Origin of the sequence: Flagellimonas olearia, assembly GCF_004150225.1 — a bacterium.
Lineage (GTDB): Bacteria > Bacteroidota > Bacteroidia > Flavobacteriales > Flavobacteriaceae > Flagellimonas > Flagellimonas olearia.
In genome coordinates, this window is sequence record NZ_ML142907.1 from 1 (window position 1) to 115,343 (window position 115,343).

Genomic DNA, 115,343 nt, shown 5'->3' on the forward strand with positions numbered 1-115,343 from the left:
GAACACTATATGAAAATGAAAAAATTACTTTCTGAATTAATTACATGGTAAATGTACCACCCATGTTCCCGTAAATGAAATTATTGTTGTGAAGTGCCCCTATACTGTGGTTTGCCAAGCTTTTTAGTATACCACATCGATTTACGGTACCGCTTTTACGATGTTTGACAACACCCCGTTCACATCAAATTCCGGTTCCTCGGCCAAACCGGTCCGTACAACGACCAAGTCCTTGGACGGTATCACAAATACATATTGGCCTTGGTAGCCATTACAGGAAAACAGGTCTTTGGGCACATCGGGGTATTTACCTTCGGCATTCAGCCAAAAGTGGGCTCCATAGGTACCATCGGAATGTATAGTGGGCGTAGCAATATAATCCACCCACTCCGGAGAAAAGATTTGTTCCCCATTCCATTTACCCTTGTCCAGATACAACTGGCCAAAGCGGGCCCAGTCACGCGTGCTGGCCCAGGCATAAGAAGATCCTACATAATTTCCGTCAATATCGGCCTCCAATACCATGGAATACATCCCAATCTTATCAATTAAACTGGAATAGGGGAAGTCCAAATATTCCTGATGACTTCTGAACTGTTGTCTGAGTATACCGGAAAGTAGGTTAGTGGTTCCCGAAGAATAGTTCCAAATCTCGGTAGGTGGGGCAATGGCTTTTTTCTCTCTTTGCTTTTGCGTCATATCGCTATCCAAAAACAACATTTGGGTAACGTCGGAAATTCCACTGTAATCCTCATCCCATGCCAAACCGCTTTGCATACGAAGCAAATGGTCCAAGGTAATGTCCTTTCGTTCATCGGCCTTCCATTCTGCAATAGGAGCGGGCCAATCCATCTCCAACTTGCCTTGATGTTCCAAAATTCCAAAACAGGTGGCCAGTACACTTTTGGTCATGGACCACCCCAAGATGGGAGTATCCTTGGTAAAGCCCTCTATATATTTTTCGGTGAGCAAATGCCCTTTGTAAAGCACCAAAAGGGTTCGCGTCTTTTGAACTTCAGGATTGCCAAAGGCCATGGCCACCGCTTTACTGAGTTGTCCCAAATCCACTTCCTCAAAAATGGAATCCAGAGGTTCTGCCTGTCCGTAAGGGTATGGAATGGTATCCACAATTTTGTTCCGATGGGGGCGAATGGTGAGTTTTTCAGCATCATAACTATCATTGATCAGTACCGTTCCCAATCCATCCCGATATACCGCTGTGCGCTCCATCAACCCATAAACTTTAGAGGAAGCTGACTCTGCCGTTTCATCCACATGGGTCTCGGCCAACTCGATTAAGGGTACATTATTATCGTATTGATTCATAGATACGGCCGAACGATTTGCCACAAAAACCCCAGAGGCCATATTTTTTGCCGCGTACCCTGAGATAATGTTCAATTTGGGATAATTCAAATAGATGACCACTCCCACAATAATGACCAGGAGCAGCAAAACACGTTTAAGTAGTTTCATGGTGTTGGATGTATTTGTAACTTTCTGTTTCTAAATATAAACATTTACCACATGTCCAACATAGGATTGATCATTGAAGAACGCAGCAGGGATATAGGCGATTTTTTGGTGGGAAGACTTATCCCGTTCCGAAAGAAGCGAATGATAGGCCCTTTTATTTTTATAGACCATATGGGACCTACGCAACTGGGGCCACAAAAATATATGGATGTGGACCAACATCCACATATTGGCCTATCCACACTGACGTTTATGTTAGAAGGGGAAATCATCCATAAGGATGGAATGGGAACCCATCAGCGCATACGGCCAGGCTCCGTAAACTGGATGACGGCCGGAAAGGGGGTAAGCCACACGGAACGAACCCCCGAAGATATGCGCCAGGGAAATGTGTTCACGGCACATGGCTATCAAATATGGGTGGCCTTGCCCAAAGAATTGGAAAATATGGAACCCCAGTTTCATCATATTGAAGGGAAAGACCTCCCTAAATGGAAGGACAAAAGTGCAGAATTCACCTTGGTGGCAGGGGAGGGTTACGGAAAAGTGTCACCGGTTCCGGTGCATTCGCCATTATTTATGATAGAAATAAAAAATGCTGAACCCTATGCACTCAATGTGAATGGGAAACTCAAAGGGGAAATAGGCATCTGCATCGTGGAAGGCGGTATAGAAGCCTGTGACGAAGTGGTTGAAAAAGGAAATATATTGGTATCAAAGGTAGAGGACACCTGTAACATCAAACTCAGCGCAAATACACACCTTTTATTGTTCGGGGGAGAACCCTTCCCGGAAGAGCGTCATATTTTTTGGAACTTTGTGTCGTCAAGCAAGGAAACCATAGAACAAGCCAAGGAAGTGTGGAGAAACAAAACCTTTCCCATGATGACGGATGATGATACTTATGTACCACTTCCTAGCTGATTCTGAGGAATATGTATCTTTAGAAATCGAACATTTGGCCTATTGCGAAAACTACTCTTCATATTTATTCTTGCCATGGCTTGCTCCAAAAAGCCCGAAGCGAAACCTCCCCAATTTGAATGGTTGGGGCACGAGGTAACCGCTTCGGCCTATAATTCGGTCTTCTGGCAAACGGACAGTATTTCCCCTTCCGTAGCGGCATGGGGCGATACGTTAAAACCCGGAATGAAATGCATCGCCGTCTCACGCGACCTCATTAAAATGGGACTCACCCACAATACGATGGTAAGAATAGACACCTTCCCAGACACTTTTTACGTAAAGGACAAAATGCACTGGAAGTGGAAAAACCGGATTGACATCTACATGGGAAAGGATGTAAAAAAAGCGCGGGAATGGGGAAAAAAGAGGCTGCAAATTTGTTATGCTCTCCCTTTGGACACTATTTTTACGCAAAATACCCTTCAATGAAAAAAATACTGCTCCTCTGTTTATTGGCAATCGCAACCTGGTCTTGTTCCGTAAAAAGACAAATTGTGGATATCCCTATCCTTTTCAATGAACAGCGTATAGAACTTACCAAGGAATACTTGGCCCAGCGTTATGAGCTGGAACAGGACACCCCCAATATTGTTCCAAAAATGGTCGTGTTGCACTGGACGGTCATTCCTACCTTGGAAGGATCATTCAGGGCCTTCAACAATCCGACCCTTCCCAACTGGCGTCCCGCATTGGAAAACGTGAGCGGGTTGAACGTTTCTTCCCACTTTTTGGTGGATAGGGACGGTACCATTTACCGGTTGATGCCCGAAACCACCATGGCAAGACACACCATTGGATTGAACCACTGTGCCATTGGAGTTGAAAATGTGGGTGGGGGCAAAGATTTGCCGTTGACCAAAGCGCAGCTTAAGTCCAACATTTATTTGGTGGAGTATTTGGCATCAAAATACGATATTGAGTACGTTATAGGGCATCAAGAATATACCCAGTTCGAGGGTCACCCCCTTTGGTTGGAGGTTGATGATGGTTACCGTACCACAAAAACAGATCCTGGAATGGACTTTATGGAAAAAGTTCGAAAAGCCACTAAAAAATATAACTTTAAGCCTGTACCCACAAAATAAGATGATGCTAAAAAAACTCTTGCCCCTTGTATTGGTGTTGACCACATTGTCCTTTTACGGACAGGATGCCCTCACCTCACAACTGTATGAAACCTATGGGAAATACAAGGAGCCTTCTTTGGACAAAAGACGGGTAAAGCATGTGGACATACAGCCCTTGATCCAGCAATTTGATGCAAATCCGAAATTTAAGGTCCAAAAAGTGGGAGAATCCATTGAGGGTAGAAATTTGAATTTGATCAGCATCGGAACAGGAAAAATCAATGTTTTTCTATGGTCGCAGATGCACGGCAATGAGCCAACGGCTACCCAGGCGATTTTTGATATCCTTCATTTTCTGGATTCCCCAGATTTCAAGACCGAAAAACAAGACATCCTATCCCAGTTGACCCTTCATTTTTTACCCATGCTCAATCCTGATGGGGCGGAAGTTTTCCAACGCAGGAACACCTTGGGAATAGATATCAATAGGGATGCGCTAAGATTACAATCCCCGGAAGGAAGGGCTTTAAAGCGCATACGGGACAGCTTGGATGCCGATTTTGGTTTCAATCTACATGATCAAAGTACCTATTACAATGCAGAGCTGACCGATAAACCGGCCACCATTTCTTATTTAGCCACGGCCTATAATTATGAAAAGGATATCAATGAGATTCGAGCCAATGCCATGAAGGTGATTGTGTATATGAACAAAATTATCCAGAATTATGCCCCAGGCCAGGTAGGACGTTATAGTGACGATTTTGAACCCCGTGCTTTCGGGGACAATATCGCCAAGTGGGGGACAAGCCTTATTTTAATAGAATCCGGGGGTTATGCCAATGATGTGGAAAAGCAGGAAATAAGAAAGCTCAACTATGTGTCCATACTCTCTGCACTGCATACCATTGCCAAAGGCACCTACAAAAATATTCCCGCTGAGGATTACGAGAAAATACCCCATAACGATCGTAAGCTGTTTGACTTAAAAATTGCCAATGCCACCTACAGTCTTTTGGGCAATGAGTATATTCTGGACTTGGGAATCTATCGTAACGAAGTGGACCTCACAGGCCACAATGATTTTTACTACCGCAGTTCAGTGGGAGACCAAGGAGACCTGTCCACTTTTTATGGATATGAAACATTTGACGCTTCGGGTTACACGATTGTTCCTCCAAGAGTGGCAACGATGGAAGGCACAACAAATCCATTGGAGCTTTTAAAAGAGGGGGTGGCCTATATAAAAACACCTCTTCCCGAGGAAAAGGCCTGGGTTGATGGTCCTTCCCATCTCGTTGGTGAAGATTTCAAGTTGGGGACTTTTCATCTACAGCCCGGCGCAAACCCTACTTTCTTTTTGAAGAAAGGGGACAAGATTACCCATGCCGTAATCAATGGATTTCTATTGGATTTATCCAAACCCATTGAAATGCAAAACTTTGGAAACTCCTTGATTTATCGCTAATAGCCGTAATGGAAATTGGCCGTGGCCCCATTGATCAGCAATAGGGTCAACATAAAAAACAAGGTGCATACAATGGAGACAAAAAGGGAAAGCACCAATCTTTTGTATCCCATGGGTAATGGCCCAATGGCACTGTTCTGAATGATTTCTTTTACTACATCCATTTTGTGATTTTTTGAGTTAGACGTTAGTTTTTAGGATGTAATTTAGTTGTGGTCTCTACATAATAAACAACCATTGTTAGAAAAACCCTACCAAGAGCCTTGTTAAATCCATCAAAGTTTCAGTATCTTTTCAAAATCTTAAAATCAAGAAACCATCATTACATTATGAAACTAACTTTTTTTGGCCTTTTGTTGGCATGTATCTCGTTAGTGGGCTGTGCCCAACAAAACGCAATCGAATTGTTCAATGGAGAAAATCTGGACGGCTGGACCGTTCATGGAGATGAAAAATGGTATGTGGAAGACGGCCTGCTTATCTGTGAAAGTGGACCAAAAGCCGGGTATGGGTATTTGTCCACCGATGATTTTTATGATGATTTTGAGTTAACCTTGGAATTCAAACAAGAAGCCAATGGCAATAGTGGTGTTTTTATCCGTTCTACCGTTGATGGCACCAAAGTAAGTGGCTGGCAGGTAGAGGTAGCCCCTCCCGGTAAAGATACTGGAGGAATCTACGAATCCTATGGTCGTGGCTGGTTGATCAAACCCGACCCGGAAAAAGACAAGAACCTTAAAATGGGTGAGTGGAATACCATGAAAATCCGTGCAGAGGGATCAAAAATCACCTCATGGCTCAATGGAGTTGAAATGGTTACACTGACCGATGAAAAGATTGGCGAAGGAAAAGGTTCCATAGCACTTCAGATTCATGATGGGGGCGGCATTAAAGTAAACTGGCGCAACATTAAGATTGTACCCTTAAAATCATAAGCACAAAAAAGCCGGAACTTGATTCCGGCTTTTTTTATGTTCAATCAATACTTGTATTATTTCTTTAAAGGAGTGACCACAAAGCTTCTGTACTCAATTGGGCCATGGTCTCCCTGAATCATAAATGGACCTGGTTCGCCTTCCTTACTATCCAACGCTCCACCGGTAATCCCAGGAATCGTGGCGTCCGTAATCACGGGTCTCCCATTAAGAACGACAGTAACTCTTCGTCCTATCAAGGTAATATCATAGGTTTGCCATTCCCCAGCAGATTTGGCTGCATTTTCCGTAGGTTCCAAGAAACCATAGACACCACCAATATAGATGTCCAAAGGCTCCAATCCCTTATCGTCCTCAATTTGCACCTCATATCGGCCACGAAGGTAAATACCGCTGTTACTTCCTTCTGGATAACGGAACTCCACGTGTAGTTTAAAATCCTGGAATTTTTCATCGGTAATTAAATTGGCTCCGGATTCAGGACTGGTGAGAATACCATCTTTGACCACCCACTGGTTTGGGTCACGGTCCGTATGCCATCCCGTAAGGTCTTTCCCGTTGAACACTTCAATGGGTTTGTCCCATTTTGGATTTTCGGTATAGGCCAGTTTGGGAGCCCTAACGCCTGTCCAATGGTTCACGGACCCATCGGTATAGATCATGGTACCCTTTAGTTTACCGTCCACCAAGGCGCCATGGAAAACCATATCGGTTCCTTCGGGTTCCCATTGACGGGGAATACTGAAAGAAAACTGGTTGTCTCCAAAGGTCTTTACTTCGGCAACCGGTCTAGCACTGCCAAAAGCAAAGACAAAACGACCTATAAGCGTTGCGTGTCCAGAATGTTTGATTTCCAACCACGAAGGAACCGTCTTTCCCTCAAACTCCATTTCCAAATCCCATCGACCTTCCAATGGAATCTTATTTTGGGCATTCATTGAAAAGACGGCCCCAAGGAATAGGGCACAACATAAAGTGTACAAGGTTTTTTTCCTGAAAGTCATAGTTTGTTTATTAATTATGACGCCCAAGATAGGGATTATTCAAAAGTCCCGCTATTCGCAACCACCAGTAAATCCATTGGCACTGAATTTGGTTTGAACGGCCCCTTTGCTGTTACCATCGGTCAACTGGATCACCAAGTTGCTTTCGCCGCTGCCATCACGTTTTGGGGTACAATACTCAAAAAGATAGAAGCTGTTGGCCTGTTCTGCCACCCGTTGGGAAATTTGATTGAAGGTGTTCTCCAGTTCCTCCTTGTTGGAAGCAAATACACTGGCCGTCTTCCCAATTTTGGTCAATACCTCGGTATCGATTTCTGCTCCAAGTCCAATGGAAAAATAAGAAATATTTCTATTGGCGTTCTCTACGGCTTTTAGGGCATCGGCTTCATTATATCGGGAAGCTTGGTCGGTTCCATCGGTAAACAAAACTACGGATGCTGCCCCAATGATTTCACTATTGTTGTTTTCCTTGAGCAAGTCTTCCGCTATTTTGGTCGACTTGATCACCGCACCGTACAAATCGGTGGAAGGGTCACTACTGATATCGGCAGTAATCCCGTTTACAGCAGCGGTCAATTCTTCGGCAGATGAGGACAAAGGATTCAGTGCGTGCAATTCATCTTCCCCATCAAACCAATAAATGGCCATTTTAAATGAACCAGTTGCCTCTTCACCCGTAGGCATTACATTATTGATAAAACTGATGGAAGCAGATTTCAGCTCCTCCAAACTGCCCTCCAATACACTATTGCTCAAATCCAACACCAGTAAAGTATTGTTGTTGAACACTTGGGAGTTTGGGGAAATCCGTGCCTGGGACTCCGAAGAGGATATGATATTGAAACAATCGTCATTCCTACCTTGCTCATAAATGGTAAACTGGTCGGCCGTTAATCCAGAGACAGGATTACCCATATCGTCTGAAACCTTAAATAAAATAGAGACTTTTCCCGGTAAGGTGGTAAACTGGTCCTGTATGGAAAGTAATAACTCATTGTCACTAAAGCCAAGACAGTCGTCTGGTTCCTTGCCCTGGCCCAACTCACCGTCATTGATGTTGAAGTTCACATCATCATCAGCATTGCCACAGGCAAAGAAAACAAGGACCAAAGAGGTTAGGAAAAAATAACGAAGTACATTTTTCATTTTCATAAAAGTTAAGGTTCAACATGCAAAACGTTCAATTGGTCCAAAAATTATTCCCAAAATGCGCAATAGATTTAAAGAAAAGTTAAAATAAGTATGTGGCTGTTAAAAAAAGGAGGTTCGATTTAAATTTTGGTAACTTCAACAGCATACAAACTATATTCATTCAAATCAAAAAACTATGCCAACGTATCAAATCAATGTCAACGGCGCATCACAAACAGTGGATGTTGCCGAGGACACCCCTGTTTTATGGGTACTGCGTGACCACCTTAATCTAGTGGGCACTAAGTACGGATGTGGAATAGGCCAATGTGGCGCATGCACCATTCATGTAGATGGCACCGCCATGAGAAGCTGTTCCCTTACCCTTGCCCAGATTGATGGGAAATCCATTACCACCATCGAAGGGCTATCCGAAGATGGCACCCATCCGGTTCAACAAGCTTGGAAAGAAGTGGATGTGCCCCAGTGTGGGTACTGCCAAGCCGGACAGATCATGACTGCTTCGGCCTTTTTGGCCAAGAACCCCAATCCCTCCGAGGAGGACATTGAGAATGCCATGAACGGCAATATCTGCCGATGCGCCACCTACACCAGGATTCGCAAAGCGGTACAGATCGCCGCGGAAAATATGGATTGATACCAGCTTTACACCTAAAAACAGAATCATGTCGACTAACAATACATTCAACACTTTAAATAGAAGGGCCTTTTTGCGCAACTCTTCCTTGGCTGGAGGTGGTCTGCTCATTGGCTTCAACCTTTTCCAGGCGTGCAAACCTAAGGTCATTGCCCAACCCGCCATAGACTTGGCTACTTTGGACTACAACGACTTTAATGCCTTTATCAAAATTGCAGACAATGGTGCGGTCACCATATTTTCCCCCAATCCCGAAGTAGGGCAGGGGGTAAAGACCTCAATGCCCATGATCATTGCCGAAGAACTCGATGTGGCTTGGGACAATGTGTATGTGGAACAAGGTATTCTGGATACTAATAATTACACCCGTCAAGTAGCCGGCGGTAGCCAATCCATCCGATTTGGATGGGATGCCCTGCGCCAGACCGGGGCTGCAGCCAAGCAAATGTTGGTCAGTGCCGCAGCTGCACGTTGGGGCGTAGACGCATCAGAGTGTACGGTAAACGAAGGAATCATCACCAATGCTGCCGGTGAAACACTGGGCTACGGTGATGTGGTGCAAGATGCTGCTCAACTAGAGGTCCCCGAGAATGTTCCCTTGAAGAAAACTTCGGAATACAAGATTATGGGGAAAGACACCCCAAATGTGGATATCGATAAAATCGTCACCGGAAAATCCCTTTATGGGATGGATTACAAGGCGGAAGGCATGGTATATGCCTCAGTGCTTCGTCCGCCAGCTTTTGGACAAAAATTGGTTTCCTATGATGATTCTGCCGCAAGGGCCATGCCCGGTGTAGTGGATATCTTTACCATTGGAGAGAAACTGCGTGGTATGGCCGAGGAAAACCCTGGTGTAACCGGAATTATCAGTGATAGCGACAAAGTGGTCGTCTTGGCCAATTCCACATGGGAGGCCATGAAAGCCAAAAATGCCATCAAGGCAGAGTGGGAGCAGGCCACCAAAGCGGAAAGTACCGAAGAACATGACAAGATATTGACCAACCTTTTGGATGGAAACAAGTTTGAGACCTTACGATCGGACGGCAATGTGAAAAAAGCCTTGGCAGAGGCGGACCAAGTATTGGAACGCACTTATGAATCCCCTTTCTTGCCGCACAGCTGTATGGAGCCCATGAACTTTTTCGCCGATATCACGGATGAAAAAGTCCATTTGGTAGGGCCCATCCAAACCCCGGAACGAACCGCAGGCATGGTATCCCAGCTTTTGGGACGCGAGGTGGACGACATCCATTTGGAAATGACCCGTATCGGCGGTGGTTTTGGTCGAAGACTGTATGGCAACTTTGCCTTGGAGGCTGCCGAAATTTCGGATAAAGCCAAAAAACCAGTGAAGTTGGTCTTCTCCAGAGAAGAGGATATGGAGGATGGGATATACCGGATGTCCATCAAATACCGTATCAAAGCAGGGGTGAAAGATGGAAAAGTGACAGCCTACCACTTGAAAGAGGCCGCTGTGAATTCCAACATGTACGGATTGGTGCCCAATTTCTTCCCCGCAGGTGCCATTGAAAATTACCAAGTGGATACCGCCAAATATGACAGTAACATTACCACAGGAGCATGGCGTGCGCCCTATACCAACTTTTTGGCCTATGCCGAACAAAGTTTCTTTGATGAGCTGGCCGAGTTGATGGAAGTGGACAAGATACAATTGCGATTGGATTTATTGGATAATGTAAAACCTGATGAGGATGAACGTATCCAGTATTCCCCAGAACGGATGAAAGAAGTTATTAAAGTAGCGGTTGAGAAATCAGGTTGGGGCAAAAAACCAGAGCATGTACACCAAGGTTTTGTGAACTATTATTGCCACAACACCCACGTGGCCGAAGTCGCCGATGTGGAAATTGAAAACGGCGAGCCTGTACTGAAAAAAATCACCTGCGTAGTGGATTGCGGTATTGTAGTGAATCCAATAGGGGCCAAAAACTTGGTGGAAGGTGGCGTATTGGATGGCATCGGACATTCCCTATTCGGGGAATTGGCCTTCAAGGACGGAAAACCCACCGCCAACAATTTTGACCGATATCGATTGCTACGCATTAAAGAGGCGCCAATTGTGGAAACCCATTTTATAGACAACGGACTTTCACCAACCGGTCTGGGCGAACCTGCGCTGCCTCCGGCAGCGGGAGCAGTGGCCAATGCTTTTAAATCCGCCACGGGAAACAGACTTTATAAACAACCATTTACCAAAACACCAGAACTCTTAAAAGTACCAGAAAAGGAAATTATAGGTTGATCATATGACGATACTTTTGTTTGGAATCACGAAGGACATTGTGGGCAGTCCCACTTTGTCCGTTCCCACATCCAGTGTAACCGGTAAACAAATACCCAAAACCGTAAGGGAATTAAAACAGTTTTTGGGGAACAACTACCCAGAACTCAAAAAATTGTCCTCCTTGGCCGTGGCCGTAAACCACAACTATGCCGATGATGACGATGCCATCAATTCCTACGATGAGATTGCGCTTATCCCCCCAGTGAGTGGGGGATAATCCGCATAAAATGGGTATCTTTCCCATACAAAGCAATTATTTGGATTTATGTTGATAGACAATCACGGAAGACAAATCAATTATCTACGATTGGCGGTAACCGATAGATGCAACCTGCGTTGTAACTATTGCATGCCTTCCGAAGGGATAGACTTTGTCCAAAATGATAGATTGCTCACCATCCCTGAGCTCAAAAAAGTCAGCGAAATTCTGGTTTCCCAAGGTATTGACAAAATTCGCATCACGGGAGGAGAGCCTTTTGTGCGTAAGGATTTGATGGTGTTATTACGCCATTTGGCACAGTTGGAGGGACTCAAGGATATTTCGGTCACGACCAATGCTACATTGATCGGTCCCCATATTGATGAACTCAAAGCATTGGGGATTACCAACATCAATGTAAGCTTGGATTCCATTAACCGGGAAACGTTTGAGCGCATTACCCGAAGGAAACAGTTTGATACCGTCCACGACAATTTAATCCGATTGATTACCGAAGGGTTTAATGTACGCATCAATTTCATTGTTTTGGATGGACAGAACGAACAGGACATCATCCCGATTTTGGATGTGATGAAACACCATGAGGTCTCTGTCCGGTTTTTGGAAGAGATGCCATTCAATGGGGGAAGCAAAAACTTCAATACCATCAAATGGAACTACAAGGCCATATTGGAGCACATCGCAGGCACTTTTCCTAATTACCAAAAATTGGAATCACCCAAAGAGTCCACATCCATCAACTACAAGATTAATGGACACAAAGGCACTTTTGGCATTATCCCATCGTTCAGTAGAACATTTTGTGGCAGTTGCAACCGTTTGCGGATTACCGCAACCGGGGATGTCATTACCTGCTTGTATGGAAAACCGAAAGCCAATCTCCGGGATATGGTTCGTGAAGAATTTTCCGAAGAGAAGGTAAAAGAAACCATTTTAAAAACCATTGGTTCGAGGGCCAAAACAGGATTTGAAGCGCAAAACGAGCATTCCAATACTGTTTTTGACAATTCAATGACCTCAATTGGTGGTTAGATGATCTATTCTTGATCTAACTATGGAAAAAACAGCACCCAAATTATACGGATTGGTCCTCGCGGGAGGAAAAAGTACTCGGATGGGGTCGGATAAAGGCTTGATTACCTACCATGATGTTCCTCAGCAAGAATACCTCTACCAGTTATTGGAGCAACTATGCGATGTGGTTTTCTTGAGCGTTCGTGAAGAACAGGAATCCAGTGTTGACAAAGCCTATAAGACCATTGTGGACAGAAATGAATATCGCGGTCCTTTCAATGGCATTCTAAGCGCACATGCTTCACATCCAAATGTAGCTTGGTTGGTATTGGCCTGCGATCTCCCTCTGTTGGATTTGGAAAGTATAAAACAATTGGTGGAACAAAGGGATTCCGATTCCTCGGCTACTTCCTTTGCCACCAACCAAACAAAGCTTCCCGAGCCTTTGATTACCATTTGGGAACCCGAAGGGCTTCAAAAAGCCATAACCCACTTGGAAACATCGGAAAGTTCCTGTCCCAGAAAATTTCTGCTCAACACAAACACTAAATTGGTCTTCCCCCAACAAGACGAGGTGTTGTACAATGCCAATTCACTATCGGAATACGAGTTTGCGAAATCCAAAATCGCGTTGAACCATGGAGAATAGGTACATCAGACAGACCCAACTGAAGGATTTTGGCGTTGAAGGACAGCAAAAACTCGCCAGCGCAAAAGTCTTGGTCGTTGGATTGGGTGGACTCGGCTTGCCTGCCTTGCAGTACCTCAATGCCATGGGTGTGGGCACTTTGGGATTGATGGATCAAGATGTTGTTGAACTGCATAACCTGCAACGTCAGACCCTCTACACGGAAAAAGATTTGGGAAGGTTGAAACTGGAGGTGACCCATGAAAAATTGAGTGCCCAAAATTCGGGCACGCAATTTATTTCACACGACACATTTTTGACCAAGGATAATGCTCTGGAGGTCATTAAATCGTATGATTTGGTGGTGGATGCCACAGATAATTTCCCAACACGGTATCTCATCAACGACGCCTGTGTAATTTTGGAAAAACCCTTTATCTATGGCGCATTACACAGTTTTGAAGGACATGTGAGCGTATTCAATTACAACAATGGCCCCACCTACCGGTGTTTATATCCGAACATGCCAAGTCCACAAGAAGTGCCCAATTGCAATGAAAATGGAGTTTTGGGGGTAATTCCCGGAATCATTGGCACCCTTCAAGCTCTGGAAGTTGTAAAGGTATTGACCGGAATAGGGGAGGTCTTATCAGGAAAATTATTGCTCTTTGATGGTCTGAGCCAACAATTCACTAAAATTGGTTTTAAGGCCAAACCTGAAAACCATAACATCAAAAAATTACAAGACCAATACGAATCCTTGGATTGCGGTATGGTACCCTCAATATCTGCTAAAGAATTCCAGATTCTGCTAGAATCCCAACAAAGTATCCTTGTATTGGATGTCCGTACTCCTGAGGAGTTTATCGGTCAACATCTAAATGAATCCATCAACATCCCTTTAGGTCAGTTGGAATCGGTATCAGAACACATTGATGGAGCGGAAGAAGTGTATGTCATATGCCAATCAGGAAAACGCAGCGAACAGGCTATACAGGAACTGGAACCCATTTATCCCACCAAAAGATTTTATAACGTTCTAGGAGGTATGAACAAAATGAAGACCCTATGTCCTTAGCTTCCGGAGATTTTATTTTACTGACCCTCGCTTTCTTTGTGGTCGCTACCCTGTATTCCGCTGTTGGCTTTGGGGGTGGCTCCAGCTACTTGGCCATCCTAACCTTGGTCTTGACCAGTTTCTTTGCTATCCGCACAACGGCCTTGTTGTGCAACCTCACCGTGGTTACGGGAAGCTGTTATCTTTATTATAAGAATGGGCATTTACCCTTGAAAAAATTCGTTCCATTTGTGGTCGCCAGTATTCCCATGGCCTTTTTGGGCGCTTCATTCCGGTTGAAGGAGCAAGTTTTCTTCATTTTGTTGGCCTTGGCCTTGATCGTATCAGCCATTGCACTGATTTACCAAACCCTTTCCCTTCGTTCCAATTTCAATGTAAAGGAATATCCAAGCTATGTTTCCTATCTTCTGGGAGCCGGTATTGGTCTTTTATCCGGTTTGGTAGGTATTGGCGGGGGGATATTCTTGGCGCCCGTACTCAACCATATGAAATGGGACAAACCAATTATCATTGCCTCTTTGGCCAGTTTTTTCATCTTGGTCAATTCCGTTTCCGGTATTGGAGGATTGTTTGTTAGTGACTCCTTCGAAATCTTCTGGCCCGAAATATTGGGATTGCTGTTTGCCGTGTTGATGGGCGGACAGTTGGGTGTGCGGCTCAGTATTGGAAAACTATCAGCAAAACGCATTCGAATGTTGACCGGGTTTTTGGTATTATTTGTAGGGATTCGGGTACTGCTTAAAAACGGATTGGAAATAAACCTCTTTTCATGATCGGATTCAACGATGCGCTAAATAAAGTTCTGGAGCATGCACAAGACTATGGGAATGAAATAGTTTCCCTTGACGAGTCCCACGGAAGGGTTTTGGCCGAAACCATTTTGGCCGATAGGGATTTTCCTCCTTTTGACCGATCTACCAAAGATGGGATTGCCATCCGTTTTGACGCGCTAAAATCCCCTGGGCAAGCCTTTGCATCCCAAGGTGTGGCGCAGGCCGGAAGTCCACAAGTAACTTTGGATCACAACGAGCATTGTATCGAGGTGATGACCGGTGCCATAGTTCCCAAGAACACCGACACAGTGATCATGTACGAACACACTTCAAAGTCGGGTGACATATTTACAGTCGAAAAGTCTATTAAAAAAGGACAAAACATACATTATCAAGGCAGTGATATTAACCAAGGTAAAGTTTTACTTCAACCTGGTATTTTCATTACTTCTGCTGAAATCGGGGTGTTGGCCTCGGTGGGGAAAACGCAGGTCTTGGTAAAAAAACTTCCCAGAATCGCGGTCATTTCCACAGGAAATGAACTGGTGAACGTAGAGGAAATCCCGTTACCATTTCAAATTAGAAAATCCAATTCCCATTCCCTTTATGCGCTTTTGGAAACGGAAGGTATCGCTGCGGACCTCCATCACCTTCTGGACGAACCTTCGGCCATTCAGGAAGCATTGGGACGTCTTATCAAAACCTATGATGTCTTGCTCCTCAGTGGAGGCGTTTCCATGGGAAAGTTCGATTTCTTGCCAGAAGCCTTTGCAGCGCTGGGTGTGGAAAAGTCGTTTCATAAAGTATTACAGCGCCCGGGAAAACCATTTTGGTTTGGAAAGCACAGCGAATATAAAACGCTGTTATTTTCGTTTCCCGGAAACCCTGTATCGACCTTTGTCAACTATCATTTGTATTTTAAGGCTTGGCTTAACAAAACTTTGGGTAGGGTAGCACCACAATTTACCGTAATTTTAAGTGACTCCTTTACCAACGAAACAGATTTGACCCTATTCATAGGGGCTAAAATTGATAATAAGGAAGGAAGATTGATGGCCGAGATTCTGTCATCATCCGGTTCTGGAGATTTGGTAGGACTTTCCAAAGTAGATGGATTTGTAACAATTCCTCCAAAGGAAACCCTGCAGAAAGAAGCTAAAGCAATGTTTATACCCACTCGAAATCTTTGGCAATGACACACGAGTTAAAAACTATCATTCAAGACTATCAGGAAAGGGGAGAGACAGCTGTTCTGGCCACCGTGGTCGCTTTGGATGGCTCATCGTATCGTAGACCGGGTGTCCGAATGCTGATTTTTGAAAATGGGGACATGGTTGGCGCTGTGAGTGGTGGATGCGTGGAAAAAGAAGTGCTACGACAAGCCCAAACCGTCTTTACCACAGGAGTATCCCGAGTCATGGTTTATGACGGACGTTACCGCTTAGGTTGCGAGGGTATCCTATATATCTTATTGGAAACCTTTAAACCCAACGAATCTTTTTTGACCCGTTTCTGGAATACCATTGAAAACAGAGAACCCTTCCAAATCAATTCCTACTACCAAAAAGAGCAGAGTGACAATGCCAACTATCATTCCGAGTTCCAGTTTGGGGACGATATGTTCCCTGTGACCGATGAAGTTGGGTCAAAAGAAGGGCTTTCCATTTTTGAACAGAAAATGCAGCCTTGTTTTCAATTGCTGATCATAGGAGCTGAGCATGATGCCGTTCAATTGTGCAAATATGCGGCTCTTACAGGCTGGGAGGTAAGCGTGGTGGTCAACCCGAGGGAAGAAAAATCGGAAAAAGATTTCCCTGGCATCCATAAACTCATTCAGGTGGAGCCTGAAGCATTTCAATATAGTCTAGATCCCCAAACGGCCGTGGTCATTATGACCCATAGTTTTGTCAAGGACCTACAATTCGTGATGGCCCTAAAGGATGAACTTGGCGCTTATATTGGACTATTGGGACCTTTTAAACGAAGGGAAAAACTCTTTGATGAACTCTTGGAACGTTGCCCTGATGTTTCGGAAACGTTTCTGGACCAAATCCATGGGCCTGCCGGTATTGATATCGGTGCAGAAACCCCTCAGGAGATCGTCATCTCCATCTTATCCGAAATCCTATCCGTGATCAACAAAAAGGAGCCACAGCTCCTGAAGGACAAAATGGGAAAAATACATACCTAGCATGACCAATATTTCTATTTTGATATTGGCAGCTGGAGCCTCTTCTCGAATGAAGGGCAAGGCCAAACAATTGCTCCCATGGAAAGACACCACACTCTTGGGACATGCAATGGAACAAGCTAGGGAAGTCTCTGATTCTGTTACTGTGGTACTTGGGGCCCGTGCAGAGCTCATCCAAAACGCTATTCCCGGCACAGTTGAATCCATCCAAAATTCCGACTGGGAATTGGGAATGGGAAGTTCCATCTCCAAAGGTGTACAACATGTTTTGAAAGAGAACCCCTCCGCGGATGGCATATTGATCATGTTGGTGGACCAACCCTTATTGGACGCGGCTTACCTGAACCAACTCAAAAGTGAGTTTGAAAAAGACCTGTCCAAGATTACGGCCACAGCTTACGGGGAGAAAATAGGGGTTCCGGCCATTTTTCCCAAACATCTATTCTTGGAGCTTACCCAACTGAACGGAGATATTGGGGCAAGACAGCTCATTAAAGCCCATGAAACGCAAACTGCGGTCCTTCAACCAGAAGGGCAAGAAATTGATATTGACACCATAGAAACCTATAACCAATTAACCAAAACCACACCATGAAAATCAAAAGCATAGCTTTTTCTCTTACATTCTTTACCGCTCTTTTAACCGTTAATGCGCAAGAAATGGGATTTGAGGAATACAACCCAAAGTCTACTTTGGTGGTTCCTGAACATCCGGTGGAACGAGCCAAATTTACCTTTATCGATGTACATAGCCATCAGTTCCGTATGGAATCACAGGATTTGTCAGCTTTAATAACAGACATGGATCAACTCAATGAGGGTATTATGGTCAATCTGAGCGGAGGGTCAGGAGAAGGATTGAAAGCCAAATTGAAGAATGTAAACCAACACTATCCCAATCGGTTTGCCGTTTTTGCCAACGTGGACTTTAGTGGAGTAGGAACACCCAACTGGGGGGAACGTGCCGCAGCACAATTGGAAGAGGATGTGAAAAGTGGTGCCAAAGGTTTAAAGGTGTACAAAAGTTTAGGGCTGAGAAACAATGATGTGAATGGGCAGCGGATAGCCGTTGATGATCCGCGATTGGACCCCATTTGGGCAAAATGTGCCGAACTGGGCATCCCTGTACTGATTCACTCGGCCGACCCAAAATCGTTCTGGGACCCCATGAACAGCGACAATGAACGGTGGTTGGAGCTGAAGACCCATCCCGGGCGGAAGCGCTCAGCGACAGACCCCGCCCCATGGCAACAGATTATTGATGAACAACATCGAATGTTCAAAAAACATCCGAAAACGAAGTTCATTAATGCACACATGGGATGGTACGCGAATAATTTGGACAAACTGGAGGCCTGCATGGAAGAAATGCCCAATATGTATGTGGGTATTGGAGCCATTATTGCCGAGTTGGGGCGACAACCCAAACGAGCTCGGGCATTTTTTATAAAATACCAAGACCGAATCCTATTCGGAAAGGATAGTTGGAAACCTGAAGAGTTTCCTACCTATTTCAGGGTTTTGGAAACCGCCGATGAGTATTTTCCCTATTACAAAAAATACCATGCTTTTTGGGCGATGTACGGGTTGGACTTACCAGACGAAGTCCTTAAAAAAGTATATTACAAGAATGCATTGAAAGTCATTCCTGGTTTGGACCAATCACTATTCAAAGAATAGTTTATTTTCTAGGGGCACTTTTATTGATGCGAAGTCCCTCAGTATCCAAATCCTGAAAAATTCCACAGGACACTTGTCTTTTGACCAATGTTCTGGACTTTTTACGTTTGGTCAATGCCTCTATTTCCCTATTCAAAAATTGCATCGAAGTTGTTTTTTTGTTTAACGAAATCCAATCAAATTTATTTTCTGGTACTCAAGGGGTTTCCATTTTTTTGGTGATATATTCCAAGGCGCCCATCCAGCTCATTTTCAAAATAAGACAGGCCGTGGGCAGATTATCTTCTTCAATGGCGCGCAGGATTGCCTCGTTCTGCTGTTTCATTCCTGTATAAAAAGAAAGGTCCTTCACCAACCCTTGCTCGTAAAAACGCAACCTGAGTTTTAGGTTGTCCAAGGTTTGCAATAGAATGGTATTGGTACAATTCTGCACCAACAAATCATGAAAGGCAAACCGAAGGTTTAAACATTCCATGGGTTTCTTTTCAATATCGAACAAATGCAACGTTTGCCGTAACGATTCCACGGAGTTCACCGCAAAACTGGAATCTTCCAAGGCCATCACCTCCAGTTGTGCTATGGTCTCATATAGATTCTTGGCTTCATCTTCACTCAATTGGGCAACCACAAAACCTCTATTTCGAACCGCCTTGATCACCCCGGCATAAGCCAATTGACTCAAAGCTTCCCGAATTGGAGTGACACTTATTCCAATTTCCCGGGACAGTTGGGCCAAATTAATAGTTTTACCCACTTCCAATGCTCCATTTTGGATTTGGACAAGGAGGTGATTTTTCACTGTATCCCGAAGGGCACCAATCGGATTCATATCCCTAAAATACAAATCCTTAGCTTAACCTTTCTAAATTCGTCAATGAAGAATCAATTAGTTTTCATCCAAGTAAGTACCTAAATTACCCAAGGCACCATCCCAGAATTTTTCATAGAATTTCATCCACTCTGAAACTTGTTTGAGCGGTTGCACATCGGCCAAACAAAATCGCTCCCTGCCCTTTGTGGTAATATCCACCAAGCCAGCCTCTTCCAAGGTCTTGATATGCTTGGTCACCCCTTGACGGCTCATACTAAACTGACCACAAATCTGTGTAATGGATAGGGCAGAGGATGCAATGACCAAGGCGTGAAATATTTCACGCCTTGTTGGGTCGGCAATGGCCTTGAGGATTTTTGTAATGTTATCTTGCATGTACTTCCTTCATTAAAAATGATTCGAGATCGTTTACACAGTGGTCCCAACCTGAATTGAAACTATTGAAAAAGGTAACCGCAGAACTCTCTGGGTAGTTTGAGATACCGGAATGTTCAAGACATAGCTTTGTCCCGCCATTGATTTCCTGTAGCTCCCAACGAACCACGGTGTCAACATTGGTATCCATCACAACCCATGTGTAGATCAAAATGTAGGGGTCCGCACTTTTCACTTCACCGGTAATTTGGGTACAGTCCGCTTCTCCGCTGGACTGAAAAGTATATTTAAAGCCTTTTTCGGCTTTAAAATCTGTTTTCAGAAACCATTTGGAGATCTCCTCTGCTTTGGTAATGGCATCCCAGACTTTTTGGATGGGATGGGCAAATACATGCTCTTTTTTGATTACATCATTCATATCTATCGTTTTTTGATTATATTCATGCAACTTATTGGTTGCTAATTTACGAAAGTTTTTATATAAAGCAACTTTTTGGTTGCATATTTTGATTATACCATGAATTCATCAGGATACTCAGGAACCCCGCTCGCCAAAAAACTAGGTATTAAAGAAGACTTTTCCGTTTTGGTACTCAAAGCTCCGGAACAATATTGGTCGCTCTTCACTGACCTTCCCGATAACTTGAACATTGAACAGGGCTTTGGAAAGGACAAAATGGATTTCATCCATCTTTTTCTCACTACCCAAGAGGAAATGATTCTACAATCCGAGCGTTGCAAAGAACATCTAAAACTCAACGGTAGTTTGTGGGTGAGTTGGCCCAAGGGAACCTCCAAAATCCAAACGGATCTCAATAGAGAGCGTATTCGCGAGCATTTACTTTCCATCGGTCTGGTGGACACTAAAGTTGCGGCTATCGATGAAGACTGGAGTGGATTGAAATTTGTCTACCGCCTTAAAGATCGTAAATGAAGCTATCTCTACTATAATTCTTATTTTTTCACATTTCTTTTAGAACTGACCTACAGGCTTTTAGTTATATTACACTACTAAACCGACTAAACTGTTACACATGGGACATTACTACAAAGTCTGCGCTCTATTATTTTTATTTATCACCTTAACTTTTACTTCCAAAGCCCAAAAAACCGACCCGTCCCCGTATACCGGACTGGAGTTTCGAAATCTGGGACCTGCACTCACATCGGGCCGTATAGCTGATATCGCCATACATCCCAACAACGAAAATACGTGGTACGTTGCCGTGGGTTCGGGAAATGTGTGGAAGACCGTAAACGCCGGGATCACATGGACCCCAATTTTCGACAAGGAATCCAGTTATTCCATTGGATGCGTTACCATAGACCCCAACAACCCTAGCACGGTTTGGGTGGGTACTGGGGAAAATGTAGGTGGTAGACACGTCGGCTTTGGAGACGGCGTCTATGTGAGCCATGACGAAGGCAAAACATGGACCAATATGGGACTGAAAACTTCAGAACATATTTCCAAAATCATTGTACACCCTGAAAACTCGGATATTGTCTGGGTCGCTGCCCAAGGACCGCTATGGTCAAAAGGAGGGGAGAGGGGCCTCTACAAGACCACGGACGGTGGAAAAACGTGGAACAGAACCCTAGGCGATAGTGAATGGACTGGTGCCACGGACCTTGTCATGGATCCCACCAATCCAGATGTGCTCTATGCTGCCACTTGGGACCGTCACAGAACGGTGGCTGCCTATATGGGTGGTGGCCCCGGGTCAGGGATCCATAAAAGTACCGATGGTGGTGAGACATGGACCCAACTTAAAAGCGGTATTCCCACGTCCCATTTGGGGAAAATTGGTTTGGCCATTTCCCAGTTTGACAATGAAACCATCTATGCGGCCATTGAGTTGGACCGAAAAAAAGGAGGAGTATTCATGTCAGAAAACGGAGGGGCTTCGTGGACCAAACAGTCCGATGCGGTTTCCGGAGGAACGGGACCACATTACTATCAAGAACTCTACACTTCGCCACATCATGAAGGGCGATTGTACCTTATGAGCTATATCGTTTTGATTTCGGATGACCATGGGAAAACATTCCGACCCATGAACGAGGACAAAAAGCATGTGGACAGCCATGCCATTGCCTTTAAACCTTCGGACCCGGATTATGTACTATTCGGAACCGATGGTGGTCTCTATGAATCTTACGATGGCACCCAGACCTGGCGTTTCTTTGCCAACCTGCCCGTGACCCAATACTATAAAATTGCGGTTGATGATGCCAAACCTTTCTACCATATCTTTGGGGGCACCCAAGACAATGGTTCCCACGGTGGGCCTTCGCGTACCAAGAGCAAGGCGGGTATCCTAAATTCGGACTGGTGGATTACCTTGGGCGCCGATGGGCACCAGTCTGCCACGGAACCGGGAAATCCGGACATCACCTATGGTGAATTCCAACAAGGTTGGTTATGGAGAATTGACCAGACCACCGGAGAAATCGTGTTTATACAACCCCAACCCAGAGCTGGGGAGCCCTCTGAGCGTTTCAACTGGGATTCTCCCATTTTGGTGAGCCCACACAAACCTTCGCGTTTGTATTTTGCTTCGTACCGTGTATGGAAATCAGAAAATAGGGGAGATGACTGGACGCCTATTTCAGAGGATTTAACTAGGAACGAAGAGCGGTTACCCTTACCTATCATGGGGCGCCAACAGAGTTGGGACAATCCGTGGGATGTTGGGGCCATGTCCAACTACAATACCATTACCTCTTTGGCTGAATCCCCATTACAAGAAGGCCTAATTTATGCCGGAACCGATGATGGGATACTGCAAGTCACTGAAAATGGAGGTAATTCATGGAAAAAAATCATGCTGGGGAACATCAAAGGGGTTCCCAATAGAGCTTTTGTCAACGACGTCCGTGCCGATTTGCACGACGCCAACACCGTTTATTTGGTACTCGACAATCATAAGGAGGGGGATTTTAAACCTTATCTTTTGAAAAGTACGGACAAAGGAAATACGTGGACCTTCATCAATGGAAACCTGCCCAAACGATTGATCACGTGGCGAATCGTACAAGACCACAAAAAGGAAGGAATGTTGTTTGCCGCCACAGAGTTCGGTATCTATTTTACCAATAACGGTGGAAGCAGTTGGACCAAATTGGATGGGGGAGTGCCTACCATTTCCTTTAGGGACGTCACCATTCAACGCCGGGAAGATGACCTTGTGGGCGGTTCCTTTGGAAGGGGCATCTTTATTTTGGATGATATTTCGCCTTTACGGGATTTTGACCCCTCAGTCAAAGCTCCCACATTGTTCAAAGTAAAACCTGCCTATTGGTATATTGAAAAAGATGAGGTGTATGGTCAAGGGCATTCCGAGTATGCGGCCAAAAATCCAGCTTTCGGGGCAACGTTCACCTATTATTTGCCCGAAAAGCTTAAGTCCTTGAAGGAAATCCGTACCGAAAAGGAAAAAGAACTCAACAAACAAAAGAGCAATGTACCCTTCCCTGGTTGGGATGCATTGGCACAGGAAACCACTCAGGAAGAGCCTGCATTGGTTCTTTTGATCAAAGATAGTTCTGGCAAAATGGTAAATACGGTGTCCGGAACCAACAAAAAAGGGTTTAATCGGGTAGCATGGGACCTTTCCTATGCGTCCAGAGGCGGTATCTCAATGGAACCCCCAAAAAGCAGCGGTGATGAGGATTATTTCGCCGTTCCATACTTAGCTACACCTGGCACTTATTCCGTGGAATTATACCAGCGCATCGACGGAGAACTGAAACCCTTATCCAATCCGCAAACTTTTGAAGTAAAGGCCTTGGAAAAAGGAGCCTTGCCTTCCAAGCCTATCGCAGATATAGATGCCTTTAGAAGCCAATTCCAACAGTTTCAACAAGATCTTATGGCCACCAATACCGTGTTAGGTAAAAGTATCGGTCTAGTAAATGCCATGAAACGCGCCATGGATGAGGCCGTGAGTCCCAATGCAGCATTGTCTTCTAAAATCCATGCAGCCAAAATGCAGTTGCTGGAATTGAATGAACAAATGAATGGAAACCCTGCAAAGAACGAAATAGGGGAAAGCAATCCGCCTACGCCGGGAGATGGCAATTTTGTAGGCATGGTGGCATTGGCGAATACGTATGGCCCAACTGGGAACCACAAAGCCGCCTTGGAAAGAGCTGACGACCAACTACAGGGAATCAAGAAACAATTGTCCACCTTGGCCCAAAATACCTTGCCTTCCTTGGAAGCCGATTTAAAAGCAGCAGGCGCTCCATGGATCGAGGGACAAGGGCTTATAAAAAACTAGTCGAATATGATCATACGATCCACCTGTTCCTTCCTTTTGCTGCTTTTGTTCGCTTTACCCTCAACGTTATGGGGTCAATACACGGAAGCCGATTGGAAGGAACGGGATAAATGGATGAAAACGGAATTCCTACTGGACCTGATGGGGGTGGAGCAAGGGAATAAAGTGGCCGATATAGGATGCCATGAAGGGTATTTGAGCATGCATTTATCCAAAAAAGTAGCTGAAAGCGGTCGAGTGTATGCGGTGGATGTCCGTTCCGATCGATTGGAAAACTTGAGAGAGAATGCCCATAAACGAAGCTTAGGGAACATTGTGACCATTCTTGGGGACTATGACGACCCGAAACTTCCTGAAAGGGAATTGGATATGGTTTTTATTATGGATACCTACCACGAAATGGATGCCCATAAAAAAATACTCCAGCACGTAAAGTCAGCACTAAAACCAGGCGGAAAAGTGATGGTTCTTGAAAAACTCAAGGATTGGGTGCGTGGAAAATCCAGGGAAACACAAGTGGCATCCCATTCACTGTCTGCCGATTATGTCCGGGAAGAACTGAAGCAAGCTGGTTTCACTATCATTTCGGAAATCGAAGATCATGGAAAATGGGAACGTGAAAACGATAAACAAATGTGGGTCATTGTAGCACAAAAGCCTTGATGGACTTATCTATTACTGAGCTCTACGGACATAGACATAACTCTGGATTCCCGGTAAATCATCTCCAATATCCTTGATCAATTGATCTCCATCAATGGTAAGGGTGCCCAAAAGGCTGCTTCCCTGCAAGATAACTTCGGTATCTGAGGAAGACCATGCCCCGGTTGCCGCCACGGAGCCTGAACATTGTGCCACAAACTGCCCATTGGTAATGGCTGTGATGTTAATACCGGTTTGTTCAAAAGTCCATACCATATCCCCATCAATCAATAAGGTTCCCGAAATACAATCCAGTTCATTCATTAAGTTGGTTGAAGAAGTACCATCCATATCAATATCCTGTGCCGAACTAACATCAACCTGGGCCAAGTCCCATATTCCTATCACTTCTAGGTTAGCAGTACCAGTGCCACCACCATCATCGTTGCTACATGAGAACATGAGCATCAATGCTGCAATTCCCAAAAAGGCTTTGTGTATATTTTTCATGAGTTTTTTTAGATTGATTTATCAAAATAACAGATTTCCAGAAAAAATATTTGAATGCTCCCTTACATTTTATCGATCTACACCCAATAAATGTACTAAAGTAGCACCAAGACCGTTTTAGCACCGTAACACCCTAACTTACACGACATGAACAGAACCATACAAAACATTGGAAAAATTGCTTTCATAGGTTTGGCCTTGCTTATTGGACAATCTTGTAGTGATGATGCTAAACCGCCAAGTGACCAAGAACTGACCCAAGTAGAGGTGCAGACCATTTTAACGTCTGACGAATTAACCAGTGTGGCCGATAATGCTTTGGCAGAACTCTTCGCCGATAATGGAGAAACAGCAAAAACAGCAAAAACAAACGAATGTTATAGTGCCGAGTATACCGAAACCGGTTTTACGGCCACTTTCAACAATTGTGTCCTGAACGGAACCGAAAATGTGAACGGAACCGTTGTTGCCACGTATGATACAAGTGGAGAAGCTACCTCATTCAGTGTAGCGTATAACGATTTTTATGTAGGTGACATTAAAATTAATGGAACCAGAAATTTCACGATGAGCGGTGATACCGAAGGAAATTCCATTTCGTTCACGGTAACCAGCAATATCACCATTGAATTGGCCGATGGGAGCAGTATTGTTGAAACCGGCGACAAAACCTTCACATTCAGTTTTGGTGAGACCTTGGACAACTTCACTATTGGAATCTCGGGATCTTGGGCCATACAGGCCAACGGAAATACCTATTCCATTGAGACCGATGGTGTAGAGATCGATGCCCAATGTGGAAACTTCACTACCGGCACCATGATAGTTTCCAAGAATGGTCTTGTAGTGACTGTTGATTTTGGTGATGGCGAATGTGATGACAAAGCCACCGTAATCTACCCTAATGAAGTGACTGAAGAGATAACCTTATAAAGCTCTTCATCAAAAATAGATATCAAGCACCGATTGTATCGGTGCTTTTTTTTGTTCTCAATCCAAAAGAACCTTGAACTTCTAACTCCAGTTTGGTTATATTTAGGGGAATCATTCGGCATACAATATGGTGGAAGACTTGATACAGAAGCAGAACGATTTTTTTGCTTCGCAACAAACAAAGGACATAAACTTCAGGAAGCAATCCCTACAACGGTTGATGCAAGAAATCAAAGATCGTGAAGATGCCATTTGCGACGCGCTCTATGCCGATTTCAAAAAACCTAAGTTTGAAGCTTTGGCCACCGAGACCCAATTGGTGCTGGCCGAGTTGAACTATGCCATTAAAAACATCTCCAAATGGAGTAGCCCAACCCCTGTGGAAACTTCTTGGACCAATTTTCCATCAAAAGATTGGATACAGCCCGAACCGTATGGCAAAGTATTGGTCATTTCGCCATGGAACTATCCTTTTATGCTGGCATTGGCTCCTGTAGTGGGTGCCATAGCCGCTGGAAATACCGTAGTGTTAAAACCTTCCGAGCTGAGCCCAAACACTTCAAAGATCATTGCCGAAATCATTACAAAAGTGTTTCCCCGGGAGCATGTGGGAGTAGTGGAAGGTGGCGTAGAGGTTTCTCAGGAGCTTTTGTCAAAAAAATGGGAGTATATCTTCTTTACAGGGAGTACGCGTGTAGGGCAAATCGTGTATAAAAGCGCTGCCGAACATCTGACTCCCGTTACGTTGGAACTGGGTGGCAAAAACCCTTGCATTGTTGATGAATCGGCCCAAATTAAACTAGCGGCAAAACGTATTGCCTGGGGAAAATTCATCAATGCGGGGCAGACTTGCCTAGCGCCGGATTATATTCTGGTGCATGAAAGCGTAAAAGACCTATTGGTGGAGCAGTTAAAACAGCAAATCCAACAATTTTATGGAGAGAACGTGGAAACTTCCCCAGACTTTGCCCGAATGGCCACGGCAAAGCACTATCAAGAACTCAAGGAAAGCCTAAAAGGGCAGAAATTACTCTTTGGCGGGGAATGTAACGATACGGACCAATATATTTCACCAACTTTGGTGGATGCGCCCGATAGGCAAAGCGCACTGATGACAGGAGAAATTTTTGGTCCTATATTGCCTATCATACCCTATACCACCGAAGCTGACTTGGACCGGTACATTCTGAGTCATGCCGAACCATTGGCGCTATATGTATTTTCCCGAAAGGGTGATTTTCAAAAGAAAATCATGTCCCGATACCGTTTTGGGGGCGGTGCCATAAACGATACCGTCATCCATATCAGCAACAAACAACTTCCTTTCGGTGGGGTAGGGCAATCGGGAATGGGTGGGTACCACGGCAAACACTCCTTCGAGCTGTTTTCCCATCATAAATCCGTTGTTAAACGTTCCAATTGGTTGGATGTGCCCCTTCGATACGCTCCATACAAGATCCCTATTCGTTGGGTCAAGAAAATACGCCACTTGTTCTAGAAGTTTCAATATTCCATAATTCTGACCCCACAACCTTGAGCATCAAACAATTATTGTGCTAACCAAACGTTAAACTATAGAAAGATTTGGGTTTGCGCCGTATATTTATGAAGCACGTCAAATCTTTACGCATATGAGTCCAAAAAGCATCACTGCAAAGTACAGGGTTACTGTTTTGTTGGAAGGATTAAAAAACTCAGAACATATAGTGGCCAATGCTGTTGAAATGGCCAGAACCATTAACGCAACCATTGATGTTCTGCAGGTTAAGCCCGCCATTGATGTGGTAAAGCGGGAAAGTCAGTTTTCCGCCTTGGATACCATATACAAGGACGACCGTAAAACCCGTTCCAAGATGCAGCGTTTGATTCAGGATATTCAGAAAGGGGAGGAGCTGCCCATTAACTATACGTTGGTGTACGGAAATGCAAAGAGTACCATTAAGGAGCATCTTGACCAAGAGCATCCGGACATCGTGGTTTTGGGCAAGCGCAGGTCAATGTTGGGACTTTGGGGCGATGGCCTTGCTGATTTTGTGGTATCGGAGGCCAATACCAATGTGTTGGTTATGGATGAGGACCATAAATTCCACACGTTCAAAGATTTAAATTTGGGCTTTTTGGGAGATGAGGTACAGAATAAAGGGTTGGAAATCATTAATGATTTAAAACGTGAGAGTGAAAAACCAATGCGCTTGTTTCGTATAAAAAGGCATGATACCGCCCATCAACCGCAAAGTTCATGGCAAAAAACGGTTTCCTATGAATTTACCGAAGGTTCCAATGCTATGGATGGTCTGGTGAGTTACGTCTCACGAACCAATACCGAATTACTGTGCGTGCCCAACAAGGCACATGCCAAACAGTTGGTGCGAAAATCCAATGTGCCGATATTTGTGATGGCATAAGCTAATCACATGAACGATTTTAATATTCCCTTGCTGCTTTGGCAGATTTTTTTGATTTCACTTTCCGTGACATTAGGATATTTGGTGTATAGATTGCTTAAAAAATTCTTAGACCATTGTCCCGTAAAAAGTGCTGGAAGATAAAGAGGGGGATTGTTTTAGGTGTTTCGAACATTTTATTTTACATAATGTAGATTATAGTACAAATGTCGCCGTATTGCATTTTAAGGGTTTCGCCATTGGTAAGCTATAATTTTCCATTATGTAAAATAGCCCTCATGTGAGCGTTATTTATTGAAATTTTCAACGGGGTCATTAATATTTATAATCGGTGTGCTGCGCACCCTTTGTTCTCATTTGTACCATAATTGGTCGTTATATTTAATTGCCGCGCGCAAACGCTCGATTGTTTTGTAAACAAAAATGTGGATTACATTTTTCTCTACACACAATTTGCCCACGCTTGCCCCGCCAAAAGCAAAAATTTTCTGCCCCAATAGAACTATTTTCTTAGCTTGAAGATTTTAGAAGAAAACGACTAGGCGCAATTGTTAAACTCTTTTTGATTGCTAAAAGTACTGATCAATTTTCCCCCAATGTTCTACATTCTGAATACGATTTATCCCCTTGGTCGGCGATACCGTCATTACAATTTACAGAAGGTCGGGTGCCATTCTTACAGCCTGATGAAAACCACCAACCATCTATAAGATGGTCTGCAAACCAAAATGAGATTTGGTTTCCTTGCCCATTGGTATCTTGATTGACATTGAGAATGTTCACCCTAAAATGTCCACCTGATTCTGGAGCCGCAATCCATAACTTGTCCCCTGGGGCCACTACCGCCCGTTCTATGTAAGTGCCGGTATTTAGGTCTAAAATTTTTTGGCCCCGTATCGTAAACTCGAGGTATTTACCCCTTAAATCCTTACAATTGCCATCGTTTGAATTGTAAAGTGTGCCTTTGGCCCATCCTAATGGCACTTGATTCTCTGGCATGGTCGTGTTTTCGGCGGTGGAAGCATTGGACCCATTAAATTGACTTTGGGCTTCTTCGCGGACAAATTTGCCCTCGTCATAAACATAACGAAGCTTTAGTATTTTACCGGCCTCTAAAATAATGGCGTTTTCCGCGATTCCTTTTAGGCCATGATCTAAGTTTAAACCAATAGGTGTCCCTGAAGGTAAATCCAAAAGTATCTTATCAAACCTGGTTCCTTTGGCAATTTGCGTTCCATTCTTGTCTGTAAATTTATACGCAAAATTTAATGGTTGTCCTTCCTTTGTTACCAGCTCCAACTCAACCCTTCCATAGGGATTAATTGTAATTTCAGTGTTCTCTTGTCCGGATATCTTAATATTTTCAACAAAGGTTCTTGCTAGAAAAACATTATCTACCGTGCTACTCTCTTTTATATCAATGATATAAGTACCCGGAAATAGATTGAACTTTCCATCCTCTTGGGGAATCCCTCCCTGCATATTCAATTTGGCGTTTTTCTCGCTAAATATGCTGAAGAGTGATTTAATTTCCTTGCCAATACCATCATTGATCCGAAAGGTATATGATGGAGGTTTGGCCAACTCACATGGCTTTATACCTTCCCAAGTGTTAGGTAGGGTTTTCGTTGTAGTTCTCAAAACTTCACTATAATATTTCAAAGCAGCTCCAAAGGTATCTGCATCAATTTGGGTTTTTGTTCTGGGATTGCGTTTCAATGTGCCTCCACAATCTAAGTTTAGATGATAAACCCCCTCTTCGCGATTCTTTACAAGCGCTGAAACTTGGGATAAAAGGTCCAATAAACTTAGCTTTGCCTTGTACGTTTGATAATGTTGCGACTGCACTTTTTGATTAGGACTGAGTACTTTATCCAATTCGTCTATATGTTGCTTCATTAGTTTATTGTCATAGCTGACATACAGATTTACCAGTTGCACAACCGCCGCTGCAATGTTGGCCTTTCGTAGACGCTTTAATTTCCCAATCTCATCAAGTGTGGTGCCGACCAACCCATCAACGTTCTTGTATAACGCAATGCTTTCATTTACCAACTCCAAATTGGATTTCAATCCGGAATAAATGGCATTCCATTCGTCAGAGGATAATTCACCTATGGCAGATTTACTACCATCAACTGTAAGGGTCTTTACAATAATGTTCAGGGAGGCCAATACGCCATCCAACACGTTGGTCAACGCGGTCATTTGAGAAATGGTCTCCTTTGATTGTAATCCAGAAGCAGACTGAAATGCATTCATAAGAGAAGCCAAATCCAAAACGGAAGATGAAAAATTGGTCCATGCATCCCGAAACCTAAGATTGGTAATAAGTCCCCATTTCAAGGTTTCATTTTTATAGGTCTGGTCCAGATACAAAAGCCATTGGTTCCGTGAAACGGCAGCACTTGCATGTAGTGCGTCATAATAAAGATGGATATCGGTTTGTAAATTATAAAGAGTAGTGTGATAAGACTTGATTTTTTCACATTGAACGTTTATACAGTCGCGATTTAGAACCGGTGCATTTTTTAAATGACCTAGCATAGTTTGCAATTCACTTGGTTGAAGATAAAAACGTTGATCTAATGCTACAGTGTCATTGAGTTTTCTAAGGTGATCGGTCTTTTGAGCTTTTAATGGCAAGAAAAAAAGTAAATTAAAGAGCAAATAAAAGGGCCTTTTTGACATGGCTATCATGGTTAAAAGATTATCTATTAATGACTATTGAATAGATTTAAGTTCAGGTCCTCTTAGAGGGGGCAACCCAGAAGATTTGAAATCGCCCTTTTAATGTAGTTACTTTTTTGAAATTTACACAATTAAAGTACTGAAATTCAAGTAAATCATATACTATATTACGTCCCTTCCCTCCTATTTTCAATCGAAAAAAACAGGAATTCCAGATTGAATGTGTTTTACTGGATACATCATTCATTCAACCTAGCAAAAAACCGCCTTCGGATAGATCTTGGGGTTTCCCCAAAATAATCTTGCCACCAATTGCCCGTACCCAAAGGTCTGGGTGGGTCGTCCGGTTTACGCCATGCCAAAGATTCCCTAAAAGCATGGTGGGTATGCAAACGCATAAATTCTCCCAGATACATATCGGCCACCCGGGTATTGCCCTTGACCACTACCATGTTTTCATCGTTTTTGATGGTCGAGGCCTCACTAAAATTTGCAGAACCCGCCACTACAATGGGAGAATCCGACAAGGGGTCTATCAGCATAAACTTGTTGTGCACGTAACGCACGTGGAAATTCAATGTGGTCAATTTCTCCTTGAGCCAACCATCAATTTTATGGGTTCGGACAAAATTGCCCACGGCAAACACATTTTCCTTTTTGTTTCTGAGTAGCTGCATCTTCTGCTCTTCGGCAGCTTTGTCTGCTGGGTCCCGGAAACCCCGGGTGAGTTTGTCCAACAAGGCGACCCTGAACGGTGCCTGTCCATTTTCGTAAACATCCTTGAACACATCGTTCATCCCAAAAGCAAACGTCATAAAAAGTCCTTCTTGGGCATTTTTGGCCAATTGTGCGTACCAATCCAACGCATCAATAGTTTTTCTGGGACTGAACATCACATGGGTGCCGTCAGTCAGGTTATTGACAGGAAGTGGTGAAAGGGCCTCCACCCGTTGTTTAAGGGTGCTGCTCTTTTCCGGTTTTTCCACCAGGGCATCCCAATACAGTTTAAATTTTTGTGCCACGGCCTCATCCTCTACCACATGGGCCACATTGGAATGTCCATAAATGCCCCCTTCCGAAAAATTGGTGCCTCCGGTCCAGACCGATTTCGCCACGCCGTTGGTCACTTTTACGATAAACTTGTTATGGGAGATATAGGATTTTGGACTGGTCCTTTCAAACGCGAAGGGATGGGTGTCCAACCCAAAAGTGACCATGGCCTCTTGGTTTTTAATTTTTGGGCTGTCCTTGCGGGCATCGTACACAAATTTTACCACTACTCCCCTATCAATGGCGTTTTTGATGAGCAACAACACCTTGTCATAATAAAATTCGTAGGCAGCAATATACAGCTCGTCCGTTCCGGGCGTACAACTGTTGATGTAGCTCTCCAAGGCCTCGTACAACCCTCGCGACAGCCACTCAAAAGCTTTGTCGTTGGGCACATCTTCCGGTCTTTGGTCCCCAAAACGGCGCACGTATTCCTGTGAGGCTGCGATACCCCTGTTGAAATAGACATCCTGATTGCCATTTTCGGGGCTCTCGGTGGTAATGTCCACAGAAACGGAACTAAACTCCTGCAGATGGGCCGGGGTACCTTTCAAGGCCGTGACCGTGTAGGTATAGGTAAGTCCCGGTTTGGCCGAATAATCGGACCATTGGAACCCCTGTATGGGCTGTTTGCTGGTCTCGTACATGGATCCCGGTGGAAATCCCGGGTCGGTCTCGGGAAAGACCTTCATGCCCTTTAAATAAAAGGCTTCGTTCTCCGAAGGGCTCTCGCGGTGTATGGAGAAGCCCATAAGCCCACCGCACTGGTTCTGGGGCAAGTGCCACCCCATCATCACCACATAGGTGCCCGATATCACGTTCAGTGTAAAGCCGTTGTTGGTGCCCGATTTTCTCATGACGGTTGTTTTTTGATGACCAAATAGATGTTCGGGGGAAAATCAAGAAGGCTATCCTGACCCTTTAAAGATAAAAAATGTTTGCCGGAACGGATTGCTGAAAAACCGTAGAAATGTTGGGGGTTTTTATCAAATATATGCTCTTTGTAAATCTTAACTATCAGGACTTTAGAGTACTTAAGCTTTTCTTTTTATATACTTGCTTTAATCTTTATGTGCTATTGAATTCCTGATGTTATTTCTTTCAAGGGAAAAACCCTCCCTTTCAGAGTCTAGATAATCGATTAATTGAAATATCCGCTTTTCGAGTTGTCTATTTGACTCCTTTTTTTCTATCACGAATTTCTCATATGAGAATTGTACAAATTGATCCAGAGTCTTTTTGTCGATTTCATCTAACTTGGGTGACAAATTCCCCCATGACATATTTATCATATCATCAAAAGTTAGGCTCCCTTGAGATTTGAGCAATTTATTTAGTTTTTTCTTGCTCAACTCTTCAACCCCATTTCCTTCAAAAAGCCGTTGTAGAAACTCCGAGAAATATTCAACTAAAACTCCTATTCCCCTTGCACTTCCTGACATTTGAACTGACGCTATGTTGATTATGATTATTCTTTAGTGGAAACCAATAACTCCCGAATATCCACATCCAAGATTTCAGCAATCTTCTTCAAATCTTTTAAATGCGGTTGGGATTTGTTGTTGCAGATGGCTGTTATCGAAGTTGTACTTTTTCCAAGTTCCTCTGCAAGCCAAACTTGAGATTTTCCTTGAATTACCAATACTTCTTTTATTCTGTTAATTCTATCTGCCATAATGCTTCTTAGATACTACAATATATAATTCAAACTTGTTAAAATATAACCAGAACTTCCATTAATGCAACAAGGACTTTGAAGTTTGAATATTTTTATATAAGTTTATATTAACTTTATTTAAGTTTTATTTATATAAATAAAATCTAAACTTAATCTTTGGTTGTTGATAACTTTATTCCAATACATGGTGCCATGAATCCTAAAGAACTTGACCTACACCCCCTCCTCGCCTACTTTGAAGAATGCCACGAGGGCAATCTGCTTTCCTTTGCCCAATGGCTGGACAAGGCCGTTTACATGTTCCACTACCTGCCCATGGATGCCTTTTCAGAATTGGAACGGCAGAACACCTGCCATGTTCTTATGGAACTCAAAGAAGCTGTTTTAAAAATCCATGGTGGGCAATGGTAAATTACTTGCGCCTAGGGGTTCCAGAATACCCAGTTATAGTCCAAAACCAGTTCGTTGATCTTCTCCAAAGTAGTGTTGTCCAAGCCATCCGATCCCGGATTGTTGGCGTAACTGACATACCCGTTCATTACGGAGTTCAGAACGGTTTGGTCATAAACATGCGATATAAGCTGGTCCAATTCTGCGCCACTCAATTGATTGTTCTCAACTTCCAAATCAAATATTAGCGGGTTTGAACTTATATCAAGGGTACTCATGGTATTGTCCGCAATGATCAAACGTTCCAATTCTTCATTTGCAGATACGTTTATTTCTGTAAGCCCATTACCATTAATGTACAAATCCTTTAACCTTAGGTTGTTTGATAGATCTATGGTGCTCAGTTGGTTCGTGTAAAGATCTATTCGGATCAGGTTGATATTATTTGAAAGGTCTATACTGCTAAGACCGTTACCGCCCACATTGATTTCAAATAACTCTAGATTTGACGAAACATCAATGGTTCCTATTGTATTGTCCGCGACATCCAATCGTTCCAATTCCAAATTATTGGACAGATCTATGCTGCCCAGATTATTTTCCCGGGCCAGAATCACTTTCAATGTAGAATTACCGGAAACATCCAATGCTGAAATTTGATTGCCGTCTACCCATAGGAATTCCAGATTCGGGTTCTGTGATACATCCAACCCGGTCAACTGATTATAACGCAACCAAACAGTTTTCAGGTTTGGGTTGTTGGTGAAATCCAAACTGGTTACTTGATTGTATCCAAGCCCGAGGAATTCCAGAGCTTGATTGCCCGAGGTATTGAGGCCCGTTAATTTACCTTGGTACAGTTGACATGATTTGAGCAACGTTAACTTCTCCAGGTCTATTGCGGTAAGATGACTTTCATAATCGTCATCCTGACTTCCGCCAAAATCTATGAGTTCAATGGCCTCAATAGCACCACTAATGGTGATGGTATATTCCCCATTCTGGGCATACTCATGTGAAATGCTGTTTTCAAGTCCCGAGTTTACCGTGGTGGATACATACTCATCCACGGTTCCATCTCCCCAATCGATTTGATAGGTGGACCCCGAAATTGACTTTAAGTTCAGTATTTTGGTGGTAGTATATTCGGAATCATCCACGGTCAAGTTAAAGAAATCATTGTTTAGAGGGAATATCAAACCTAACCCTGTATATCCAAAATTTATTGAGGAATACCCCGCGGCTTCTATATTCTCCGTTGTGGTTTCACTGGTTTTGTCCTGCGTGACGGCAAAATCAAACGGCAAGGGATTGTTTGCAAATTCGGCCATTACCGAGCTTTCCCTGGGAGCCAATGAAATCACCATATCATTTTCATCGGTTACAATAAATTCAATTAAGGAGTATATGCCTTCCGTTAAAGAGATGTCAGAAGTAATATAACTATCACCCTCTTTGACCAAGGCGATCTTTTCCCTGATCAGAATGGGAGTTCCTGAACTATTGTTTATACTGACGATGGCAAAGGCCGGCTCAAGGTCCTTTTGTCCAATTTCCTGTGCGGTTTTAGCAGAAACTTCATTTAAATTGATGCGAAACACCTGCTTGCCTTTTGCTTCAACAGGAGGGGTATCTTCACTTTCGGAAGAACAAGAAATAACACATAGCGAAACAAAAAGGAAAATGAATATTCTCTTCATAAGATATTTTAGTTTGTACTTACTGAAACCATAACGCAAAACCTGGACAATGCGTATTGATCGGAAAAGTGTTTCCAATATTTCCTTTGACCATGAATGTTTGGCCCACTTTTCTTAGGAACACAAACATACAAATGATTGATTTATTTTTATATATTGTAGGAATAATACTTCAAAATAAAAAACATGAAAAATGTATTGCTTACCATAGTCACCCTTGTATTGCTCTCCATGACAGTAACGGCCCAAACAAAAACGGATTACAGCAAGGAAGGTTATCACGTGGGGTGTGAGCTTGCGGCAACCTACAATGTAACCTTGTACAATGCCACCATTGGCAATTCCAATTTTCCGCAGGAATACTTGGATGCGGTGCGGCTTGGATGGGCCAATTGTCCAAAACCAACCCAAAAAGGGGCCTTGTCCAAAGAGAGCTACCAAGAACTGATCCATAGATTGGGACTCTATGGTTCACGACTCTACTCTGTTATTTTTGTGGGTGGCGGAAAAGAAGAGTAAAGGTCTTACAACTGATGTTTCCAAAAAAAAACCTGCCAGAAGGCAGGTTTTTTATTTTCAATAAATGAGATTGTTACAGTATCTCCACCACTTCAAGGTCAAACACCAAGTCTTGGCCGGCCAACGGGTGGTTCCCGTCCAAGATAATGTCATCGGCTTCCACTTTGGCCACTCGGAACTGTTGTTGCTGTCCATCGGCATTGGAGCCTACCAAGCCCATACCTACCTCGGGTTTGATATCTTCGGGCAATTGGGATTTGGATATTTTTTGAAAAAGCGATTCATTGACCTCCCCATAGGCCTCTTCCTTGGCTATGGTTATGGTTTTCTTTTCATTCACGGCCATGTCAATAAGTCCCTTTTCAAACCCGGGGATAAGCTGACCTTGTCCCAAGGCCACTTCCAAGGGCTCTCTTTGCAACGAGCTGTCAAAAATTTGCCCATTGGTCAGTTTTCCGGTATAATGGACTTTTACCGTGTCGTTCTCTTTTACTTTACTCATAATTTTGGTTTACAGTTTTAAAATCAAAACGTTGCAAATATATGAGGTATAAAATGGTTGAACGAAGAAGTTGGACGCTGGTTTTCCATAAACCATTTTTAGCAGGCATTCGTGGATTGAGCCGTACCCAATCGTAATCATTGCATTTGGTCCAATATCAACCTATTGGATAGGTACATGTAACGGGCATAGGGTTTGGACCGTTCCCCAGCAAACTCATAAGCCTTGCCAAAATGAGAGGTGGCCTTTTTTTGGTTTTTTGCCTTGATGTAGTATTCTCCCATGGCCAGGTTGGCAATCCAATTGTTGGGGTCTTTCTGGAGCATTTCGGACAAGATTTCAAAGGTTTTTTCAGGATTGCCCTCCAATAGCATAAAACTTAGGGGGTAGTAGTAAAAATAGGGAAAGCCCTCTCCCACTTCCAATGCTTTCTGCTCGTAGGTCTTACTTTCCTGAAACATTCCTTTTTTGGCCAAGAGTTCGGATTTCAATATCAAGTTACGGAACTCCTCTCCCATGGCGATGGATTTTTCGGCATAGTGTAGGGCCGCATCCACATTTTTGGCATCTTCGGACAGGGTCAATTGTGCCAATTTAATGTAGTCATCAGAAGTTTTCTCTTCCTTGGATGTTAAGTCGGCCAGCACATTGGCAGTAACATCCGTGCCGATGGTGATTCCACATTTCACTGTGGACCATTGCAATTCCAAGACAGCCTCTTCGGCCTCCCTTGTAGTGAACCCATAAGTGAGCCATTCCCGGTATTCGTTTGGTTCAGGTGTTGCGGTAACCCGAAGGGCATCCTCCTTGGGATCATAACTGAAACTGCCCCAACTTTCATGGTTCTTCGAAAAAATATAGCTCCACTCCCCTTCCCGCACAAAAATGTGCAATCCGTAGGTGCCTTTGGCGAGTGGTTTTCCCTGTACCGTAACATCATGGGTAAAGCTGATGGTGGTATTCTCGTTGGCCCCGGCACGCCAAGGGTATTCCACCCCATCCACTACAAAATCATAGGGCACGATACCTCCAAAAATTTTTCGCTGCTTTGCAGCCGGACTGTTATAGGTCACGGTTACATCGGTTGTTCCAATACGCTGCATGACGCTGGCTCGCTGGCTGACCTTTGTGGCCACCAACATATCTTGGGCCAAGGCCATATGACAGCTTATTACTACAGAGCTTAATGCGATTACTAGAAATCGTAGGTTCATTTTTTATCGTTTTTTGATGTGTTATTGTATTTTCAATCCTTTGGTGTCCACAAATCTTCCAGTGACCAACCATCCGCCAAAATCCTCTGAAACGGCCAATAAAAGTGTATTCTTTCCTTTTCTCAAGGGAAGATATACCGCATCGAAGAGACCAATTGTACCCAAATAGCGATAGTCCCGTGAACGGTACCTATTGTTGCCCTTATAAATGGGTTTGCCATTAAGGATGACCACTGCCCTATCACTGTAGCCAAACTCAAAGAGTTTGGTCATATCCAATGTGGCATCCAGCTCAATTTTGGCAAATACAGTGTTGCCGGGGACATCATCAAAGCGTTCCACTTTTCGGGAAATATTGGCGGCCGTACCTTCTTCTACCACAACGGATTCCTTCCAAGTCCTGTTACCAATAAGCTGGGAAATCATGGAATGATCATCCAATAGTTGTTCCTCAAACTTATCGGAGAGTTGCCACTTCGGAACAAGTCCTTCAATGGGTTTTCGGTTCAAGGGCTTAAAATTCTTGAGTTCGTGCTTGGCCCTATCAATCTTGATGTTGGCCAGATGCATTCCTTGGGCATTCCCGCCATTCAACGAGATGCCACCCTCCACCGATTCATGGAACAATTGCCAAGAAAGGTTGGGCTCCTCCGAATAGTCCAGAAAAACTTGGGCCTTGTCGTCATGGACCACCAATTTCACATGGGTCCAGTCATCGTATTTGTACTCGTAGGGGAAGGCATACTTTTCACCATAGTACAACTGCCACGGGGAAATCCCTTTGGTCAAGGGAATCGCTTGGTTGGCATCTGGATTGCCCGCTTGGTGCGGGCGGATGTAAAAGTGTTCGGCATTGGTACCATTCATCCTAAAATAGACTCCCGGAAAGGCTTGTACCTCCTTTAAATAGATGTCGTACTCAATGGTGCCGTTCAAAAAATCGCCATCTTTTAGGGTGATGGAACCCCCTTGCAGGTAAATGGCCTTTTTACCCTTAAACTCTTCTAAAATATAGGACTCCGCTTCAAAGTTCCAATTGATGGTATCCAAAGGAATAATGTCTTGGGCCTTCCCCAAAAAACCGCCCAAAAGGGCTATGATGATAACGCTCGCTTTTTTCATGATGAATTGATTTATGGCCGAAAGGTCCCGTATTTCCATGTTTTTTGTGGAAACAATCCCGTGCAAGTTGATTCATTACGGTTCATGCATCGGATTTTTTCCAACATTTGCAATAGAAGAATGTTCGCCTATGTATCCGGAGTACCCATTGGTAAAAAAATGTTTGTCCCAAATTGAAGAAAGCCTTAGTTGGGGGCCTTCCGAGCATTGGCACAACGATGTCTTTTCTGAACTGAGCGAGAAAATCCAGCATAAGACCCAAGTCCTATTGAGCCCCACTACCCTGAAGCGTGTTTGGGGCAAAGTGAACTACAAAAGCGCCCCAAGTATCACTACGTTGAACACCTTGGCCCAGTTTGCGGGTTTTGAAAATTGGAGGGATTTCAAGAACAAGAACAAGGACTCCAAAAAAATCTCAGTGCTGAGTAAGGTGAATTCCAATCTGGGCATTATCATGTTGGCCGCTTCGGTAATGGCGGTGGTCTTTATCTCTTTCTATTCTTTAAAAGGCTCCCAGCCTGATAGGGAACTCAACACTTCCAGTGTATATTTCAACAGTAGGCCTCTCGCCAAAGGCCTACCCAACTCGGTGGTCTTTGATTTGGATATCGATTCCATCCAATCGGATAGTATCTACATTCAACAGTTTTGGGACCCCACCAAAACCATTACCTTGGAAAAAGGACAAAAACAGGCCACCGGGCAATATTATTATCCCGGCTATTTCAGGGCCAAGTTGGTGGTGGATGGCAAAGCCATCAAGCAACACGACCTGTTCATCAAATCCGAAGGATGGTTGGGCACGGTGGATTACGAACCCATTCCAAAATATGTGGATGAAAAGGATATCCTTCAAGGTAAATTGGCATTCGCTCCTTCCCTATTGGAAGAAATAAAGGCAAGCGACGAGCCCATTTCATCAACCTTTCATATCGTGGATGATTTTGGATCCATTTCTGGAGACAATTTTAGGCTCACCACCCGATTGAAAAACAGTTATCACGAAAAATGGGCCGTCTGCCAAAAAACCCAGCTCATTATTTTGGGCACCAAGAGCAGTATGGTAATCAGCACCTCCATTCCCGGTTGTGTCTCGGAAATTGGGGTGATGATGAGCGATGTCTACCTCAGCGGCAAAAAGCACGACCTGTCCAGACTTGGTATGGATCTATCAGAATTCAGGAATCTTACCCTCGAGGTACAAGAAAAAGAGTTGACCGTTTTCCTTGAGGACCAACCCATTTTTACCGGAAGCTACAACGAATCGATAGGGGATATCGCTGGTATGCGATTTCTGTTTTTAGGCGCTGGGGAAGTGGAAAAAGTACATCTACAGGACTTGGTCACGGACCAAGTAATCATTGATGAGGAATTCAATCAATAAGTCTTACTCCGGGGTTGTTCCTTCTACTATTGAAATCGAAAAATTACCTGATGTTTCCTTGGAAGTCACTTGGACGGTATAAGCTGTACTTGGAATATAGGAAACAGTTTCCAAAGTAGTTTCCATAAGCCCAGTGAAGGTCTCTCCTGTAGTTCCCTCCCAGAAAATAACCACGTCATAGGAAAGGATATCACCATCTTCATCTTCACCTACCCAAGAAACCAACATCTCCGAGGTCTCTGTTATAAACTCAACAGATATTTGTGCAGCATAGGGTGCATAGTTGCCTTCTGGGATTCCCGGAGTTGTAAAAGAATACGTATTGCTATTTGTTTCCCCATCGCTATTGATGGCATTCACTTGCCAAGCATAGGTCTTTCCCCTATCTAATGGTACGGTTGTTTCCAAACCGTTAACATTTTTCTGGGTCACTTCGCTCCCGCTCTCAGAAATGATCAGATTGTAATTCTGTGCAGATTCTGCAGCATTCCATTTGAACAGAATCAAAACTTTGGTATCGTCTCCGGAAACTTCGGAATAGTCTGAACAAGGTTCTCCGTTTGTAGGAAGCGTACCCACAGCTTTACCTGGAGGGTTTAAGGTTTCTTCTGGTGGTGTTTCGGGTCCGGAAGAGTCACCGCCCCCGCATGAACATACAAATAGTAACCATGTCAGACAACCTATATATCTCAATATCTTCATTTTCTATTTTTTGATGATCTTAATCGTTTCTTCCCGGTCATCAGCAATAATTTTGACAAGGTACATGCCCGAATCCAAGGTGCTGACATCCAAAGTCCTGCTCTCCATATTAGAAATTGCCTTGATCAAACGTCCTGAGAACGTATAGATTTCCAAATCCAATTTATCCGCATCGGCCAAAACATACATCTCATGGGATACTATGGTAGGATAGAGCATGATTTTATCTTCAATGAAAAAGCTATCCTCCAAATTTCCCTGGCAATCATTTAGACCTGAAATGGACACTTCGTTAAATCCAGTAAGACTGTTCAACTGGATTGATCTTTCCCCATCATCCTCAAAGCTGAATATTTGTTCTGCTCCATTTACGTTCACCTTATATTGGGTGCTCCCCGAAACCGTATACAAAGCTGTGCCCGCTTTATTGTCCAATTGGATACGCTTGCCAGTTACAGAACCCAATTCGTTAATGGTAACGCCAAAATGTTGTTGGTATTGAATTTCATTGATCCAAACGGCCACAGAATAAGAACCGGCAGGAATATTCTCTATGGTATGTGGCTGTCCAGATACCACATCATAAAACATATTTGAGTAGCCAAATCCACTCACGGAAATATCCATAACATATCCCGTAGCATCCAGAAACACTTCCAGGACACCGTCCGAACCTCCCGGACAAGTTGGAGTAAGGGTATATACCTGTAGGGCATCATGAGGCACTATTTCACAGCCGTTGGAATCCACTTCCCAGCCTGGCTGGGAGTTCAGGCAGTTGTCCAAATGGTCCAACACCCCATCATTGTCATTGTCTTCATTACAATAAGGGACTTTACCCCCATCCGTAATGACCCAACCATAATTATCTATCAAACTTTGCCTAGCTTCTCCTCCTTCACAATACCGAACGGTTCTAGCATCCATACTGACACCGCTCTGAAGAGAATCCAATGCTGCCCATCCCATTAGGGTTTTGTCATAGTTTTCCATTGATAGTCCGGCCCATCGGAAAAAACCACCCAAATTATTAATCTTTGACACATCCCAATTGGCCAAGGATTGATCAAAAGAATCCGTATTGGAGAACACTCCTGCCATTCCCTCTACATTGCTTACATCCCAATTCCCAATGGGCTGATTGAACGAACGGGCACCATTAAACATTCCATGCATAACACGTAGGCTCTCCAGATTCCATGACGAAATATCTTGATTAAAGGCCAAAGCAGATTGGAACATTCGTTGAGCATCCGTTACACTGGACATATCCCAATTGCCAATATCTTGGTTAAAAGATTCTGCACCAGAAAACATATAAGAAATATTGGTAACATTGGAAACATCCCAGTTACCAATATCTTGATTGAAAAGTTTTGCATTAAGAAACATATTCATCATATGGGATATGGAACTAACATCCCAATTTCCAATGGATGGGTTGGAAGTAAATGATGTGCAAAATGCAAACATGGAAAACATGCTCCAAGCCCTTGTCAGGTCAGGAGCATCCTCGGCAAGAATTTGTAGGTTTTCACAGCCATAAAATGCCCGTTCCATAGAAGTCCACTGGTTAATGCCCCATTGATCCACACTCAGTAATTTGTTGTTGTCATCAAGGCCAATAGGTGAAGAGTCAATTTCAGATATATCGGCTTCAAAATATATACGCGGAAAAACACCCGTAATTGAAACCTGATAGGTTCCTGCATTGGTGTAGGTATGGACAATATCCCCAGTTACATTGATGTCGGATGTGCCGTCTCCCCAGTCCACCGTGTAATCATATATTTCTCCCGGATAGGTAGGAATGGTAATCTGGTTATCCTCTGAAACACCTGGGTTGTCTGTTTTCCAAGTGGTGATGAATTCTGTTTGGGCCGATAAAAGAAAAGGAAGAAAGCTCAAAAGAGCCAAAAAGTAGTTTTTTTTCATGCGAGGTTATAAAGCCACTAACATAAACCTTGTTCTTATAACCCCAAAGAATTAATCGATAAAATGTTAGCTTTTTCTTACAAGAACACACATCTCATTTCTTTTAGTACTACCGCTCATTATATCCCTTCCCGTCCAAGATTTTGGGAAAGCTCTTTTCAATCCTTGAGATACGGGTCTTGGCCTGTTTGGGCTGGGAAAAATAGAGCATATAACCCCGTTGTCGGCCTGGGGTGAGGGCTTCAAAAGCCGTTCTGAATTCGGTATCCGTGTCCAGTTTGGTTTGAAGTTCTTCGGGCATTTCAAACTCTGAGGTTTTTTTCAACTTTACCTGTAGTCCAGCCTTTTCCACTTCAATGGCCTCAAAGACATGATTCCGCAAAACACCCCACTTCTCGATGATCTGCTGAACTTGGGTAAATCGCACAAATCGTACGGATTGTGAATTCTCACCGGGCATTTCCAAAATACCCTCCTTGTCGCTCAACAAGACTCCTTTCAGAAAACTCAGCGTGCAGTTGTTTTTAAATGCAGCGATCATTACCACATTCTTACCATTAAGCGTATAACAGGGTGAGCCCCACTTTCGTTCTTCGGTAAGACCACATTCCAATAAAAGTCTTCTCAATGCCTTGATCTCCTCCTGCCAACTTTGCACCTTACAATCTGGAGTGCCCACCAAGTCGCAACGTCCGCAGCCTTCAGCCAAATATTCATCTACTTTCGGATTAGTGTTCATTTTGAATTGATTGGGGTGAGTTTTCTATTGTTTGGTCTAAAATACCAAGAAATTCCGGTCAATGCCAAAAGTAATGCAGGTCCAAAAAGGTTCGTCAACCCATCATTGATGGCCAGATGGGAAATAATGGCGCCTGTCATGGTAAAGAAAAACCCAGCATAGGCCCATTCTTTCAACAATGGGAATTTGGGGACTAAAACAACAACCACTCCCAGAAGCTTCCAGATACCGATGAGGGTTAGAAAATAAATGGGATATCCCAGATGGTTCATCATTTGCACCTCCTCCTCCATGTGCGTCAATTGCACAATTCCTGTGGAGGCCATTCCCAAGGCCAACCAGAGCGTGGCCACCCAATAGGTAATTTTGCCCGCCTTGCTCGCAGAAAGATCTTGTTTTGTCATGTGGTTTGATTTCATTGGTTATGTAGTTTTTGAACAACTTCTTGCAGGCGATCGTGGGCCATACTGATTCCCTGCGCAAAAGGCAGCTGCAGCATGCGGTCCCTATCCGCTATAGATTTGAAAACCATTTGCATCCGGAGTTGGCTTTTTCCTTCGGAAATGGAAGCAAATTCCAAAAACTCGAGTTGCACCGGAAAACCGGAATTTTCCATTTCAAAGGTTCGGGTGATTTTCGCTTCGGGCACAAACTCATGGATGGTACCGTTGAATCGATGTTTGTTGCCCTTCGGGTCCGTGGTCTCAAATTGATAGCTGCCGTGCGGATGGTTTTCCAGTTTCAACACCTTGGTCCCCATCCATTGTTCCACCATCTCGGGTTCCATATACGCCTTAAACAATACGTCCAACGGCAATTCAAATTCTCGGGTAATGAAAATTTCCTGTTTGCCATCTTCGGCATGTACTTGGGTCTTTCGCTCCATATGATCTAAAATTTCCTTTGATTCTTCATGATAGCTTCCAGTTTGTTGAACCTATCATCCCATAATTCCCGGAATGGTTCAATAAAATCCGCTATCGTTTTGAGTTTGCTGGGATTAAAATGATAATAGATTTCCCTCCCCTGTTGGTCTTGACGCAACAGTTCACATTCGGTCAAAATTTGAATGTGCTTTGAAATCGTCTGTCGAGACGAATCAAAATTTCCAGCTATGGCCCCGGGCGTCATGGCATTGGCGGCCACCAAGGCAATGATGGCCCTTCGAGTGGGGTCCGCTATTGCCTGAAATACATCTCTTCTTAATTCCATTACGCAGCTATTTGACTGCAAATATAAATGCAGTTATTTGACTGCGCAAATTTTTGGTAGAATTTTATTCACTGTGATTTATCATGTAAATCAGCTTATTCATACCCAATTTGTTTTTTAAGAACTTACAAATCAGTTACATTTAAAGACTAATTCAAGAAAATGAAAAAAACAGTATTATCACTATTGGCTTTGGCGAGTACCTTGTGTGTCTCGGCTCAAGAGACCATCCTTGGGTTCAGCAAGGCCGCTTCGGAAAAGGAGCTGCAATTGGAAAATCAATTTGAAAAAGAACTCTCCACAGCCAATCTGGACGAATGGATGCAGCGTTTGGCTGCCGAACCCCACTGGGTGGGCACCGAATACGGCGAAAAGAACGTGAAATGGATGGAAAAACAGTTCAAATCGTGGGGCTACGACACCCGGGTGGACACCTACCATGTGCTCTTTCCCTATCCCAAGGTCCGCGTGTTGGAACTCACTGCTCCCACCAAGTATACGGCAAAACTCAAAGCCGTTCCCGTTGAGGGCGACCCGTACACCCATCAAGAAAACCTATTGCCCAGTTACAACGCCTATTCCACCGATGGCGATGTGGAGGCCGAACTAGTCTTTGTCAACTACGGTATTCCCAGCGATTATGAGGAACTGGAAAAACTAGGCATCGATGTCAAAGGAAAGATCGTCATTGCCAAATATTATGGTTCCTGGCGAGGCATCAAACCCAAATTGGCCGCCGAAAAAGGGGCCATTGGGTGCATCATATATTCGGACCCGGAAGATGATGGATACGGAAGGGGCGATGTATACCCCAAAGGTGCCTTTAAAAACAAAACCGGGGTACAGCGCGGTTCCGTAATGGACATGCCCCTGTATCCTGGTGATGTACTGACCCCCGGTTACGCTGCCACCAAGGATGCCAAAAGATTAAAGCGCGAAGATGCGCCGACCATTACCAAGATTCCTGTACTGCCCATTTCCTACGAGGATGCCCAACCGCTGCTGGAAGCCCTACAAGGCCCTGTGGCCCCCGCTTCTTGGAGAGGTGGTCTGCCCATCACCTATCATATTGGACCCGGTCCGGCCAAGGTGCATTTGAAATTGGAGTTCGATTGGCAACTGAAACCCGCCCATAATGTAATCGCCACCCTAAAGGGTGCGGAACTGCCCGACCAATGGGTCATCCGTGGAAACCATCACGATGCATGGGTACATGGCGCCAGTGACCCTATCAGTGGATTGGTGGCCTTGATGGAGGAAGCCCGTGTTGTGGGCAAACTTGCCAAACAGGGCAAAAAGCCCAAACGCACCTTGGTGTACTGTGCCTGGGATGCCGAGGAAACCGGACTCATCGGCTCCACGGAATGGGTGGAGGACCATAAGGCCGAATTGCAACAGAAAACCGTGGCCTACGTCAATACGGATGGCAATGGTCGTGGATTCTTGGGCGCGGGAGGTTCCCACTCCCTACAGGCCATGGTCTCCCAAGTGGCCCATGCCGTGACCGACCCACAAAAAGGGGTCTCCATTGCAGAACGAAGTGCCGCCCGTAACGTGGTGAACGGCGGGGACGATGCCTTCAAACTTTATGCGTTGGGCTCTGGTTCGGATTACACCCCCTTTATCCAACACGCAGGGATTCCCTCGTTGAACCTTGGGTTTGGCGGCGAGAACTCCGGAGGGGAATACCACACCATTTACGACACCTATAGCCACTACACCCGTTTTAAGGATCCCGGCTTCCATTATGGTACCGCTTTAGCCAATACGGCCGGACGGATTGTGCTCCGTTTGGCAAATGCCGAAGTACTTCCCTTTGAGCTCCAACAATGGCACAGCACCATTGATGGCTATTTGGGCGAAATAATGAAGACCTTGGAAACCATGCGTTCCGATGTGGAAAAGCATAACGCCAAGGTGGCCAAAAATCAATACGGACTGGCCAACGATCCTAAAAAACCCGTAAAAGCTGCCGAGAAAGAGGGTGAGGTCCCCTATTTGGACTTCTCCCCGTTGCAAAATGTGTTGGCGGATCTAAAAAATGATATCGATACCTTTTCCCAAGTGGACAAGACCCAACTCTCCAATGCCAAAAAGGCGGAGCTCAACCAAGCGTTGATGAAGATGGAGCAGGCCTTGACCTCAGAAAAGGGACTACCCCGCAGGGATTGGTTCAAGCACCAGATCTACGCGCCCGGATTTTATACCGGATACGGGGTAAAAACGCTTCCAGGTGTGCGCGAGGCCATCGAGCAAAAAGAATGGAAAGAGGCCCAGGAGCAGATTGCGTCCTTGGCCAACACGCTCAAGAACTTCGATGCCCATGTACAAAAACTAAATGCCATTGTGCAATAGTTTTTCAGACACCAGAAAATGAAAAGGGAGGCTTTGGCCTCCCTTTTTTATGTTATAAAATGATGACCATCACAAGGCCATAGCCCGGGCAAAGCCCACAGTATCCCTGTAGACCTTGGGGGAAATCTCCGCATTGTTCTTAAAGAATCGGCTGAAGTAGTGTTCGTCGTCATATCCTAAGTCAAAAGCAATTTCCTTGACCGATTTATCGGTGAGGTAGAGTTCCCGTTTGGCCTCAATAATGATGCGTTCCGAAATGAGGTTGGTCATGGTCTTGTTAAAGTGGTTCTTGGTCATTTTGGCCAGCGCCTTAGGGCTGATGTTCAGCATATCCGCGTACTCCCCTGCCGAGTGTTTGCTCTTGAAATGGGTCTCGATAAGATCCTTCAGTTTTTGAAGGATAAAGGGTTCCTTTTCATCTGGGGTGTCCTGCAAGGATTCCGGTTGTTGTTTGGCCTTGGACCGTGAAGCCGTGATCAAGAATATTTTCAGGTAGGAGACCAATAGCTCGTATTGGGCCAGATCTGCTTTCTGTACTTCAGATTTCATCTGGGAAAGGATCATTTCAAACTCTCCTCGGGTATCATCAGTGACGCAGAAATAGGGCGGACTGTATATATTGTTGAACAACACCCCGTTGCAGGCAATCTGTTCATTGTGCTTGTGGATGCAGAAAAAATCCGGATGGAAATTCAACACCACACCCTCCAATTTATCCTTTTCCTTGAGGGTAAAGGGTTGATAGGGCGTTAGGGCAAACATCGTATCGGGTGTAAAATCGAACTCCGCAAAATCTATCTGGGCGGTGCCACTCCCCTTTTTTATCCAGATCAAGGAATAATAATTGAATCGGTTTAGGGAACAGAACTGGCAATCGTCCTCAAAACTGGAAAGTTTAAAAGCAAGGTTCCCGGTCTGTTCGTTGATGAGCGTGTTGGTGTTGTAGATGTCCATTTTTTGGTTTTACAAATTGAATATGTCACTTCGAGCTGTCATCCTGAGCGCAGTCGAAGGAGCTGTCGAGAAGTCTTCAGTCCCAACTGCTTAAAAGAGGTCTCGACTGCGCTCGACCTGACAAACCTTGATTGACTATAAGCGTCGTTCGGTTTCGGTGATCTGCAGGTCGTTGATGCTCGCGTAGCGCTTCTGCATCAATCCATGTTCATTGAACTCCCAGTTCTCGTTCCCGTACGCGCGAAACCACGATCCTTCGGCATTTTGGTATTCGTATTCAAAACGAACTGCAATCCTATGGTCGGTAAAGGCCCACAATTCTTTCTTCAATTTGTAATTTTTTTCCTTTTTCCATTTCTCGGTCAAAAAGGCGACCACCTCTTCCCTCCCATTTACAAACTGGGAGCGGTTACGCCATTCGGTGTCCACGGTGTATGCCTTGGACACTTTTTCGGGGTCTTGGCTGTTCCAGGCATCTTCTGCCAACTGTACTTTTTCCTTGGCCGTTTCCTCGGTAAAGGGAGGCAACGGAAATTTTTTCTCTTGGGTCATTGTGTGTGCTTTTGTGTGTTGAAAAAAGGGCAGCCCGAAGAACATCGACCTGCCCCTAAAAATTATTTGCTGTTCTTGACCTTGGGCCAGTTGGCGTGTGCCGCTTTTTCCAATTGGGTGGTGCGGTTGCTCCAATCCGGGAAGGTGTTGAAAGGCTTCCCGTTGAAATCCCCATTGAAAAACAGGTACAGTTTTCCATCAATGATGTCGAACGTTTCTGGGTTGATAGGGAATTTGGCTTGTTTTTCGCCAACCCCCCAGGCACAGTACCCATCAAACTCGGGCAAATAACTGCTGGGCGATTTGGTAAAGGCGTCCTTATTGGCCTTGGTGGCAAAATAATAGGTTGCCCCGTTGTGTTTGGCCGCATGGGCCTTGGTCCCTTTTTGTGGCTTTCCGGAGAAATAGGCCACCACATCGTATCCGCCAATGGCCAAACCATCTGCGTTTACGGGATCGATCTGTGCTTGGGCAAGGGCTCCCCATACAAGGGCCAATCCCAATAGAATTACATTTTTAATTGTTTTCATGATTCTTGTTTTTATTTGATTTGCGTGATTAAACAGTTTGTGCCTCCACTACCGGGAAATCGATATCGGTGTTGGCGGTGTTGTTGAAATAGTTGGTCAGGACGTTCAGGGCCACATGTGCCACGATCTCGCCCACGGCACCATCCGAATGACCGGCTGCTTTAACGGCAGCCACATCGTCGGCGCTTACCCTTCCGCGTTTTTCCACCAAGGTTTGGGCAAAAAAGAGTGCTGCGGCGATCTTGGGATCCTTGTTCTTCCCTTCGCGGGCCATTTCCAAGGTGGTGGTGTCAATGCCCACCAATTTTTCCCCGATAAAGGAGTGTGCGGACAAACAATAGTTGCAGGTGTTGGATTCCGCCACCGCCAAAGCGATAAGCTCTCCCAATTTTCCGCCTAGGCTTCCTTTGCCCAGGGCATCGCTAAAGTTCAGGTAGCCTTCCAAAACGGCGGGAGAATTCCCCATGGTTCGCATCATGTTGGGCACCATGCCCAATTTGGCCTGGATACCGTCAAAAAGTTCTTTGGACCGTCCGGTAGTCTCCTTGGGTTCCAATGCTTGTAAACGTGTCATAGTCTTGTTTTTTATTATGGATTAATGATGGTACAAAGTTGCGGCGCGGGGTCGTGGGATAAAATGGACAAACTTCACATCCTCTTGGACATTTTTCCCGAAAGGGCCTTGATTACAAAAAACAAAGAGGGTGTTGTCCAAAAAGCGTATTATTTGTCAGGTTGAGCGCAGTGGAAACCTAATGGATCATCAACATGCCTTACGTTCTCGACAGCTCCTTCGACTGCGCTCAGGATGACAGCTCGAACTGACACATTCAAACTTCACGTGTGCTTGGACATTTTCCCCAAAAACAAAGGGCCAGACATAAGCCTGGCCCCTTTCCAACCGCACCATCACACTAAACACTGAATTTATTTTTTGTGCATTTTCAGCTCGCCCACCAATTCTTGGGTGGTGTATACCTTGCTGCTGATCATTTTGTAGTTGGTCTGGGCAGCTTGGTCGCCATCCAGTCCGGGGAGTTTGGCCGAAGCAGTGGCATCGCCCACCACGGCAACCTCAAAACCGTTCTCCACAAGTTCCCTCATGTGCGATTCGGCACAAAGGTTACCGGACATCCCGGCCAAGATCACCTTGTCTATCTTCTGTTTGCGCAGTTGCAGGGCCAAGTCGTTGGATTCGGAACCAAAAACCTTGTGTGGGCTGGTCACCACTACCCTATCCTTGTTGATGTACTTTTTGTAGCGGGGCAACCAATCGGCGCCGGAACCTTCAAAACCTTCCACGTTCAATTGGTCCCCACGATCGAACATGGTAATGTTGTGCATGAGTTTTTCCAAGACCCCCTCGAACTTCCACACGTGATCGTGTTTGTAGTAGTAGTGGGGAGAAACAAATACGGGAATGTTGTGCTCCTCGCCCAACTTAAAGATCGTTTCCAGGTTCTCAATGGTGTTGTTCTCCTGTACGCTCTGTCCCACGGCACCCCAGGCCACGCCATCGGGGCTAAGGAAATCGTTCTGTGGGTCGGTGATCACTATGGCGGTATGCTCGTCTATAATGAAACCGGGTTCTGGCAATTGGGCAAAAAGCCCTGTAATGGTTGTAGTAAAGACTACTAGTGTTGTGAATACATTTTTCATGGTGTTTGTACTTAAAAATTATTATACTTAATTTGATGGTACAAAGTTGACGCGATCCATAACCTCAAAAAATGGACGATGCACGCCACTGAATGGACAATTTTCCAAAGGCGCATTGGCCAACACATTGCAGACTTGTATAACTTGTATAATTTGAGATTATGAACGTACGGCTCACCAAGGAACAAAAGATCAAAGTGCTCAACGCCAGGGACATTTACAGCATTATGCAGCAGGTATTGCTGCGCGAAAACAAGATCCGCCGCAACCAGGAACATTTTTGGGTGGTGGGGCTCAACAACATCAACAAGATCATGTTCGTGGAGCTGATCAGCTTGGGTGCGGTGAACCACATTACCGCCGAACCGCCCGATGTCTTTAGAATGGCGATCTACAAACTGGCCAACAAACTGGTGATGGTGCACAACCACCCCAGCGGTGCGCTGGAGGTGACCGACCCCGACCTGATCTTTACCGACCATATGCTAAAAGCGGGCCAACTACTGCAGATTGAAGTACTGGACCACCTGATCATTACCGAGGAGGGCTATGTGAGCTTTAAGGACCTGGGGCTTATGGACAAACTGAGCGAAAGCGGCCTGTTTGAGATCACCAGCCCCGAACGCCAAGAACTGGAGGAATTTAAACTGGAAACGGAACGCAAGCGGGCCGAAAAGGAAAAGGCGAAGGCCATTGCCAAGAAGATGAAGGAAAAAGGTTATGACGATGCCACCATTAAAGAACTAACGGGGCTGAGCAAGAAGGTTATTGAGGGGATTAAATGAAATCGAGGTTTACTGAAACTTAAAGATTACATTTTCAATCAAATCATCAATTACAGATACAGCTTTGGTTTCCTTTATTATTATACTATTAGGATGAGCACAAGTGTTGCGGAAATCAAGTTTTTCTATTAATATTTTTCTAATATCATTCGAAATAATTTTACCTGTTCTCAAAATTTCAATAAAATCAGATTCTTTGATCTCACTAAAATCATCTTTTTTGGCAAATGTTATCTTTTTATATTTTCCATGAACTTGGACTGCCGAATTAAATTCGATTAATTTTTTAGCAAGTACATATTCATAGATAACATCTATAGTCAGTAGCCATGTCATCAAAATTGAGGCTCTATAGGCCTTAACCTCGAAACACTTTATAGCTTCTTCTAAAAAAGCTTGTTGTTCTTTACTTTTAATTTTCGAAAGAAGATTCCTTAATATTTTTGATACTTTTACCTTATGTTTTGAACCTACAAACTCATTTTCAAGATTTTTCCGTTCCGTACGATGAAAAGCAAACAATTTTCCTTTTTTTACAAGGGCTGGAGGTTTTGTCTTAGTCAATTGGAGAAGATCATGTGATATATTTGCCGGAATTGATAAGTCGTTATCTTCAAAACACTTTTTAATGTCTGCCGTTCGGAAAGTGCTCACTTTGGATACAATAACATAAAAAAAGCTCATCAACCTAACCTGCTCTCGCTGTGTCAACTTATCAAAACCATCTATTGAATCAACAAATTCTTCTAATGTCATATTTAATTATTTTTTTGGCAACTCTTCTTCCACGTATATTTCTCCATTTCTTGAAAGTCTCCAACTTTTATCTGCATCACCCACTTCAATCAAAGCATTTTCATTTTTGATGTTAGTAATAACTTGTCTAAGATGCCTAGGTCTCTTATCAAGCTTCAAAACTCTATATGCATAGTCAATATTACCATCAGTAAAACCTGTTTGTTTTAAAATATAATTTAGATAATACCCTATTGTCACAATACGGTCAGTAGTACTCTTGCCTGGTTTTTTTTCATCAAACAATTCTTTTAAGGTTTTCTTTTTGTTATGAGCATCAAACTTTTCAGCTTGTATAATTTTTGATGATGGCTTTGACGTTTTGCCGCTATCAGTTGTTGATTTTGAACTCGTAGTATTTTTAGAAGTAATAACTAAATCTCCAAGACCCCATTTACCCTTCACATTATCATTGAAAACTTCTTCCAAAATTTTACTTGCCTTTTCTAATCCAGCTGGCCTAAATTCTACCTTTCCAGAGTCGACAATAAAATGAGCTTTTGCTTTAGCAAAAGCTTTTCTGTAGCTACTGTAATAAACTCCACAATATTTTAACAAATCAAGAATTTTTGATTTGTCAACCGTGTCAATGCCAATAGCTTTATGATATAAGACCGTCAAATAAGTCAGTCTCATCCCATAGTCTGTTTTATCAGAAGCTTTAATTCGAGTTTCAAGTAAAGCTAACTTACCATCTTTCTCACGGAATAAATCTTTCACATTGCTCCCTTTTGTGTTAGAAGAGGTTTCTTTTGATTGTTCCGTGTTGTTAAGGACCTCAGCTTCAATATCAACGGTTTCAACATCATTATCCGAATTAATACCAGAGCTACCAACAACAAGTTTTTCGTTCTTTGACCGTTGGTTTTCCATGAATATTTTTCCAAAAGTCTCTGTAACGTCTTTACCAACAGTATCTGTGAATTCAGCTTCAAAAATTTTGCCATCGTACCTTATCTTATTTATTGCTGAACTTGTGTTCTTTATTTTAATTTCCGAACCGCAAGCTTGACAATATGAATCATCAAGCTCTAAAAACTCTTTACAATCCAAACATCTTACCTGAGTTCTACATTTACCACAAAAAATTGTTGCTTCCGATATTGGTTTTGAGCAATTTGGACAATTTGTAACTTTCATAACTCTACTATTAAGTACACTTCACCAACATAAGTAGTGAAGAATACAATCTATTATTATTAAGGGGGTTAGCGTATGAGGGAATACAATTTAGAATAAGTTATAGTTCGTTACGAATTGATTATGTGGGATTTATCAACAAACTTATCAACCTCTATTTCTTTTTAGAAACAAAAAAAGGAAGATCCTTCGGCCTTCCCTTCTTCTTATTCTTATACACTTTAAATTACGGCCAATACAATTCCGGCAACCCCGTGCCCTGTAAGAGCGTATTGTACTGGGCCACCTCTTGGGTCTTTAGGCTTTGCAGCTCGCCCTTTAAGGCGGTCCATTGCGCCAGATAGTCGCGGGTAACATCGCGCATGCCCTGGCTCACGGGCAAATTGCCCTGTCCGATCTCGTTCAAAAAATCCTTGAACTTGATCAAGAGCCGCGCCTCGAACATATAGTTGCTCTGGTAGGTGCGCATTTCCTTTTGCAGGATCTTCGCGATCCACACATCCACGGCTTGGTCCAAAGCCTTGCCCTTTTCCTGCAATTGGGCGTCCTGGGTCTCGCCCAGTACAAAATGCAGTTGCTGCTTGATCTTCCGCAGGTCGCGCACGCCCTTGGCCATTTGGGTGGCGGCTTCGTAAATGGATCGGGAGAGGCCATCGCGCTCGGCATAGGCGGCCTCCACGTTCTGCACACTGGTCTTGATCCGTGGGTCCACGGTTATGGTAAAATTGCGGGTCTGCACCTGGTCCCCCACGGTAAGGCGCACTTGGTAGTTGCCGGGGGCGGCATCGTAGGCGCTCAGGTCGCGGTTGGTGGTATGGAGTTCGGTAAGGCAGTCAAAACGGCCCACTTTCATGTTCCAGCTATAGCGGTGGGCACCAAGGCCCTTTTTCAGTTGGGGCTTTACCAAGGTATCGCAACCGGTACGGGGGCGATCGGTATACTCGGCATGGATCACGGTGCCGTTGCCGTCCAAGATCTCCAACGCCATGGGGGTGCCCTCCCCAACGGCCTTGTTGTTCAGGTAATGCAGCTGTACGCCCTTGGGCGGGTTCTGGCCATATCCGCCATCTATGCTGTAGGCCACGGAGAGCTCGGCATGGGTATCGCGGGGTTGGTACAGGTAATGGTCCGCTGCCGCCACCGCATCGGTGATCTGGTGCAGGGGCGTAAGGTCGTCCAAGATCCAAATGGCACGGCCCTGGGTGGTCACCACCAGGTCCTTGCGCTGCACGCGGAGGTCCGTAATGGGCACTTCGGGCAGATTGTTCTGCAGGGGCAGCCACTGTTGGCCATCGGTAAAGGAGACGTACATCCCGGTTTCGGTACCGGCATAGAGCAGTCCCTTGCGGTCCGGGTCCTCGCGCACGCTACGCGCAAAGGTGTCGCCGGGCAGCCCGTTTGTGATCTTCTGCCAAGAGGCACCGTAGTCACTGGTCTTGTAGATCATGGGGGTAAAATTGTTGAGTTTGTAGCCCGCCACCGCAATATAGGCCGTGGCCGCATCGTGGGGCGAAGGTTCCACCACATTGATGATGGCTTCGGGCAACCCTTTGGGGGTGACGTTGGCCCAGGTCTTTCCGCCATCTTGGGTCACATGCACCAGCCCACAGTCGGAGCCTGCCCACACCACCCCTTCGCGCAGGGGCGATTCCTCTATGTTGAAGAGGTTGTTGTAGCTCTCGGCCGTGATCTGCTCGTTGGTGATGGGGCCTCCCCCCTCGCCTTGATGGTCCTTGTTGTTCCGGGTAAGGTCCTCGCTGATGGTCTCCCAAGTGACCCCTCGGTCGGTGGATTTCATTACGTACTGCGAGCCGTAGTAGATCACATTGGGGTCATGGGGCGATACGATCACGGGACCGTTCCAGTTGGCCCGCAATTTCAGGTTCTTGGGCTGCTCCCCACTGATGCGCTCTGGATAGGGCCGCACCATGCGGGTATTGTCGATATCGCGGTCCCACTCCACAAAATTACTGGCAAAATAGGTGGAGTACACAAAACGGGGATTGTTGGGGTCCAGGGCCACGGTGGAGGATTCCCCGGCACGCATCACGTCCCAGTGCATCTCGCCAATACCGTCGTCCATGACCCGGCTGTCTATGGCGATGGTGCTGTTGTCCTGCTGGCCGGAGTACACCCGGTACGGATGGCCGTTGTCCGTCAACGCACGGTAAAACTGCCCCGTAGGCTGGTTGTAGATGCTGGACCACGATTTGCCGCCGTTGTAGGTGACGGCCGCACCGCCATCGTTGGCATTGATCATAATGTTGCTGTCGTTGGGGTTGATCCACATATCGTGATGATCCACGTGGGTAAAAGGTTCCCCGCTAAAGGTTTTGCCGCCATCAATGGATTTCATGGCGAAGCTGTTCATGACCCAGATTTCGTCCTCGTCGTTGGGATCGGCGATCACGTGGATGTAGTACCACGGCCGAGCGAAGGTCGTGGCATCGTTGCTGGTTTGTTTAAAGGTTTCCCCGGCGTCATCGGAACGGTAGACCCCGCCCTCACGCTCCTTGGCCTCCACCACCATATATACAATGTTGGGGTTGGCAGGCGATATGTCGATGCCCAGTTTGCCCTTGAGTTTGGGCAGGCCCTTGCCGGTCTCTTTCCAGGTCTTGCCGCCATCGGTGGTCTTGAAGACTTTGCTGTTGGGTCCGCCGCTGGTGAGCGCCCAGGGCTTACGCTGGAACTGCCACGAAGTGACCATCATAAAATTGGGGTCCTCGTCGCTCACGGTCATGTCCACAATGCCGGAATCATCGCTTACATATAAAATCTTTTCCCAGCTCTCCCCACCATTTTTGGAGAGGTAGAGGCCGCGGTGTTCGTCCTTGCCCCAAGGGTTGCCCTGTGCGGCCACGTAGACCCAATCAGGATTCTTGGGATGAACGTACACCTCGCCGATATGGCGGGTCTCGGCCAGTCCGATGTGTTTCCAAGTCTTGCCCGCGTCGGTGGATTTGTACATGCCATCGCCATGGGAGGTCTTTACCCCACGGATGCAGGATTCGCCCGTACCCACATACACAATGTTATGGTCCGATGGGGCCACGGTGATATCGCCAATACCCGTGGTGTTGAAAAAGCCATCGGAAATGTTGTTCCAAGTACTACCGCCATCGGTGGTTTTCCAGACGCCACCGCCCGTGGCACCCATATAATAGGTAAAGATGTCGTTGGGAATCCCCTCAACGGTGGTTACCCTACCGCCCCGGAAAGGGCCGATGTTGCGGTAGGCCATGGAGCCATACAGGGATTCGGTGATGTTGAGGGTGGTGCTTTTCCGCTGTCCGAAGGAAAAGGGGGCCATGCATAGGCATGCCAGGCAAAGGAAAGTGAGTTTTTTCATGCTGAGGTCGGTCTATTTTGAATTAGTCGTTGTGCAAGGTGTTGGTTTTCTTACACCTAGGTTATGAAAATAACAAATTGGCGGGACAAAAAGCTACCCCAAGATGAAGAATTTTTGGGGTTTTGAAACGCATAATAATGCCTCCGTCAATTCAAATGGGTCATTCATCAATTAAAACGGGCCATTCATCAATTGGGAGTGCACAATACCCCATGACTTTGTTAGCTTTCCAAAAAATTTAGGAAAATGACTACTCTAGAAACTATAAATACCCTACAAATTTTTTGTCTTATTTGTGTTGGACTCATCATCTACATCTTTGGATTCATCCATGGAACAAGTTGGAAAAGGAAAAATATCCTTTAGTGACAATACCCACTGACGGATTCCGTTCCCCTTAAACCAAATCAACCTAAAATAACCGCCATCGCCATTTCTTTTACTGACCCGACCCCGAGACGGACACTTATCCTGTGCCGAAACCTACAATTCACCATCGCCATAACCCAACAGCCGCACGGCGACATCCAATACTGTTGCTGGCGGAGACCCAAAAGCGCTTCGGAACTGCCCTGTTTTGTCCTGAAAAACGGATACATGAAAAAAAGCAAGGGAAAGGACAAGGCCGAGTTCATCTTTGAGCATGGCAAATGGACCTATACCATTGAGCGCATTGTGTCCAAAAGCAGGTATGGCAAAGCCTCCTATGTATTTTTGGAAATCTCCAGTGAGGGAAATCCACCAAGTACATGGAAAATGGAGGATTTTACCCCTTCCAATCCCTAAATCATTTGTCTAGATTACTTCTGATAGGTGACCCGGTAGATGGCATTGCCCACATCATCGGAAATCAATAGGGAACCGTCCTTCATGAACATAAGGTCCACCGGACGGCCAAAAGCCTCCTGTTTTTCATCATCCAACCAACCATCGATGAAGGGCTCGTAGCTCACGGCCTCACTATTTTCCAATTTCACCAAAGTGATCCTATACCCCACCTTGGAAGAGCGGTTCCACGAACCGTGTTCGGCCACAAAGGCATGCCCCTTGTATTCGGAGGGGAACATGGAGCCGGTATCAAACTTTACGCCCAATGGGGCCACGTGGGCGCCCATGGCCTGCGCAGGTGCCACAAAATCGGAGCAAGGGCGTTGATCTCCAAATTCGGGATCTTTCACGGTTCCGGCATGGCAATAGGGATAGCCAAAATGTTGTCCTGCCTCGGTCACCCTATTAAGTTCTCCCGGAGGAATGTCGTCCCCCATCATGTCACGGTTGTTATCGGTGAACCATAATTCCCCGGTTTCTGGATGCCAGGTAAACCCAACGGTATTCCGAACGCCTTTGGCGTAAATCTCGCGGTTGGTCCCATCGGGGTCCATACGGGTGATGGTGGCAAAGCGCTCATCCTCACTGCTTCGCTCGCAAATGTTACAGGGAGCACCAACGGGTACGTACAATTTTCCATCAGGCCCAAAGGCGATATATTTCCATCCATGATGGAACTCGGTGGGGTAATCATCATAGATTACCACAGGCTCCGGCGGATTGGCCAAGTTGTCCTCAATATTGTCATACCGCAAGAGCTTGCTCACCGCGGCCACATACAAAGACCCATCCCTGAACGCCACTCCATTGGGCTGCTCCAGATCGGAAGCAATCTCAAAAATCTTCTCGGCCTTCATGTCGCCATCCGCATCTTGTAGGGCATATACTTTGTTCTCGTTACGTGTTCCCACAAAAAGAGTCCCCTTGTCCCCCATGGCCATGGAACGGGCACCCTCCACATTCTCGGCATAGGTGCCAATCCTAAACCCTTCAGGGAGGTTCAATAACTCCAAGGGCAGGCTGGATTCGGAAGGTGTGTGGATAACCTCTGGTTCGGTTTGGTCATTGGCTTGTTCCTCATGGGCTTCCTCCTTTTTTCCATTACAGGAGAGGACCATAAAAGAAATGGCCGATGCAAGAATCAATTTGTAGGGTACTTGGGAATATTTCATCACGCTATTTTTAAGTGCTATGGATTTCTTGCATAAAGCTATGACAAAAAGATGTAATTCCCGATTCGGTATGAATTATTCCGGGTTATAAGGCTCCCATGTGCCATCATACCAGATAGGTCCCCTATGGGAGCTTACAACACTGACATTGCTGATTTGGGATGGGAACACATGGGCGGTCACTTGATAGTTCTCCACTCCCTCATTTACCGAAAATTGAATGGTATACCCATCACCCTTTTTGGTAGGCTCCACAGTGAAGTCCTTGGCCAATCCCTTGAAGTAGATTCCCCCTTTACGTGGATTGTACGTTCCTCCTATCTGTCGTTGACCAAAATAAGAGAGATCGGCCATAACACTATCCTGGACTACCCGCAAGTAACTGCCACTTCCGGTAATGTCTATACGGTTAATGGAGCTGCCCGGGGAAATCAATCCTGCATTGGCAATACTGGTCAAGGCCTGATCGGGCATGGGTCGGGCCCAACGAGCAGTAATATCAATGGATTTTTGTGAAATAGCGTTGTTCAATGCTTCCAATTCTGCAGCCGAAACCTTGGACCCAGGGTTTGAGGCACAGCCTGCGGCCCCTAGTATCAATACCACAAACATATATTTTATAACCGTCTTCATTGCAATGGATTAAAGGTCTTTACAAAATAATCAATCCCTGAAAGATTTCCGATTTAAAGAGTATATTTAACACCAAACCAGACCTCACTTTATGAAAATTGCCTTCGGAAAACCCTTTGTGGTCTTAGCGCTGTTGAACGTTTTTTTTGCGTCATCACAACAAACCCTGACCCAAAGTAACAAGCCCACTTATTTTGCCACAGAACTTGAAACCGACCCTCAAGTGGACGGCGAAATCATCAACGACCCCCTATGGCAGCACATTCCTGCCATCACGGATCTGGTGCAGATAAAACCCAATTACGGGGAAGCGGTCTCGGAACGAACCGAAGTGCGCATAGCCTATACGGCTACCACTTTTTATGTGGCCGTGGTCTGTTACGACAAGAATGCTAAAGGCATTGTGGTTTCCGACTCCCGCCGTGATGCGGACCTGAACGATGAAGACAGCTTTCTCTTTATCATTGATACCTACCACGATAGACAAAATGGCTTTCTTTTCGGCACCAATGCGCAAGGAATGGAATACGATGCGCAAATTGACAACGAGGGTAAGGGGAACAACAATGCCAATCGGCAACAGGGCGGTGTCATTGGGGGCACCAACCTGAATTGGGATGCCACTTGGAAAGTACGATCCCAATTGGGTGATTATGGATGGAGCGCCGAATTTGCCATTCCTTTCCGGTCCCTGCGTTTTGCCCCGGGCAAGGACAAGACCTGGGGACTCAATTTTCAGCGTAACATCAGCAAGAATACGGAAACCGCGTATTGGACCTCCCTCCCCTTGGGTTTTGATATGAAACGTTTGTCCTTGGCCGGAAACCTTAGCGGACTGAACCTGAGAAATCCCGGAAACCTGAAACTGATTCCCTATGTGCTGGGACAGTATGTGAACGACAAATCCGTATCGCCCAACGAAACGGACACCCATTTTGATGCAGGGGCGGACATCAAGTACAGTGTTACACCCAGCCTTACGCTGGACCTTACCTATAACACAGACTTTGCCCAAGTAGAGGTGGATGATCAACAGGTGAACCTGGATCGGTTCAATCTCTTTTTTCCTGAAAAGAGGGCGTTTTTCTTGGAAAATGCAGGTCAATTTGGGGTGGGAAGTCCCGGAGAAGTGGACCTGTTCTTCAGTAGGCGTATCGGTATCGGTGAAGATGGCAGCTTGGTCCCCATCATAGGCGGGGCACGATTGTCCGGAAAGGTGGGACAGACCAATGTAGGGTTTTTAAGCATGTTCACGGACGATGTGGTCGAGGCCGATATTGAAAAGAACAACTTTACCGTGGCCCGTGTCAACCACAACTTTGGAGGCACACGATCTTCACTGGGCGGCATTTTAGTGAATAGAGCTGGTCTGGGCGAAATGGACGATGACTATAACCGGGTCTATGCCATGGATGGCAAATGGGGCATTGGGAACAAAGCCACGATCAATGGTTTTGTGGCCAAGAGTGTCACCCCGGGCATTGAAAATGGGGACCATGCCTTCAAGATATTGGGCAATTATGAGTGGAGTGGTTGGAACATCAATGCAGGATACACCGAAGTTGGTGAAGGATTCAACCCTGAAGTGGGCTTTTTGCAACGAACTGCCTTTAGAAAACCTGAATTTCTGGTCTTTAAGGCCCATCGCTTCAAAAATGCGGGGCAAATGCTGGAGATACGCCCACACGTCTCCTATCGTGGCTACTGGAACTTTGACGACCAATTGATCACCAGTTTCCTACACGTGGACAATCACTGGGTATTCAAGAGTGGGTTCGAAATCCATACCGGTATCAACTTTACCACGGAACGGGTGTTGGAGGATTTTACCATTTCGGATGTTACCGTACCCGTGGGCAATTATGAAAATGAAGAGTTACAGCTTGTGATCACCACCAATCCCAACAACGCGCTTTCGTTTGACACGCGAACCATTATCGGGGGCTATTTCAATGGACACCAAATCACCAACAGCGGGACGGCCAAATACAGGGTCGGGGATAGATTCAACAGTTCGTTGACCTTTAGCCATAGCGATATTCAACTGAATACGGGGGACCTAACGGCCTTGGTGGGCGGATTGCGGCTTTCGTATTCCTTCACGCCCAGAATCTTTATCCAAAGCCTGATCCAACGAAACAATGTATCCAATATCACCTCGGTGAATGCCCGTTTTGGATGGTTACAGAATGCCAATACCGGTTTGTTTGTGGTATTCAATGTGGTGAAGGATGATGATTTGATCGATGCCGTGGACAATCAGACCCTTACCATAAAATATACCCACCGTTTTGATCTATTGAATTGATGGCTTTCAATCTTATCGCTTGAAGCGTTCAAAAATGGCCAAGGTCTTTTTGGTATTGATGAAATATACTCCTGTGAGCAATATTGCGGCAGCCATGATGGATTGAAATGTTATCTGCTCATCCAAAAAATACCATCCCAACAACAACGCCACAATCGGGTTCACATAGGTTGAAGTAGCCACTTTTTCTGGGGATACCGCTTTCAACAAATAATTGAACGAGGTAAATGCCACGATGCTTCCAAAAACAATGAGCAACACCATGGACAATTGTACTTTGCCGCTCCATTCCATTGGAGATATCCACTCTTCACCAAAACCCAAACTCATCAAGGCCAGGATAATACCCCCAGTGAACATTTGATATCCTGTGTTCACAAAATAGTTATTGGGCAAATCGGCCTTGGAGACAAAAAGGCTACTGTAGGCCCAACTGAGCATACAGAAAAATATCATGATCATTCCTATAATGGAACTTTCTTGGGCAATAATCTGCTTTTGGCTTACCAATAAGTAGATCCCGATAACACCCAGACCTACCCCAACCAACGACATGGGCTTTATTTTTTTGCCCTGTAAAAAACGCATCAACAAAAGGATGATCAGGGGCTGGGCGGATATTTCCAAGGCGGCAAAACCACTATCCACATATCGTAAAGCCCATACCACCACCCCATTTCCAAAACTCAGAAAAAGGATTCCTGCGATTATGGTATTCCACAATTGTCTTTTGGTAATCTTTAGCGAAATGCCCATGGATCTTGCCAAGGCAAATATCAACAGTCCCGCTGTGGTAAACCGGCATGAGGCCAGCATAAAAGGGGGCAATTCCATGACCGCAATCTTGTTCAAAAGGTATGTGGACCCCCAGATTACGTAAATGGCAAAAAAAGCTAGGATAACTAGGGCAGAGTTTGAGGATTTTCCCATTGCAAGACTGGTTTATCGCCTTACAATATTACGGATGTTTGCAGGAGTATGAAACATTTCCCCATTTTGTTTATGAAGAAAGTGAATTTTAGGGTAGAGCACTGAAAATCAACTGTACTTGTCCGTATCCAGCAAATAGGCAGCTATATCCTTTTCCAATTGTTTGAAATGCGCAAAATGGTGCTCAATTTCATCACCCAAATCCTCCGTGGTTTGTCCCATTTTCTCCTTGAGGCTATCCATAATGCGCTTTTGGTCACCTGTATATTCCTTGAAGCTTCGCTTGAGTTCATACAACTTCTCAAAACAGGAATAGTCGTGGGGCTCACAGGTATAGGAACCCAACTTTTTGGAAAGACGCTGAATAAGCTTGTTGTTTCGCTCCATTCTTACCAATAGCTCCTGAATCTGATATGTGTTGTTTTCAAGGATATCGCCCATGATGTTTGGAATTTTAGGAGTCTGTAAAACTTTCCTTAAGGTAGTGATTATCCTACATTTTGGCTTTAAAAAAAACTTCAAATTTGTGTTAATTCTCGTTACAGCCATCAAAAAAAAAGCCCGATGGAATCCATCGGGCTTTGGTCTATCAAAATTGCCTACTAGTTTTTGGTCTGCTCGTAAGCTTCTTCTTTTAGTTCATCACTTGCTATAATGGCAAGCTCAACACGACGGTTCTGCGCCCTTCCTTCGGCAGTTTCATTGCTTTCAATGGGCTGGGTCTCGCCATACCACTTGGTGGTGAACCTACCGCTTGAAATCCCTTTGGACGTCAAGTAGTTGGTCACGGACTGCGCCCGTTGTTGGGATAGGGTCATGTTGTAGGCATCGCTTCCTGCACTATCGGTATGTCCCTCTACCAAGATATTGGATTTTGGGTATTCCTTAAAAATACCGGCCAATTTATCCAAAGTGGTTGCGGAAGCTCCTTTGATATCAGACTTGTTGGTATCAAAATATACCCCGTTTTCGCCACTAAAGGTAACATTGATACCTTCTCCCACACGTTTTACCTCTGCGCCAGGAATTTCTTCTTCGATACGTTCTGCCTGTCGGTCCATACGATTACCGATATAACCACCGGCAGCACCACCCACAACGGCACCAATGATGGCACCAAGGGCTGTGTTTCCTTTTCCAACGTTGTTCCCTATGATTCCACCGATCACGGCTCCACCACCGGCACCTATAGCGGCACCTTTTTGGGTGTTATTGGCATTTTGTATGGCATTACAGCTTAAAATAAGGCTCAATGCCAAGACTGCTGTTGTACTTTTTACTATAATTCTTTTCATGTGTTAGCTTTTTGTGAATTCATAAACTATGGTTACTGGCTGTCCATCCACCGAAACGTTGGATTTCAGTGTCATATTTTGCTCCGAAAGGTTAACGATATTCAATCGATACCCATATCCTCCGGAAATGTCCTTGCGATTTTCATCGATGAACTTGAACTGCAATTGACTGCTGTAGTTCTGAGAGGGCTCCACCACGGACCATCTGAAAAAACGGTCTCCGCCTTGGCAGAGGGTGCTTTGGTTAATGGTGTATCTTCCGGTACTGTTGTTGTCCCTGAAGAACCATTGGCTTCCCTCAAAGCAGATATCTTCGGCATCATTGAAGATGACGGATTTAAAATTGCCTGAATTGTTCTCGTAGGAAATGTTGTCCAAAATCCACGTACCACTAAAAAGGTTACGTTGCGTTCTTGCGCTTTTGGACACGGAGCAAGACGTAAGTAAAAGTCCTGCCAGTGCAATGATTAAAAATGATTGTTTTACCATAAGAATTGGAGTTTAAGTTTACATATATACGAGTGAGACACCTAAAATGTCCTCTTGGGGTATTAAAAAATTGTTAATGCGTCAGTAATTCAATAATTGTACAGCTCCAATAATGCTGTTTCAAATCTTTTCTTGGGCAGGTAATTCTCCTCCAATTCCCTAGCGAATGGTACCGGTGTTTCCAAACTCCCCACCCTTTTTACGGGTGCGTCCAAATGTTCAAAACAATTTTCCATGACCATTGCCGAGATATCACTCGCAATACCGCCAAATAACGTATCTTCTTGCAATATGATGAGCTTCCCTGTCTTTCTTACCGAGGTATAGACAGCATCAGCGTCCAGAGGTTGCAGCGTACACAAATCTACGAGATCCGCTTCAATTTCCGGATGTTTTTCCAACACCTCCAAGGCCCAATGTACCCCGGCACCGTAACTTACTATGGAAACCGCTTCCCCCTCTTTCACCAAACTCGCCTTTCCCAAGGGTAAAGTGTAATAGCCTGATGGCACATCACCATAGACACTCCTGTACAATCCTTTGTGCTCAAAGAACAACACAGGATTGGGGTCATTGATGGCCGTATTCAACAATCCTTTGGCATCATGCGGGAAAGCAGGATACACCACCTTGAGCCCTGGAACTTTAGTAAACCAAGCCTCATTGGTCTGGGAGTGGAACGGTCCTGCCCCAACCCCGCCACCACAAGGCATTCGTATCACTACATCGGCTTTTTCATTCCATCGGTAATGTACTTTGGCCAAATAGTTCACTATGGGATTGAATCCGCTGCTCACAAAATCCGCAAACTGCATTTCCACCACGGCCTTCATGCCATTGATGGAAAGGCCCATGGCTGCTGACACAATCACCGATTCGCAAATGGGTGTATTTCGCACACGACTCTTTCCAAACTTTGAAATGAACCCTTCGGTAATCTTAAAAACCCCACCGTAATCGGCAATATCCTGTCCCATAAGAATGAGCTCATTATGACGGTACATGGATTGTTCCAAACCTTCGGAAATGGCATCTACAAAACGAATATTCTTTGTTTCGCTATTATTTTTAACTAATTCATATTTAAATTCTTGATATACCTCACTTAATTCTTTACTTTCAGTTGAAGAAATAGCGGGTTCATCAAAGGCCATTTGCAGATTTTCATTGATTTCCGCCGATATCCGCTCCTTCAGCGCTTCTATTTCTTCCATAGAGACCAGGTTTTCATCCAATAAAAAAGATTCGTAGTTGGCGATAGGGTCCTTCTTGGCCCATTTCTTCATCAAATTTTCAGGAACGTACTTGGTACCGCTAGCCTCTTCATGTCCACGCATGCGAAAAGTCTTGAATTCGAGAAGAATGGGACGGGGGCGTTTGCGAATGGTCCTACAAATCTCATCGACCTTGGTATAAACCTCCAAAATATTGTTCCCATCAATAATTCGGGATTCCATCCCATAGCCCCTGGCCCTATCTGCCAGATTCTCGCAATTGTACTGCTCATTGGTGGGTGTGGACAGACCATAGCCGTTATTTTCAATACAGAACAGCACAGGAAGGTTCCAAACCGAGGCCACATTGAGCGCTTCATGAAAATCACCTTCGCTAGTGGCTCCTTCACCGGTAAAAACTGCGGTTACCTGCTTGTTCCGTTTCAACATATTGGCCAGAGCAATTCCATCGGCCACTCCCAATTGAGGGCCCAAATGCGATATCATCCCCACAATCTTGTATTCCTGAGTGCCAAAGTGAAAGCTTCGGTCACGCCCTTGGGTAAAACCACTTTGCTTTCCTTGCCATTGTGCAAAAAGACGGTGTAAGGGAATATTTCGAGAAGTGAACACCCCCAAGTTCCTATGCATGGGCAAAATGTACTCCTCAGACTTCAGGGCATGGGTGACACCGACCGAGATGGCCTCTTGCCCAATCCCGCTGAACCATTTGGAAATCTTCCCCTGCCGTAACAGCACCAACATCTTTTCTTCTATCATTCTTGGCTTTAACATTGCCGTATACAAGTCCCGTAATTTCTGTTGGCCCAAATCCCCTATATGGTATCGCATATCCTAAAATTGGTGTTTGATAAAAGTAGAAAAAAAGCATTCATATTTTGTGAAATTCCCAATCGTTCCATTGAAATCATTACTTTTGAATGTAATCCAAAATTGACGACATGAGCGCAATTCCAAGTGTAAACCTGGAGGATTTTGTTTCAGGAGATCCGGCTAGAAAACAAAAGTTTGTCAAAGAAATCGGTGCTGCATTTGAAGATATCGGTTTTGTGGCCCTTAGCGGTCATTTTCTTTCAGACGAACTGGTAGACCAACTCTATGCCGAAATCAAAAAGTTCTTCCAATTGCCACAAGACGTCAAGGATACCTACGAAATTGAGGGCATTGGAGGACAAAGGGGCTATACCTCCTTCGGAAAAGAGCATGCCAAGGGAAAAAAGGAAGGTGACCTGAAAGAATTTTGGCATTTTGGACAATATGTGGAAAACAATCCAACGTTGGAAGCGGAGTACCCGGACAATGTAACTGTTAGCGAGTTGCCCGAGTTCAATACCGTGGGAAAGGAAACCTACAAAATGCTGGAGAAGACCGCCCAATATGTGCTACGGGCCTTGGCCCTTCATTTGGGGCTGGAGGAAACCTATTTTGACGATTACATCAAAAATGGGAATTCCATTCTCCGTCCTATTCACTACCCTCCCATTACCCAAGAACCCAAGAATGCGGTGCGAGCCGCAGCTCACGGGGACATCAATTTGATTACCCTTCTTATGGGCGCCCATGGAAAAGGATTGCAGGTCCAGAACCATGAAGGCGAATGGGTAGATGCCATTGCACGCCCCGACCAGTTGATGATCAATGTAGGCGATATGCTCTCCCGCTTGACCAACAACAAACTCAAATCAACCATACACCAAGTAGTGAACCCTCCCAGGGAACTGTGGGGCACTTCGCGGTACTCCATACCTTTCTTTATGCATCCTGTGAGCGACATGCCGCTCAATTGTCTTGAAGATTGTATTGACGAAGAACATCCCAAAGCCTTTGAGGATACCACCGCCGGGGAATATTTACACGAACGACTCGTAGAATTGGGATTGGTGAAAAAATAATTTATGGACCTACAAGATCAATTGAAAAACCTTTTTCCGGACCACGAACCTGAAGAAGTGGAAAACACGGAACAGGAAGCACCATCGTATTGGCTACAAGACGACCCAATCATCTGCAAATACGAAAAACGAAAAGGAAAACCGGTCACCATTTTGGATGGATACAATGGAGCGGATTCCGATTTTAAAAAATTGACAAAAGACCTTAAAACCTATTTAGGGGTTGGCGGGAGTTACAAGAAAGAGTCCATCATCATACAAGGGGATTATCGTGACAAAATCATGGCATTTTTAAAAGACCATGGTTTTTCGGTAAAACGGGTAGGAGGTTGATTACATGCTTTTTAAAAAGTCTGTTTTACGTTTCAACCCTGTTAAATTTCAACATTGATAACCAATGTTTTACGAAAAAATTTTTGTGTTTTTGGTTTAAACCTTACTTTTATTCTTCCTAACCAACGAAAACTGAACTGAAAATGAAATCACTGTTGCACATTACCAACGGCGACGGTTTCACGTCAAGATTACAATCACTGCAGTTAAAGGGAGACATCATCACATGGCGCGAAATGCTCTGCGAAGGAAAGACCCTCTGCACCGTAGGCAGCGAATCCTTTTGGAAAACAAGATTCGATTTTTTAAGCAAAAACTACAAGGTCACCAAGTCGTGGTTTGTTGAAAAGACCTTGAAGGAGTACCGATCTTTATGCAACCACAAACAGCAGGACCAGATTGTCCTCTGGTTTGAATACGACCTCTTCTGCCAAATAAACATGCTTGCCGTTCTAAGTTGGCTCAAGACCCACAGAAGACACGCCGAGATATCCTTGGTTTGCAGCGGAAAAGAAGATGACACGAATAAGATGTACGGTCTTAACGAATTAAGCAATGAAAAGCTTTTAGAACTCTACGAAGAAAGGACCATACTTACCCAGGACGATATTGAATTTGCCGATTATGTTTGGCAATTGTACTGTAGCGACAATCCTATTCGATTGGAAAACCTGATTGCCCACAACGATTTTCAGTTTGAATACCTAGCGGATGCTTTGAAAACCCACTTGAAACGCTTCCCATCCATAAAAAATGGCCTCAACGAATTGGAAAACAAGGTTTTGGAAACATCCCTCAACCAAAAGCCAAAATCAAGAAAAGAATTATTGGGAACTCTTTTGAGCGATCAAGGGTATTACGGTTTTGGCGATACGCAATACGAACGCATCATCACTTCATTACGCCCATTGTTCAGTTCCTTTAATCCGGTAAGACTTACCAAAAAAGGCAAGGAGGTTTTGGATAATCAAACCAATTATTATTCTCAAATACGTGATAATCAACTGTATCTTGGAGGTTCTTTAAAGTATAACTTTCTATACAATACATCCACAGACCGTATTCTAAAACTCTAAAATGTCCTTAGGAAACTCAGAATTGATTCTGAACCCTGATGGCAGTATTTACCATCTCAATCTTCTTCCGGAGGATATTGCAACGACCATTATTACCGTTGGCGACCCTGACCGTGTTTCTTCGGTAAGCAAGTACTTTGATTCCATTGAGGTTAAAAAACAGAAGAGAGAGTTCCGCACCCATACAGGGCATCTTAAAGGAAAACGCATTACTGTACTCTCCACAGGTATTGGGACCGACAATATCGACATTGTTCTCAATGAATTGGATGCGTTGGCCAATATTGATTTGGAAACACGAAAGGTCAAATCCAATAAAATACAGCTCAGTTTTATACGGATTGGTACATCTGGGAGCATCCAACCCAACATTCCTGTAGATTCCTTTTTGATGAGCGCCAGTGCCATTGGCCTTGATGGGCTTTTACACTTTTATGAATCTGGACAGTGCACCAATGATGACCTGGAGAAAAAGTTTGACGAATTTCTGGGGTGGAGTAGCCACAAAATTCATCCCTATGCGGTTGATTGCGACAAAACATTAGGGGATGTTTTCACTTCAAATCGTATACGATTTGGAATAACATGTACAAATTCAGGATTTTACGGACCCCAAGGAAGAAGTCTCCGCCTTAGCCCCAAGATTGTCGATTTCAACGAACGTCTAGCTGCATTTACTTATCAAAATCAACGGATAACCAACTTGGAAATGGAGACGGCAGGTATATACGGATTGGCCAAAATGCATGGACACCGCGCTGTTTCCTTGAATGCCATTCTTGCAAACCGTGCCACTGGCGAGTTTTCAAAAGCTGGAGGAAAGACCGTGGATGATCTAATCAAGTATACCCTTGAAAGACTGGTTTCAAGTGATCTTATATCTTGATTTTTTGGCCTTCATAAAAATCATACCAAACGGAATGGGTATTTTTGGAACCTAAAGATTGCTCTTCATGAAAAACGTAAAAATTATTGGAGTTCCTGAACATTTCAACCTGCCGTGGCACTTGGCTATGGAAGATGGTGCTTTTGAAGATCGGGGAATACAACTGACCTGGACCGATGTTCCCGAAGGAACAGGTAAAATGGCCCAAATGCTGCAAGACGGCCAAACGGATTTGGCCATCATCCTTACCGAAGGCATGGTCAAGAGCATCTCCCAAGGGAATCCCAGTAAGATTGTAATGGAGTACATCTCCTCACCCCTACTTTGGGGCATCCATGTGGCCGCGGACAGTCCAAGGAAATCCGTGTCCGAGCTCAAAGACGACAAGGTAGCCATAAGCCGTTTGGGTAGTGGCAGCCATTTAATGGCCTATATCAATGCCGAAAACCAAGGCTGGGACCCCACTCAACTCCAGTTTGAAACCATCAATAATCTTGATGGCGCAGTGGAAAGCCTGAGCAACGGTTCGGGAGCCTATTTTATGTGGGAGCATTTCACCACCAAGCCTTTGGTGGATGACGGCACCTTTAAATGGTTGGGCGATTGCCCTACCCCATGGCCCTGTTTTGTTTTGGCCGCAACCAATGCTTTTTCTGAGGAAAATCCAGGAATATTAGACCATATTTTGGAAGTGATCAACACCTACACCGCAGAATTCAAACAGATTCCAAGCATAGACCGCACGCTGTCCAACAGATACGAACAAAAATTGGAAGATATTCAGGAATGGCTATCCAAGACCACTTGGGGACAGCAACAGATTTCGGAAAAAACACTAAACGAGGTTCAATCGAGATTGTTTGACCTTAATTTAGTTGATGATATAAAAGGTGTTAAGAGTTTTCTTTGGAAATAGTCCAAAAATCTAATAATCCCTGATTCACACGAATTACTCGAATTTTTTCGAATGAAACGTGTTTTTACATATTCAAACAATCAGATTCACCAATCTATCGGTTGCCTCCCCAGTTGGGAAAGTAGCCCATTGGCAGTGCTGAAATGTTGGTTTCCAAACCACAGCCCCCTATTCGCACTCAATGGCGAGGGATGCCCTGAAGTCAGGATGTGGTGTTTGCTCTTATCAATCAAGGTAGCTTTCTTTTTGGCGAATCCGCCCCAAAGTAAAAAAACAACCCCATTCAACTGCTCCGAAACCATTTTAATGACCGCATCGGTGAACTGCTCCCAACCTTTATTTTGATGACTGCCAGCCTGATGTGCCCTAACCGTAAGGGTAGCGTTGAGCAACAACACCCCTTGATCGGCCCATCGTTCCAGATTCCCGCTCGTTGGGTACGGTTTTTCAACATCCACTTTGATTTCCTTGAAAATATTGACCAATGAAGGTGGATGTGGGATACCATCCTTTACCGAAAAACACAACCCATTGGCTTGATTGGGACCGTGATAAGGGTCTTGTCCTATGATCACCACTTTGGTTTCCTGAAACGGACAGTGGTCAAAGGCCGCAAAAATATCCTTGCCTTTTGGATAGCAGGTATGCCCACTATATTCCTGTTTCACAAATTGCACCAATTGCTGGAAATAGGGTTTTTGAAACTCTTGTTCCAAATGCGCCTTCCAGCTTGGATCAATATTCACATCCATAAATGCTTATTATTTTTTCTTGGTCAGTTTATAGAGCAAATAACCGATTCCCACAATAAAGTGTAGCAGAATGATGCCTGCAATTACATAAATTAAGGTGTTGTCCCTGCCCATTGGATAAGAATTTGCGCCAAAAGGCGCTATTTTTTCAAATGTAAGCATAGAATGTTTTTAAATGGTCAAGTTGTCGGCAAAAACCCTTTTTCCCTCCCAAGCCAAAATCCTATCTTTACGCCGCCAGTTGAAAAAGATGCAGAACATTCACCCCAAAACATTACAGGATCTAGAGTTCCCCACCGTATTGCAACAGATTTCCTCGCGTTGCAATACCGAATTGGGAAAGGAATCCGCTTTGGAAATCGCACCGATTGACGACAAGGAAGCGTTGTTGGAGGTTCTGGGGCAAACCTCGGAGTACTTGGCCTCCTATACCAATGACAACCGGATTCCAAACCACGGTTTTGACAGCATCAACAGCGAACTGTCCTTATTGAAAATTGAAAACAGCACCCTTGAAATCCCAAGTTTCAGGCGAATTTCAAGCATTTGTAAGACGGTTACCAACCATCAAAAATTCTTCAAGAAATTCAAGGAGTATTACCCTTTACTTTTTAAAAAGTCCGAAGCTTTGGAGCCGAATACCGAGATTCCGGCCGCTATAGACGACGTAATCGACAAGTTCGGGGAAATCAAGGATTCTGCTTCCGATGAATTGAGATACATCCGTTCGCAAATCAATAGTGTCCGCGGCAAGATCAACCAAAGCTTCTCGGCGGCACTGGTGCGGTATCAATCTTCAGATTTTCTGGACGACATCCGGGAATCCGTTGTTGAAAACCGAAGGGTATTGGCAGTAAAGGCCATGCACCGCCGCAAGGTAAAGGGCACCGTAATGGGCAGTTCCAAGACCGGGAGCATTGTCTACATCATCCCGGAGTCTACTGTGGCCCACACCAGGGAACTCAATAATCTAGAGTTTGAGGAAAAGGAAGAAATCCAACGAATCCTCAACCAGCTCACTAATAGCATTAGGCCTTTTGCCCCCCTTTTAAAACTGTATCAGACCTACCTTACAGATATCGATATTACCGCGGCAAAGGCCAAGTACGCTTCTGAAATGGATGCCCTACTTCCCGAAATCAGCGAGAAACGGGAACTTTTTCTTAGGGATGCCTATCATCCACTGCTGTACTTGAACAACAAACGGAAGAACGAAAAAACATGGCCGCAGACCATTCAACTGCATAAAGAGAACCGTATCATTGTGATTTCTGGGCCCAATGCGGGAGGAAAAAGTATTACCCTAAAGACCATTGGACTCCTACAGACCATGCTGCAAAGCGGACTGTTGATTCCGGTCCATGAGCGCAGCAAAGTATGCCTTTTTGATAAGATTTTAACAGATATTGGAGATAATCAATCCATTGAAAATCATCTGAGTACATACAGTTATCGACTCAAGAACATGAACCACTTCCTAAAGAAGTGCAACGACCGTACTTTGTTCTTGATCGATGAGTTTGGAACGGGAAGTGATCCAGAATTGGGAGGCGCATTGGCGGAAGCATTTTTGGAGGTTTTCTATGAACGGGAAGCTTACGGGGTCATTACCACCCACTATGCCAATTTAAAGGCGTTGGCCAATGAATTGCCACATGCCACCAATGCCAACATGCGTTTCAACTCCAAAACTTTGGAACCCACCTTTCAATTAGTATTGGGCGAAGCAGGTAGCTCCTTCACCTTTGAGGTGGCCCAAAAGAATGGCATCCCCTACTCTTTGATCAACAAGGCCAAGAAAAAGATAGAACGCAGCAAGGTCCGTTTTGATGCCACGATCGCCAAACTTCAGAAAGAGCGCAGCAAAATGGTACAGACCGGCTCCAAACTCAAGGAAGAGGAAAGCAAGGCCCGTGAAGAGGCCAGCCGCTTGGAAGAACTGAATTCCCGTATCAAATCCAAATTGGAGAACTATCAGGAACTGTACGACCACAACCAGCGGATGATCCAATTGGGCAACAAGATCAACTCGGCGGCCGAGAAATACTTCCTGGACAATAAAAAACGCCCCTTGATCTCCGAAATGCTCCGCATTGTGGAAACCGAAAACAGCAAGCGCAAGAAAACCACGGCCAAAAAGGCCAAGGAAAAAAAGCAACAGCAACAACAGGTGGCCCAAGAACTGGAACAAAAGATCAAAAAAGTACGGGTAGAGAAGAAAATCCAAAAGAAAAAGGAGGTCCAAGCCGAAAAGAACAAACCCAGACCCGTTTTTAAGGTGGGCGACCGTGTTCGGATGATGGACGGTAAGGCCGTGGGCAGTATAGATGCCCTGGAAAAGGGCAAGGCCATTGTAAACTATGGCATGTTCACCACCAATGTGAGCGTGGACCAACTGGATTTGGTGGAGGCCAAAAAGTAACACTGGTCCTTTCCAACGGAGCCCTGCGAGTGTGAGAAATCCAATCTAACTTAAAAGATTTCTCAATCGGCACTAAGTGCCTCATATCGAAATGACCTTTATCATAACATTGCTGCTGAGCGGCCGGAGAGTCGAAGCACCAGCCACACTAGTTCATTTGTCATTTCGAACCGAGCTATTCGAGCGTGAGAAATCCAACGCAATGAAGATTTCTCCTCGTTCCGGAAGGCTTCGGGACTCACTCGAAATAACAACAGTTAGCACAAACATTCTTCTTTGTTTGAAAATCAATCCTGTATTTAATATTTTTAAAATATCTCTATTATTTACTTTAACCACATTTGATTGAATGGACTGGAAAGAGCTAAAAGAAGTTTTGGAAATTTTAAAAATTCTCATTGAAGGTCTAGCTATAATCATAGCGGGGCTATGGACTTATTTGTTGTTTGTTAGACAACGTTTAGCATTGCCAAAAGTAAACATTGTACCGGCCATTACCCATGTCCGCACCTTCAATCATTGGACACTGATACATGTTGAACTGAAGATCGACAATGTTGGATCAGTAGTGTTTAGGTCAGGTAACGCAGAGGTTCGACTCCGACAGGTTTCCCCTTTTCCCGATGATGTAACATACTGGATAAATATAGGTTATGATCCCGTGGAGCAGCATAGAACCGAGGTCGAATGGCCATTGATTGCCGACCGTAAATGGGACTGGTCCAAAGGTCCATTTGAGATTGAACCGGGTGAATCAGATTCGCTACACGCAGATTTTATCATCCCAAATTCCATTAATGTGATCGAACTATATGGCTTTATTGCAAATACCATGAAAAAAAGGCAAGGTTTAGGATGGACATTGACCAAAATACACCAAATTGATTCTCCAGTTGAGCATCCGAATTTTATTAAAGTTGAAGAATATCAACATAGGTCAGGGCAACAACAACAACAACAACAACAGCAACAGCAACAACAGCAACAACAGCAACAGCAACAACAGCAACAGCAACAACAGCAACAACAGCAACAACAGCAACAGCAACAACAGCAACAACAGCAACAACAACAGCAGCAGCAGATGCCGCAAAGACCCCAACAACAGCTGCAGCAACAGCAATTTCTTAAACCACGCCCTCCGAAAGTGAAAAAATAAGCCAGTTCAATTTGATTAAGCCATCAACGGAACCCACTATTTTCTGTTGGCCCAAAATCAACATCACAAAAAACCAAACCATTCCCAACACTATTTTTTCTATCTTGTTGGGGAAAATTAATCTCAACAAACCTTAACAAGCAATGAAAGAAAAACCATCCCCCTCCAGCAGACGGAGTTTTATCAAAAGTACCGCACTGGCTTCCAGTATTTTTATCGTTCCACGCCACGTTCTGGGCGGCCCCGGCTATTTGGCCCCCAGTGATCGCCTCCATTTGGCGGCCATCGGTTCGGGCGGTAAAGGTGCCAGTGATATCAGCAATGCATCGGTCAATGGCCGTGAGCGGGTGGTGGCCCTTTGCGATGTGGATTTTTCCGGATCGGCCAAGAACACGGTGAAAAAATTCCCCAAAGCAAAGCTTTTCAATGATTATCGTGAAATGCTGGACAAGGTAAAGGGCATCGATGCCGTTACCATCAGTACCCCGGACCACGTGCATGGTCCTGCAGCGGCCTATGCCATGGGACTCGGAAAGCACGTATACGTACAAAAACCCATGACCCACAACATCCGCGAAGCCCGTATGCTGACCCAAATGGCACGCGACAAGCAAGTGGTGACCCAGATGGGGAACCAAGGTGGCTCCAACCCTTTATTGGGTATGGTGCAACAATGGGTAGATTCCGGAAAACTGGGCAAGATCACCAAGGTGGAAATCTGGACCAACCGACCCGTTTGGCCACAAGGCTATGCCATGCCGGAGCCAGACCCTTCCAGCAAACCCAGCGATTTGGATTGGAATCTCTGGTTGGGCCCAGCCCCGTTGAAGCCCTATACTCCAAACCTTCACCCGTTTAACTGGCGTGGATGGTGGGATTACGGAACCGGTGCCTTGGGTGATGTGGGCTGTCACTTGGTGGATATCCCCTACCGAACCTTGAAACTGGGCTACCCCACTGCCGCCGAATGTAGCGTGGGCACGGTGTTCTCCCAAATGTGGAACCCCGATTACCACCCAGAAGGGTGTCCGGCCACCTCGTTCATTACCTTGAACTACGATGCCACCGAAAAAACAGGGGCGCCTTTGGTCATGACCTGGAGCGATGGAGGCATACGTCCCTCCCACCCAGAGATCATCCCTGCCGATAGCGATATTGGAGGTCCGGGAAGCCAAAACGGCGTGTTGATCCACGGCGAAAACGGGGTCATTTCCACGAACATCAACGACAGTTCGCCATTGACGCCCAAACTGTACCTGAACGACGGTACCACCGAATTCGGTCCGGAAGTGGAAGATATGCCGGAACCTGAATACGGCCACCAACGCAAATGGGTGGATGCCTGCAAAGCAGGATACGGAAGTCCCGAGCATATGGGCCTTACTTCATCCTTTGAGTATGCCGGTCCCATGACCGAGACCGTACTCATGGGCAACCTGGCCATCCGCAGTTATATGCTGCAACGCCCCAACGGCGATGGCAACATGGAGTTCTACGGTCGTAAGAAGTTGCTGTGGGACGGGGACAACATGAAGGTCACCAACTTTGAGGATGCCAACCAGTTTGTTACCCGCACCTACCGTGAGGGTTGGGAAATGTAACCCGGCAACACACTATACCAAAGGGCCGCAAAATAAATATCCGATATCTGACGTCTGAGTTCTGATATCAGATTTCAGGGATGTTTTGCGGCCCTTTTCTTTCTCCACCCCACCACCTAACTCCTAATTCCCAACCCCTATTTCCTAACTCCTGATTCCTAGATCTTACTCCTTGATGCGCTCAATGCACTCCCAAAGCCCCTTAACGCTGAACAGGGCGTCTTTCTCGGCCTCGTCCAAGAGTTCATGGGAATGGTAGATGGTAACATCGTGCACCAATTTTAGGGCCTTGACCAAATCCGGGGCATCCAGATAATGGGTATAGTCCAGCAGTTGTACCTGTGCGGGACTGAGCATTTTGGAAATTTTGGGGGTGATTTTCACCTCATCTTCGGCACCGCCCTGCGTGCAACAGGAACAGTTTTTTTGACCTTTTGAGTGTAGCATAACAAAAGATTTAAAAATTGAACAAAGAGGACAGGTCACAGCTACACTCATCAAAGCGATGCCTTGAAGGTCTAGGGACTTGCACCCATTTGCCTGCCCAATCTTGATTCAATGAGGTTGAAGAGGGCATCTTAATTTCGATAAGTGTAGCAAGGCAAATATACACTTTAAATGCAATGTGGTTGATAACTCTTTGAAATTGTATGGGTTAAAGGGTTGGGCAGAAATAAAAGATAATCTATTTCATCGGTTTTATACCTATATTGGGGGTATATAGATGTATTTTACATCCATATAAACAAGTTGGCAGCTATTTCAAAAATGACCTATAAAAAGACAATCAAAATCTTATCATTTACGCTAATCCTTTTTTTATGCAAAGCCTGTTTTTTGGACAGTGGAAAAGGAAAATTCATTGATGAGTTTGACCTAAAACTTAAAGGAGAGGTCGTAAGCATTAAGGAAAACAAGTACAATAATTATCTAGTATGCTTAAAAGTTATTGAATCAAATAAAAAAGAATATTTTCCATTATTTGAACCTTTCAAAAAGGAAGGAAATAGAAAAAGTAATTTGGACAAAAGGTTTTTTATAAAAGTTCAAGATAGTTTGGCTTTAATCATATTGTATAATGGAGAAGCTGGACAAAAAATATTACATAATAAAATCAGAGAAAAATCCATTCTGGAAATAAATATGGACGGAGAAAAAACCTATGATATCTATGACCAGAAAACTGGAGAATTAATAGGAGGGAGAAAAATATCTACATCCCCTCTACGGAACAGCATCGAAATAAGCTGTTTAAATGGAAAATAAAAACAGCTGCCAACACTGGCTATAATTCATTGTTCCCTCTGCCTTAAACTAAATTCCCTACTTTTAAGAAAACTATTAACCACGGGAATGCTTTCGTAACGCGGCTCTGGCTCGCTGGAAAATCGCACCGGCCCACGCCGTCGCTCACCAGCCGCCAGCCACAACGAAATCATAGCCGAGACCGTTGGCGGTAATTAGAATGAACAAAACCGATAAATCAAAACATAATATTTCAGTTGCTTCAATTAAAAGAAGTACAAAAAAACCATATGACGATTTTAAATGGACTAAATTCTATGAATCGAATTCGGATTTTCCATACACAGGACTGAATCTTGACCTAACGGAAAATGAACTGATTATATGTTCAACTGTAGTTGATTCCGAAAACTATAGTATTCTGACAAGTCAAAAACTGATTACAATTGAGAACGGAACTGAAAGTTTTGGAAACTTGATTAATGCGAAAGATAAAGGATATGGAGATTTCAAGGGATATAAAGACGATTCGCTGACATTCGGACTTGTGGAACTTGAAAATGGAACTGAATTAAAATATTTCATTGAAACTGGAAAAGCATCAATGATTATGATTCACGGAGTTAGAACTCTAATCAGAATGCAACAAATGACTGACAAAAATATTGAGAACGTAACACGAATTTGGAACCGGAATAATGAACTAAGTGGAAAATAACTACCGCCAACAATGTATAACCGCAATTACGGCGGATTCGACTACGTCCGAATCCACTCGGAATTGCTAATGTCAGTGCTTAACCGAAAATTAACGCATATAAACCCGTAACTGACGGTTATACGAGACCGTTGTATGCCATTGGAGCAAAACTGTAACAATAATCCTGTTACATCGTCAAATTTATTATGAACACGAATAGCAAACAATCTATGGGTTTACATAAAGAACAGAAGCAATCGATTAAAACTGCCAGAATAACAGGCGTATGGTATTTATTGATGGCCATTTCAGGGATTTTAGGGTTTATGGTCTTTCATTCTGAAATATTTGTATCTGGTAATCCTGAACAAACGCTAACGAATTTAGTGGAACTAAAATCTACTGCAAGAATTAGGTTACTATTAGAGTTTGCCATAGTAATATCACAAGCACTTACCGCAGTTTGGTTTTATAGATTATTTAAAGACAATTATGAATGGGAAGCTTGGACTCTAGGTATATGGGGAATGGTGAATGCTTTAGCCATTATGATAAGTGCAATTTCAATCGCCTCTGCCATAGGTGTTGCCAATTCTGATATAGGCGCTATGGAAGATAAAGTTTTACTAATTCAGGTTTTTCAACATATAATTTCAAATGCTTGGGGTATTGGTGGTCTTTTCTTTGGGCTTTGGCTATTTCCTATGGGATATATAGTCATCAAATCTAAAAGAATGCCTGTCTGGTTAGGAAGAGTTATTGTTTTAGGTGGTATTGGCTATCTAATTAGCACCGTTATCCGCTACGCAGGAATTGATTTTAGCTTTAATAGATTTCTTATTCTACCCGCAACCATTGGAGAATTTTGGATGATAGGTTATTTGCTAATTTTTGGAATAAGACCTATCAACGAGTAAAATTAAATTAAAACGGCACACAACAGTGGCTATACGTAATGGCGCCATTCTCACCTACCCGTTCGCTTTCCTTAGGACAACGTAGCCGATAAATAAATTCCCCACCTAACTCCTTGACCAAAAATCACTACCTTAAACACCGTAACCAACGGGTTTGCAAATCGTTATGCCATACGTTCAAAACGATACCCAATGGTGACCGGTATAGCCGAAAACCGACCAAAGTAGGCCCAAACCATCTGAATTATGAAAAAATCAACCAACCGATTGACCTTGCTCACTACACTTTTAGTTTTGGCCCTTATTTGCCAAAGTTGTGAACAAAAACACCAGGAAGAAACCAAAGAAATTGAAAAGGAAGTTTTGGCTGAACCCGAGAAACCTGAATATTTCCTTTTGCGCCCTGAGGTGGAAAAAGCCTACGGATATTCCCACGCCGTAAAAATTGGAAATGATATTAAAATATCCGGAGCTGTAAGTATGGACGATGAAGGAAATCCAACGGCAATTGGCGATCTGGAACAACAGATGAAAAATTGTTATGCCGATTTGGACAAAATATTAAAACACTTTGGTTGCACATTTGACGATGTGGTAAAAGAAGATATTTTTACAACTGATATGGCACAAATGCTGCAAAAATCAGCATATCGGGCTGAAATTTATAAAAACGGATTTCCAACTGGCTCTTGGCTTGAAGTCAAGGGATTGGCATTACCTGAGTTTATGGTGGAAATCGAACTTGAAGTACATAAACCGGAATAGAAGTACAATTCCATGGCAATGACCAAAGTTGATATTGAATGAACAAAACCTTAAGACTATTACCTTTTTTTCTGTTGACAATAGCTGCTTGCAAGGCGCAAAACCATGAACCGTCCGATTTTATTCCAAAAGGTTATGCAGCGTTTGAAAACTATTATGGAGACCTAAACAATGATGGACAGGAAGATTGTATTGTGCTGATCAAAAAGACCGATACGGCAAATATCGTCACCAATAGATTTGATCAAAAAGTGGATAGAAATAGGCGTGGAATCATTGTGCTGTTCAAAACTGCTGAAGGTTACCGTGTAGCCGATAAAAATTATGACTGCTTTTCATCCGAAAATGAAGATGGCGGGGTTTACTTTCCACCCCAATTAAGTGTTGAGATCAATAATGAAAAATTGTACCTGCACTACGGACACGGCCGATATGGATTTTGGAAATACACTTTTAGATTTCAAAATTCAAATTTTGAATTGATAGGGTTTGATTCAAGCAGTAATTATGGGCCAATCATAAATAAAGAGACCAGCATCAACTTCTTGACAAAAAAGAAACTGATCAAAGAAAACACCAATGAAAATGCAGAAGGCGGAGATGAGGTATTCAATGAAACCTGGAGTGATGTTGAAATAGGACATTTGGTAAAACTCTCTGACATAAAAGACTTTGACGAATTGGAAATGTATGACTATTGAACAAGAACTTTCCACAACGAAATTATAACCAAGACCGTTCAAAAAATGAAATTTAGAAAAGCGACCCAAAACGATGTTACCAAAATCGTGGAAATGATCGCGGATGATGAACTTGGAAAAACAAGGGAAAATTATCAAGTACCCTTGCCCACGGAATATCTTGTCGCATTTGAAAATATAGATGCCGATCCTAACCAAGAACTGATTGTTGTTGAAAACCAAGAGGCTGAAATCATCGGGACTTTACAGATGTCCTTTATTCAATACCTCACCTATAAAGGTGGGATCAGGGCGCAAATAGAAGCCGTACGGATCAGAAAAGACAAAAGAGGGCTCGGTATTGGAAAAACCATGTTCAAATGGGCCATACAGAGGGCCAAGGAAAGAAACGCCCATTTATTGCAACTGACCACGGACAAAAAAAGACCAAAAGCGATTCAATTTTACGAAGATCTTGGATTTAGCGCCTCGCACGAAGGGATGAAAATGCATTTCAACTAGAGATGGTCCCGTTCCCTCCTACTTTTCAATACGCTTGGGAATACTTAAAATCCTCCCCAAATCACCCAAGTGACTCCTTAACCAAAAATCACTACCTTAAATCCCCATAAACCAATGCTATAAGAAACCATCCTATGAAAAACCGATTCTTAAAAATCATTTTTGCATGAGAGTTGGAAACATCACCCCATATTTTTTCGTTGCGCTATCTTTTTTGATGCTAACGGGTTGCCAACAAACCGAGATTAGCCAAAAACCCAATATCCTCATCCTTTGTGTGGATGACCTCCGCCCGGAACTGAAGAGTTTTGGAGCGGACTACATCAGCTCCCCGAACATTGACGCCTTGGCGGCAAAAGGAGTTGCTTTTCAAAGGCATTTTGTAAATGCCCCAAGCTGTGGCCCGTCTAGATATACCTTATTGACCGGCCAATACGGGCCGGCAGGAAATAACGCGCTTTTTAGTAGGGCACAGAACATGAAAGACCCTGCGGCAAAAGTAGACCAAAGCATGCCGGAGTGGTTCAAAGAACAGGGATATACCACGGTTTCGGTTGGGAAAGTATCCCACCATCCCGGAGGGAGGGGCGGCAAGGATTGGAATGACAGCACAAAAATTGAGATGCCCAAGGCGTGGGACAGACACCTTATGCCAGTTGCGGAATGGGAACATCCGCGCGGGGCAATGCATGGACTGGCCCATGGGGAGATGCGGGTACAATCAGGCGATATGGACGTTTTTCAATCCGAGGAGGGAGGTGATGATATCTACCCGGATGGTGCAATCACGGATGAGGCCGTGAAACAACTACGAGAGCTCACCACCCATGATGACAAGCCTTTTTTCCTTGCTGTTGGAATCATTAAACCCCACTTGCCTTTTGGTGCCCCAAAATCCTATTTGGACCGATACGATGGGGTTGGACTTCCAAAAGTGGAGCACCCTCAAAAACCGGAAGGAAAAACCACATGGCATGACTCGGGCGAATTCATGAAGTACAACCGCTGGGGAAAGGACCCCAACAAGGACATTGATTTTGCCGATGAGGTACGCTACCATTATGCAGCATGTGTAAGCTATGCCGATACCCAAGTAGGAAAAGTTCTTGCAGAATTAAAACGCTCCGGAGCGGATAAAAACACCATTGTAGTCCTCTGGGGAGACCATGGATGGCACTTGGGAGAGCACGCAATTTGGGGGAAACACAGTTTGTTCGAAGAGTCGTTACGTTCCCCATTGATAGTCCACTACCCTGGAATGGAACATACAGGTGCCAAGACCGATGCCGTAGTGGAAACCCTGGACATTTTTCCCACATTATGTGATTTGGCAGGGATAACCACTCCCGGGCATGCCCAAGGCGTATCCCTTAAAAACATATTGACAGCTCCGGAAACATTGGGCCATTCAGCCATCGCTTATACAAACAATGCTTCAACGATACGAACTTCAACGCACCGGATGACACTTCATGAAGACGGGTTTGCAGAACTGTACAATCATGCAACTGCAGAAAAGGAAACCGAGAATGTCGCTGAACAACATCCAGAATTGGTGGAAGAGTTAACGCATTCGTTACAAGCTAGGTTACAGTAGTCAAATACGTTACAAAGGAATCAATGTTAAAAAACACGATTATGAAAAATCAGTTCATACTCTTCAATGCTGCCGATAACATGATGGCAAACTCCATAAATCAGTATGAATTTGATAAAAGTCTTTTACTCAACATTCTTTTTCAAGACAAGTTGATTCTTCACGAGGCCTACTATTTCGGATCGGAAAATCTAATACGCCATTTAAATAACGATAAGGTAAGTGTTACGCTGTTCGAGGCGGCTTCAAAAGCTGGCTTGATCATTCCCGCTTATCGAGACGAAAAAACCTCAACATTGGAAGATGTTTACAAGAATATGGAAGAAATATATTCTGGAAACCATAGTGGTTTTAATCCATTACTTGACAAACACACCCGCAACACCCTGTTTTCAATTTCTGAAAAATTGAGCTTGGACAACCATACATTTTATTGGCCAAAAACCAACGAAGCAGGTTTTTCACTTGGCGAATCCTATTTTGCATTATTGAAGGAACAGCTTTCGAAAAAAAACTTTGACGAAGGCATTTTAAAAGACGAAGAAAGAAAAAACAGTATCAAGGATCATTGGGAAAATACGGAAAGGTGGAGACATGGGTTTATAGAGCAAGCGGCCGAAAACACAAGAAAGAATGGGAATAGTGGTATACAACGCCACGAATTGATGAAGCTACTCCAAAAAGACATTGGAATCCCAGCCGATTTGGACATTAACATAAATCATATTCTAAAAATCAAGGATAAGGCAATCCAGAAAAACGCCTTGGTATTTACAAAGTGGACAACGCAACTCCACCATTTAAACATGGCCAACTATTTTAATGCATCCGTCAATCTACCGGATTATGACTTAAGTACTGACTTTTTAGGGGATGTAGCCTATAATTCGCATACAAAAACTACCAATGTCATTTCAGAATTGAAAGATGAAAACGATAAGTGCCTTGTTAAATTACCTCCAATTGAAAATCTACTTTCCGAGAATCCCTTGAACCTAATTAAAATACGGGAGGATTACGGAGACGCTTATATATATGCCTTGAAAAAATGGCAGAACGAGCCCAATGAAGAAAATCTGGAAATAGTCAAAGTGGCATTAAATAGATACTGTGAAAAAATATGTAATTGGTATTCCACGAAAGAACCCGTGAATGTGGAAATCCAATTGAAAAAGAAAAGACAGGAGTTGGGAAAGGAAGGTTTGGATTTTATCCTATCCGGAGCTTCCACCATTATCCCAGTTGCTGGAATTGTAGTTGCCGCCGGAAAACTTGGATATGCCTTCTATAAATTTTTCAAGAACAGTCAGGATAACACAAAAGAGACCTCAATTGAAATAAACCTCATCTAATAAGCATGAAAAAGATACAATATCATATAAACATCAACGCTTCCGCTGAACAGGTGTACAATACCATGCTTGGCATGGATAGTATTGAGACCTACGAGCAATGGACGGCTGAATTCAATCCAACCTCAACCTATGAGGGAAGCTGGGAAAAGGGGGCTAAAATCCATTTTGTGGGAACCGATGAAAATGGAAAAAAGGGTGGAATGGTATCCGAAATTGCAGACAATGTCCCGTTCCGGTTTGTTTCCATTCGCCATTACGGAATCTTGGACGGCGAAAATGAGATCACTGAAGGTCCCGAGGTTGAAAAATGGGCCGGTGGACTGGAGAATTATTCGTTCCATGAAAACAACGGAATGACCACAGTAACCGTGGAAAGCGATGTGACCGAGGACTACCTGGATTATTTTGATACCACCTGGCCCAAGGCTCTGAACAAACTCAAAGAGCTGTCAGAAGAATAGAACAGTTTTCACATAACCAATAACCGGCCTCCCAAGCATAAGAAAAATGAACACAATCCATACCTTATGAGATTACGCCTTCTACAAATTCTGATACTGTTCCAAGTCAACCTCATAGTTTCTCAAACCTCTCTTGGGGAAATCAACCTTGAAAACGGAAAATACAAGGTGGGGTTTCGCCACTACCCTACTCTGGATAGCTCAAGAACGTACCATAGGGCCATGGACTATACCAACAAAAAAATGGCCCGACCCATTTCCATAAGCCTTTGGTATCCCGCTGAACAGAACGCAAAAAATGCAAAGCCATTACAGGTTCTGGATTACCTTGAAATCCTAAAAGAGGAAGAAGAATGGGAACATTTGCCCAATGAACAGATTTTGAATTGGTTTTACTACCGTAACACCCCCGCCAACCAAAAACACCTCAAGGAAAATACAACGGCTTATTCCAAAGCGGATTTCAGAAAAGAAAAATTTCCTGTAGTGGTCTATGCACCCAGTTTCATGGCGTCCTCCATAGAAAACTTTGCACTTTGCGAATATTTGGCAAGTCACGGTTTTGTGGTGATATCCAGTTTGAGCCGAGGCACCGAGACCCGTTGGTTCAGTAACAACAACGCCAAGGAGATGGAGACCCAGGCCAGGGATATGGAATTTTTGATAAAAGAGGTTGGGAAACTCCCTATGGCAGATTACGATAAAATTGCCCTGATGGGCTTCAGTTTTGGTGGCCTTTCCAATATCATCGTGCAAAATAGAAATGATATGGTAAAAGCCATTATAAGTCTGGATGGCACCGAAAGATATCAATATGGGCTGCTGGAACAATCTCCCTTTTTTGAAGCGGCCAAAATAGATGTCCCCTACCTCCATATGGCACAAAAAGACATTCCCGACATCGTCTTGAAAGAGGACAAAATCGATGCCGAACTCAACACAAAATTCCCATTGTTCGACAGCATAACCCAAGCTACCACGTACCGACTCAAGTTCCATGACCTTACGCATAGCTATTTCAGCACCCTTGGAATTCTCTTTGCCGATAGGGACAAGAGACAGGACAAAAGTGATTCCAAAATCATGGAGTCCTACAAATGGGTAGCGGCCTATACATTACATTTTTTGGATGCCACACTAAAGAAGGACAACAATGCCATGCAGTTTATGGACAATGAACCGTCTGGCAATGGCGTAACCCAAGATTTAATCTCCCAAACCACCAAACGACCAGAAAAAAGAGCCTACACCTTTCAGGATTTTAACGACTTGGCCTCAGTCCAGAACTATAAAGATCTATCCCAATTGTATGACTCCATACTAAAAGCTCATCCGGACTTTACCATCCCGGAAGGTAATTTGAACACGCTCGGACTGCAATTGGTCTTCAACCCAAAAACATCTTTGCAAGGGATAGAGGTGTTTTTGTTGGCCACACGACTTTTCCCAAATTCTGCCAATCTCCATGACAGTCTGGCGGAGGGCTATTTATTCTTGGGCAACACGGAAAAAGCCATTGAAAGTTTTGAAAAATCCTTGGCATTGAACCCTCAAAGCCAAAATGCCATATATAGATTGGAGCAATTAAAGCAATAATACCATCCCAAAATAAACCTTATAACTATGAGCGATTTCATTACTTATTTAAAACCTGTTTCCCTGTTCAAGAGATTGTTTGGAATCGTAATTTTTGTTTTTGCGTTTTATGTTATTGCATATCAAAGTATGCTTTTCGGTTTTTTTATGATATCATTCGCGGTATATCTATCATCCACAGAGGGTACACAAGTAAATCTGGACAACAATACATATCGAAATGTTTGGTCAATTTTCGCCATTCATTTCGGCCACTGGAAACCTACTCCGAAGTTCGATTATATTTCGGTTTTTAAAGGAAAACAAAAACAACGGGTAAACTCTTTGGGGGCTTCTACCTCATTTTCTGATGAGGTGTTCCTTATCAACCTATTTTATGAAGGAAATAGGCATAAGACCTTTTATAGAACCTTTGACAAAGAAGATGCCTTCAAGGTCGCAAAACATTTTAAACTGGCCTTCGGCATTGATATACTCGACGCCACGGAAAGAGAACAAAAATGGGTGTTGTAAAGTAAAAACCGGAGGACATCCCAACAACTCCACGGTTTCATCATACATGTTGTTTGCTTTTAAAGGATTTTTCAACGAAATTGGTTGACAGACAAAACTTTGACGCCTTGAGAAAAATCGCATTGCCCCTCCTGACACTCCTTTTTTGTATGGTCCATTTGGCCTTTGCCCAAACTCCAAAGCAACCTAATGTAATCGTTATAATAACCGATGACCAAGGGTATGGCGATTTGGGGAGTACCGGCAACCCGCATGTAAAAACACCTGTCTTGGATAAATTTGCCCAAGAGAGTGTCCGTTTCAATAATTTTTATGTATCCCCCGTCTGTGCGCCAACACGTTCCAGTGTCATGACAGGCAGATACAGTTTGCGTACCGGCATCAGGGACACGTACAATGGTGGGGCCACCATGGCCCAAAATGAGGTGACAATTGCCGAAATGCTCAAGCAAGCCAACTACCGTACGGGTATTTTTGGTAAATGGCACTTGGGGGACAATTATCCGTTCAGGCCCAACGATCAAGGTTTTGACGAATCGGTCATCCATCTGGCCGGAGGCATGGGACAAGTGGGAGATGTTACCAACTACTTTAAGGGAGACCGAAGCTATTTTGATCCCGTACTTTGGCATAACGGAGTGCAGGAAGCCTATACGGGGTATTGCTCAGACATCTTTGCCGAACAGGCCATGGATTTCATCCAAGAAAACAAGGAGCGTCCTTTCTTTTGCTACTTATCCTTCAATGCGCCCCATACACCCCTGCAAGTGCCCGATAAATACTATGAAATGTATAAGGACATAGACCCTGCTTCGGGATTTGACCATGATGGCAGACCGTTTCCCCATATGTCTGAAAAAGATAAGGAAGATGCCCGAAAAGTGTATGGCATGGTCACCAATATTGATGAAAATATGGGCAAATTGTTGGACACTCTGGACAGACTGAATATTGCGGACAATACCATCATCATCTTTATGACGGACAATGGTCCTCAACAATCCAGATATATTGCGGGTATGCGGGGAAAGAAAGGTAGTGTCTACAGAGGAGGTGTCAGGGTTCCCTTTTTTATAAAAAACCCAGCATTTAAAGCTGACAAAGAGGTGGAAACAGCAGCAGCCCACATAGACCTATTGCCTACCATTGCGGAACTGTGCCATGTGGACCTGCCGAAATCCAAAAAAGTGGATGGGCGTAGTCTGGTTCCCTTGATCAATTCTTCAAACCCTAAATGGCCGGAAAGATATTTATTCTTCTACTGGACCCGTCGTTATCCCGAACTATACAACAACATTGCCTTACAGAAAGGAGATTATAAGTTGGTGGGGCACACCTCCTATGATTCCCCTATTACCGAATTTGAATTGTTCGACATAAAAAAGGACCCTTATGAACAGTCCAATATCATTTCAAAAAACACCGAGCTTGCGAAAACTTTCAAAACGGATCTGGATGCCTTGTACTATGAACTGATTTCCTCAGAGAACCTTATGCACCCTCCCCGCATTGAAATAGGAAATGCCAACGAGAACCCCACCATATTGAACAGAAATGATGCCGATGGGGAACGGGGCATTTGGAATCAGGAGGAAATCTATGGAAAATGGAACGTAAAGGTCAACGCCGGGGTGTACCACATAAAGCTGAAGTTCATCAAACCCGTGGCAACCGGAGGAAACTTATTGTTTGAAGCAGGGAATGTGGTCACTAGAAAAAAAGTGCAAGGCCCCATTACGGATAGTATTGAAATGAACAATGTCTATCTCCCAGACATGGAATGTGAAATACTGCCCTATTATCTTGTGGACAAAAAAAAGATATTTCCGTTCTGGGTCCAAATGGAGAAAATTAATTAAAAGTTCAGGTTTGCTAAGATTGGAAAACTCAGCGAACAGATGCGTATCTTTACTGCTTGTTATGCCCTAGTCCATGAGCGAACAGATCCTGACAGAACATATCAGCAGCTACGTCAACTTTTCAGAGGAGGAATTATCGGAGATTGCACGTTTTTTTAATATTCAATCCTATCGCAAAAAAGAAAAATTACTTCATGCAGAAAAACGCTGTGATACTATATTTTTTGTGGCAAAGGGATGTTTGCAACTTTACTTCATCGATGATTTGGGCAACCCCAAAACCACCCAGTTTGCCATGGAGACCTGGTGGTTGACCGATTTTCTGGCCTTTCAAAACCAAAGACCCTCCAATTTCTATGTGGAAACTTTGGAGAAATCAACGGTTTTATCCATCTCCTTTTCAAAATACCAGGAGCTGCTGGAAAAGTTCCCAAAGATGGAGAAATATTATAGGGCCATTCTGGAAACGGCCTACGGTGCGGCCCTTATGCGTATCAAATATATCCATAGTCTTTCCAAGGAAGAGATGTTCTTCAGTTTCCGAAATAGTTTCCCAGAATTTGTGCAACGTGTACCCCAATATGTGTTGGCCAGTTTTCTTGGCCTAACTCCAGAATACCTGAGTGAAATCAAAAAAAAGTGATTTTCTTAAACCAGCTTAATTTTTATTGAATTTCGTTTGACAACCTTTGTATCACGCAAATACGGGAAAAAGTCAGAACATGGCGGACGCTAAAAAAATTGTTGTGGTAGGTGGAGGTTTTGCAGGTCTGGAACTTGTAAAACAATTGGGAAATTCGGATGCTTACCATATCACTCTGGTAGACAGTAACAATTACAATTTTTTCCCGCCCTTGATCTACCAAGTATCAACCGGCTTTATGGAACCATCGGCCATAAGCTATCCTTTCCGAAAGATTTTGAGGAAATTGAAGAACGTACGATTTCGGTTGGGCTCCCTTGAACGGATTGTTCCTGAAGAAAACAAAATACTATTGAGCAACGGAGAACTGGAATACGATATCCTGGTGATGGCCACGGGCACGGAAAGCAACTTTTTTGGGAATGGCAACATTGAAAAGTATAGCCTGCCCATGAAAACCATCAGTGATGCCCTATCCCTTAGAAATGTCATTCTGACCCGATTGGACCGTGCCACCCGAATCGATGACGGGGAAGAGCGAAAAAAATACCTCACCTTTGTCATTGCCGGTGCAGGGCCTACGGGAGTTGAACTTTCGGGCATACTGGCCGAAATGAAGACCACCATCATCATCAAGGATTATCCGGAACTGCAGAAGAAAGACCTTGGGCAGATCCATCTCATCGATGGTCAAGATTCCGTTTTGGCCGCTATGTCCAAAAGTGCCCAGACTTATACCGCCAAAAAACTGTCCGAATTGGGCGTTAACCTGACCATGAACACCCTGGTCAAGGATTTTGATGGGGAAACCGTACAATTGTCCAACGGTACAGAGATTCCCTCCAAAAACCTGATTTGGGCCGCAGGGGTATCCGCCAAAACCTTTGAAGGCTTTCCAAAAGACAGTTTTGGGGCCGGTAAACGGTTAAGAACAAACTCCTTCAACCAAGTCCAGTTGTGTGAAAACATTTATGCCCTGGGAGATTGTGCCTTGGTTGTCGGGGATGAAAATTATCCCAAGGGACATCCACAATTGGCACAACCGGCATTACAACAAGCAAAAAACTTGGCCGATAACTTGAAAAGAAAAGACCAAAACTGGAAACCGTTCCGCTATACCGATAAAGGTTCCTTGGCCATTATTGGTAGAAACAAGGCCGTGTTGGATTTCCCCGGACAGAAACAGTCTTTAAAAGGCTTTAGCGCCTGGCTTATATGGATCTTTGTACACATCATGGGCCTCGTGAACTTTAAAAACAAGGTTCGCACGCTATACAACTGGCTCGGATATTACATCTACAAGGACCAATATTTTAGAATGATCATTAAACCCACAGAAAGAAATAACACATAACATGAAACATTTAGGACTACTTGCTCCCCTATTCTTTGCTGCCATTCTTTTGAGCTGCAATACCGAAAAATCAAAATCCAGCCCTGAGACTGAACAAACTGATTATGTGGATGTACCCTCGGATACACTCACCAAACACTTAAAACCCTTCAATCCAGAATTGCCCACCATAGGACTTCTCATGTTCAATGGCGTTTTGCAGGGAGAGGTCATTGCCACATCGGATGTTTTTGGAAAACCGAACCAGGATATGGAGCAGCTCTTTAACGTGGTTACCATTGCGGAAACCGAAAGACCCATCACCACCGAGGAAGGCATGCATTTTGTCCCTGATTATACTTTTGAAAATTGCCCCAAGCTCACAGCATTATTCGTTCCTAGTGGTTATGACATGTATGCCCAGGTACGCAACAAAAAAATGATAGAATTCATCCAAAGGAAAAACGAGGAGACCCAATACATTGTCAGCAATTGTGCAGGAGCCCAACTTATTGGGGAATCCGGGATTGCAGACGGACATAAAATCGTTACCTATATCGGCGGTGGAAAGGAATTACAGGAGAACTATCCCAATTTAAAGGTCCAGGATGATACTGTGGTCACTTTTGTGGAAGACGGAAAGTTCAGTTCCTCCAACGGAAACCTGACCAGTTATATTTCGGCCCTGAATCTGGTTGAAAAAATGACCAGTCCAGAACACAGACAGTTTGTGGAAGACTATTTGTACTTGGCCCGATTACAAAAATGGGGGGAATAGATCTCCCCCCACTCCCTCTAGTACTACCAAAACCATTTGTGAACATTGGTGCAATTCGAGTCGGAAAGCCAAAACATAGATTTCTCACATTCCCTTTGTTCAGTTCGAAATGACAAGCACATTGTAATTCGTGAAAATTTGTGCAATTCGTGTCAAACGGGTACTTGAAAATAAAAACAACAGCCGGCATCAGGTAGTTGAACCCCACCTGAGCGGCCGACTGTCGACACTATATCAATTACAGCTAATGGGAGCCAAGGTGATTTGCAGCAATAGGTTGTTGGTCACCTCAAAACACTTCTGACTGCTCAGGTAGCCATAGGACCTTGGACTGCCCAGTTGCCGCCATATAAAGGCATCCTGGAACTGGAATTCTACCTCAACATCATGAGCACCATCAGGTGGACTCTTAACCGAACGTTGACCGTTGTTCACCGTATAATACCCTCCAATGACCGTATTGTTGGTCCCTGCAATCTTGTAGACAAATCGGTACCTGACATCAAAAATGGAGTTGTTATCCACATCCACACTGGCATGGTCGTACTTAAAAGTTTGGCAGCTTTCCACCCTGTAGTCTGTGGTGTAGCCCATTTTGGCAAGCGAATTGTCCTTAAGGTACCGGATAGTATAGGCAATAGGCACACCGGGATTGTCCCGACTATAAACCGCATTTTCCCCGGTGATCACACTGTTGAGCGACCCAAATCCTGAGTCGATATCCGCTAAATTGATGGCTTCTGAGGCTGCTTCGGCATTTCCACCGATGGTCACCACCGTAACGCTTGAGGTTTTCAATATCTCATCATAGGTAGAATTTACGGTCCCTACCCCACTTACACCCCCTGCATATTCCAGGACGGCATCCAGTTCAATGGAGGTATCCGTATTGGTGGTTTCCATACGCACCATAATGATACGGCCGTAGGATACCGAACTTACATAAGCAGGCGGGGCATCGGAACCAATGGCGGCATCAACCTGAGCCTGGGTCACCGAAGGGTCAAAAACACTGCCTGGTGAACTTGGGGTATCCATGGTCACTGTATAAAAAACCTGCTTGAACACCACTCCGGCATAGCGCTTTACGGTAGTGCTCTCATAATCGAACTGGGAAGCCAAGGAGCCTGTGGCCCATTCCAAGTTCAATCCCACATCCATACTGAATTGTTTGGAGGAATACGATTCCGAAGCTTGATAGGATGAATTGGATGCATTCACATAACCATCCTGATAGGCATTGGCGTTCCACCATTCCAAGGCATCATCTATACCGGACTGCACGGACGAATTGGTGGGATTGTCCACCACAATATTACCTTGGGTTCCTATCCCGGGCAGGTCCAAACGAAGGGTCACCGGGGCACGGTCCAATGCCAAGGGGTCCGGGGCACCGTCCAGCATCCCAGCATTGCCTATAACCAAGGCACCTGGGTATACCACACCATTGGTGGGCCGCAAAATGGCCACATCGTCGTAGTTGGATTCCAAGCTATACTCCATGGTCCTACACTCGAACAATTGGCCCAAGGTGGGACCCGTATTGGTAGTGTTGTCTGAATTCATGGTTCTTTCGGCAGCGGCTCCTCCCGTATCCTGTACATTCAGGAGCTCATCAGAGTTGTACGTAAGGCTGGCAATGGAAGAGTTAATGTCTTCGAGATTGTTGTTCTCTTCCCCGCCGTTCTCACCTCCATTCTCGCCCCCGTTTTCCACGGGCGGGTCGGTTCCGCTGTCTTTACTGCACGAAACAGCAATGCATAAAGTCATGGCCCAAATGAATAGGGTCCACACATTTAATTTTTTTACAATTGTTTTCATAACTACTTGGTTTTATGGGTTCAACACTCTCGAAATTAGAGGCCCATCTTATCTGTTCCTATTTATGGATATGGACAAAGCATGGACAGCATCCATGGATTCCATCTCAAAACCCTATGGACGGCCTGTTTTTTCGGAACTACTTAAATTCAATTTAAACTACTGATTATCAATTAATTAAATACATTTTAAAGCATCACCTCAACAAGGACAGCCATGGACAACGTATGGACAAGGCCAAAATCAACCCTTCATCCCCTATTGCATGGCAATGTGAAATCTATGTACCTTGTAATTGAATCAACCTCGACCAAAAATGAAATCAATCTCCTGGACCATCGTAGGTATGCTGCTCTGTGGTTTCTCCCTGGAAGCCCAGACCAACAAAAAGATGGATAGTCTACAAGTGGCCTATGAGGCCTCCACCGATATTACGGAACGAGTGGAACTGTTGCGGGACATGTTCAATATGCAGCTGTATATGGAACCGGGAGAGGCAAAGAACATCGCCTTGAAAATCTTGGACATTTCCCAAAAGGAGAACTATGCCAATGGTATTGCCTTGGGAAACTACGGATTGGGTAACTATCACCTGATTACCAATACACCGGATTCCGCCAACTACTTTTTGAAGAAATCGGCAGAAATCAGCCTGAAGAACAACTTTGGGAACACCTTGGCCAATTCCATTTCCGGTCAGGCCAGCATCAAGGGGGACCGAGGGGATTATATGGGCGCCATAAAACTGAACGATTCCCTCCTACCGCTCTACCAAAAATTGGGAAACTACCTCAACTACGGCATCGCCCTGGGCAATACGGCACGCTTCTACAACAATATGGGGCAGTATGATCGTGCCATGGAAGGCTATATAGCCGCATTGGCCGTTCTGGACACCATTGATGAAGAACCCTTTAGACGGGCCGATATACAAAGGGACATTGGCAAGCTGAACTACTTTCAGGGGAATTACGAGAAGTCCATAGAATATTTCCGCCAAGCCTTGGCGATTTACGAGGAAACCTCGGACAACCTCTACCAATCCTATGTCCTGAACGACCTGGGCAATGCCTATGTGGAAATGGAAGATTTGGACAAGGGCCTTGAGGCCTACCAAAAAAGCCGGAGAATAAGCGAGGAATTCAACTATCTGGACAATACCGCCAATGTCTTGGCCAATGTGGGCATGGTATACCGTCAAAAGGGAGACTTGGACCAAGCCTTGGAATACCAATTCAATGCCCTAAAGATCAATCGGACCAACAACTCCTCCGACAATGTGGTAAGTGTGTTGGGGGAAATTGGAAAGACCTACATGGAAAAGAACGACATCCCCACCGCCCTTCGCTATTTAAATGAGTCCATTGCCTTGGCAGATTCCATTAAAACCGGCTATTATTTGCTTAATGGACTGAATTACCGCGCCAAGGCCTATGAAAAAAACGGCCAGTTTGAAAAGGCCCTGGAGGACCAGAAGAAATATCAGGCCCTGAACGACAGCCTGTTCAATACGGAAAAGTCCAAGCAAATCGAGAACCTGAACACCTATTACGAGACCGAGCAGAAAGAAGCCGAGATTGCCCTGCAACAGGAAGAGATCAACACCCTGAACGAAAAGGCCAAAGTGGACCGACTCACCAAAGGTCTCTACGCGGGGGGCATGTTCTCCTTTATTGCCGTTAGTGGGTTGTTGTTCTTTGGGTTTCGGCAGCGGATGAAGAAAAACCGCATCGCCCGTGAAAAGCAGGAAGAAATCTACCGACAGGAAATCGCGCACAAAAAGAAGGAACTGGCCAGCCAGACCCTGCATTTGGTACAGAAAAACACCTTTATCCAAGAGTTGAAGGAAAACCTCGAGAACATTAAATCGTCCCCCGAAAAGTTCAAGACGGAGTTCCGCCGCATTGTGATGCTGTTGAGAAAGGAAAATGCCTCGGACAAGGACTGGGAGGTCTTTAAGACCTATTTTGCCGAGGTGCACAACGACTTTGACCAAAAGCTCAAGACGCTCTACCCCGATATTTCGGAAAAGGAGATACGCCTGGCCGCCTTTTTGCGCATGAACCTTACCACCAAGGAAATCGCTGCCACCCTGAACGTGCTACCGGACAGTATCCTAAAATCCAAATACCGCCTTAAAAAGAAATTGGATCTGGACAAGGACACGGACCTTATCACCTTTTTGAATACGCTGTAGGTGCGGCCGTCATTTCGATATAAGGAGGGGAAGGACGATTGAGAAATCCCAAAAAAATAGATTTCTCACATTCCCTTCGGTAAGTTCGAAATGACCATAAGGCCCGCAACGTCATTTCGACAGAGTCCCGATGACTGTCGGGACGACGAGAAATCCCAATGATGTCTCGACTGCGCTCGACATGACAGACACATTACAATTCGTGAACATTCGTGCCATTCGTGTCGGAATGCCAAAACGCAAATAAGAAAACCGTTCCCAAGTCATTTCGATATGAGGAGGGTAACGACGATTGAGAAATCCCAATTATGTCTCGACCGCGCTCGACATGACAAGGCCATTGCAGTTCGTGAACATTGGTGCCATTCGTGTCGGAAAGCCAAAAAATAGATTTCTCACATTCCCTTCGGTAAGTTCGAGATGACCATAAGGCCCGCAACGTCATTTCGACAGAGTCCCGATGACTGTCGGGACGACGAGAAATCCCAATGATGTCTCGACTGCGCTCGACATGACAAGCACATTGCAATCTGTGAACATTGGTGCCATTCGTGTCGGAAAGCCAAGAAAATAGATTTCTCACATTCCCTAGATCCCTCGCAAGCTCGGGACAGGGGTTCGAAATGACCACCAACCTCCTAACCCCTATTTCCTATCCCCTAAAATCACTCCGTGATCTGTTCCAGGCACTCCCACAGCCCCTTGATGTTGAAAAGAGCGTCCTTTTCCGCTTCGTCCAAGGGTTCATGGGTGTGGTACAGGGTGGTGTCGTGCACCAATTTTAGGGCCTTGACCAATTCCGGGGCATCCAGATAATGGGTGTACTCCAGCAACTTTAACTGGGCAGGGCTCAATAAAGTAACATGTGTTGGGGCGCTTGGCGCCGTGTCCTCGGCACCGCCACCTTTGCAGTGTGGGCAGTACGCTTGACCTTCTCTTCTTCGCATAACAAAAGAATTAAAAAGTTAAACAAATGGGATAGGTCACCGCGAAACACACCAAAGACAAGCTCTGAAAGGTCTAGGGACTCTCACCCGTATCTTTATTCAAGATATGTTGAGGTTGGGGGCGTGGCTATTAAGATATGTTTCGCACTCCAAATATACATTTTAATTGGTTACAGGTTTATAACTATTTGAAATCGTTTGGGTTAAAGGGTTGGTTACAAGAAAGGAATGGGGGAAATTAGTAAGCCATACCTTAGTCATGCAGAAATAAAGGATGACCCATTACACTAGTTTTATGCCTATATTGAGGTATATAGATGTATTTTATGCTTATATAAACAAGTTATGCATGATTATGAAAAAACGAATTCTGATAATATTTATACTTCTGATTTCAATGAAATCTTTCGCTTGTTCTTGCGAATGTAATTGGAATTGCAGATTCGGGGCGATTTCGGATAATCAGGAATTCGTTGCACTAATCAAAGTAATTGAATATTCGGACTTTTTAGAAAACGAAATTCATGGCTATGATGGAAAAATGCCTTATTCAATAACTGTAGAAATAATCAAAAAATATAAAGGCTCTGAAACCCGAAAACGTTTCAAAATTTGGGGCGACAACGGAATGTTATGCTGACCATATATTGCGGAATTTAAAGTCGGAAAATACTATCTAATTGCACCTTCCAAAATAGAAAGTGATTCCGAAGATGAACAAAACGGAGATTACGACTTTTTCTCTTGTTGGAATGACTATTTGGAAGTGGATTATGATAAGAAAATAGCATACGGAGAATACTCTTGGTGGCGGAAAGAAATTACGCTGGAAAAATTTGAAAGAAAACTGGAAAAATAACTATGCGCAACAAAACCTATACGCAATGCCCTCCGGGACACTGCGCATAACCAAACCGTTGGGCTTAATACAAAAACACTCCTTTATTTAACCCTTTATAAAGGAAATTCGTAATTTTGTACCCCAATACATTTTATGTTCAGTACAGCTGTAATATCATATTCGGATATTGTAAAATAGATAGTCAATTTTCTTTGACTATCTCCCTTCTTTTCCTCAGGTAATCATCTGAGGTAGTATCATCTATTTACATTTTACAAATAATCATAGGCATTGTGGGCGCTTTTGTATTTATATGAATATAAATACCGTAGTGTTTACAATGGTTTAAACACACAGAATATGAAATTGGAACATTTTGGATATAACAACAACATAGAAAAACTAAGGATCCAACATAATCTTTTAGACTTTGGAATCGGGAGAGTTATTTCAGAGCACAAGGAGAGGTATATGGTTAAAACGGAAAACGGCGAATTTGAGGCAGAAATCACAGGGAACCTACGATATACCGCAAATTCTCGTGAAGATTTTCCCGCTGTGGGCGATTGGGTCGCCATTTCTGAATATGATGACCATAAAGTGCTCATACACGCTATTTTGCCAAGAAAAACTATCCTTAAAAGACAGGCCGTTGGCAAAAAAGGGGAAAATCAGATCATAGCGACCAATATTGACTTTGCTTTTATTGTACAAGCAGTGGACAGGGATTTTAATATCAATCGAATAGAAAGGTATCTGACCATTTGCAATGTATCGAATGTACAACCGATCATCATTCTCAATAAGATTGATTTGATTTCCGAAACTGCTTTGTCCGATTTGATATCGGAAGTTCAAGAAAGAGTGAAGCACGTACCGCTTATGGCCATAAGCAATACGTCCCAAAAAGGAATCAAGACAGTGAAAGGATATATCGTACAGGGCAAAACGTACTGCTTGTTGGGCTCGTCAGGCGTTGGAAAATCAAGCCTTCTGAACAATCTTTCGGGCAAACAACTGATGAAAACCAATACGATCAGCACAAGCACCAACAAAGGACGACACGTTACCACACACCGGGAATTGATAGTTCTTGAAAATGGTGGAATTATCATTGACAATCCCGGAATAAGGGAAGTGGGTATCTCAGATTCAGTTGGGGGATTGGAAAAAACATTTGGAGAAATTGTTGAGCTATCCAAAAACTGCAAGTTTAAGGATTGTACCCATACCATCGAAATGGATTGTGCTGTTCTGGCGGCTGTTGAAAGTGGAAAGGTGGATAAATTGTTCTATGAAAATTACCTGAAAATGAAACGGGAAAAAGAACATTTTGAATCAACCGTAGCTCAAAAACGCAAAAAGGACAAGAATTTTGGAAAAATGGTCAAGCAGTTTAAAAATTTGAGAAAATCAAACAAGTACTAATCTATACAACATGTACAAGCAATAGCGGTTTGGCTGCCCATCCAAGCCGCTATTTCATTTAATTAGAGTATTTTGGAGACATGGATTCCAAACTTCCCCTACTCCCACAAGATTATTTCTTGTGGTCCTGTAAAGCCAAAACCATACACACCATGAGGAGACAGCACATTTTCATCTCAATTTCCATTCTGCTTTTTGCCTGCACTGGAATTGCACAATCCACAGGCACCTTTACGGACCCGCGCGATGGCCAGACCTATACGACCATCAGCTTTAAAAATGCTTCTACGGGCACCACCTATACCTGGATGGCCCAAAACCTCAACTACAAGATGCCGGGCAGTTACGCGTATGATGACCATGAGGACAACCGGAAAGAACTGGGCTTGCTCTACACTTGGGAATCAGCGATAAAAGCCTGCCCCTGTGATTGGCATTTGGCAACGGATACCGAATGGTCCCTTTTGGTGGACCAATTTGGCGGCACGGATAAGGCCGGTGAAGCCCTAAAAAGTACCAATGGCTGGAAAGAAGGTGGAAATGGCACCAACAGCAGTGGGTTCAATGCGCTTCCTGCAGGTATTCGCAGAAACAATGGTTATGACGTCTTGGGGTATTTCGCTTTCTGGTGGTCGTCCACTCCTGCCGGTGTAAATGGTAAAGTATGGGGATGGGACATCAGTTATGGCGGCCCAGACATGTCCATCAAATCCAAAGTGTTCCGGTACGATGTCAAAACCCTTGGTGGACTCTCGGTGCGGTGCGTCCGAGATTGACGTATTTGGGTTGTCCAATAAAGGCTTCACTCCCACAATGTTGTATCTTGTAGGCAAGTAACTGATGTTTATCCGAAACCAATGTGAGCCAATAGAAAAAATTCAACCTGAATTAAAGAGCATGAAAATATTCGCCAAATTAACATTGATTACAGCCTTTATTATTGCCCTAAGTGCTTGTAACAACAAAGAAAACAAAGAGGAAACGTTCACCATATCCGGACAGGTAACCGGATTTCCCGATGGAACCACATTCTATCTGAGAAACATGGCGACCGATGCGGTTTTTGATAGTGCCACAGTCAAAAACAACACCTTTACGTTTGAAGGAAACTTGGCCAGTCCACCTGAACATATCTGGTTGAACGCAACCGTGGACAAAAAATTCATCTATACCAATCTACTTATTGGAAATGAGAATATCATTGTCAAAGCAGATATTACAGATTTTCCTTGGGACGTGGATGTCAAAGGTTCAAAAACCCATGAAGATTTTGCTTACGCACAAAGCCTCACCAAAGAGAACAATAAAAAAAGAGATTCCTTGGTCCAAGTCTTTTTGGGTCTCCCCCAAGAAAAACAACAAGAAGCAGGGGCTGAAATTTGGAAGAAAATCAGAAAAATTGACAGTATTACAGATGCCTCACAAGTTGACTATGTAAAATCCCATCCCAATACTTATATAAGTGTAATGCAACTTGGCTTTCTAAAAAATAAATTGCCAAAAGACACCGTTCAGAAGATATTCAATAGCTATACCCCTGAAATAAAGGAGAGCAAATATGCAAAAGTAGTTGAAGTATATCTAAGGGAGAATATCGCTGAGATTGGAGATGCCTTTCATGATTTTGAAGGAGTGAACCAAAAAGGAGAAACCGTAAAATTTTCAAATATTAGAGGAGAATATACCCTTCTTGACTTTACGGCAGCGTATTGCGGTCCTTGTATCCAGGCTGCGGACGAATTGGTTGAAATAAGCGAAAAACACTCCGATTCCCTGAAAATAGTCAGTTTTACACAAGACCCTAAAAAGGAGGTTTGGCTAGAATCCTTGGAACGCGATAAAGTCACCTGGAACAGTATTTACGATGGAAAGGGCAGGTATAGCGAAACATCGATCAAATATGGGGTTCAAGGAATACCAACCTTCGTTTTAATAAATCCGGAAGGAACAATTATTGACAAATGGACTGGTTACCGTGAAGGCAGTATCCTTGAAAGATTGGAAAAACAAAACGGCCCACAACAAGGATTATGATCCATAGTGACAGAGAACCAAAACAAAGTTTCATTGATCAAATAAACGGGGGATACACTTTAATAATCCTATGAAAAACTACCTCTGGATAACATTTTTTGCGCTGACATATTTCTCTGGACATGGACAATTGGAAACCTCAACAACGAAACAGACGGAGAAGATCCATCTCTCAGAAAAGCAATCAGAGCTCATTACCCATTGCATGGACACACTCCCCAACCAAGCACAATTATCAATTGCACTAATTGAAAATGGGAACGTACACTTTTTGGGGTTCAAAAAGGAAAAAGATTCGGTTATACCCTATGACAATTCAGGGAAAGTTTTCGAAATAGGCTCCATCACAAAGGTTTTTACGGCCACCTTACTTGCCGATTTTGTTGTGGACCAGAAAATCCACCTTGATGACCCTATTAATGAACATCTTGATTTTTCGCTGAAGAACAATGTTCAGATTACTTTCAAACAACTGGCGACCCATACCTCGGGGCTGCCCCGCGTACCGATCAGCCTAAGCTCCCCAGATCTGAGTTTGGAGAATCCGTACAAGGACTTCGAAGAGGATAAATTGAGACTTTACCTTACCGAAAAGCTGGAACTCATCGGTGAACCAGGGGCAGCGTCCTCCTACTCCAATCTGGGTTTTGGTCTTTTGGGTTATCTGCTGGAGAAAATTGACAATACCACATATGAAGATTTGATGCAGACCAGAATATTTTCCAAATATCACATGCCCGGCTCTACAACCAATCGTGACCGCATAAAGGAAATCCTTGTAGAGGGATTGAACGATACGGGCAATCCTGTCCCTAATTGGGATATGGCCGCGCATATGGGTGCTGGAGGAATATTGTCCAACATTGAAGATCTGGCAAAATTTGCCATTGCCCAGTTCGATGATACCAACCGAGAATTAAAATTGACCAGGGCAAAGCATTTTACCGTGGACGAATATTACTCAACAGGCTTGGCTTGGGGCTTGATCAAAATGGATTCTGGCGAAGTTTGGGACTGGCATAACGGCGGTACGGGCGGATATACATCTTCCATGATCTTGAACACCGAAACTAAAAATGGCATCATTATTCTATCAAATATTTCCGCGCTTGGCAAACTGACCGCACATATTGCAGGATTGGCCCCTGAACTGATGGAAACGATTGAATAAAAACGGAGTGCCAAAAAATGAAAAATCAATCCTCGGATCCCACAAAATGGCCTCTTGTGTCACTCGCTTCTATGGGAGAATATGGTCCAATTCCCATGAAGTAAAACCAAATTATGATCAATTACACCTATTTTGGGATATTTAAATGTACTTTTTATATAAAAAGTTGACGATAATCATAAAAATGAAACAGAAAATAGATAGAATACTTAAAACGGAATATGAAGAAGTGGTACGGGTCTGGGAATCTTCTGTCAGGGCTACCCATCACTTTTTAAAAGAAGAAGACATCGAATATTTTAAACCATTGATCCTGAACACCTATTTGGATGCCGTGGAATTGAGGTGCATGAGGAATGACGAGAACAACATTTTGGGTTTCCTCGGTGCTGCGGAGCAGAATTTGGAAATGCTGTTCATTGATCCTGAACACCGTGGTAAGAGAATAGGCAAATCATTGCTGGATCACGCCATGGAAAACCTCAATGTTACCAAAGTAGATGTGAACGAACAGGCCGTTGGGTTTTACCAACATTGTGGGTTTGAAGTCATTGGTCGCTCTGAATTGGACTCTTCCGGGAAACCTTACCCGATTCTACATATGGCGTTGAAAAAATGACGACTACCAAATACATATCGAGAATCCTTAACGGAATTTTCATTCTGATCCTGCTACTTTTTGTTCTGGACATGCTGACTTCCTTTGAAATTAAAAGCCAGGCGATAAAGTCGTTTGCGTATTTCGGGATCATGGCTTTGTCGCCCTTGACCTTGCTTTGGAACCTGTGGGCTTTCAGAACAAGGAAAGGGAGAACCATTGGTTCAACACTTCCCACATTGGCCTTGGTAGGAATCTTGATCATCGGACCTTTAAACATCGTGTACTCCTCATCAGCTTGGAAAACACAGAAAGTACTTTATCAGAACGGTCATTTGGACTTCAAAAAAGTAGAGTTTCAAGTGCAGGACGTTGGCGCTTTGGGGTACAACAAAAGAACTGTGGAGGTTACTTATCTGACCAGCTTATTCATGATGGTCAGTCCTATGGCCAAGGACATTGACAATCGAGTGGAATGGATAAAAGTCGACAAAGAGGTAAATGAACTTGAACTGAAATCCCCTAATCCGCCCCCTTCCGCAAAATATTCTCCTATCCGATAGCTTGCATTTATGGGAAAACTATCCCTGTTCCCATCAGGTAAAATTCCAAGATGCCCCATTGCATCGATTTTATGCTTATTTTGTAGGTGTTGTGATATAAAATACATCCTCTAAACAAGTTGCGGTGCAATTTTGAAAGACAAGCCAGTTTTTATTTTAAAACAAAACGTACTGTTCCCTTTGGGAGCAATATTGGTTTCTGCCTCATTGATTCTATCGCTTTTTTATTTGGTGGAACTATACGGAAAAGCACCATGGAAATGGAAAGTCGTGATAGTGGGAATTACCGCCCTAGTATTGATGGTGCATCTGATCAAGCGTATTCTGGCTTGGGAATTCAAGTTTTATGAAGACAGATTGACCATTTCAAGACCGTTTGTCCTTATTGACAAGCAGGAAAAGGATATCCTCCTTTCTGATATTGAAAAAGTCCATCTCTCCTTAGGGTTTCGAAGAAATTGTCAACTTATGGTCCATACAAAAGCTGGAAAAAGATTTGTTTCGTTCTTCGATGTTACAAAAATTCATGCTCCTGCCCAATTGATCGCGCTCTGCTTGAAAAATGGAATTGAATTCACCAGAAGTGGAGGGAAATGGGACCTATAAAGAACGCAAAACATTGAAATGATTAAACCTAAACATACAAGACCATGATAAAGAGTTATTTGAAAGTTCTGGTGGCGGTGATACTTTTTGCCAGTTGTGAAAACAACAAAAAGTCAGAAGCAACCCCAGTTGAAGTGGACCAGACTACACTTGCCCATCATATGGAACGTTTGGCATCGGATGAATTCTTGGGAAGAAAACCCTTCACGGAGGGTGAGGTAAAGACCGTAAACTATTTAAAGGATGAATTTGAAAAATTGGGCCTTTTACCGGGCAATGGCGATAGCTTTTTCCAAGATGTTCCCATGGTTGAAATTACGGGAACGCCTTCCGAAAACATGGTGATTTCCGGGAAAAACACCTCCATAAACTTGGAGCGCCTAAAGGATTTTGTGGCCACGACCAATAAACCCGTTGCCGAAGTGGGGTTGGAAAACTCGGAACTTGTTTTTGCCGGATATGGCATTGTTGCCCCGGAATATGAATGGAATGATTATGCAGGTGTTGACTGGAAAGGTAAAACAGCCGTAGTATTGATCAACGACCCAGGCTTTAAATCCGGGGACTCCACCTTGTTCAAAGGCAATGAAATGACCTATTATGGACGTTGGACCTATAAATATGAGGAAGCTGCCCGGCAAGGCGCCGATGGGCTCATCATCATCCATGACACCGAACCGGCCGCGTACGGGTGGAATGTGGTGGAAGCTGGCTGGAGCGGTTCCCGTTTGACCATAGAAAGCGATCTGCCCCTATTAAATGTCGAATCATGGATCAGTGGGGAAAGTGCCCAAAAAATGTTCGATGCTTCTTCCATCAAAGGTCAAGACTACAAGACCTTGGCCCGTAACAAAGATTTCAACCCAATCCCGTTGGACCTAACGGTTTCGGTGGGCATTACCAATACCATTAAAAAGGATGTTTCCAAAAATGTAGTGGCATTATTGCCCGGAACGGAACGGAAAGATGAATATATCATCTACTCAGCGCATTGGGACCATTTTGGGGTTGGCAAGGCTATTGATGGGGATTCCATTTATAACGGTGCGGTGGACAATGCATCCGGAACTGCGGCCTTATTGGCCATAGCGGAAGCATTCAAGAAAAGTGGTGACACAAAGCGTTCCATTGTGTTCATTGAAGTAACCGGGGAAGAGCAAGGCCTTTTGGGGTCGGCATATTATGCGGAAAACCCCATTTACGACCCTAAAAAAACGGTGGCGAACATCAATATTGACGCTCTGGACAGTCCAGGAAAAATGAAAGACCTGACCATTACCGGTTATGGCCATTCCGAAATGGATGAATATGCCAAGGAAGCTGCCGAAAAACAGAACAGGTATGTCATCCCTGACCCAGAGGCAGAAAAAGGATACTTCTTTAGGTCGGACCACTTTAATTTTGCCAAAATTGGAATACCCGCCCTATATGCAAGTGGTGCCTACGAAGGATTTGAGATCAGCATTGAGGACATCAAAAAGTACAATGACCACTATCGTATGTATAAATACCATCAACCCTCGGATGAATACGACCCGGAAACCACAGAATTGAGCGGAATACAATTGGACCTTCAATTACTCTTTACTGTGGGATTCAAATTGGCCAATGAAGATTATTTCCCAAAATGGTACGATGGCAGTGAGTTTAAAGCTGCACGGGAATAGATGCTGGGCATTGTAAAACCATATTACCCCATAAGCTTAAAGAAAATGACGCAACTGCGATTCTTGGTCATTACCCTATCCACCACCCTTCTTTTGAGTTGTTCCAGTACTCCAAAAGTCAAGTATGCTGATGGGGTATCGGACCAGTTGGAGTATGATGTGATCCTAATGGGAGGTCAATCCAATATGGTTGGACAGGGAAAACTCATAGATCTTGAACCGATGAGCTTTCCCAATATAACCTTATTCGACTTTAGTGCAAATCCGAACCTGAGCCCTCCCCAAGGTAATTTTGGACCCGAAGTTGGCCTCTCCACGGAATTAAGCAAAAACTATCCGAACAGAAGATTTCTGCTGATTAAATACGCCATTGGGGGAGCTTCCCTACTGGACTGGTCACCCAATTACGACGCACAAAAAGCTGAAATCACAGGACATCCCGAATTTGGGAACATGTACAAAAGATTGATCATGCTAACCGATAGTCTGACCAACGGACATAATGTTAGGTTTAGGGCCCTACTTTGGATGCAAGGTGAACGGGATGCTCGAATTCCCGCAGCCGGGGTGGAGTACTACCAAAACTTTGCATCGTTGGTCAACTCCATTAGAAAAGACCTCAACAGTCCCGATTTGCCTGTTATATTCGGAAAAGTCAATCCCCCACCGGATAGATACCCAGCTCTTGACACTGTCGTTCGCGCACAAATTCGAATAACTCAAGAATTGCCCAATACCTATCTTATTGACACGGATGATTTGGAAAAATGGGAGGATGACCTTCACTATTCGTCCAGTGGACTGATCAACCTAGGGGTCAAGTTTGGGAAAAAACTAACCGAGCATATAGAAGTAGAAACGAATGCCATTCATGATTAAACTACATGTGATTGTCACCATAAATTCATAACTTCAAAACGTAAATCCAATCTTCCCCCACCTACCACAAGATTATTTTTTGTGTGCCACTAATTTTAAAACCTGTCAATAATGAAAAGGACCCTAATCGCCATTCTTTCAGCATTCTTTTTTCAAATTGCCCTGCCCCAAAACCCCAGTGCGGAATTTGATTCGCTCATGACCAAAGTTTTCAAGGCAGATGAGGCCGGTGCGGTGGCCTTGGTCGTTAAAAACGGTAAGGTTTTGTACCGTAAGGCTTTTGGGATGGCCAACATGGAACTCGGCGTAAAAATGAAACCCGAAAATGTCTTCAGGATAGGATCCATTACCAAACAGTTCACGGCATCCGCTATCTTGAAGCTCAGGGATGAAGGAAAACTGAGCTTGGATGACGATATCACCAAATACATTGCAGACTACCCTACCCACGGACATCAAATCACCATAAAGCACTTACTTACCCACACCTCCGGAATCAAGAGCTACACCGGAATGGAGACCTGGGATGCCGAAGTCCGGAAAAAAGATTTTACCCCCATGGAATTGATAGATTTCTTCAAGGACCAACCCATGGATTTTGATCCAGGAGAAGAATGGCGGTACAACAATTCGGCCTATTTTATCCTTGGCCATATCATCGAGGTAGTGTCTGGCACAACGTATGAAACCTATATTGACAGCAACTTTTTCAAACCATTAAAAATGTCCAATTCCTACTACGGTTCCCCTTCCAGAATCATCAAGGATAGGGCCTATGGGTACGACAAAAGGGATGGTGAACTTATCAATGCCGATTTCTTGAGCATGACACAGCCCTATGCGGCCGGGTCGTTGCTTTCCACCGTTGATGATCTTTATAAATGGTATAGCTCGGTCATGGAAGACAAGGTCATTTCCAAAGCCTCAAGGATCGAAGCACAATCTACCTACCAATTGAACAATGGAGAAAAAACAGGATATGGCTATGGATGGGGAGTTGGCAATGTCCAAGGAAGCCCAATGATATCCCACGGAGGGGGAATCAACGGGTATTTAACCAGTTCCATATTCCTGCCGGAAGAAAAGTTGTTCGTTGCGGTGTTTTCCAATTGCAACTGTAACTCTCCTGGGGACATCGCCACAAAAATGGCGGCAATGGCCATTGGAAAGCCATTTTCATGGAAACCGATAACCCTGCCTGAAGATGTTATGCGAAGTTATGAGGCGGTGTATGGACCGGATAAGAAAAACCAACGTATCATCACCTTTGAGGACGGACAACTTTTTTCCATGAGGACCGGGGGGAGCAAATTCAAGATATCCCCTTTTGAAAAGGACAAGTTCTTCTTTGAAGGAGGCGGCGTTACCACGCTTCATTTTATCCGGGACGCCAATAATACTATTGCTTCTGTTACCGCAAAGGGTACGGGGTACGACATGGATTTGGAACGTACCGAGTTGCCCATCCCAACCCTGACCAAAATAGAACTAGATGCTTCCGTTACCGATACCTACCTTGGCAAATACGAACTGGCTCCAAACTTCATCATCACGATCTTTAAGGAAGATGATACGATATTTGCCCAGGCCACGGGACAGGGGAAAAATGAAATCATTCCATTTGAAGAGAACAAATTCAGTTTGGTAAATGCGGATATCAAGCTAACATTCAACAAAGATGAAAATGGAGAGGTGAACAGTTTGACCCTCCACCAAGGAGGTGATCACGAAGCTAAAAAAGTGGAATGACCGAAATAGAGATTTGCTGCTATTGTAAAATTGTACCTTACAGACCATTTGCTTTACCAGCGAAGAAAACCAACCATAATCTATGTCAAAACTAGATATCAAACTTGAACAGTTGAATACAAGGACCACAATGCCACGGATTTACAAAATGCTAACCATCAAAGGTTTATCACTAATCATCCCTTTGTTTTGTTTCTTCACCGCATGTCAGCCAAAACCCACCAAAAAAGAAATTTTGGAAGATAAGGTCCATGCCCAAATCGATTCCATTGAAGGGAATGTGGCCGTGGCGTTCCTGAACCTTTCAGACCCCAGCGATACCCTATACATCAATGAAAATGAAGAGTTCCATGCAGCCAGTACCATGAAGGTTCCCGTAATGATCGAGCTTTTTAAACAAAAAGAAGAAGGTAAAATCAACCTAAACGATTCCATACTTCTAATAAATGAGTTCAAAAGTATTGTAGATGGCAGTTCCTACAGTATGGATATTGGTGATGATAGTGACGATGTAATATATAACAAGATCAATACCCAGGTGGCCCTTAAAGATCTAATGTACAATATGATAACGGTTAGCGGCAATCTTGCCACCAATGTTCTGATAGAGCTGGTGGATGCCAAAAAAGTAACCGCTACCATGAGAGACTTGGGCGCCGAGAACATTGAAGTGTTGCGCGGAGTGGAAGATCAAAAGGCCTATGATTTGGGATTGAGCAATTCCACCACGGCAAAAGACCTGTTGATCATTATGGAAGCGATTGCCACCAATAAAGCAGGAACAAAGGAAGACTGCAATGACATGATCGCTATTTTAAAAGATCAACGATTCAACGACCTTATTCCTCGTGATTTGCCAAAAAATGTTGAAGTGGCCCACAAAACAGGTTGGATTACCGGGGTTCACCACGATGCAGGTATCGTATATTTACCCGATGGGCAAAGCTATGTGTTGGTATTGCTCAGTAAAAACATCCAGGATTCAGACAAAGGAACCCAACAATTGGCGGACATTTCAAAAGCTTTTTATGACTATATGGCGCATTAGGCTCTAACAGGAAGTCATCGTATCTTTGCAGTATGGAAGAAGGTAAAAAAATAATCCTCTTTGACGGTGTCTGCAACCTATGCAACAGTTCGGTCCAGTTTGTGATCAAACGGGACAAAAAGGATATCTTCCGGTATACCGCCCTACAAAGCGAAGTAGGCCAAAAGATGATTGAAGAGCGGGGCATTGATACCTCCCAAGTGGATTCCATTATCCTTATTGAACCCGGTGTGGCCTACTATACCAAATCGGACGCAGCATTGGAAATAGGTCAAAGTTTTGGTGGTGGTTGGAAACTTTTGGCGATTTTCACTTGGTTACCCAAACCTTTTCGGGATGCCATGTATGATTTTGTGGCCCGAAATCGCTATAAATGGTTTGGAAAACAAGAATCCTGTATGATTCCTACCCCCGAGCTCAAGGCCAAGTTTTTGGGATGACATTTCTCGATACGGTTTTCTTGGAAAACCACTCAAAATAACAGACTATTTTAGGTTGTTCAGGATAAAATCCAAAGTTTTGTTGGTGTTCAGTTTTTGGTCAAAGGAATAGCTCTTGTGCGTAATGGGGTGTGACAGTCCCAAACTCTTCAGATATTGAATAATCTCCTCATAATCCAATGACACTTTACCCGTGAGCAGCACATCCATACTTTCTTCTTTTTGGTAGCGCTTGTAAATTTTACGAAGGCCACTCAGGTATAATCGGTCCTTGGTAAAGCCCCCTCCTCTATGCGCCCGAAGGGTAATGCTAAAGGCATCATCCCGATTGAGCTTATATTGTCCATGGATAAGGTCAAAGGTATCTGCAAAAGAATACCCTTTGATCAAACTGTCAGCAGCCAACACCCTGTATGCCAATTCTTTTAATCGCTTTAAGGTCAGCGCCCCACCCATATACTCGCTAAAGACCGCCAAACCTTCTTGGGTCTCCACATTTTTGGGCAGACCGTTGGAGAAAATTTTTAAGGGTTGTTGCAAGCCATTGTAGGTAGTCACCAGATGCACTCCGATCTCATGGTTGGCCAACGTAAGCAACTGGTTCTTGCTGAACTTGGTGTTCTTTTTGATCAAAAGTGACTGGGAACTATTACTCACCATGGCCTCTGCGGCAATATTGGTGGAAAACTTAATGTTCAGGGGGAATTCATATTGCTTTACAAAATCCTCAAAATAGGCCCGTGCCTCTTCCGCAGAAAACACTTTTTCCATGTCCGAAGTCATGGGTTCATCCCCAAAATGGAGGATGAAACGTGCGTTTTGTACATCCTTTTCGGTCGGGGTTCCGTAAACGCGTAGCGAATTGTAGTAAAAGTTCTTGCCCCTTCCAATGGTCTCTATACACTGCACCATATTGGAGTAGTAGTATATGACCTCCTGATACAGTTTTCGGATTCTTTCATCCGAAATTCGCTCCAACCGTTGTGAGAAGAACAAACGATGCAACTTATAGGGATCAAACTTGAGCTTGGGATACTTGAACTCGGGCTCAACGGTGTATTTTGATGCGAAAAAGCGGTGCTTCTCCTTTTCAATGTTCAAAGGGTTGATGTAGCTCAACAGCTCTATACGGCGCACCAAACGGTCCAGATTGGCATCAATTTCAAACAGGTCGCCATATTCCCTAGCCAATTGTTGTGTTTCCTTTTCTCCTATCATACGTCCGCTTTTTCAAAAGTAGTTACCATCTCCGGAATCAAAATCTTTAATTGCCGCTCCACGGCGTGTACCACTTCGGGAAAAATAATACCGGTATGCTCATCACAATAGATTTTCGAGATTTCAGTCGCCAAAACTAAGGTATTATCAAATTCGCTAGTGATAAATTTTAGAAAATGGCCGTTCCCTTGAAAGGTATCATTGATTTTTGAGGTTGAAGGTATTCCATGGGGCAGCTGTATGGTCTGCAATCGTTCTCTCCATCGTTCTGCCAATACCCCAAACCGTTCATTATTTATATTGGAAGTGCCCAAATTCCAGACTGGCACTTCCCGCTCCCAACGCTTCCAGTTGTAGCTGTGCATATCAAACACCAAAATTTTAGGGAATTTGGACTCCAGTTTACAGATCAAGGCTTTCGCTACTTTGTAGAAATTACGGTGCTTTTGAAGACTATGCTCCCGTTCGACTTCAGATAAAGGAGTTCGCCAGAGTTGTTTGCCCCAGGCATCGGTATAGATGGCTGTTTCTTCCGGGCGGTTCAAATCATACTCGAACCTGCTGTCACACCCAGCAATGACAATGGGATGGGATTGCACCATTTGTTTGGTACAGGGGTCTTCCTCGTACCAGCGTTCGTATTCGGTATGTAGACAATTGTCCCAAAGTGTTCTTCTAAAGTGGCGACCATCATGAACGGCTCCACATACATAAGGAACGTATTCTTCAATCTTTATGGTAAAGGAGTAATCATCGGAAACCGCTTCAAAACATTCTTCGTTATTGATACGAAGAATCATATCATCAATGCTACACCTAAGCATTTTCCACTTCGTTACGTAATCGGGACCTGCGGTCAAAGGCGGTCAGTTTGTCCAGCACCTTGCTTTCTATGAAATCGATTACTTTGGTCTGAACCTTGGTCTTATAGGCTTTGTTGATATAGGTAATACCCCCTGGAGACATGACATTCACCTCCACCAACTTGCCTCCTATCACATCGATGCCGACAAAGTAGAGCCCATCATTGACCAATTTTGGGCCAATCTGTTTGCACAATGCCTTTTCTTCTTTGGTCAGGGTGTGTTTTGCCACAGACCCACCAGCAGATACATTGGAACGGTGGTCATCGGAACCCGGAATTCTCCGCATAGCCCCAATGGGCTCTCCATTGAGCAATAAAATACGGATATCCCCTTGGTCCGCCCCTTCAATGTATTCTTGAAGTATGACGTAGTTGGAGCTTCCATCTGAATTGGTTACGTAAAAGTCCAATAATGAATTAATATTGGACATGGCCGATTTCTCAATAAGGATGACCCCGGAACCTCCATAGCCGTTCAAGGGCTTTAAAATCATCTTGTCCGCAGTCGAGGCCTTGATCTGTTGAATCAGGTATCTTTTGTTTTTGGACACATGGGTCGCCGGGATGATATTGCTATGGCTATCCCCAAAAGCGGCCGTGTACAATTTATTGTTGGCCTCACGTAGCCCTTGCAGTGAATTGACAATGAACACATCGTCCTTGACCGAATCCAAGAAATTGAGCATCAAGGGGTCCAAGGGGGGATTGGCTCGCATAAAAATCACATCAAATCCTGCCAAAGGAAGCATTTCTTCGCGGATAGTGGCCTGTTTGTAAAAAGTCTTTTGACTGCTGGAAATCTTTTCCTGTCTATTGATCACGGTACAGAAAGCACTGGTAACACTATTTCTAATGGTCAGATTGGCCGGTGTACACAGGGCCACACCGTGTTTTCGCCTTACACACTCATGGATCAAGGCCAAGCTGGTGTCCGTTTCAGGATTAATCTGATCCCACGGATACATTAAAAAACAGATGTTCATGGCAGTATGTTTTTTGTTATTTAACTTCATCGTAATGGTCGTCCCATTCCTCCACGTGAGGCTTCCCCAATTTACCAACCGATTTGGCCACCACCATGGAAACGGTGGCATCCCCAGTAACGTTAACTACGGTACGACACATGTCCAAGGGTCTATCCACTGCGAATATCAAAGCTAGACCTATGGCCAATTTATCTGCTGGGAAACCAATGGATTCCAGCACAATTACCAACATCACCATTCCCGCGCCCGGTACAGCGGCAGAACCAATGGAGGCCAACAAAGCGGTCAGCACTATCGTCAATTGATCGGCAAAGGTGAGGTCAAACCCAAGGGCCTGCGAGATAAAGACCGCGGCCACTCCCTGATATAGACTGGTCCCATCCATGTTAATAGTGGCACCAACAGGCAATACGAAACTGGACACTTCTTTATCCACCCCTATATGTTCTTCAACTCTTTCCATGGTCACCGGTAATGTTGCGGCACTTGAACTGGTAGAGAACGCCAACAATTGGGCAGGACTCATTTCTTTCAAGAACCAAAATGGATTTTTCTTGGTAAAGACCGAAACCACCACACCATAAAAAGCTATCATCAGTGCCAGACCCAATACCACGACCCCTGCATATTTCAACAGGGCCAATAACAAGTCAGGGTCACTCGAGGAGACCACTACCGCCGCCAAAAGTGAAAAAACGGCATAGGGCGCCGTAAGCATGATCAAATCCACCATCTTCAGGACCACATCATTAAGCGAATCGAAGAAATCCTTCAAAGGCTTTGCCTTTTTCTCACCGATCAACAACATGGAAATCCCCAAGAAAATGGTAAAAAAGATGACCTGAAGCATCAAGCTATTGTCACTCATGGCCGCCAGAGCATTATCCGGCACCATATCCACCAAAAATTGCAATGGTCCGCTATCCTTTTGTCGAGAGGCTTCTTCCAGTTTGGAAGTGACCCCGGCATCATTGGCATAAGTTTCCGTGAGCTTGACAACGGTTTCCTGGGATATTCCTTTTCCAGGTCGAACCACATTGACCAACACCAACCCAATGGTAATGGCCACCACTGTGGTAACAATATAGATACCTATGGTTCGTAAACCTATGTTCTTAAACTTGGAAATATCTTTTAGGTCTGAAATCCCCTTGACCAAGGAAGCAATGATAAGGGGAATAGCTATCAGCTTTAGGAGTCTCACAAAAATGGTCCCCAAAGGCTGGATCCAATCCGACACAAAACCCTTTCCCCAATCCACTTGGGTCATTCCAAATCCAAACAGTATCCCCAAAAGCATCCCGATAAGGATTTGCCAATGCAGCTCAAGTTTACGCATATTCACTTTTTAGGAAAGTAATATACTATTTTTGATGGGAAACGACCTAAAGCAGGTCAGATTTTGTTGGAACGCGCCAATAGCGTATAGTCCGCTAGGACCAAGGCTGCCATGGCCTCTACGATGGGAACGGCTCTGGGCACCACACAGGGATCATGCCTGCCTTTGCCTTGAGTAGTGACTTTTTCACCTTCTTTATTGATGGTGTCATAGGCCTGCAACACGGTAGCAACAGGTTTAAATGCCACATTGAAGTAAATATCCATTCCATTGCTGATACCGCCCTGGATACCGCCACTACGATTGGTTTTTGTAGTACCGTCCGTGTTGTAGGCATCATTGTGTTCGCTGCCTTTCATGGCAACCCCATCAAAGCCACTGCCATACTCAAAGCCTTTGACGGCATTGATGGATAACATGGCCTCCCCCAATTTGGCATGGAGTTTATCAAAAACAGGCTCTCCAAGACCGATAGGTACATTTTGGATGACACAGGTAACCACACCTCCGATGGT

Annotated in this window: 113 protein-coding genes (1 of these 113 running past the window's edge); 65 read left to right on the plus strand and 48 right to left on the minus strand. The window is 44.2% G+C overall.

Features of this window, described 5'->3' with window-relative positions:
• Positions 1–141 precede the first annotated feature (141 nt).
• Positions 142–1,476, minus strand: a complete 1,335-nt coding sequence (locus DN53_RS00005; protein WP_129652333.1) for a serine hydrolase domain-containing protein — start codon at positions 1,474–1,476, stop codon at positions 142–144.
• Positions 1,477–1,527: 51 nt separating this feature from the next.
• Here DN53_RS00005 and DN53_RS00010 point away from each other — a divergent pair, with 51 nt between their 5' ends.
• The 4 genes from DN53_RS00010 to DN53_RS00025 are packed head-to-tail and all read left to right on the plus strand — an operon-like array spanning position 1,528 to position 4,977.
• Positions 1,528–2,400 (plus strand): pirin family protein, encoded by an 873-nt coding sequence (locus DN53_RS00010; RefSeq protein ID WP_129652335.1) that lies wholly within the window; start codon positions 1,528–1,530, stop codon positions 2,398–2,400.
• A 42-nt stretch (positions 2,401–2,442) separates the two neighbouring features.
• Positions 2,443–2,871, plus strand: a complete 429-nt coding sequence (locus DN53_RS00015) for a 3D domain-containing protein (protein ID WP_313790117.1) — start codon at positions 2,443–2,445, stop codon at positions 2,869–2,871.
• Positions 2,868–3,527, plus strand: coding sequence for a peptidoglycan recognition protein family protein (locus DN53_RS00020; protein ID WP_129652337.1), 660 nt, complete (start codon positions 2,868–2,870; stop codon positions 3,525–3,527). Before DN53_RS00015 ends, DN53_RS00020 begins: the two co-directional genes overlap by 4 nt.
• 4 nt (positions 3,528–3,531) lie before the next feature.
• On the plus strand, positions 3,532–4,977 hold the full coding sequence (locus DN53_RS00025) for a M14 family zinc carboxypeptidase (protein WP_129653318.1): 1,446 nt from the start codon (positions 3,532–3,534) through the stop codon (positions 4,975–4,977).
• Here DN53_RS00025 and DN53_RS17825 read toward each other — a convergent pair.
• Positions 4,974–5,141 carry a hypothetical protein gene (locus DN53_RS17825; RefSeq protein WP_165357191.1) on the minus strand — a complete coding sequence of 56 codons (168 nt, stop codon included), beginning with the start codon at positions 5,139–5,141 and terminating at the stop codon, positions 4,974–4,976. The genes DN53_RS00025 and DN53_RS17825 overlap by 4 nt on opposite strands.
• A gap of 165 nt (positions 5,142–5,306) precedes the next feature.
• On the opposite strand from DN53_RS17825, the gene DN53_RS00030 reads away from it, so the two are divergent.
• Positions 5,307–5,912 (plus strand): 3-keto-disaccharide hydrolase, encoded by a 606-nt coding sequence (locus DN53_RS00030; RefSeq protein WP_129652339.1) that lies wholly within the window; start codon positions 5,307–5,309, stop codon positions 5,910–5,912.
• A gap of 56 nt (positions 5,913–5,968) precedes the next feature.
• On the opposite strand, the gene DN53_RS00035 is transcribed toward DN53_RS00030, so the two are convergent.
• Positions 5,969–6,916 (minus strand): 3-keto-disaccharide hydrolase, encoded by a 948-nt coding sequence (locus DN53_RS00035; RefSeq protein WP_129652341.1) that lies wholly within the window; start codon positions 6,914–6,916, stop codon positions 5,969–5,971.
• Between the two features lie 51 nt (positions 6,917–6,967).
• Complete coding sequence (locus DN53_RS00040; RefSeq protein ID WP_417935909.1) at positions 6,968–8,068, minus strand: vWA domain-containing protein; 1,101 nt, start codon at positions 8,066–8,068, stop codon at positions 6,968–6,970.
• Positions 8,069–8,243: 175 nt separating this feature from the next.
• Here DN53_RS00040 and DN53_RS00045 point away from each other — a divergent pair, with 175 nt between their 5' ends.
• Genes DN53_RS00045 through DN53_RS00095 form a run of 11 tightly spaced genes read left to right on the plus strand, consistent with a single transcriptional unit; the run spans position 8,244 to position 18,597 of the window.
• Positions 8,244–8,705, plus strand: a complete 462-nt coding sequence (locus DN53_RS00045) for a (2Fe-2S)-binding protein (RefSeq protein WP_129652345.1) — start codon at positions 8,244–8,246, stop codon at positions 8,703–8,705.
• A gap of 28 nt (positions 8,706–8,733) precedes the next feature.
• Positions 8,734–10,971, plus strand: a complete 2,238-nt coding sequence (locus tag DN53_RS00050; RefSeq protein WP_129652347.1) for a xanthine dehydrogenase family protein molybdopterin-binding subunit — start codon at positions 8,734–8,736, stop codon at positions 10,969–10,971.
• Positions 10,972–10,975: 4 nt separating this feature from the next.
• Positions 10,976–11,230 (plus strand): MoaD/ThiS family protein, encoded by a 255-nt coding sequence (locus tag DN53_RS00055; RefSeq protein ID WP_129652349.1) that lies wholly within the window; start codon positions 10,976–10,978, stop codon positions 11,228–11,230.
• A gap of 48 nt (positions 11,231–11,278) precedes the next feature.
• The gene (gene moaA / locus DN53_RS00060) at positions 11,279–12,265 is read left to right on the plus strand and encodes a GTP 3',8-cyclase MoaA (RefSeq protein ID WP_129652351.1); all 987 of its coding nucleotides are present in this window, start codon (positions 11,279–11,281) and stop codon (positions 12,263–12,265) included.
• A gap of 22 nt (positions 12,266–12,287) precedes the next feature.
• Entirely contained in the window at positions 12,288–12,896 is a 609-nt protein-coding gene (locus DN53_RS00065; protein ID WP_129652353.1) for an NTP transferase domain-containing protein, read from the plus strand.
• Complete coding sequence (locus tag DN53_RS00070; RefSeq protein WP_129652355.1) at positions 12,886–13,953, plus strand: HesA/MoeB/ThiF family protein; 1,068 nt, start codon at positions 12,886–12,888, stop codon at positions 13,951–13,953. The genes DN53_RS00065 and DN53_RS00070 overlap by 11 nt, the downstream gene beginning before the upstream one ends.
• Positions 13,944–14,726, plus strand: a complete 783-nt coding sequence (locus DN53_RS00075; protein ID WP_129652357.1) for a sulfite exporter TauE/SafE family protein — start codon at positions 13,944–13,946, stop codon at positions 14,724–14,726. The genes DN53_RS00070 and DN53_RS00075 overlap by 10 nt, the downstream gene beginning before the upstream one ends.
• Entirely contained in the window at positions 14,723–15,922 is a 1,200-nt protein-coding gene (locus DN53_RS00080; protein ID WP_129652359.1) for a molybdopterin molybdotransferase MoeA, read from the plus strand. The genes DN53_RS00075 and DN53_RS00080 overlap by 4 nt, the downstream gene beginning before the upstream one ends.
• A complete protein-coding gene (locus DN53_RS00085) occupies positions 15,919–16,917 on the plus strand; it encodes an XdhC family protein (protein WP_129652361.1) in 999 nt (332 codons plus the stop codon). The genes DN53_RS00080 and DN53_RS00085 overlap by 4 nt, the downstream gene beginning before the upstream one ends.
• A 1-nt stretch (position 16,918) precedes the next feature.
• The gene (locus DN53_RS00090) at positions 16,919–17,512 is read left to right on the plus strand and encodes a nucleotidyltransferase family protein (protein WP_129652363.1); all 594 of its coding nucleotides are present in this window, start codon (positions 16,919–16,921) and stop codon (positions 17,510–17,512) included.
• Positions 17,509–18,597 carry an amidohydrolase family protein gene (locus DN53_RS00095; protein ID WP_129652365.1) on the plus strand — a complete coding sequence of 363 codons (1,089 nt, stop codon included), beginning with the start codon at positions 17,509–17,511 and terminating at the stop codon, positions 18,595–18,597. The genes DN53_RS00090 and DN53_RS00095 overlap by 4 nt, the downstream gene beginning before the upstream one ends.
• A 1-nt stretch (position 18,598) precedes the next feature.
• On the opposite strand, the gene DN53_RS17830 is transcribed toward DN53_RS00095, so the two are convergent.
• Genes DN53_RS17830 through DN53_RS00110 form a run of 4 tightly spaced genes read right to left on the minus strand, consistent with a single transcriptional unit; the run spans position 18,599 to position 20,222 of the window.
• The gene (locus DN53_RS17830; protein WP_165357193.1) at positions 18,599–18,742 is read right to left on the minus strand and encodes a hypothetical protein; all 144 of its coding nucleotides are present in this window, start codon (positions 18,740–18,742) and stop codon (positions 18,599–18,601) included.
• Between the two features lie 51 nt (positions 18,743–18,793).
• Positions 18,794–19,426 (minus strand): GntR family transcriptional regulator, encoded by a 633-nt coding sequence (locus tag DN53_RS00100; RefSeq protein ID WP_129652367.1) that lies wholly within the window; start codon positions 19,424–19,426, stop codon positions 18,794–18,796.
• Between the two features lie 57 nt (positions 19,427–19,483).
• Positions 19,484–19,804 carry an ArsR/SmtB family transcription factor gene (locus tag DN53_RS00105; RefSeq protein ID WP_129652369.1) on the minus strand — a complete coding sequence of 107 codons (321 nt, stop codon included), beginning with the start codon at positions 19,802–19,804 and terminating at the stop codon, positions 19,484–19,486.
• Positions 19,794–20,222: an SRPBCC family protein gene (locus DN53_RS00110; RefSeq protein WP_129652371.1), complete on the minus strand. Its 429-nt coding sequence runs from the start codon at positions 20,220–20,222 to the stop codon at positions 19,794–19,796. Before DN53_RS00110 ends, DN53_RS00105 begins: the two co-directional genes overlap by 11 nt.
• 99 nt (positions 20,223–20,321) lie before the next feature.
• Here DN53_RS00110 and DN53_RS00115 point away from each other — a divergent pair, with 99 nt between their 5' ends.
• From DN53_RS00115 to DN53_RS00125, 3 genes are all read left to right on the plus strand, one after another.
• Positions 20,322–20,738, plus strand: coding sequence for a DUF3052 domain-containing protein (locus tag DN53_RS00115; protein WP_129652373.1), 417 nt, complete (start codon positions 20,322–20,324; stop codon positions 20,736–20,738).
• A gap of 100 nt (positions 20,739–20,838) precedes the next feature.
• Positions 20,839–24,090, plus strand: a complete 3,252-nt coding sequence (locus tag DN53_RS00120; protein ID WP_129652375.1) for a VPS10 domain-containing protein — start codon at positions 20,839–20,841, stop codon at positions 24,088–24,090.
• 6 nt (positions 24,091–24,096) lie between these two features.
• Positions 24,097–24,753, plus strand: a complete 657-nt coding sequence (locus DN53_RS00125; protein WP_129652377.1) for a class I SAM-dependent methyltransferase — start codon at positions 24,097–24,099, stop codon at positions 24,751–24,753.
• Positions 24,754–24,765: 12 nt separating this feature from the next.
• On the opposite strand, the gene DN53_RS00130 is transcribed toward DN53_RS00125, so the two are convergent.
• Positions 24,766–25,242 (minus strand): hypothetical protein, encoded by a 477-nt coding sequence (locus DN53_RS00130; protein ID WP_129652379.1) that lies wholly within the window; start codon positions 25,240–25,242, stop codon positions 24,766–24,768.
• Positions 25,243–25,389: 147 nt separating this feature from the next.
• Here DN53_RS00130 and DN53_RS00135 point away from each other — a divergent pair, with 147 nt between their 5' ends.
• The 3 genes from DN53_RS00135 to DN53_RS00145 all read left to right on the plus strand — a co-directional run bounded on the left by DN53_RS00135 (position 25,390) and on the right by DN53_RS00145 (position 28,580).
• Positions 25,390–26,175: a hypothetical protein gene (locus DN53_RS00135; RefSeq protein ID WP_129652381.1), complete on the plus strand. Its 786-nt coding sequence runs from the start codon at positions 25,390–25,392 to the stop codon at positions 26,173–26,175.
• Between the two features lie 127 nt (positions 26,176–26,302).
• Entirely contained in the window at positions 26,303–27,673 is a 1,371-nt protein-coding gene (locus DN53_RS00140) for an aldehyde dehydrogenase (RefSeq protein WP_129652383.1), read from the plus strand.
• A 133-nt stretch (positions 27,674–27,806) separates the two neighbouring features.
• Positions 27,807–28,580 (plus strand): universal stress protein, encoded by a 774-nt coding sequence (locus tag DN53_RS00145; protein WP_129652385.1) that lies wholly within the window; start codon positions 27,807–27,809, stop codon positions 28,578–28,580.
• A 582-nt stretch (positions 28,581–29,162) separates the two neighbouring features.
• Here the strand turns inward: DN53_RS00145 and DN53_RS00150 are convergent.
• The 4 genes from DN53_RS00150 to DN53_RS00165 form a co-directional block, all read right to left on the minus strand.
• Positions 29,163–31,127, minus strand: a complete 1,965-nt coding sequence (locus DN53_RS00150) for a hypothetical protein (protein WP_165357195.1) — start codon at positions 31,125–31,127, stop codon at positions 29,163–29,165.
• Positions 31,128–31,510: 383 nt separating this feature from the next.
• Positions 31,511–33,178 carry a phospholipase D-like domain-containing protein gene (locus DN53_RS00155; RefSeq protein ID WP_129652390.1) on the minus strand — a complete coding sequence of 556 codons (1,668 nt, stop codon included), beginning with the start codon at positions 33,176–33,178 and terminating at the stop codon, positions 31,511–31,513.
• Positions 33,179–33,382: 204 nt separating this feature from the next.
• Positions 33,383–33,763, minus strand: a complete 381-nt coding sequence (locus tag DN53_RS00160) for a hypothetical protein (protein ID WP_129652392.1) — start codon at positions 33,761–33,763, stop codon at positions 33,383–33,385.
• Positions 33,764–33,789: 26 nt separating this feature from the next.
• Positions 33,790–33,996: a helix-turn-helix transcriptional regulator gene (locus DN53_RS00165; protein ID WP_129652394.1), complete on the minus strand. Its 207-nt coding sequence runs from the start codon at positions 33,994–33,996 to the stop codon at positions 33,790–33,792.
• Between the two features lie 195 nt (positions 33,997–34,191).
• On the opposite strand from DN53_RS00165, the gene DN53_RS00170 reads away from it, so the two are divergent.
• Positions 34,192–34,410, plus strand: a complete 219-nt coding sequence (locus DN53_RS00170) for a hypothetical protein (RefSeq protein WP_129652396.1) — start codon at positions 34,192–34,194, stop codon at positions 34,408–34,410.
• Between the two features lie 11 nt (positions 34,411–34,421).
• On the opposite strand, the gene DN53_RS00175 is transcribed toward DN53_RS00170, so the two are convergent.
• Entirely contained in the window at positions 34,422–36,089 is a 1,668-nt protein-coding gene (locus tag DN53_RS00175) for a leucine-rich repeat domain-containing protein (protein WP_129652398.1), read from the minus strand.
• Positions 36,090–36,275: 186 nt separating this feature from the next.
• Between DN53_RS00175 and DN53_RS00180 the strand changes: the two genes are divergently transcribed.
• Positions 36,276–36,608, plus strand: a complete 333-nt coding sequence (locus DN53_RS00180) for a hypothetical protein (RefSeq protein WP_129652400.1) — start codon at positions 36,276–36,278, stop codon at positions 36,606–36,608.
• A 73-nt stretch (positions 36,609–36,681) separates the two neighbouring features.
• Here DN53_RS00180 and DN53_RS00185 read toward each other — a convergent pair whose 3' ends face one another.
• The 3 genes from DN53_RS00185 to DN53_RS00195 all read right to left on the minus strand — a co-directional run bounded on the left by DN53_RS00185 (position 36,682) and on the right by DN53_RS00195 (position 39,446).
• On the minus strand, positions 36,682–37,110 hold the full coding sequence (locus DN53_RS00185) for an FKBP-type peptidyl-prolyl cis-trans isomerase (RefSeq protein WP_116217692.1): 429 nt from the start codon (positions 37,108–37,110) through the stop codon (positions 36,682–36,684).
• 137 nt (positions 37,111–37,247) lie between these two features.
• The gene (locus tag DN53_RS00190) at positions 37,248–38,324 is read right to left on the minus strand and encodes a DUF2911 domain-containing protein (RefSeq protein ID WP_129652402.1); all 1,077 of its coding nucleotides are present in this window, start codon (positions 38,322–38,324) and stop codon (positions 37,248–37,250) included.
• Between the two features lie 21 nt (positions 38,325–38,345).
• Positions 38,346–39,446 carry a hypothetical protein gene (locus tag DN53_RS00195; RefSeq protein WP_129652404.1) on the minus strand — a complete coding sequence of 367 codons (1,101 nt, stop codon included), beginning with the start codon at positions 39,444–39,446 and terminating at the stop codon, positions 38,346–38,348.
• 163 nt (positions 39,447–39,609) lie between these two features.
• Between DN53_RS00195 and DN53_RS00200 the strand changes: the two genes are divergently transcribed.
• Complete coding sequence (locus tag DN53_RS00200; RefSeq protein ID WP_129652406.1) at positions 39,610–40,830, plus strand: hypothetical protein; 1,221 nt, start codon at positions 39,610–39,612, stop codon at positions 40,828–40,830.
• Positions 40,831–40,833: 3 nt separating this feature from the next.
• Here the strand turns inward: DN53_RS00200 and DN53_RS00205 are convergent, their stop codons facing one another.
• From DN53_RS00205 to DN53_RS00230, 6 genes are all read right to left on the minus strand, one after another.
• Positions 40,834–41,532, minus strand: a complete 699-nt coding sequence (locus DN53_RS00205; RefSeq protein ID WP_129652408.1) for a hypothetical protein — start codon at positions 41,530–41,532, stop codon at positions 40,834–40,836.
• Positions 41,533–41,535: 3 nt separating this feature from the next.
• The gene (locus DN53_RS00210; RefSeq protein WP_129652410.1) at positions 41,536–43,467 is read right to left on the minus strand and encodes a BspA family leucine-rich repeat surface protein; all 1,932 of its coding nucleotides are present in this window, start codon (positions 43,465–43,467) and stop codon (positions 41,536–41,538) included.
• A 109-nt stretch (positions 43,468–43,576) separates the two neighbouring features.
• The gene (locus tag DN53_RS00215) at positions 43,577–44,206 is read right to left on the minus strand and encodes a YdeI/OmpD-associated family protein (protein ID WP_129652412.1); all 630 of its coding nucleotides are present in this window, start codon (positions 44,204–44,206) and stop codon (positions 43,577–43,579) included.
• The gene (locus DN53_RS00220) at positions 44,203–44,610 is read right to left on the minus strand and encodes a DoxX family protein (RefSeq protein ID WP_129652414.1); all 408 of its coding nucleotides are present in this window, start codon (positions 44,608–44,610) and stop codon (positions 44,203–44,205) included. Before DN53_RS00220 ends, DN53_RS00215 begins: the two co-directional genes overlap by 4 nt.
• A gap of 11 nt (positions 44,611–44,621) precedes the next feature.
• On the minus strand, positions 44,622–45,092 hold the full coding sequence (locus tag DN53_RS00225) for an SRPBCC domain-containing protein (protein ID WP_129652416.1): 471 nt from the start codon (positions 45,090–45,092) through the stop codon (positions 44,622–44,624).
• A gap of 5 nt (positions 45,093–45,097) precedes the next feature.
• Entirely contained in the window at positions 45,098–45,418 is a 321-nt protein-coding gene (locus tag DN53_RS00230; protein WP_129652418.1) for an ArsR/SmtB family transcription factor, read from the minus strand.
• A 162-nt stretch (positions 45,419–45,580) separates the two neighbouring features.
• On the opposite strand from DN53_RS00230, the gene DN53_RS00235 reads away from it, so the two are divergent.
• Entirely contained in the window at positions 45,581–47,773 is a 2,193-nt protein-coding gene (locus DN53_RS00235; protein ID WP_129652420.1) for a M28 family metallopeptidase, read from the plus strand.
• A 69-nt stretch (positions 47,774–47,842) separates the two neighbouring features.
• On the opposite strand, the gene DN53_RS00240 is transcribed toward DN53_RS00235, so the two are convergent.
• The 5 genes from DN53_RS00240 to DN53_RS00260 form a co-directional block, all read right to left on the minus strand.
• Positions 47,843–48,727 carry a helix-turn-helix domain-containing protein gene (locus DN53_RS00240; protein WP_129652422.1) on the minus strand — a complete coding sequence of 295 codons (885 nt, stop codon included), beginning with the start codon at positions 48,725–48,727 and terminating at the stop codon, positions 47,843–47,845.
• Between the two features lie 135 nt (positions 48,728–48,862).
• On the minus strand, positions 48,863–49,279 hold the full coding sequence (locus DN53_RS00245) for a nuclear transport factor 2 family protein (RefSeq protein WP_129652424.1): 417 nt from the start codon (positions 49,277–49,279) through the stop codon (positions 48,863–48,865).
• A 62-nt stretch (positions 49,280–49,341) separates the two neighbouring features.
• The gene (locus DN53_RS00250; RefSeq protein WP_129652426.1) at positions 49,342–49,809 is read right to left on the minus strand and encodes a YHS domain-containing (seleno)protein; all 468 of its coding nucleotides are present in this window, start codon (positions 49,807–49,809) and stop codon (positions 49,342–49,344) included.
• 28 nt (positions 49,810–49,837) lie between these two features.
• Positions 49,838–50,383: a carboxymuconolactone decarboxylase family protein gene (locus DN53_RS00255; RefSeq protein ID WP_129652428.1), complete on the minus strand. Its 546-nt coding sequence runs from the start codon at positions 50,381–50,383 to the stop codon at positions 49,838–49,840.
• Positions 50,384–50,736: 353 nt separating this feature from the next.
• Positions 50,737–51,468, minus strand: a complete 732-nt coding sequence (locus DN53_RS00260; protein ID WP_129652429.1) for a cysteine hydrolase family protein — start codon at positions 51,466–51,468, stop codon at positions 50,737–50,739.
• A 161-nt stretch (positions 51,469–51,629) separates the two neighbouring features.
• Between DN53_RS00260 and DN53_RS00265 the strand changes: the two genes are divergently transcribed.
• Complete coding sequence (locus DN53_RS00265) at positions 51,630–52,253, plus strand: JAB domain-containing protein (protein WP_129652430.1); 624 nt, start codon at positions 51,630–51,632, stop codon at positions 52,251–52,253.
• 9 nt (positions 52,254–52,262) lie between these two features.
• Here DN53_RS00265 and DN53_RS00270 read toward each other — a convergent pair whose 3' ends face one another.
• The 3 genes from DN53_RS00270 to DN53_RS00280 all read right to left on the minus strand — a co-directional run bounded on the left by DN53_RS00270 (position 52,263) and on the right by DN53_RS00280 (position 57,540).
• A complete protein-coding gene (locus tag DN53_RS00270) occupies positions 52,263–53,009 on the minus strand; it encodes a hypothetical protein (protein ID WP_129652431.1) in 747 nt (248 codons plus the stop codon).
• 6 nt (positions 53,010–53,015) lie between these two features.
• Entirely contained in the window at positions 53,016–54,188 is a 1,173-nt protein-coding gene (locus DN53_RS00275; protein ID WP_129652432.1) for a zinc ribbon domain-containing protein, read from the minus strand.
• A gap of 226 nt (positions 54,189–54,414) precedes the next feature.
• A complete protein-coding gene (locus DN53_RS00280) occupies positions 54,415–57,540 on the minus strand; it encodes a WD40/YVTN/BNR-like repeat-containing protein (protein ID WP_129652433.1) in 3,126 nt (1,041 codons plus the stop codon).
• A 597-nt stretch (positions 57,541–58,137) separates the two neighbouring features.
• Here DN53_RS00280 and DN53_RS00285 point away from each other — a divergent pair.
• Positions 58,138–58,326, plus strand: coding sequence for a hypothetical protein (locus DN53_RS00285; RefSeq protein ID WP_129652434.1), 189 nt, complete (start codon positions 58,138–58,140; stop codon positions 58,324–58,326).
• A 14-nt stretch (positions 58,327–58,340) separates the two neighbouring features.
• On the opposite strand, the gene DN53_RS00290 is transcribed toward DN53_RS00285, so the two are convergent.
• Complete coding sequence (locus DN53_RS00290; RefSeq protein ID WP_129652435.1) at positions 58,341–59,540, minus strand: PQQ-dependent sugar dehydrogenase; 1,200 nt, start codon at positions 59,538–59,540, stop codon at positions 58,341–58,343.
• 75 nt (positions 59,541–59,615) lie between these two features.
• Complete coding sequence (locus DN53_RS00295; protein WP_129652436.1) at positions 59,616–60,173, minus strand: DUF4251 domain-containing protein; 558 nt, start codon at positions 60,171–60,173, stop codon at positions 59,616–59,618.
• A gap of 91 nt (positions 60,174–60,264) precedes the next feature.
• On the opposite strand from DN53_RS00295, the gene DN53_RS00300 reads away from it, so the two are divergent.
• Entirely contained in the window at positions 60,265–62,481 is a 2,217-nt protein-coding gene (locus tag DN53_RS00300; protein ID WP_207211057.1) for a carbohydrate binding family 9 domain-containing protein, read from the plus strand.
• Between the two features lie 12 nt (positions 62,482–62,493).
• Here DN53_RS00300 and DN53_RS00305 read toward each other — a convergent pair whose 3' ends face one another.
• The 5 genes from DN53_RS00305 to DN53_RS00325 form a co-directional block, all read right to left on the minus strand.
• On the minus strand, positions 62,494–63,411 hold the full coding sequence (locus DN53_RS00305) for an EamA family transporter (RefSeq protein WP_129652437.1): 918 nt from the start codon (positions 63,409–63,411) through the stop codon (positions 62,494–62,496).
• Between the two features lie 108 nt (positions 63,412–63,519).
• On the minus strand, positions 63,520–63,852 hold the full coding sequence (locus tag DN53_RS00310; protein WP_129652438.1) for a hypothetical protein: 333 nt from the start codon (positions 63,850–63,852) through the stop codon (positions 63,520–63,522).
• 161 nt (positions 63,853–64,013) lie between these two features.
• Positions 64,014–64,706, minus strand: a complete 693-nt coding sequence (locus DN53_RS00315) for a YiaD family glycine zipper/OmpA-like lipoprotein (protein WP_129652439.1) — start codon at positions 64,704–64,706, stop codon at positions 64,014–64,016.
• Positions 64,707–64,709: 3 nt separating this feature from the next.
• On the minus strand, positions 64,710–65,195 hold the full coding sequence (locus DN53_RS00320; RefSeq protein ID WP_129652440.1) for a lipocalin family protein: 486 nt from the start codon (positions 65,193–65,195) through the stop codon (positions 64,710–64,712).
• An 89-nt stretch (positions 65,196–65,284) separates the two neighbouring features.
• On the minus strand, positions 65,285–67,261 hold the full coding sequence (locus DN53_RS00325) for an alpha-ketoacid dehydrogenase subunit alpha/beta (protein WP_129652441.1): 1,977 nt from the start codon (positions 67,259–67,261) through the stop codon (positions 65,285–65,287).
• A 110-nt stretch (positions 67,262–67,371) separates the two neighbouring features.
• Here DN53_RS00325 and DN53_RS00330 point away from each other — a divergent pair, with 110 nt between their 5' ends.
• The 5 genes from DN53_RS00330 to DN53_RS00350 all read left to right on the plus strand — a co-directional run bounded on the left by DN53_RS00330 (position 67,372) and on the right by DN53_RS00350 (position 71,533).
• Positions 67,372–68,322, plus strand: coding sequence for an isopenicillin N synthase family dioxygenase (locus tag DN53_RS00330; protein ID WP_129652442.1), 951 nt, complete (start codon positions 67,372–67,374; stop codon positions 68,320–68,322).
• A gap of 3 nt (positions 68,323–68,325) precedes the next feature.
• Positions 68,326–68,655 (plus strand): translation initiation factor, encoded by a 330-nt coding sequence (locus tag DN53_RS00335; protein ID WP_129652443.1) that lies wholly within the window; start codon positions 68,326–68,328, stop codon positions 68,653–68,655.
• Positions 68,656–68,798: 143 nt separating this feature from the next.
• On the plus strand, positions 68,799–69,731 hold the full coding sequence (locus DN53_RS00340; RefSeq protein ID WP_129652444.1) for a DUF1835 domain-containing protein: 933 nt from the start codon (positions 68,799–68,801) through the stop codon (positions 69,729–69,731).
• 1 nt (position 69,732) lies between these two features.
• The gene (locus DN53_RS00345) at positions 69,733–70,617 is read left to right on the plus strand and encodes a nucleoside phosphorylase (protein ID WP_129652445.1); all 885 of its coding nucleotides are present in this window, start codon (positions 69,733–69,735) and stop codon (positions 70,615–70,617) included.
• A 67-nt stretch (positions 70,618–70,684) separates the two neighbouring features.
• A complete protein-coding gene (locus DN53_RS00350; protein WP_129652446.1) occupies positions 70,685–71,533 on the plus strand; it encodes a substrate-binding domain-containing protein in 849 nt (282 codons plus the stop codon).
• Between the two features lie 86 nt (positions 71,534–71,619).
• Here the strand turns inward: DN53_RS00350 and DN53_RS00355 are convergent, their stop codons facing one another.
• Both DN53_RS00355 and DN53_RS17835 read right to left on the minus strand, forming a co-directional pair.
• Positions 71,620–72,285 carry a uracil-DNA glycosylase gene (locus DN53_RS00355; RefSeq protein WP_129652447.1) on the minus strand — a complete coding sequence of 222 codons (666 nt, stop codon included), beginning with the start codon at positions 72,283–72,285 and terminating at the stop codon, positions 71,620–71,622.
• Between the two features lie 9 nt (positions 72,286–72,294).
• A complete protein-coding gene (locus DN53_RS17835; RefSeq protein ID WP_165357190.1) occupies positions 72,295–72,447 on the minus strand; it encodes a hypothetical protein in 153 nt (50 codons plus the stop codon).
• 88 nt (positions 72,448–72,535) lie between these two features.
• Here DN53_RS17835 and DN53_RS00360 point away from each other — a divergent pair, with 88 nt between their 5' ends.
• The 3 genes from DN53_RS00360 to DN53_RS00370 all read left to right on the plus strand — a co-directional run bounded on the left by DN53_RS00360 (position 72,536) and on the right by DN53_RS00370 (position 77,467).
• Positions 72,536–74,707 carry an endonuclease MutS2 gene (locus DN53_RS00360; RefSeq protein WP_129653319.1) on the plus strand — a complete coding sequence of 724 codons (2,172 nt, stop codon included), beginning with the start codon at positions 72,536–72,538 and terminating at the stop codon, positions 74,705–74,707.
• Positions 74,708–75,056: 349 nt separating this feature from the next.
• Complete coding sequence (locus DN53_RS17990) at positions 75,057–75,866, plus strand: hypothetical protein (RefSeq protein ID WP_207211058.1); 810 nt, start codon at positions 75,057–75,059, stop codon at positions 75,864–75,866.
• A gap of 143 nt (positions 75,867–76,009) precedes the next feature.
• Positions 76,010–77,467: a Gfo/Idh/MocA family protein gene (locus tag DN53_RS00370; RefSeq protein ID WP_129652448.1), complete on the plus strand. Its 1,458-nt coding sequence runs from the start codon at positions 76,010–76,012 to the stop codon at positions 77,465–77,467.
• A 165-nt stretch (positions 77,468–77,632) separates the two neighbouring features.
• Here the strand turns inward: DN53_RS00370 and DN53_RS00375 are convergent, their stop codons facing one another.
• The gene (locus DN53_RS00375) at positions 77,633–77,914 is read right to left on the minus strand and encodes a hypothetical protein (protein WP_129652449.1); all 282 of its coding nucleotides are present in this window, start codon (positions 77,912–77,914) and stop codon (positions 77,633–77,635) included.
• Between the two features lie 390 nt (positions 77,915–78,304).
• Between DN53_RS00375 and DN53_RS00380 the strand changes: the two genes are divergently transcribed.
• The 15 genes from DN53_RS00380 (at position 78,305) to DN53_RS00450 (ending at position 92,431) form a co-directional block, all read left to right on the plus strand.
• The gene (locus DN53_RS00380) at positions 78,305–78,733 is read left to right on the plus strand and encodes a hypothetical protein (RefSeq protein WP_165357197.1); all 429 of its coding nucleotides are present in this window, start codon (positions 78,305–78,307) and stop codon (positions 78,731–78,733) included.
• A 199-nt stretch (positions 78,734–78,932) separates the two neighbouring features.
• Entirely contained in the window at positions 78,933–79,430 is a 498-nt protein-coding gene (locus DN53_RS00385; protein WP_129652451.1) for a hypothetical protein, read from the plus strand.
• A gap of 188 nt (positions 79,431–79,618) precedes the next feature.
• Positions 79,619–80,329, plus strand: coding sequence for a DUF4386 domain-containing protein (locus DN53_RS00390; protein WP_242502036.1), 711 nt, complete (start codon positions 79,619–79,621; stop codon positions 80,327–80,329).
• A 246-nt stretch (positions 80,330–80,575) separates the two neighbouring features.
• Positions 80,576–81,094, plus strand: coding sequence for a RidA family protein (locus tag DN53_RS00395; RefSeq protein ID WP_129652452.1), 519 nt, complete (start codon positions 80,576–80,578; stop codon positions 81,092–81,094).
• A 38-nt stretch (positions 81,095–81,132) separates the two neighbouring features.
• Positions 81,133–81,795, plus strand: a complete 663-nt coding sequence (locus DN53_RS00400) for a hypothetical protein (RefSeq protein ID WP_129652453.1) — start codon at positions 81,133–81,135, stop codon at positions 81,793–81,795.
• A gap of 45 nt (positions 81,796–81,840) precedes the next feature.
• Positions 81,841–82,296: a GNAT family N-acetyltransferase gene (locus tag DN53_RS00405; protein ID WP_129652454.1), complete on the plus strand. Its 456-nt coding sequence runs from the start codon at positions 81,841–81,843 to the stop codon at positions 82,294–82,296.
• 166 nt (positions 82,297–82,462) lie between these two features.
• The gene (locus DN53_RS00410) at positions 82,463–83,893 is read left to right on the plus strand and encodes a sulfatase (RefSeq protein WP_129652455.1); all 1,431 of its coding nucleotides are present in this window, start codon (positions 82,463–82,465) and stop codon (positions 83,891–83,893) included.
• A 41-nt stretch (positions 83,894–83,934) separates the two neighbouring features.
• Positions 83,935–85,245 carry a hypothetical protein gene (locus DN53_RS00415; protein ID WP_129652456.1) on the plus strand — a complete coding sequence of 437 codons (1,311 nt, stop codon included), beginning with the start codon at positions 83,935–83,937 and terminating at the stop codon, positions 85,243–85,245.
• A 5-nt stretch (positions 85,246–85,250) separates the two neighbouring features.
• Positions 85,251–85,709 carry an SRPBCC domain-containing protein gene (locus DN53_RS00420; RefSeq protein ID WP_129652457.1) on the plus strand — a complete coding sequence of 153 codons (459 nt, stop codon included), beginning with the start codon at positions 85,251–85,253 and terminating at the stop codon, positions 85,707–85,709.
• Between the two features lie 66 nt (positions 85,710–85,775).
• A complete protein-coding gene (locus DN53_RS00425; RefSeq protein WP_129652458.1) occupies positions 85,776–87,305 on the plus strand; it encodes a tetratricopeptide repeat protein in 1,530 nt (509 codons plus the stop codon).
• Positions 87,306–87,332: 27 nt separating this feature from the next.
• Complete coding sequence (locus DN53_RS00430) at positions 87,333–87,818, plus strand: hypothetical protein (protein ID WP_129652459.1); 486 nt, start codon at positions 87,333–87,335, stop codon at positions 87,816–87,818.
• A gap of 107 nt (positions 87,819–87,925) precedes the next feature.
• Positions 87,926–89,677: an arylsulfatase gene (locus DN53_RS00435; RefSeq protein WP_242502037.1), complete on the plus strand. Its 1,752-nt coding sequence runs from the start codon at positions 87,926–87,928 to the stop codon at positions 89,675–89,677.
• 73 nt (positions 89,678–89,750) lie between these two features.
• On the plus strand, positions 89,751–90,320 hold the full coding sequence (locus DN53_RS00440; RefSeq protein WP_129652460.1) for a Crp/Fnr family transcriptional regulator: 570 nt from the start codon (positions 89,751–89,753) through the stop codon (positions 90,318–90,320).
• A gap of 79 nt (positions 90,321–90,399) precedes the next feature.
• On the plus strand, positions 90,400–91,674 hold the full coding sequence (locus tag DN53_RS00445; protein ID WP_129652461.1) for an NAD(P)/FAD-dependent oxidoreductase: 1,275 nt from the start codon (positions 90,400–90,402) through the stop codon (positions 91,672–91,674).
• Between the two features lies 1 nt (position 91,675).
• A complete protein-coding gene (locus tag DN53_RS00450) occupies positions 91,676–92,431 on the plus strand; it encodes a DJ-1/PfpI family protein (RefSeq protein WP_129652462.1) in 756 nt (251 codons plus the stop codon).
• 234 nt (positions 92,432–92,665) lie between these two features.
• On the opposite strand, the gene DN53_RS00455 is transcribed toward DN53_RS00450, so the two are convergent.
• Positions 92,666–94,252 carry a thiol-activated cytolysin family protein gene (locus DN53_RS00455; RefSeq protein WP_129652463.1) on the minus strand — a complete coding sequence of 529 codons (1,587 nt, stop codon included), beginning with the start codon at positions 94,250–94,252 and terminating at the stop codon, positions 92,666–92,668.
• A 316-nt stretch (positions 94,253–94,568) separates the two neighbouring features.
• On the opposite strand from DN53_RS00455, the gene DN53_RS00460 reads away from it, so the two are divergent.
• Entirely contained in the window at positions 94,569–96,449 is a 1,881-nt protein-coding gene (locus DN53_RS00460) for a tetratricopeptide repeat protein (protein WP_129652464.1), read from the plus strand.
• Positions 96,450–97,114: 665 nt separating this feature from the next.
• Here the strand turns inward: DN53_RS00460 and DN53_RS00465 are convergent.
• Positions 97,115–97,396: a hypothetical protein gene (locus tag DN53_RS00465; RefSeq protein WP_129652465.1), complete on the minus strand. Its 282-nt coding sequence runs from the start codon at positions 97,394–97,396 to the stop codon at positions 97,115–97,117.
• A gap of 1,201 nt (positions 97,397–98,597) precedes the next feature.
• On the opposite strand from DN53_RS00465, the gene rsgA reads away from it, so the two are divergent.
• The 12 genes from rsgA (at position 98,598) to DN53_RS00530 (ending at position 110,420) form a co-directional block, all read left to right on the plus strand.
• Complete coding sequence (rsgA, locus tag DN53_RS00475) at positions 98,598–99,665, plus strand: ribosome small subunit-dependent GTPase A (RefSeq protein ID WP_129652466.1); 1,068 nt, start codon at positions 98,598–98,600, stop codon at positions 99,663–99,665.
• 152 nt (positions 99,666–99,817) lie between these two features.
• Positions 99,818–100,441, plus strand: a complete 624-nt coding sequence (locus tag DN53_RS00480; protein WP_165357199.1) for an FISUMP domain-containing protein — start codon at positions 99,818–99,820, stop codon at positions 100,439–100,441.
• Positions 100,442–100,562: 121 nt separating this feature from the next.
• Entirely contained in the window at positions 100,563–101,699 is a 1,137-nt protein-coding gene (locus DN53_RS00485) for a TlpA disulfide reductase family protein (protein ID WP_165357201.1), read from the plus strand.
• 70 nt (positions 101,700–101,769) lie between these two features.
• Complete coding sequence (locus DN53_RS00490; RefSeq protein ID WP_129652469.1) at positions 101,770–102,870, plus strand: serine hydrolase domain-containing protein; 1,101 nt, start codon at positions 101,770–101,772, stop codon at positions 102,868–102,870.
• Between the two features lie 184 nt (positions 102,871–103,054).
• Positions 103,055–103,489, plus strand: coding sequence for a GNAT family N-acetyltransferase (locus DN53_RS00495; protein ID WP_129652470.1), 435 nt, complete (start codon positions 103,055–103,057; stop codon positions 103,487–103,489).
• Positions 103,486–104,031, plus strand: a complete 546-nt coding sequence (locus DN53_RS00500) for a hypothetical protein (protein WP_129652471.1) — start codon at positions 103,486–103,488, stop codon at positions 104,029–104,031. The genes DN53_RS00495 and DN53_RS00500 overlap by 4 nt, the downstream gene beginning before the upstream one ends.
• A gap of 180 nt (positions 104,032–104,211) precedes the next feature.
• Entirely contained in the window at positions 104,212–104,637 is a 426-nt protein-coding gene (locus DN53_RS00505) for a hypothetical protein (protein WP_129652472.1), read from the plus strand.
• A gap of 44 nt (positions 104,638–104,681) precedes the next feature.
• Positions 104,682–106,304 (plus strand): M28 family metallopeptidase, encoded by a 1,623-nt coding sequence (locus tag DN53_RS00510; protein ID WP_129652473.1) that lies wholly within the window; start codon positions 104,682–104,684, stop codon positions 106,302–106,304.
• 45 nt (positions 106,305–106,349) lie between these two features.
• The gene (locus DN53_RS00515; RefSeq protein WP_165357203.1) at positions 106,350–107,183 is read left to right on the plus strand and encodes a sialate O-acetylesterase; all 834 of its coding nucleotides are present in this window, start codon (positions 106,350–106,352) and stop codon (positions 107,181–107,183) included.
• A gap of 111 nt (positions 107,184–107,294) precedes the next feature.
• Positions 107,295–108,932 (plus strand): serine hydrolase, encoded by a 1,638-nt coding sequence (locus tag DN53_RS00520; protein ID WP_129652475.1) that lies wholly within the window; start codon positions 107,295–107,297, stop codon positions 108,930–108,932.
• Positions 108,933–109,167: 235 nt separating this feature from the next.
• A complete protein-coding gene (locus DN53_RS00525; RefSeq protein WP_207211059.1) occupies positions 109,168–109,980 on the plus strand; it encodes a serine hydrolase in 813 nt (270 codons plus the stop codon).
• A gap of 32 nt (positions 109,981–110,012) precedes the next feature.
• Positions 110,013–110,420 (plus strand): thiol-disulfide oxidoreductase DCC family protein, encoded by a 408-nt coding sequence (locus DN53_RS00530; RefSeq protein WP_129652476.1) that lies wholly within the window; start codon positions 110,013–110,015, stop codon positions 110,418–110,420.
• Positions 110,421–110,465: 45 nt separating this feature from the next.
• Here the strand turns inward: DN53_RS00530 and DN53_RS00535 are convergent, their stop codons facing one another.
• The 5 genes in view from DN53_RS00535 to aroC are tightly spaced (at most 56 nt apart) and all read right to left on the minus strand, a layout consistent with a single transcriptional unit that may run on beyond the window.
• Complete coding sequence (locus DN53_RS00535) at positions 110,466–111,638, minus strand: peptidase MATCAP family protein (RefSeq protein ID WP_129652477.1); 1,173 nt, start codon at positions 111,636–111,638, stop codon at positions 110,466–110,468.
• The gene (locus DN53_RS00540; RefSeq protein WP_129652478.1) at positions 111,635–112,462 is read right to left on the minus strand and encodes an N-formylglutamate amidohydrolase; all 828 of its coding nucleotides are present in this window, start codon (positions 112,460–112,462) and stop codon (positions 111,635–111,637) included. The genes DN53_RS00535 and DN53_RS00540 overlap by 4 nt, the downstream gene beginning before the upstream one ends.
• Positions 112,455–113,486, minus strand: coding sequence for a glutathione synthase (gene gshB / locus DN53_RS00545; protein ID WP_129652479.1), 1,032 nt, complete (start codon positions 113,484–113,486; stop codon positions 112,455–112,457). The genes DN53_RS00540 and gshB overlap by 8 nt, the downstream gene beginning before the upstream one ends.
• A 16-nt stretch (positions 113,487–113,502) precedes the next feature.
• Positions 113,503–114,828, minus strand: a complete 1,326-nt coding sequence (locus DN53_RS00550) for a dicarboxylate/amino acid:cation symporter (protein ID WP_129652480.1) — start codon at positions 114,826–114,828, stop codon at positions 113,503–113,505.
• Between the two features lie 56 nt (positions 114,829–114,884).
• Positions 114,885–115,343, minus strand: partial view of a chorismate synthase gene (gene aroC / locus DN53_RS00555; RefSeq protein ID WP_129652481.1) — the 3' portion only. Its footprint extends 606 nt past the window's final position; the window shows 459 of its 1,065 coding nt (coding positions 607–1,065); the start codon falls outside the window, past its right edge; the stop codon is at positions 114,885–114,887.

Bases quoted from the DNA above. Each gene is read 5' to 3' on its own strand.
- DN53_RS00005 (WP_129652333.1), bottom strand. From the start codon at position 1,476: ATGAAACTACTTAAACGTGTTTTGCTGCTCCTGGTCATTATTGTGGGA.
- DN53_RS00010 (WP_129652335.1), top strand. From the start codon at position 1,528: ATGTCCAACATAGGATTGATCATTGAAGAACGCAGCAGGGATATAGGC.
- DN53_RS00020 (WP_129652337.1), top strand. From the start codon at position 2,868: ATGAAAAAAATACTGCTCCTCTGTTTATTGGCAATCGCAACCTGGTCT.
- DN53_RS00025 (WP_129653318.1), top strand. From the start codon at position 3,532: ATGCTAAAAAAACTCTTGCCCCTTGTATTGGTGTTGACCACATTGTCC.
- DN53_RS17825 (WP_165357191.1), bottom strand. From the start codon at position 5,141: ATGGATGTAGTAAAAGAAATCATTCAGAACAGTGCCATTGGGCCATTA.
- DN53_RS00030 (WP_129652339.1), top strand. From the start codon at position 5,307: ATGAAACTAACTTTTTTTGGCCTTTTGTTGGCATGTATCTCGTTAGTG.
- DN53_RS00035 (WP_129652341.1), bottom strand. From the start codon at position 6,916: ATGACTTTCAGGAAAAAAACCTTGTACACTTTATGTTGTGCCCTATTC.
- DN53_RS00040 (WP_417935909.1), bottom strand. From the start codon at position 8,068: ATGAAAATGAAAAATGTACTTCGTTATTTTTTCCTAACCTCTTTGGTC.
- DN53_RS00045 (WP_129652345.1), top strand. From the start codon at position 8,244: ATGCCAACGTATCAAATCAATGTCAACGGCGCATCACAAACAGTGGAT.
- DN53_RS00050 (WP_129652347.1), top strand. From the start codon at position 8,734: ATGTCGACTAACAATACATTCAACACTTTAAATAGAAGGGCCTTTTTG.
- DN53_RS00055 (WP_129652349.1), top strand. From the start codon at position 10,976: ATGACGATACTTTTGTTTGGAATCACGAAGGACATTGTGGGCAGTCCC.
- moaA (WP_129652351.1), top strand. From the start codon at position 11,279: ATGTTGATAGACAATCACGGAAGACAAATCAATTATCTACGATTGGCG.
- DN53_RS00065 (WP_129652353.1), top strand. From the start codon at position 12,288: ATGGAAAAAACAGCACCCAAATTATACGGATTGGTCCTCGCGGGAGGA.
- DN53_RS00070 (WP_129652355.1), top strand. From the start codon at position 12,886: ATGGAGAATAGGTACATCAGACAGACCCAACTGAAGGATTTTGGCGTT.
- DN53_RS00075 (WP_129652357.1), top strand. From the start codon at position 13,944: ATGTCCTTAGCTTCCGGAGATTTTATTTTACTGACCCTCGCTTTCTTT.
- DN53_RS00080 (WP_129652359.1), top strand. From the start codon at position 14,723: ATGATCGGATTCAACGATGCGCTAAATAAAGTTCTGGAGCATGCACAA.
- DN53_RS00085 (WP_129652361.1), top strand. From the start codon at position 15,919: ATGACACACGAGTTAAAAACTATCATTCAAGACTATCAGGAAAGGGGA.
- DN53_RS00090 (WP_129652363.1), top strand. From the start codon at position 16,919: ATGACCAATATTTCTATTTTGATATTGGCAGCTGGAGCCTCTTCTCGA.
- DN53_RS00095 (WP_129652365.1), top strand. From the start codon at position 17,509: ATGAAAATCAAAAGCATAGCTTTTTCTCTTACATTCTTTACCGCTCTT.
- DN53_RS17830 (WP_165357193.1), bottom strand. From the start codon at position 18,742: ATGCAATTTTTGAATAGGGAAATAGAGGCATTGACCAAACGTAAAAAG.
- DN53_RS00100 (WP_129652367.1), bottom strand. From the start codon at position 19,426: ATGAATCCGATTGGTGCCCTTCGGGATACAGTGAAAAATCACCTCCTT.
- DN53_RS00105 (WP_129652369.1), bottom strand. From the start codon at position 19,804: ATGCAAGATAACATTACAAAAATCCTCAAGGCCATTGCCGACCCAACA.
- DN53_RS00110 (WP_129652371.1), bottom strand. From the start codon at position 20,222: ATGAATGATGTAATCAAAAAAGAGCATGTATTTGCCCATCCCATCCAA.
- DN53_RS00115 (WP_129652373.1), top strand. From the start codon at position 20,322: ATGAATTCATCAGGATACTCAGGAACCCCGCTCGCCAAAAAACTAGGT.
- DN53_RS00120 (WP_129652375.1), top strand. From the start codon at position 20,839: ATGGGACATTACTACAAAGTCTGCGCTCTATTATTTTTATTTATCACC.
- DN53_RS00125 (WP_129652377.1), top strand. From the start codon at position 24,097: ATGATCATACGATCCACCTGTTCCTTCCTTTTGCTGCTTTTGTTCGCT.
- DN53_RS00130 (WP_129652379.1), bottom strand. From the start codon at position 25,242: ATGAAAAATATACACAAAGCCTTTTTGGGAATTGCAGCATTGATGCTC.
- DN53_RS00135 (WP_129652381.1), top strand. From the start codon at position 25,390: ATGAACAGAACCATACAAAACATTGGAAAAATTGCTTTCATAGGTTTG.
- DN53_RS00140 (WP_129652383.1), top strand. From the start codon at position 26,303: ATGGTGGAAGACTTGATACAGAAGCAGAACGATTTTTTTGCTTCGCAA.
- DN53_RS00145 (WP_129652385.1), top strand. From the start codon at position 27,807: ATGAGTCCAAAAAGCATCACTGCAAAGTACAGGGTTACTGTTTTGTTG.
- DN53_RS00150 (WP_165357195.1), bottom strand. From the start codon at position 31,127: ATGCTAGGTCATTTAAAAAATGCACCGGTTCTAAATCGCGACTGTATA.
- DN53_RS00155 (WP_129652390.1), bottom strand. From the start codon at position 33,178: ATGAGAAAATCGGGCACCAACAACGGCTTTACACTGAACGTGATATCG.
- DN53_RS00160 (WP_129652392.1), bottom strand. From the start codon at position 33,763: ATGTCAGGAAGTGCAAGGGGAATAGGAGTTTTAGTTGAATATTTCTCG.
- DN53_RS00165 (WP_129652394.1), bottom strand. From the start codon at position 33,996: ATGGCAGATAGAATTAACAGAATAAAAGAAGTATTGGTAATTCAAGGA.
- DN53_RS00170 (WP_129652396.1), top strand. From the start codon at position 34,192: ATGAATCCTAAAGAACTTGACCTACACCCCCTCCTCGCCTACTTTGAA.
- DN53_RS00175 (WP_129652398.1), bottom strand. From the start codon at position 36,089: ATGAAGAGAATATTCATTTTCCTTTTTGTTTCGCTATGTGTTATTTCT.
- DN53_RS00180 (WP_129652400.1), top strand. From the start codon at position 36,276: ATGAAAAATGTATTGCTTACCATAGTCACCCTTGTATTGCTCTCCATG.
- DN53_RS00185 (WP_116217692.1), bottom strand. From the start codon at position 37,110: ATGAGTAAAGTAAAAGAGAACGACACGGTAAAAGTCCATTATACCGGA.
- DN53_RS00190 (WP_129652402.1), bottom strand. From the start codon at position 38,324: ATGAACCTACGATTTCTAGTAATCGCATTAAGCTCTGTAGTAATAAGC.
- DN53_RS00195 (WP_129652404.1), bottom strand. From the start codon at position 39,446: ATGAAAAAAGCGAGCGTTATCATCATAGCCCTTTTGGGCGGTTTTTTG.
- DN53_RS00205 (WP_129652408.1), bottom strand. From the start codon at position 41,532: ATGAAGATATTGAGATATATAGGTTGTCTGACATGGTTACTATTTGTA.
- DN53_RS00210 (WP_129652410.1), bottom strand. From the start codon at position 43,467: ATGAAAAAAAACTACTTTTTGGCTCTTTTGAGCTTTCTTCCTTTTCTT.
- DN53_RS00215 (WP_129652412.1), bottom strand. From the start codon at position 44,206: ATGAACACTAATCCGAAAGTAGATGAATATTTGGCTGAAGGCTGCGGA.
- DN53_RS00220 (WP_129652414.1), bottom strand. From the start codon at position 44,610: ATGACAAAACAAGATCTTTCTGCGAGCAAGGCGGGCAAAATTACCTAT.
- DN53_RS00225 (WP_129652416.1), bottom strand. From the start codon at position 45,092: ATGGAGCGAAAGACCCAAGTACATGCCGAAGATGGCAAACAGGAAATT.
- DN53_RS00230 (WP_129652418.1), bottom strand. From the start codon at position 45,418: ATGGAATTAAGAAGAGATGTATTTCAGGCAATAGCGGACCCCACTCGA.
- DN53_RS00235 (WP_129652420.1), top strand. From the start codon at position 45,581: ATGAAAAAAACAGTATTATCACTATTGGCTTTGGCGAGTACCTTGTGT.
- DN53_RS00240 (WP_129652422.1), bottom strand. From the start codon at position 48,727: ATGGACATCTACAACACCAACACGCTCATCAACGAACAGACCGGGAAC.
- DN53_RS00245 (WP_129652424.1), bottom strand. From the start codon at position 49,279: ATGACCCAAGAGAAAAAATTTCCGTTGCCTCCCTTTACCGAGGAAACG.
- DN53_RS00250 (WP_129652426.1), bottom strand. From the start codon at position 49,809: ATGAAAACAATTAAAAATGTAATTCTATTGGGATTGGCCCTTGTATGG.
- DN53_RS00255 (WP_129652428.1), bottom strand. From the start codon at position 50,383: ATGACACGTTTACAAGCATTGGAACCCAAGGAGACTACCGGACGGTCC.
- DN53_RS00260 (WP_129652429.1), bottom strand. From the start codon at position 51,468: ATGAAAAATGTATTCACAACACTAGTAGTCTTTACTACAACCATTACA.
- DN53_RS00265 (WP_129652430.1), top strand. From the start codon at position 51,630: ATGAACGTACGGCTCACCAAGGAACAAAAGATCAAAGTGCTCAACGCC.
- DN53_RS00270 (WP_129652431.1), bottom strand. From the start codon at position 53,009: ATGACATTAGAAGAATTTGTTGATTCAATAGATGGTTTTGATAAGTTG.
- DN53_RS00275 (WP_129652432.1), bottom strand. From the start codon at position 54,188: ATGAAAGTTACAAATTGTCCAAATTGCTCAAAACCAATATCGGAAGCA.
- DN53_RS00280 (WP_129652433.1), bottom strand. From the start codon at position 57,540: ATGAAAAAACTCACTTTCCTTTGCCTGGCATGCCTATGCATGGCCCCC.
- DN53_RS00285 (WP_129652434.1), top strand. From the start codon at position 58,138: ATGAAAAAAAGCAAGGGAAAGGACAAGGCCGAGTTCATCTTTGAGCAT.
- DN53_RS00290 (WP_129652435.1), bottom strand. From the start codon at position 59,540: ATGAAATATTCCCAAGTACCCTACAAATTGATTCTTGCATCGGCCATT.
- DN53_RS00295 (WP_129652436.1), bottom strand. From the start codon at position 60,173: ATGAAGACGGTTATAAAATATATGTTTGTGGTATTGATACTAGGGGCC.
- DN53_RS00300 (WP_207211057.1), top strand. From the start codon at position 60,265: ATGAAAATTGCCTTCGGAAAACCCTTTGTGGTCTTAGCGCTGTTGAAC.
- DN53_RS00305 (WP_129652437.1), bottom strand. From the start codon at position 63,411: ATGGGAAAATCCTCAAACTCTGCCCTAGTTATCCTAGCTTTTTTTGCC.
- DN53_RS00310 (WP_129652438.1), bottom strand. From the start codon at position 63,852: ATGGGCGATATCCTTGAAAACAACACATATCAGATTCAGGAGCTATTG.
- DN53_RS00315 (WP_129652439.1), bottom strand. From the start codon at position 64,706: ATGAAAAGAATTATAGTAAAAAGTACAACAGCAGTCTTGGCATTGAGC.
- DN53_RS00320 (WP_129652440.1), bottom strand. From the start codon at position 65,195: ATGGTAAAACAATCATTTTTAATCATTGCACTGGCAGGACTTTTACTT.
- DN53_RS00325 (WP_129652441.1), bottom strand. From the start codon at position 67,261: ATGCGATACCATATAGGGGATTTGGGCCAACAGAAATTACGGGACTTG.
- DN53_RS00330 (WP_129652442.1), top strand. From the start codon at position 67,372: ATGAGCGCAATTCCAAGTGTAAACCTGGAGGATTTTGTTTCAGGAGAT.
- DN53_RS00335 (WP_129652443.1), top strand. From the start codon at position 68,326: ATGGACCTACAAGATCAATTGAAAAACCTTTTTCCGGACCACGAACCT.
- DN53_RS00340 (WP_129652444.1), top strand. From the start codon at position 68,799: ATGAAATCACTGTTGCACATTACCAACGGCGACGGTTTCACGTCAAGA.
- DN53_RS00345 (WP_129652445.1), top strand. From the start codon at position 69,733: ATGTCCTTAGGAAACTCAGAATTGATTCTGAACCCTGATGGCAGTATT.
- DN53_RS00350 (WP_129652446.1), top strand. From the start codon at position 70,685: ATGAAAAACGTAAAAATTATTGGAGTTCCTGAACATTTCAACCTGCCG.
- DN53_RS00355 (WP_129652447.1), bottom strand. From the start codon at position 72,285: ATGGATGTGAATATTGATCCAAGCTGGAAGGCGCATTTGGAACAAGAG.
- DN53_RS17835 (WP_165357190.1), bottom strand. From the start codon at position 72,447: ATGCTTACATTTGAAAAAATAGCGCCTTTTGGCGCAAATTCTTATCCA.
- DN53_RS00360 (WP_129653319.1), top strand. From the start codon at position 72,536: ATGCAGAACATTCACCCCAAAACATTACAGGATCTAGAGTTCCCCACC.
- DN53_RS17990 (WP_207211058.1), top strand. From the start codon at position 75,057: ATGGACTGGAAAGAGCTAAAAGAAGTTTTGGAAATTTTAAAAATTCTC.
- DN53_RS00370 (WP_129652448.1), top strand. From the start codon at position 76,010: ATGAAAGAAAAACCATCCCCCTCCAGCAGACGGAGTTTTATCAAAAGT.
- DN53_RS00375 (WP_129652449.1), bottom strand. From the start codon at position 77,914: ATGCTACACTCAAAAGGTCAAAAAAACTGTTCCTGTTGCACGCAGGGC.
- DN53_RS00385 (WP_129652451.1), top strand. From the start codon at position 78,933: ATGAACAAAACCGATAAATCAAAACATAATATTTCAGTTGCTTCAATT.
- DN53_RS00390 (WP_242502036.1), top strand. From the start codon at position 79,619: ATGAACACGAATAGCAAACAATCTATGGGTTTACATAAAGAACAGAAG.
- DN53_RS00395 (WP_129652452.1), top strand. From the start codon at position 80,576: ATGAAAAAATCAACCAACCGATTGACCTTGCTCACTACACTTTTAGTT.
- DN53_RS00400 (WP_129652453.1), top strand. From the start codon at position 81,133: ATGAACAAAACCTTAAGACTATTACCTTTTTTTCTGTTGACAATAGCT.
- DN53_RS00405 (WP_129652454.1), top strand. From the start codon at position 81,841: ATGAAATTTAGAAAAGCGACCCAAAACGATGTTACCAAAATCGTGGAA.
- DN53_RS00410 (WP_129652455.1), top strand. From the start codon at position 82,463: ATGAGAGTTGGAAACATCACCCCATATTTTTTCGTTGCGCTATCTTTT.
- DN53_RS00415 (WP_129652456.1), top strand. From the start codon at position 83,935: ATGAAAAATCAGTTCATACTCTTCAATGCTGCCGATAACATGATGGCA.
- DN53_RS00420 (WP_129652457.1), top strand. From the start codon at position 85,251: ATGAAAAAGATACAATATCATATAAACATCAACGCTTCCGCTGAACAG.
- DN53_RS00425 (WP_129652458.1), top strand. From the start codon at position 85,776: ATGAGATTACGCCTTCTACAAATTCTGATACTGTTCCAAGTCAACCTC.
- DN53_RS00430 (WP_129652459.1), top strand. From the start codon at position 87,333: ATGAGCGATTTCATTACTTATTTAAAACCTGTTTCCCTGTTCAAGAGA.
- DN53_RS00440 (WP_129652460.1), top strand. From the start codon at position 89,751: ATGAGCGAACAGATCCTGACAGAACATATCAGCAGCTACGTCAACTTT.
- DN53_RS00445 (WP_129652461.1), top strand. From the start codon at position 90,400: ATGGCGGACGCTAAAAAAATTGTTGTGGTAGGTGGAGGTTTTGCAGGT.
- DN53_RS00450 (WP_129652462.1), top strand. From the start codon at position 91,676: ATGAAACATTTAGGACTACTTGCTCCCCTATTCTTTGCTGCCATTCTT.
- DN53_RS00455 (WP_129652463.1), bottom strand. From the start codon at position 94,252: ATGAAAACAATTGTAAAAAAATTAAATGTGTGGACCCTATTCATTTGG.
- DN53_RS00460 (WP_129652464.1), top strand. From the start codon at position 94,569: ATGAAATCAATCTCCTGGACCATCGTAGGTATGCTGCTCTGTGGTTTC.
- DN53_RS00465 (WP_129652465.1), bottom strand. From the start codon at position 97,396: ATGCGAAGAAGAGAAGGTCAAGCGTACTGCCCACACTGCAAAGGTGGC.
- rsgA (WP_129652466.1), top strand. From the start codon at position 98,598: ATGAAATTGGAACATTTTGGATATAACAACAACATAGAAAAACTAAGG.
- DN53_RS00480 (WP_165357199.1), top strand. From the start codon at position 99,818: ATGAGGAGACAGCACATTTTCATCTCAATTTCCATTCTGCTTTTTGCC.
- DN53_RS00485 (WP_165357201.1), top strand. From the start codon at position 100,563: ATGAAAATATTCGCCAAATTAACATTGATTACAGCCTTTATTATTGCC.
- DN53_RS00490 (WP_129652469.1), top strand. From the start codon at position 101,770: ATGAAAAACTACCTCTGGATAACATTTTTTGCGCTGACATATTTCTCT.
- DN53_RS00495 (WP_129652470.1), top strand. From the start codon at position 103,055: ATGAAACAGAAAATAGATAGAATACTTAAAACGGAATATGAAGAAGTG.
- DN53_RS00500 (WP_129652471.1), top strand. From the start codon at position 103,486: ATGACGACTACCAAATACATATCGAGAATCCTTAACGGAATTTTCATT.
- DN53_RS00510 (WP_129652473.1), top strand. From the start codon at position 104,682: ATGATAAAGAGTTATTTGAAAGTTCTGGTGGCGGTGATACTTTTTGCC.
- DN53_RS00515 (WP_165357203.1), top strand. From the start codon at position 106,350: ATGACGCAACTGCGATTCTTGGTCATTACCCTATCCACCACCCTTCTT.
- DN53_RS00520 (WP_129652475.1), top strand. From the start codon at position 107,295: ATGAAAAGGACCCTAATCGCCATTCTTTCAGCATTCTTTTTTCAAATT.
- DN53_RS00530 (WP_129652476.1), top strand. From the start codon at position 110,013: ATGGAAGAAGGTAAAAAAATAATCCTCTTTGACGGTGTCTGCAACCTA.
- DN53_RS00535 (WP_129652477.1), bottom strand. From the start codon at position 111,638: ATGATAGGAGAAAAGGAAACACAACAATTGGCTAGGGAATATGGCGAC.
- DN53_RS00540 (WP_129652478.1), bottom strand. From the start codon at position 112,462: ATGCTTAGGTGTAGCATTGATGATATGATTCTTCGTATCAATAACGAA.
- gshB (WP_129652479.1), bottom strand. From the start codon at position 113,486: ATGAACATCTGTTTTTTAATGTATCCGTGGGATCAGATTAATCCTGAA.
- DN53_RS00550 (WP_129652480.1), bottom strand. From the start codon at position 114,828: ATGCGTAAACTTGAGCTGCATTGGCAAATCCTTATCGGGATGCTTTTG.